Genomic DNA, 115,343 nt, shown 5'->3' on the forward strand with positions numbered 1-115,343 from the left:
ACGGCGGTTATACTCATCCACATCACGCATATCGCGTTTGTTTCCTTTACGGTCCTGAACCACTACCGTAGTACCCGGAGCCGTATAAATATTCGTGGTGACTGTCCTTTTTTCCGGTACCTTCTTTACAGGAGTCTTTTCTGCTTCCTGCTTTTTCTCCTTAGAAGGCACGAAATAAAGGTCGTCATTATTGCTTTGTGCCATCACAGCCAGTGGAAGGCACAGGGCAAACAGCGATAATAAAACAATCTTTTTCATATTTCCGTGGTTTATTGGTTACTTTATCTTTTTATTCACGTTACAAAGATAAGCAAGGTATTCACGCTACCGGATAGATTTTCCCCAAACAATAATAGGGATTTCCCTATTTTGCCGTTCTTTAACTTAACAAATCTCAACCCGATAAAAACAATGTTTACTTTGTTTCTATCTCTTTAAATCGTACTTTTGCAAATAAAAAAACACTTATGAAGTACTTTGAGTTCACTTTTGATACCCATCCTTGCACCGAAACGGTGAATGATGTACTGGCTGCCGTGTTGGGTGAGGCCGGATTTGAAAGTTTTGTCGAACGGGAAGGCGGACTGACTGCTTATATTCAACAATCACTCTACAATGAAGAGACGCTGAAAACTGAACTGGCAAACTTCCCGATACCGGATACGGAAATTACTTATGTATTTACCGAAGCTGAAGATAAAAACTGGAACGAAGAGTGGGAAAAGAATTTCTTTCAGCCCATTGTGATCGGAAACCGTTGTGTGATTCATAGTACATTCCATCAAGACGTGCCCAAAGCGGAATATGACATCGTGATCAATCCGCAGATGGCTTTCGGGACGGGTCACCATGAAACAACCAGCCTGATTATCGGTGAACTGTTAGATAGTGAGCTAACCGGTAAGTCCTTGCTGGATATGGGATGCGGAACTTCAATCCTGGCCATCCTTGCACGGATGCGGGGAGCTCAACCTTGTACAGCCATCGATATTGACGAATGGTGTGTACGTAATTCGATAGAGAACATCGAACTGAACGGAGTGACAGATATTGCCGTTTCTCAGGGAGATGCTTCGGCTTTGGCAGGAAAAGGACCATTCGATGTAGTAATAGCCAATATCAACCGGAATATCTTACTGAATGACATGAAACAGTATGCAGCATGCATGCACCCGGGATCGGAGCTATATATGAGCGGATTTTATGTAGATGATATTCCGGTCATCCGACAGGAAGCGGAAAAGAACGGACTTACATTTGTGCACCATCAGGAAAAGAATCGGTGGGCAGCAGTAAAATTTGTACTTTAATTAAAGTTCCTTTGAACATTCATCCTGTGCTCAATCATCTAAAAGAGCAGGAAACATAACAATAAATGCAAATCCCACTAATTTCTTTGATGGGTACAAAATTAGAATATTTGTGGGATTTGCGTAGCTTACCTCCGAATAAGGTCTTTGTTACTCTTGAAAGATCCTTATTGGCTCTCAAATTCTTTTTTTACCTGTTTGCACCAGTCTTTTATTCGTTTATCAGTCATTTCCGACTGATTTTCAATATCAATAACCAGTCCACACCACTTTTCATCCCGCAAAGACCGTGAGCGTTCGAAACTATATCCGTCAATAGAGGTGAAACCAACAAGTGTGGCTCCGTCATTCTCAAATACTTCGGCAAGAATACCAATACCATCGGCAAAGTTTTCAGGATATTTCACTTGGTCGCCAAGTCCGAAGATGGCAACTTTCTTCCCTTTCAACTGAAGAGTACGGAGTTCGGGAAGTAGTTCGTCCCAATAAGTGGGCAACTCACCATCGAACCACGTGGAAGCTCCGACAATAAAGTTGTCATAAGCCTCAAAATCGTTTTGCCAGGCATTTTCGATAGCCACAGACTCGGCGGAAGCACCGAATTCCTTTTGTATCTTTTCAGCTACCCAAGAGGTTTTATCAGCTTTGGCAGCATAAAATATTCCTATCTTTTTCATGATTGCTTGCTTTTAATTAAAATTCCAGCAACTCTTTGGCTGCTTTATATATCTTTTCATCATTCGGCAGGATGGCACGCTCCAATATCGGATTGAAACCCACCGGAGTAAAGGTGGAGCCAATACGCTGTACCGGAGCATCCAGATAACGGAACATCTCTTCGGCAATCTGCGCGGCAATCTCAGCACCGAAACCGGAGAAGACTTTATCTTCATGTACAACCAATACTTTACTGGTTTTCCGCACAGAGGCAAAAATAGCCTCTTTATCCAATGGGATCAACGAACGGAGATCGATGACTTCGACACAGCCCAACCCCTCCTGAGCAAGACGTTCGGCTACGTTCAGGCAGAAATGAGTCGTATTCCCGTAAGTAACTACAGTCAGGTCGGTTCCTTCACGACGGATACGGGCTTTACCAAAAGGAACTTCAAACTCTTCGGGCACAACAGCAGCAGCCTCTACTGAGTTGTAAAGTGCTTTCGGCTCCAGATAAAGAGTGAAACCTTTGGAACGCATACTGGTACGGAGTAATCCGGCAGCATCGTCGGCAAACGACGGACAAACGATGCGGGCACCGGGTAAAGTCGTAAGAGCCCCTTCGAGATTCTGCGAATGATACAATCCACCGCCAATGTAACCACCGGAAGCCAGACGAAGTGTTATATTAGGAGTAAACTTACCGTTACTACGCCAATACTCGTGCGTACACTCCACGTACTGTTCTACGGCTGGCCAAAAATAGTCGGCAAACTCAGCTCCTTCGATAACAACATGTATTTTAGGGTCGAAGCGACACATACCGTTAGCGGTTCCCACAATATAGTCTTCAGCAATCGGGGCACTGAATACACGTGCATCACCAAACTCTTGCTGCATACCTTTGGTTACATTGAATACACCTCCTTTATCCTTATTGGCTACGTCCTGTCCCCAAATAAATGTATCGGGGTTACGACGGAACTCTTCTTTGAGAGTTTCGTTGATGGCATTCACCATAAAACTCTTCTCTCCTTCAACAGGTCCCGGAAGCCCGTCTCTATACTTTTGAGGGATATAAGGTTCGGGAAGTACAAAATCATAAATACTTTCCGGTTTCGGATCGGGAGCAGCCAAGGCCTTACGATTGGCTGCGGCAAGTTCCTTTTTAGCGGCAGCCTCTATTTGCTGGAGATCTTCCTCTGTCAGGCGTTTATAGCGCAATAGCATGCGGCGGAATTTCATCAACGGATCGGCCTCTTTCACATAAGCCAACTCGTTTTCGTCACGATAAAGCGTATGCTTATCCGAATTGGAGTGCGAACCGATACGGACACAATTAGCATGGACAATGACCGGAGTACGATTGGCAATAGCAAACTCACGAGCTTCGGTCATGGCATTCATCGAGTCGAACACATCTTTCCCATTGCAATGGATGATACGGAGATTCTTAAAACCGGAGAAATTATCGGCCACTTTACGGTTGGCTGTCTGATCCTTTTTGGGAACAGAAATGCCGTAACCGTTGTCCTGAAACACAAAGATCACCGGAAGACGTTCGTTACTGGCACCGTTGATGGCTTCATAGACAAAGCCTTCGGAAGTGGCGGACTCTCCGTGTGAAGTGATCGCTACACCTTTATGTCCATAATATACCATGGCGCGTCCCACGCCTGCCGCATGAAGATCATGTGTGCCGGTAGCAGAAGAGATATTCTCGATGTGCCATTCCGGTTTGGCAAAGTGATTGGACATATGACGTCCGGCACTGCCCGGATCGGTAGCTTTCGAAATTCCGTTCAAAATCAGTTCCTCCGGTGTCATTCCGGCAGAAAGAACCGTAAGCATATCCCGGTAGTAAGGGAAAAGATAGTCTTCACCAAGGGTAAAGACCTGCCCTATAGCGAGTTGGATACCGTCATGTCCGGCATAAGGAGCATGATAAGACCAGCCAAGGGATTGCAGCAGATAGGCGGGTGCTTTCTCATCGAGAGCGCGACCCAGGGTCATCAAATGATACCACTTGCGGAGGGTCTGTTCGTCAGTGGTTTTTATATCATATTTCTTCATTTTCAATCTTTTTAGTTAGTTTCACACAGCAGTCACTCTTTCCAGTTCTCCAGATAATCGGCAATGAAATGCAGGAAGTTACCTCCCAACGAACCATCCACCACCCGATGATCGTAAGAGAGCGACAAGTACATCTTATGACGAATGGCAATCACATCGCCTTCGGGAGTCTCCACTACGGCCGGCTTTTTTTCGATAACTCCCACGCCAAGTATTGCTACCTGCGGCTGGTTAATGATCGGCGTACCGAACAACATCTTAAAAGTGCCGAAATTGGTAATTGTAAACGTACCTCCGTCAATATCATCGGGCATCAGCTTATTCACCCGGGCCTTTTTCGCCAACGAATCGATAGCTACGGCAAGTCCGTTAAGATTCAGGCGATCAGCGTCGTGAATCACAGGGACAATCAGGTTTCCGTCATCCTGAGAAACCGCAATGCCGACATTAATATGTTTCTTATACAGAATGTTATATCCATCCACAGACACATTCACTTGCGGATAGGCAGCCAATGCCTGTGCCGTAGCCTCAGCAATAGCAGGCATATAAGTCAGTTTCACCCCTTCACGACGGAAGAAGACATCCTTATTCTTTTCACGCCAGCGAACCAACCGGGTGACATCGACTTCAACCACGTTGGTCACATGCGGAGAAACTTTCTTCGACATCACCATATGGTCGGCGATAATGCGACGAACACGATCCATCTCTTTCACCTCTACCGATGCGTCCGAAACAGAGGGGCTGAGGGACTGGGAAGCCACAGCTACAGGTTTCTTTGGCATTTCAGCAGCAACCGGAGTCGCAGGTGAAGAAGCAGGAGTGTTCACCTTAACCGCTGAAGACACCGCAACAGGGGCATCGGCAACCGGAGCACCTTTTTTCATTTCAATATAATGACGGATATCTTTTTTACTTAACCGTCCTTCATAACCTGTCCCGGGGATCGCATCCAGTTCTTCCTGGGGAATCTTTGCCTCCCGTGCCAGTTGGAGCACTGCCGGTGAGTACCAACGTTCTACTTTCGAGACAGTAGTTTCCGCTTTCACATTCGGAGCAGACGCGGCACTTGAAACTTCCGCCGCTTCGGAAACAGATGTATCTTCCGCGGAACCTTCAGTTTCCGATGTTTCTACGGAGTCTTCTCCATCCATATCTACAATAGCAACTACAGTGCCCACGGGCACAGTATCACCTTCTTTAAACAATATCTCCACCACCTTTCCGGAAACGGGAGAAGGGATCTCCGCACTCACCTTAGCGGTGTTTACTTCAAAAAGCACATCATCTTCATTGATCCTGTCGCCCACTTGTACCGACCATGACAGAATGGTTCCTTCGGTAATACTTTCGCCCAGTTTGGGCATTTTTATTTCGAATCTTGCCATACATACAATTATTTATTCTTTCACTTGTTTAAGTAGAACAAGATTTTGAAAAAGAATGTTTTAAGTTAGTGTTTTTTTTAAGTAATAGCTTGAAAAAAGAAGATTGCCAAGTAACTGATAAAGCCCCCATCACTCCCCCTGAAATTCACCGGGCGATTATACAAAAATGTTCTTAGCGAACATTTTGGAATATTTTAAAGTGAAATTCAAAAATAATAGGTTGTACTGCTCAAAAAAGCGTTTCCAAGATACTGCTTTAATGAAAAATTACGTATTTTTGTATACTTGTTTTTAAACTGTAACGTTTTTCACTAAAATCAGTAACAAGGATATGACATATTTATTAACTCTTCTGCTTCTCCTGACATCTTGTGCCGTCATTATCTTATCAGTCATTCTGATCCGGATGTCAAGGCACCGACGAAGTACGGCAAACGCACTGCAAGATGCTTACGAAACACTAAAACTGCAAAACCTACGTACCGAAGCGATTTTAGGTGATCTTCCTGTTGGTGTAGAAGTATATTCCAAAGAAGGAGTTCTGATAGGATTGAATGAACGTAGTTGCAAAATCTTCGGAGTAACCGATAAAAAAGAGTTACTTGGCTCCATACCAATCATGAAAAACCCCGTCATTCCACTGGCTGTGAAAGAAGCTTTTCAGCACCAGAAGAAAATACAAATAGACTTTCCTTATGATTTCTCTATCGTGAATAATACAGGTTTCTACAACACTAACCGCAGTAATGAAATAAAACGTATCAGCTGTAACGGTACACCGGTATTCGACTCTTATGGTAAAATGCAGAATTACGTTTTTATCATGAATGACATTACCAAAGAGTATGAACAAGCAAAGCAACTGGAAGAAAGCATCCGGCTATCTCATGAAGCTATACAGGCTTCAAACCTGGTACTCTGGCGATATGACAACCGGAGTCGTTTGTTTTCATCCTATAACGATCCGGTGACCAATTATAACAATGATGCATTGATGCCAACCGAAGAATATATTAGCGCAATGCATCATCTCGAAGACCTTGCCAATGTCCGCGAATATATCAATGCAATGGATGAAGGAAAGGATTTTTCTTATGAGATCCCCATACGGGTGAAAACAGCATACGATCCCGACTGGCAGGACTGTATCATAAGCGGTACTCCCTTTCTGAAAGATGAAAATGGAAAAGTATTGGTTTATACCGGCTTCCGTCGTAACATCTCGTCATGGAAAAAACTGAATGACGCGCTCCTGAAAGCCAATCAACAGAACGAACTGATACTCAATAACAGTAATTCCGGTCTGGTTTATATCTCAACTGACCATATAGTACAATGGACTAACCTGGGCACCTGCTCCACCAGCATCTCAAACGAAGCTTATAAGAAAGGAACATTCTGCTATCAATCCACATACGGTCGCAATACTCCCTGCGAAGATTGTGTAATGCAAAAAGCAATGCTTTCCCGGCAAACAGAACGACATGTCCTCAATTTGAATAACCGGCTGATAGAATCCTATGCTACACCTATTTTTAACAGCCATGATAAGGTAGAAGGTGTAGTGCTCCGGCTTAACGATGTTTCGGAACGCGAACGCCTGATCTCAGAACTAAGTGAAGCCAAAGAACGTGCAGAACAATCGGACAAATTAAAATCGGCATTCCTGGCAAATATCAGCCACGAAATACGGACACCGCTCAATGCCATAGTCGGCTTCTCAAGCTTGCTGATGAATACTGAAAGTCAAGAAGAAAAAATGGAATTTAACCGGATTATCACTACAAATACGGACTTGCTGTTGCGCTTGATTAACGACATACTTGACTTATCGAAAATTGAAGCCGGATTTGTAGACCGGAAGATAGATAAACTCGACTTGGCAATCTACTTCAATGAGCTATATCACTCGGCACAACAACGAATGACAAATCCGGACGTGAAACTAATCTGCGAAAATCCATACGAACACTGTATCGTACAATTAGATAGCAAACGAATGGCACAAGTGGTGCTGAATTACACGACGAATGCAATCAAATATACTCCCAAAGGAACTATCCGCATGGGATATGAACGTTGTGACGGAGGGCTCCGCTTCTATGTGTCAGATACAGGTATTGGCATTTCGGAAGAGAATAAACCCCGTGTGTATCACCGCTTTGAGAAATTAGACGAATTTGCACAAGGTACAGGATTAGGTCTTTCTATTTGTAAGGCAATTACCGAAGCCTGTGGTGGACGATTAGGTTTTGAGACAAAAGAAGGTGTAGGATCTACTTTCTGGTCATGGATTCCATGTGAGTTCTGCGAACCTGACACAAAAGAGACTGACATTATCGAAGTTTCGGACTCCGACTCTTCATCCAGAGCTATACAGAAACCATCAGCCGGATTCAATGATCTGACAGATCCCCAGCCAAAGAAAATATTAGTAGCTGAAGATATCGATAGCAACTACCGGCTGATAACCGCCTTATTAAAACACACTAACTATAGCCTCCATCGGGCAATGGACGGAATCGAAGCTGTAGAAAAAGCAAAGGCAGAACAGTTTGACCTGATATTAATGGATATGAAAATGCCACATCTCGATGGGCTGGAAGCTACACGAAGGATAAGAAGAACAAATGAAAGCCTACCCATTATCGCCTTAACAGCACATGCATTCAACTCGGACAAAGAAGCAGCACTTGAAGCCGGTTGTAACGCATATATCGTAAAACCGGTAAACAAGGAACTTCTGCTAAAGACTTTACACGAATATCTTGATTAACATCATATTGCAGGCCATCCTATGATTATTCATCAAGTGCATTGTATTTGTTCCTACGCAACTCTTTAATGACTGTTTGTTCTGCCTTGTTGAATCCCTCGGAGACCGATGTCTCTGCAAAATATCTGAAAATCCAATTCCGGAACCTATCTGTAGGCATAGCCGGATAAAAATACTCTTTCAGATTCGTCACCTCACTACGGACCGAACGTACAGAAGGATGTAATCTGATATTTTCCTCTGATGGGGCTACGGCAAGCAGTGTATTCAGCAGTTTCAAATCCGTATCATACAGCAATGTGCAATGATACATCGCGCGATTGCGATGTACACATTGCGCACTGCCCGAAACCTTTCGCCCACCGACATAAATACCCAACCGTTCATCACCTGTCGCTGCCACTCCGGCAGCACTCAGCATTATAATCGTTTTCTCCAGATAAGTCTCAAAACGTGCCAGGCGGGTAGTCTCAATAAATGTAAGATTGATATTACCCAGATCGTGATATACTGCGCCACCACCGGAAAAACGGCGGAATACAGGGATCTGTTTTTCACCTGCTACCGTTAAATTTACTTCCGCTTCCATCCGTTGATGCTTACCGATAATTATGGAAGGAGCACTTTGCCAAAGCATGAATACATCTTCCGTACCCTGTTTCAGCAAATACTCCTCAGCAGCCAAGTTAAAACCGGCATCCGTTGAAAAACTGTTGATGAAACGCATCAGGCAAACAGTGTTTCGTGATAAATCTCACCAACTGTCGGGTGTGGGAAAACACTCTTTCTGAATTCATCGACCGTATAGCCCCGTTGGATAGCAATGCCCGCCACGACAATAATTTCCGAAGCCGGATTACCCAGCATGTGACAACCGATAATTCGATCATTATGATCGATAATCAGTTTGCAGAGTCCGTTACCTAATTCATTCTCGGCAACAAAACGTCCCGAATAAGCCATTGGGAGCTTCTGTACCCGATAGTAAATACCCTTAGCCATCAATTCTTCCTCTGTTTTACCAACGCCGGCAAGTTCAGGATTAGTATAAACCACACCGGGAACACAATTATAATTCATTGAATCATCTATACCCAAAATATGGTTAACAGCCACCTCTGCCTCACGGATAGCGGTATGTGCCAACAGTGAATAACCGGTAATATCACCACAAGCATATACACGTGGATGAGAGGTCAACATATGTTCATCCACTACTACACCGTTCCGGTGTAATTCGATATTCAGTTTATCCAATCCTACCTGAGTGATATTAGCTTTCCGACCTACACTTACCAATATCCGGTCGGCTTCAATAAACGAGTTCTTTCCATCCTTCTCCACTGTCACCCCTTTATCACTCACTTCTGTTACTTTTGTATTCAAATAGAAGTTTATACCTTTCTTTGTATAGTCTCCACGCAACATGGCACTGGTTTCTTTATCCATTGCCCCGAGAATTTCCGGCATCATCTCGATAACCCGTACCCTGACGCCCATACTGTTAAAGAATGAGGCAAATTCCATTCCGATTACTCCTCCACCGATAATGGCAAGTGAAGAGGGAAGAACGGTACTATCCAATGCTTCACGCGAAGTCCAGTAATCTATATCCGAAAGCCCCTTTATAGGAGGAATCACTGTATCCGATCCTGTACAAACCATCAGATAGGTCGCCTCATAAACATCTCCGTCACAATGGATGCGGAAACCATTTTCACCCTCACCTTCTATCACTGCTTCTTTATCTATAATGGTCACTCCGTAAGAGTTCACCGTCATTCTTACCCCACCCGTCAGTTTCTGTACCGTCTTATTTTTCCGGTTAATCATTTTTTCCATATCAAATGTGGGAGCACTATCTACAGAGACACCATATTTCGGGGCACTCTTGATGCTATCAAGTATCTTGGCAGAATAGAGTAATGCCTTCGTAGGAATACATCCCTCATTGAGACACACGCCACCCATTGCTTTTTTCTCAAACAAAACGGCACGTAATCCGTTTGCTCCTGCCCGCTCGGCAGCGGTATATCCAGCGGGTCCCCCGCCAATGATAGCTATATCATATTTCATAATCGTATAATTTTTAAGTTATTCCTACTATTAACAACAAAAAAGGATAGAGCTTAGTTTTAAGTTGATCCCGTATCTTTCATATGAAGAAGGAGAACAAAAGTAACAAGTCGCTTTTTTACCATAAACATAAGAAGGAAATATGTACTTTTGCAGCATCCATTAAAAATGGTCATAACATTATCATTAATAAAAAGAAGAAATGACACTGTTGATGTTAATCATAATCCTTTTAGTATTATTGCTGGGGCTCTATGCTTACTTGGACGGATTCTCCGAGATTAAAGTAAGTACCCAAAAGTCCGGTGGAGAAACTATTGTCTACCAAGAAGTAACAGGCGACTATAAACAGACTAAAGCAATAACCAACAAGATCTATTATTACTTGTTACACAAACTTAAAATAGAAGCCAACAGAGGCATAGGTATCTTTTATGATAATCCGAAAGAAATAGCCAAGGATAAGCTACGTTCGGAAATCGGTTGCATCATTGAGTCTAAAGACACTAACCGTTTGTCTATCAACGAATGCATGTACAAAATAAAAGTTCTACCGTCAGAAGACTATGCAACAGCTGAACTTCCACTCAAAAACGGGCTTTCCATATTTATTGGTTTTATCAAAGTATATCCTGCGCTGGATAAATATATATCAGAACAGGGTAAAAAGAAGGGTTCGGTCACCGAAATTTATGATATTCCAAATAGAAAAATTATTTATAGGCAAGCCCTGTTGAAATGCGATCAATAAGTGATGGCAGACCACAGAAAAATCTTTGGCAGATAACCAAAGAATAGGAATATCTCTTCTCAAAATAATTAGATAGAAGTAGTTTTACTAAATCTGCTATTCATATTTGCAGAGAGCTGATATCTAAAGAGCTTGTTGAATGTCATCCGATTTATAGGCATACAGATAAAAACAATTATAAAATAACATTTTATCAAAGAATCCATTTTTAGTAATATGAAGAAATTACTCTGTCCCCAGTGCAAAATCGCTGGTATGTACGTAAAAAACAGCCAAGGAGAGCGGTTATTAGTATACATCACCCAAAATGGAACAGTAGTCCCCAAATATCCGGAAGCCTCAACTGAGGGATTCGACTTTACGGAAGTATATTGCTTGGGGTGTTCCTGGCATGGCTCACCCAAGCAATTAACAAAGATTTAAAAAAGCAACATTTACAGACAATGTCGCCACCTCCTTTCCGGGGAGATGGCGACCGACTGAAACACTTCACTTCTCATCTGAATAAGGTATATAAGGGCTACACATATCCGTATTGTAACAGAGATTTCGCATAACTGTTTCCGTATTAATTAGATGTTTCAATTGTCCCACTGCCCGAAATCAATCCAAACCATCTTCGACATTTTGAGATCCGTTTTAGCCGAATCGTGTCCATAGCGAATACCACAGTTATAATGCACATAAGTCTTTTGCAAATTGATAGCATCGGTAATGGCAACAGAAACAACTCCGGGTTGCGCATCAGCTTCCAGAGAATAAATACACTGCTGCCGATGGAGCTTCATACTATTGTTGATGTGAGCCAGATAATTCTGGCGAAGAGTCCAGCCCCCCCATGTTACATAATTGGGAGTCATTGCCTGCGCAGCATCAATCCACCGCAACCCCTCGCTCGTTTCGTAAACAAAGGCTTCTGCTCTATCATAAAACTCTCCGGGAATAAACTGCCAGAGCTTACTGTATAGCCCATTGCCATATTGTCCTTTACAAGAGTAATCCATCGACAATGTTTTATAAGATATTTCAGTAGACGATTCCTTGCCAAACGATACTTTGAAAGCCTTCCAAGGTTTTTCTTCCAGTTCAGCAGGTGATACGGATACAGATACTTTCCAAAAAGAATTCTCTGTATAGTTGGTTCCATGATTCACCGTTTGCGGCTGATAACTGATTTCCCGGAAAATACCCCCATCCGAATGGACAGTGATCTCACTGGAGGCTTCCCGCATCAGGTTCCAGATGTAAGCATAGACATTGGCTCCTTTGGGCGTTGTATAGTCTTTGATATTAGCAGTGAAACCATTTCCCGCGTCGTTCGTTATACTCAATATACAATTGTTGTTCTTACTGTATATCTGGAAGTTATAGGCATCTATCGCCCAGGAGTTATCTATAATCACATCGGGTGCTGCCCCCTCTTTCATCTTATAAGGAACCGCCTGCATGGAATAGTTCATATCCCCCTGAGCATAACCGTAGATACGGTTATAAATTTCTATCCGCTTCAAAGCCTCCTTATCTGCCATTTGTGCATTATATGCAGGATCCGGATCGGTACCTTTGGGCAAAATATCCGCAGAACGGGTCAACAGTTGCTGGTTGAAAGAGGCCGCTCCCTTACCAATCATATTGTTTTTGGCATATGGATCGGCAGAAGGAAAGATTCGGTAATGCTGCACATTATCATAATTAATGGCATAATAACCCGGCTCCATATAAACTCCTATTAATGAAAGCATTTCGTTCTTTTGTTCCGGAGTATCCTGAGTGGCAATAACATAGAAATCTCTCTTATAGAACTTCAGCATGCGGAACAGAGAGACCGGATATTTACCGGAAACAACATCTTTGATATTCAGGATAACCGTCACATAGATATCCGGATTCTTGATATCGGCATCGAGTTCTGTCTCAGGATTTGTCATCTTATCATAGTCCACAATTGTCTTTTTCCCTATTTCCCAGGAAGTGGGAATGTTGTTGAACAAACGGGAAGTAATATCTTTCACTTCCGCATCATCAGTTCCCATGCGTACCAAGACTACATCTTTCTTATCGATCTCATTATCTTCATCAGGCACCGGAACATCATCGATAATATCCCTAACACATGCCCCTAAAAGAATGCTTGAGAACAGAAGTAGCACATATATCATTTTTGTTTTCATAATAATCTTTTTTTAATGGTTCGTTTTACCAGTTATTATAGTCAATCCACACCGTAGTTGTTTTATGCACATCTACTGTGGCATCATAAGCAGTGCCGGCACTACTTGGCAAAGGATGAATCACTGCAGCTCCCCAACTCGTGAACCAGGCTCCTCCGCGCTGTAACACCATTCCGTCAGTTATTTCAATGGCTACAACACCCGCCGACGCGCCGGTTGTACGAGCAGTAATAGCACACTCCTGATTGTAATTGAGCAAATTCTGGTTAAACTGCAAGTCATTGTTATAATCGCAAAAAACATTATCCGTGCCCGGGGTTCCCGCCACATGGTTGTAGAGAATATCATACCATGCGGGCGAAATCATGGCAACCCCATCGATCATACCATCTGCTTTCATTGCTTTATTCCCCTTGAAAAGGATTTCAGGATACCATTTCCAGCAATAATCCATCTCAGTATCGGTAATCGTACGGGTCACTTCACGGGTCATTTCCGCCAGCTGATAGATGATAGACTTTCCCCAACGATACTCACCCTTTAAAACAGGACTCGCTCCCAAATCAAACCCTACACTCTTTTCATACGCATGTTCAATGGTACTCTCGGTTTGCGGCAGTCCTGGTGCAAAATCAACCAATTTGAGATCTAATTGAGACTGTTCGTCGTCACGGATATTAATCTTTGTATAAGCATTATTCCGTAATCCCCATATCAGTGCCCAAAGTTCATACATGGGTGGATTATTCAAAGATACCAATGAATTATCGAGCCTGTTAGAAAATCCGTTGCCACCCGAACTGTAAACAGCAAGCATATTATCTCCATTGGTTGGCGCATAAATGCGTAAATTATAAGCATCAATAGTCCATTCTCTGTCAACCATCCCATCATACCTTTTATCTTCCCTTGGAGCATAATTCCTTGTTTCAGCAGTATAAGGTAACAGCGTTTCATATCCAGTCATATGATACTTGTAATCACTGGTATAAACATAGAACCGGTTACTGATATAAATTTTCTTCATAGCATGCAAAGCCCGTTCGGTAACTTCAGGGGCAGAAGGATCATCCGTTGGGCCGGGAGAAGAAAGCATACTACGGGTATGGGGGTTAAGACCATTCGTGCCACAGAGTTTCTTCAAAGCGTCCGGATCATTTGTGTCATAATAAGCATAACGCTGCTCGCGCGGGAAGCTAACTTTATAATACCCTTTATCTACATAAAGTCCGAAAAGTTTCAGCATCTGTTCCTTCAAATCTTCCTCCTTACCATCTTTGGCTATTAAAATCACTCCCTGACGATTGTGACGGATATCCTGTATCATTTCAAAATTATAAGTACCTGCTAAAAAGTCAGCGACATTGCCTACAATTGTCAGGTCGTTCAATGTATCTTTTGCCATAGATTCCAACGTTGCCAGCTTATCTGTACCGGGTAGATCATTAAAAGATATCATCTTGTCGTAGTGGTTCACGGTTTGCAGTCGAACTGCAACTTTCTTTGTTTCCGCACTCGTTCCATTGAGCCAGATTAAGTAGTTTCCCGGACGGGAAGCTACATCGACATCATCCATATTCGTAACGGTTGCAGCCGATAAATCCTCTGCACTGATCGGTTCGTCCGTATCGCAGGAGTAGAATGCAAGCAAAACAAATAGAAAAATGAATAAAGTTTTCATATCCATATGTGTTTAATAGTGAGACAATATGCCACATTTACCGGCTGAAATGTGACGGGTTCAATTACTTCGTCTATAAAAAGAGAACGTACAGCAAAAAGAATAGGTTCAAATCAACAGCAATTAAGGTTAATGTACAGTCTATCAAAAAGAAGTAATCTATGCATGAAAGTACTGTAAATAGTACAATGTGGAAAGTTATTAGAACTTTCTAATTAGGTCATTTTAATTATTCCGGACAAGAAAAATATTCTATTTTAATAATGACAAGACATAAAACAGCATATAGAGTAATCAAAATCATCAGACAGAAGGGCGCTCCATATTTAGTAAAGTTTTTTAGAATACAGACGCAGTATTTCCCGGTTAACGAAGTTTATCATCCCGGTAAGTAAACCAATACCTTCCCTCACGGGTTATACCACCAGTATTCACCCATTCACGATGTATCATGGATAAAAGTATTTTAATCAATAACGTTCAAATATTCGATGGCAGCCACGAGCAGACTATCCGGGGAAATGTACTGATAGAAAACAGCCGGATTAAAGCCATTTCAGAAACTCCGATCCCTACAGACGGAATTAGTAATCCCACTATCATAGACGGAAAGGGAAAATTCCTGATGCCCGGACTAATCGATGCACACTGGCATGCTTATATGTCATGCAATACAATGATGGATCTGCTGACTGCTGACACCGCTTATACACAATTCAAAGCCGGACAGGAAGCAGAGGCCACGCTACTACGCGGATTTACGACCATCAGGGATGCCGGTGGTCCGGTCTTCGGACTAAAACGGGCCATTGATGAAGATATTCTTTCCGGACCACGTATCTATCCAAGCGGTTCCCTTATCTCTCAGACAGGAGGACATGGAGATTTCAGAGCGGTGTATGACGAACCGCGTCCATTCGATTGTTGCGGATTAACGCATACGGAAGAGATCGGTGCTGCCATTATTGCCGATGGAGTGGATGCCGTAACTGTTGCCGCACGCAACAATCTCCGCTTGGGAGCCAGCCAGATCAAGTTGATGACAGGTGGCGGAGTTGCTTCCCTATACGATCGGTTGGAAGACACACAGTTTTTTGAAGAAGAAATTCATGCTGCTGTCAAAGCGGCAGAAGATGCGGGAACCTATGTAATGGTGCATGTCTATGTGCCCAGAGCTATTCAACGAGCTATCCATGCGGGAGTAAAAAGTATTGAGCACGGACATCTGATTGATGAGACGACTATGGAACTGATTGCGGAGAAAGAGATATGGCTCAGTATGCAGCCTTTCACTTTGGGAGATAATCAGTTCCCTACGAAAGAACAGCAGGAGAAACATGCTTTAGTAGTTCAGGGTACAGACCAGACATATCAACTGGCAAAGAAATATAAGGTCAAGTTGGCATGGGGAACAGATTTACTATTCAATCCGGCCAATACGAAAAATCAGAATCAAGGTATCCTCAAATTACAGGAATGGTTCAGCAATTTTGAAATTCTTAAAATGGTGACACATGATAATGCGGAGTTACTGGCCTTATCTGGTGCAAGAAACCCCTATCCAGGAAAGTTAGGCAGTATAGAAGAAGGAGCCTGGGCCGATTTAATCTTGGTAGATGGAGATGTACTGAAAGACATTACACTACTGGGCGATCCGGAAAGAAATTTCGCAATGATTATGAAGGGAGGAACAATATACAAGAATAAAATTTAATAGTCCTCACGTAGAAAAGCCCGACTCCCCTCCAAATAAAATTCCGGTTAACGCAGAATCAGCGATAACCGGAATTATATCCATTTAAACGGAAAGAATTAAGAATCCGCATATTACACAGATCGTTTTTCTCCCGTTACTGTAATTGAGTAAATCCCGACATTTCCGGATTTATACTTTCGGATCGTGTCTTCATCCAGATGTTCATATAACACTGCGTCAGGAATAAGAACCGTTTTAGTCCTCGCAATACGAATATCCACAAAGTCGGCCTTTTCTATCTCCTGCAAATAATCTTCCTTTTGAATAGCACTTGCGATGCACCCTGCATACATCGCCGCATTATCAGTAAACTTTTTGGGGAATGTTCCATTAAGTACAACATCGGATATACAGAAATGTCCGCCAGGCTTCAGCACACGATAAATCTCTTTGAAAATAATATTCTTTTCAGGAAGCAGATTAAGTACACAGTTGCTCACAACGACGTCTGCCGTATTATCCAGTAAAGGCATATTCTCTATATCACCTTCCAAGAACTCCACATTGGCATATCCCCGTTTAAGTGCGTTGTTACGTGCTTTTGTTATCATTTGAGGGGAAAAGTCAATACCAATGACCTTACCGCTTTCACCTACTTCCGCACGGGCAATAAAGCAATCATTCCCTGCTCCCGAACCTAAATCAACCACTGTATCACCTTCACTAATATTGGCATATTGTGTAGGTAATCCACAGCCGACCCCTAAATCCGCATCAGGTTCATAACCTTTCAAATTTGTATAGTCCTCACTCATTATGGTAAATACTTTTTTTGAAGCAGCCAAAGGGTTTCTACCGCAACAGCAACCTTTCAGCTCTTCTGCATTCAGAGCGAGCTCACTATAACGTTGTTTCACTAACTCCTTTAAATCTTGATTGTTTTTTATCTGATTCTTTTCCATCTTGTTCTTATTTTTAATCATACTATAATCTTCCGTATCCGATACTCTTCATTAAAGCCCTATTGCAAGAATATCTGTTCGTAAATACACGAACATCTTTCGTAAAAAAAATCCCTTTACCCACAACATGATGTCCCGGTACAGGTGCAATCGTTTAAAAACTCTACGAATAACAACCGGGCAAACTCCCAGTTCTCACGGTTGATGCAATACCGAACTTTAGGCGCTTCTATTTCTCCCTGAATTAATCCTGCATCTTTCAGTTCTTTTAAATGCTGTGAGACGGTTGCCTTGGCAATAGGCAACTCTTCATGGATATCCCCGAAATAACAACTATCCTGTTTCGCTAAGAAACTAAGGATAGCAATCCTCGCCGGATGTCCCATAGCCTTGGCAAAGCGGGCAAGCTGCTCCTGCTTTTCTGTGTACTGCTTTGTTTTCACTTTATCATTCTCCCATTGTTTATTGTTCGCAAAACTACGAACAGATTCTGAATTGACAAAACGAAGCAGGTTCTTTTTAGGAATGATTAAGAATATCTTATACCGGTCTCCAAAACCAACTATATTTATTTCAAAGAAAGATAACAATACACGTAAAAAGGGCTCTGAAATAAAAACTTCCAGAGCCCCTACCTCTTAAATACCTGTTTGTTACTCAACCACCATGATGCGGTCATTTAATCCCACTTTCGTATTTTCTTCCACAAAAATCTCTTTCACCACCCCATCGGCCACCGAACGAATTTCATTCTCCATCTTCATGGCGACCAACACACATAGCGGATCACCCTTCTTCACTTCGTCTCCTTTCTTCACATAAGTTTTCAGGATAACACCCGGCATAGGAGCCACAACCACCTGACGTCCTACGACATCTGCTCCGTTACGGGCATTATGAATCTTTTCCAACTCCCCTTTCAGTTCAATCTGATAAAGTTCCCCCTTATTCATAATGGTATAGGAGGAATGGGAAGTCGGAGATATCTGTACTCCGTGCGAATGATGATTGATGATGATGGAATAGATAGAATCACCTCCTACATTATAGTCCACATCATATACTTTTCCGTTAACCGCCACTTTCTTCACAGGCCCGTCTTCCAGTATCTCCACTTTGTATTCACTGTCGGGCACATCCTGTATCTTGGCATAATAGGTTGCTAATATTGTTGTCATAATCATTCTGAGTTTAATAGTTATTGGCAGTCATCTGCAACTTGCCGTAATATTTCCAAAGCGAATCTCCTACTACCGGAAGCGTAGTGGCGCGTGAAGCAGCCTCTTTTTCTTCTTCATAGTGCTTCAGCGCAGCAGCAATCACCGCTACAGTCGGATCTGTATTCTGCCTGCGCTTCAGGTCTTCCTTGTCGAAACGGGTGTCGATGAAAGTAGTATCGTATTCTCCTTTCAGGAAAGCCGCATTCTTCAACACACGCTGGTGGAAAGGAATCGTAGTCTTGATACCTAAAATCTTGTATTCTCGCAGTGCACGGGCCATATTCGAAATGGCAGAATCACGGTTACGCCCCCAACAACAAAGTTTGGCAATCATCGGGTCGTAATGTAGAGAAACCTCAAAGCCGGCGTAGGCAGCACTGTCCAAACGAACATTACGCCCTTCGGGAGCCTCACGGACAGTAATCACCCCGGGTGAAGGCATAAAGTTATTTTCAGGATCTTCGGCATAGATGCGGCATTCGATGGCAGCACCCCGAAATTCGACATCTTCCTGCCGGTAAGGGAGGCGGTTGCCCGCAGCCACCAAAATCATGTCTCGCACTAAATCCACTCCCGTACATTCTTCCGTCACCGGATGCTCTACCTGCAGACGGGTGTTCATCTCCAGAAAATAAAAGTTCTGGTCTTTGTCCATCATGAACTCCAGCGTACCAGCACTGTAATAGTTGATTCGTTTGCAGGCTTCCACTGCCACCTTCAGCATTTTGGCACGTGTTTCGGGCTTCACAAAAGGAGAAGGCGACTCTTCGATCACTTTCTGGTTACGCCGTTGAATGGAACATTCACGTTCGTACAGATGAATCACATTGCCATATTTATCGCCCAGTATCTGCACCTCAATATGATGCGGATTCTCGATATATTTTTCAATATAAACGGCATCGTTGCCAAATGAAGTTCCGGCTTCGGATTGCGAAAGGCGAAGTGCGGTTTCCATCTCCTCTTCACTGCGTACCAGACGCATACCTTTCCCACCACCTCCGGCAAGTGCTTTCAGCATAATGGGATAGCCTACTTCGGCAGCCACCTTTTTGGCTTCGGCAATGCCTTTCACCGGATCTTCCGTGCCCGGTACGATCGGTAAACCGGCTTCACGCATAATCCGGCGGGCCTCAGTCTTAATACCCATTCGGGCAATAATATCGGCACTCGGACCAATAAAGATAACCCCTTCTTCCTCACAACGACGGGCGAAGTCCGCATTCTCAGACAGAAAGCCATATCCCGGATGAATGGCAGCTCCCGTCTTTTTAGCAATCTGCAGAATCTTCTCCGGCTTCAGATAAGAGGTATCTTCCGGCGAATCGGAGATACAATAAGCCTCTTCGGCATAACGTACATGCAAGGCACCACGGTCTACGCGGGTATAAATAGCCACCGTAGCAATATTCATCACCCGACAGGTACGGAAAATACGCATGGCAATCTCGCCACGGTTCGCAACTAATATCTTTTTTATCATACGATGTTCTCCTCTGCTTTAAAGTGGAAGGTTTGAATGTTTCTTCGGTGGATTGGACTGCCGCTTATTAGCGAGCATCTCAAAACTGCGTATCAGGCGCATACGTGTAATGGCAGGGTCGATAACCTCGTCTACATAGCCCAATTCGGCAGCCCGGTACGGATTGGCAAATTTACTGCGATAATCATCCTGTAGCTCTTTTCTTTTCGCCTCGGCATCTGCGGCTTTGTCAATCTCTTTGCGGAACAGAATATTCACCGCACCGTCCGGCCCCATTACGGCAATCTCGGCAGTAGGGTATGCCAGATTCACATCTCCCCTGATATGCTTGGAACTCATTACGTCATAAGCACCGCCATAAGCTTTACGGGTAATGACAGTCACTTTAGGTACAGTGGCTTCGCAATAAGCATAAAGCAGTTTAGCACCGTTACGGATAATGCCACCATACTCCTGATCCACACCCGGAAGGAACCCCGGCACATCGACCAGCGTGAGCAACGGAATATTGAACGCATCGCAGAAACGCACAAAACGTGCCGCTTTGATAGAAGCATTGATATCGAGTGTTCCGGCCAATGCCAACGGCTGATTGGCCACCACTCCTATCGTTTTCCCGTTCAGGCGGATATAGCCGATAACGATGTTACGGGCAAATTCTTCCTGTAATTCAAAGAAGCTATTATCATCCGCCACGGCACGGATCATCTCTTTTATATCGTATGGCTGATTGGGGTTGGTAGGCACGAGTTCCGATAGTTCGGGCGTAAGCCGCGTCGGAGAATCGGTGGTAGCCACAAACGGAGGTTCCTCCATATTATTGCCGGGCAGATAAGAAATCAGTTCACGGATGTAATTGATACATTCAATATCATTTTCGGCAGAAAGATGCGCCACCCCCGACTTCATAGTATGGACATCTGCCCCTCCCAGATCTTCTTTGCTGACCTCCTCCTGCGTAACACTTTTTACCACATCGGGACCGGTAATAAACATATAACCGGAGTTTTTCACCATCAGGATAAAATCGGTCAATGCTGGCGAATAGACTGCCCCGCCCGCACATGGACCCATGATGGCACTGATCTGCGGAATGACACCCGAGGCTAAAGAATTGCGTAGGAATATCTCCGCATAACCGGCCAACGAACGGACTCCTTCCTGAATGCGGGCTCCTCCAGAATCGTTCAGTCCGATGATGGGTGCCCCCATCTGCATAGCCATATCCATCACTTTACAAATCTTCTTGGCATACGTTTCGGACAGTGCACCGCCAAAAACGGTAAAATCCTGGGCAAAAACATAGACAAGCCGTTTGCCGATCATTCCGTATCCGGTCACAACCCCGTCACCGGAAATCTTCTGTTTCTCCATACCGAAATCGGTACAACGGTGGGTTACCAGTTTATCGAGTTCAATAAATGACCCTTTCTCCAGAAGCAGGTCGATGCGTTCACGTGCCGTCAGTTTTCCGACAGAATGCTGTTTCTCGATACGGGCGTCTCCGCCACCTTTTTCAGCTTGCCTGTTCAGTTCTTCCAGGCGATTGATAAGCTCTTTCATAGGCTATTATTTTAAAGTATATGTAAAGTTAGCATGCAAAAAAGAGAATAGATGTAATCCAAATTACAATTGCTTGTTTATTTTCATCCTCTTTCCCGGAGAAAATGAAAAGTTTGGAATCCCGACTTTATTAGGATAACAATTATTTGCTTAAAAATGTTAGCGTGCATGTCCTATAACATTATTTTGAGTATGAGTCAACAAACTTCCCCTCTCAGACGTTTAATCTCGCAAATAGTTTATGTAAAAACCTAGACCAAAATGAAAATGAGAACAATCAAACTTTTTTTAGCAGCATGCTTCCTGCTTGTGTTTGCCACAGGCATACATGCACAAGAGCAGGGAACAAAAACTTATCTGCCCAAGTTTGCCATCAAAACCAACGCCCTCTACTGGGCTACCAGTACTCCGAACCTGGGATTTGAAGTGGCTTTGGCGAAAAAACTTACTCTTGACGTATCGGGCAACTACAACCCCTGGAAATTCTCCAAAAACAGACAAATCAAGCACTGGCTGGTACAACCCGAACTCCGTTACTGGCTTTGCGAACGTTTCAACGGTAGCTTTTTCGGCCTGCACGGCCATTACGCCGATGTCAACATGAGCAATCTCGACATCTTCGGATTGGGCAACTACCGCTATGACGGTAAGATATACGGTGCAGGTATCTCTTACGGTTACCACTGGATACTCAAGAATCGCTGGAGTATGGAAGCTACCATCGGTGCAGGATATGCCCGCCTGAACTACGATAAATATGCGTGTGGCAAATGTGGTGAAAAGCTGGGACATAACAACAAGAACTATTTCGGTCCGACGAAAATAGGACTCAGCATTATTTATACTATCAAGTAAATCCCCCCACACATTCTCCGGAACCAATTATAAAAAACTAAATCAATAGTAACAATGAAAAGAAAAATCATATATTTCCTCTTGGCCCTCGCAGTTGTTATGCCGGCCAGTGCCCAGAAATTCTTTAAAGATGCCATCAGTCTATCCGATGTTTCGCTGTGGCAACAAGGCAATTCGCTTTATGTAGACATGCAGGTCGATATGAAGAATCTAACGGTCAGTCCCGAACGTATGCTCACACTTACTCCTCTCCTGACAGACGGACAGCACAACGTAGCGCTGGAAGAGATCATCATTAACGGTAAACGCCGTCAGAAAGCTTACTTACGCGGATTAGCCATCAGCCGCGAACTGCCTGCCGGTATCGTGGTACCTTATAATAAAAGAGAAGTACTAAATTATGCCCAAGTGATCCCTTATGAACCCTGGATGGCAAATGCCTCACTGAATCTGGTTGAAAACCTCTGCGGATGCGGCAATAACGAAGAGATGCTCGCACAGGAACTGATCACCAACGATGTCTCTACCGAAGCCAAACGCCTGAGCGCCATGGTACCGGTGGTTGCTTATATTCAGCCTACTGTAGAAGTTGTGAAAAACCGTAGCGAGCAGTATGAGGCCCACCTCGATTTCCCTGTAAGCAAAGCTGTTATCCAGCCGGAATTCATGAATAACCACAAAGAACTGATGAACATTCATGCTATGTTCGACAAGATTCAGAATGACAAGAACCTGACAGTAACAGGAATCAGTATCGAAGGATTCGCTTCACCGGAGGGTCCGTTGAAATTCAACGAACAACTGTCGCAGAAACGTGCCGAAGCTCTGAAGAATTATCTGACTACCAACGAAAAAGTTCCCGGCAAACTTTACAAAGTAACTTTTGGTGGTGAAAACTGGGACGGATTGGTACAAGCATTGGAAAAATCGTCAATGAAGGATAAAGATAAATTTATCGGTATCATCAAGAATACGACTGACGATGCACGCCGCAAACAGGAAATCATGCGCGTGGACGGAGGCGTACCCTACCGTACGATGTTGAAAGAGATTTATCCCGGACTCCGCAAAGTGAACTGCAAGATAGACTACACCGTAGCCAACTTCGATGTAGAGCAAGGACGGGTGGTGATAAAAGTCAACCCGAAATACCTGAGTCTGAACGAGATGTATCAGGTGGCCAACAGCTATCCAAAAGGAAGCAACGACTTCGTGAATGTATTCGACATCGCTGTACGTATGTATCCGAACGATGAAGTAGCCAACCTGAATGCCGCCGCCGTATCACTGACCAAGAAAGATCTGGAAAACGCAATCAAGTATATGGATAAAGCCAACCATCAAACAGCAGAATTCATCAACAACGTAGGTGTATACAACTTCCTCAATGGAGATGTACAACGTGCTGTCGCTGCCTTCAACCAAGCTGCCCAGATGGGTAACGAGGCCGCTAAAGCCAACCTGCAGCAGCTGCAACAGATCTTGAATATGAAGAAAAAATAAATCCCCGCCATTGGGGTGTAGCCATCCGATGAAAAGGGTGTAGCTATCCGGACCAAAAGGTGTAGCCTTTCCATGCGGAGGGCTACACCTTTTTTTATTTAACGTGAGTTCGATATAACTTAAAACATAGAAAACTATCTGTCTTTGAAAAAATTAACATCAACTGCAGACTTCTTTTAAAGAAACAGTAAGCCGCAATGGCAGAGTGAATTAGCAATAAAGTTATTATCACCCCATGGAACATTTTCCACGTTCGGCATGCCCTCTAAAAGTTTCATGAATCAGTATGCGTTGATTACAACACACACGAAGTGGGGTGGAATCCACGAAACGCCTGCAAGATATACGGTTTTGGAAAAAATGTACCAGATGTTTGCAAACATATTCCTTGTAATAATGCCTAAAACAACGGAAACCTCCCGAGTGGAATAAGATAAGGATGACCGTGATTTCATCATCATTCATACGATTAGGTTTATTCCGGTTCATAAGTACCGGAATAAACCTAATCGTATATTTTTCTTGCTATAATGCAAATTTATGGAGGAAATCGCCAGCCAAACAATATATTTATGTAACTTTAGCCTCTGAAAATATAGCAGTAATTGTTTTTAATGTTATAATTTAGCACTATAAATTTAATACTTTTATCGCTACGTTACTATTATTCAGAGAAATAATTTAATACTTATATCGAACTCACGTCAAACTTAGGATAATGAAAAACACTTTGCTTGTATTATTATATCTTACATTGAGTTTAAATAATGTTTTTTCAAAAGAGATTCAACTCAAAGGTCAAACCGTAGATAGCTTAACGCTTGCTCCTGTTACGATGACGCTTGTAAGCGTTATCGACAACAACAATAAGATGCTGTTTACCGGTATGGTTGAATCGGAAGATGCCTCTTTTGCATTCGATAAGATCAAAATAGATAAAGGCGGTTGTCAGGTTGTAATAAGCAATAACGGATATTTTACTAAAAATATTGTTCTTGATGAACAAGCGATTGAACGGGAAATTGATTTGGGCGTCATCCCTCTGAAAGCGATAGAGCTCAGCATGGAGATGGATCAAGTAACCGTATTGGGTAATTACAGAACCCGGGTATCTGTAGACAAAACTTCCTATATTATCGACAGCCTCAGGTTAAAGAATGTATATACATCTACTGATCTTATGCGTAAGATACCGGAAATTGCTGTAGATGAACTAAGCCGGAAAATAAGAATTATGGGTAAAGAGAATACCCTTGTATTGCTTAATGGCGTGAATACCGGAACTTCGGTAGATATGCGCTCAATCAACTTCAGGGATGTGGAAAAAGTAGAGGTGATTACTTCGCCGTCAAGTGGCACGGAAGTGGAGTATGACGGTATTATTAATATCATACTCAAACCTAAGGCTCAAAAAGGCATTTCGGTTGATGTTGAAGAAACGCTGAAATTAGATTTACGCTCTAACGACACTTATGTGGGAGTAACGTGGGGATCGGACAAAGTGAGACTAAAAATGTCTTATGATAACTATTACCGTGCCAATCCATTCGATATCCAACAACAACGTACCGACCAATTAACGGACGAACTATATGGAAAAATTGGATATTCGGCTAAACCTTTTGAAATGACACATGACATCGGTCTTAATCTCGACTACCAAATAACCCCACGTGACTTTTTCAATATCACCACCAGCACTAAGCAGGTTCGTACTCGTAAAGAGATTGATTATTCAGCCTTCAATATCATTGACGGGAAGCAGTACGATCTTTCGCCGTTTAACACTCGTTTTGCCAATAGGTACTGGATGGGTAACTATACGTTATATTATCGCCATTCGATGAAAAATAAGGCGAAGGATTACTTTTCTATTAATGCCAATTTCGGCTTTATGGATGCGATTGAAGATGTTGATACTAAATATCAGGATGGAACTCAGCCTTTTATGAATCGTGAATTGGGAAATAAATTTTCGACTACGTTACGAGTAGAGTACAATAACGTTTTAAGTGACGTTTTTCATCTCAACACAGGCGTGCAAGGCTATTTTCAGGATTTTAAAGGTTCGCTCAACAATGAGCCGAACGAAAATAACCTGAAGAACTATCGTTGTAACCTATTTGCCGATCTAAACGCCTCTGTTGGCAAGTTTCAATTTAGAGTCGGTGCAAAAGGCGAAGTAAATGCAAACGAGTTTAAGGACAAAGCTTATGGCTCCAGTTCACAGTTTACACTTATGCCAACGGCTGCTGCTATAATGAAAATAAATAATGAAAACACTCTGAAAGCTGAATTCAAATACCTTACAAACTATCCATCAGCATGGATGATGGCACCGTATGAAATAAAAGATGACGAAAAGACCATATCACGAGGCAACCCCAATCTCAAACTCCAACAATACAAAGTGTTTGAACTAACATACACTTATAGAACGGATGCCATAACCATCAACACTATACCATACTATCATAAAAGTAATAATCTGATAGTAAACCAAATTTTACACGACAATGAGCTAAACACAATAAGCACATTTACAAACGGAGGTAAGCTTGAGAGAGCGGGTCTGAGAATCAATGGTTCACTCAACTTCCTTGGTGGAGCGATTAGCATTGACCCTGAGCTTAGTGCGGCTTATGAGACTATGGGCTACAATGGCGTTAAGCGAAGTAATTTTCTGTATAAACTCGGCGGAACTGCCATGCTTGCTTTTCCAATGGGATTCGGTTGCGGCACTTACGGATCATATAATAGTAAGACTCTTACTACTACAGGATATATAGCTCCACTTCGTTCAATTAACGCCATCTTCATAATGAAGAATTTTGATAAATTGAATCTCAACGTTTTTGCAGGCTATCAATCCATAGTGGAATCAGCAGAGGTGGTGCATACTATTAGTGATACTTATTCACAAAGAGACTATTTTAAGCGTAATTCAAAAGGTTTCATGCTCCGGATCAATTACTATTTCACGGCAGGTAAATCAAAACGGATGGAGAAGGTAAACACTTATTTCGATAATGATCGTAAATGAGTAAATGTAAAAAGTTTAAGTTTTATTCTCAATATAATGCGATGGATTGTGGCATAGCCTGCCTGGCTATGATCTCGTATTATTATGGCCATAATCTGACACGCGATAAAATTGCCGAATTATGGAATGGCGTATCTATGCTATCGCGCAATCTTTAATATAGTCGCAAGTTGACAATCCAAGAACTCACAGAAATTCAATTACTCCTTGCATTCTTCATTCAAATAAAAATCACTTTGTAATTCTTCAAAAATCACACAAAACGAAACAATAGATCTGAGTATCTATTTCACATAGCTGCCATTGCGGCTTACTGTTTCTTTGAAAAGAAGCCTGCCATTGATGTTAATATTATCAAGGACAGGCAGCTTGCCATGTTTTAGATTATATCGAACTCACGTTATTTACCGCTATACAGCAAAAAAATAATTATTTCATCCGTCAAAACAGGTTCCGGTTTTGTTATATCAATATCTTAACTTAAACATCAACTATTAAAAACAGACAATTATGACACTGATCCTTGCTATCGTTCCGGTATTGCTCTTGATTGTATTAATGGCATTTTTTAAAATGCCGGGTGACAAAAGTAGCGTCATCTCCCTCATAGTAACTATGCTGATAGCTCTTTTCGGATTCCATTATGCGGTAGACAACTTGGTATTTTCATTCGTATACGGTGCACTGAAAGCGGTTTCTCCCATCCTGATTATCATCCTGATGGCTATCTTCAGCTACAATGTATTGCTGAAAACAGAGAAGATGGAGATTATCAAACAACAATTCTCTTCCATCTCTACCGATAAAAGTATCCAGGTACTGCTCCTTACCTGGGGGTTCGGAGGGTTGCTTGAAGCTATGGCAGGTTTTGGTACAGCTGTTGCCATCCCCGCCGCTATCCTGATCAGTCTGGGATTCAAACCCATTTTTTCAGCTACCGTCAGCCTGATTGCCAATAGTGTGGCTACGGCTTTCGGTGCCATAGGTACACCGGTGCTGGTACTCGCCAAAGAAACCAATCTGGATGTACAGGTGCTGAGTACGAACGTCGTACTGCAACTTTCCGTACTAATGTTCCTGATACCGTTGGTACTGCTCTTCCTGACCGACCCGAAAATAAAATCATTACCCAAAAACCTATTTCTGGCACTGCTGGTAGGCGCTGTATCTTTAGGCAGCCAGTACGTTGCGGCCCGATATATGGGGGCGGAATCACCGGCTATCATCGGCAGCATCTTGTCTATCATCGTTATCGTTATTTATGGCAAACTGACCTCTCCGAAAAAAGAGAAAGAACAGAAAAGCATGTTGAAGGGTAAAGATATCCTAAACGCTTGGAGCATTTATCTGCTGATTTTGTTACTGATCATACTGACCAGTCCGCTTTTCCCGGGACTCCGAAGTACGCTTGAAAATAACTGGGTGACACGCATCAGCCTCCCCATCAATGACTCCACCGTGAACTATACCATCGCCTGGCTGACACATGCCGGAGTTCTGCTTTTCGTAGGCACGTTTGTAGGCGGTCTGATACAGGGAGCCAAAGTGAAAGAGCTGTTTGTCGTTTTATGGAACACGGTGAAACAATTAAAGAAAACGTTCGTCACCGTTATCTGCCTGGTGGGGTTATCTACCATTATGGATACGGCAGGCATGATTTCCGTGATTGCCACTGCACTCGCCACAGCCACCGGAAGCCTCTACCCTCTCTTTGCTCCGGTTATCGGCTGTTTGGGTACCTTCATCACCGGAAGTGATACATCCTCGAACATCCTCTTCGGAAAGCTGCAAGCCAGCGTAGCAGGACATATCAATGTCAGTCCGGACTGGTTATCAGCAGCCAATACGGTAGGTGCGACAGGAGGCAAAATCATCTCTCCTCAAAGTATCGCCATCGCTACATCGGCAGGAAACCAACAAGGGAAAGAAGGAGAAATCCTGAAAGCAGCCATTCCATATGCACTGGCTTATGTAGTCATTACGGGAATCATTGTGTATATATTCAGTTAACCATTAACGGTATTGATAAAAAAGGTGTGTCGCAACTCTTATTCACCGCAGAGTTATGACACACCTTTTGTCTATTGTATTAATCTATCTGATTTTTCAGAAACAGGTTATATAAAATCAGTTGACTATGGTTTCTTATTTCAGATTCGTATTTGCATTCGTCTCTTTTTCAGGAATAGAATACAAATAATACTTACTATTGGGCACAAACTTCGTTCCATCGGGGAAGCTGGTGAACCAATGTCCTTCCGGATGATACTTCTTGAAAGTGCCGTTCTGCTGCCAACAATCGTACTCCTTGGCAGCTTCCACATCAGTCAGTGCGACACGTACCACAGGACGTTGCGTACGTAGAACATCAGTAATGCCAAATCCTTCGCCCCACAATTCGCGACGACGCTCCATCAGAATTTCGTCAATCACCTGTTCCTGTGTTTTTCCGGTAAGATCATAGTCAGTCAGTCCGCGGGCATTCCTTAAAGTGTTAAGCGGTTTTACCGCTTCGCCCAATTGACCTTTACGTGCCAAAGCTTCGGCAGCTATCAGATACATCTCGGCAGAACGCATAATGACAATATCTCCCGTCTGATCAGAGCGGATACGGAACTTGCGGTATCCCAGATAACCTTCACGCATCCACTGGAACAATTCCAGACGGATATCACCTTCGGTAAAAGTATCCTTGAAATGCGGATCGGCCATAAAACTATTATATGAATCGGGTTCCACCACATCCAGATAATAGAAGTTATAGCTGGCATCGGACTGGCTGACAGATTGCGGATGTCCCCAGATCCACTCGGTATTCGATATATCGTTGAAACCCATATAGTTTTTGGCGTCCGTCATCAAAGTATATCCTTTGGCTGCTTCAAGCGCGGCTTTAGCAGCTTCGTCCCACTGTCCGGTGAGCAGATAAGTACGGGCCAGGAGTCCGTTTACCACATCAGTGTTAGGTTTATATTTCGACTTGTCGTTCGGACGTACATAGCCGTCAAGAAGCCCTTTGGCACGGTTAAGGTCATTAATGATCTGTGTATAAATCTCTTCAAGAGTCGCCTTCCCCTTAGGTTTGGTATTCGGATTGGTGGGTTCGGTATACAACGGCACACAAAGAGCATTCTTATCTTTCAGATAGGTGAACTGATAATGCTGTGCCAAATGAAGATAACAGAAAGCACGTACGGCGAGTGCCTGTCCCTGGGCATGCCGGAATTCCGGTGTATCATCATCCCCGGTAGCCTGGATAGAAATGGCCGTATTACAGTTATCAATGGTCTTATACATCAGATACCAGGCAAAAGTGGTACGCCCGTCGGAAGGCATCACCACGTCGTTGAACTGATAAGAAGAATTAAACCCATACATGGGACGTGAAACTACGTCATCAGCCATCATGTCGTCCTGGCACATCAAAGCACGATAGCCGATGTTGGCATAAGTGGTACCATATTCGAACAGATTGTACCACGCACCGTTAAAGATGCGTTCGGCATTCGAAGGCACGGGTACGAGACCGGAATCTACGGCATCTGTCGGCTTATTGTCGAGGAAGTCGCTGCTGCAACTCCCCAGAAACAAAAGAAAGAAGAGAAGGAGAAAGGGAACCTTACCTTTAGGGATCTTATCTCCGGAGGCATTACTCACGGAAGTCTCTCTCCTACCCTCTTTCCGAAGAAAAAGAAAAGAGGAGATACGTCTGTTATTGTTAAATCGTATTGTTCTCATATCATCTATTATTTTATACTTTACTATATATGATTTATTCATGATTAAATAGAGCTGAAGCATACTATTGCAACAGTACCTTTTCTGAGGATTAAAGCCTTAGAACGAAACATTGATTCCTCCTGAAATGGAACGCATAGCCGGATAACGGTAATATGTCAACCCACTGATATCCTGTTCGGGATCGAGTCCCTGATTCTTCGAAACGGTGAGCAGATTATCGGCCTGTACAAACAATTGCAGGCTGTTCAGGCTGATCTTCTTTATCATCGGTTGCGGGAAGTTATACGATAGTGTGATATTCTTCATCCGCAGGAACGAGTTATTAAACAGGTTACGTGTGGAATTTGCATTCCAACTGTTCGATACGGTTTTTAGTGCCGGTACATCAGTATATCGATTCTCCGGTGTCCAACGGTTCAGGATTTCTGTCGACCAGGCACGTCCGGTAGAACTTCCGTTATGCCATAGCATAGTTACGTCACGGTCCACGATATAATTTCCGATACTATAGGCAAAAATTGTCGATAGTTCAAAACCCTTATACGAGAAAGCGGTATTAAATCCCCCGTACACTTTGGGTAAGGATGATTTGCCGGTATAGTAATAATCCGCCTGGGCATAGTCATTGGTAGTCGTACGCCCGGTGATCTTGTTATTGGCATCTTTCACATTTTTGTACCACAACGGATCCCCGTTTTCCGGATCAACTCCCGCCCATTTCTTCATGTAAAAATCATAAACAGAACGTCCCACTGCCAGTTTATGAACTCCGTTCACAGGCATATCTTTCAATGGAAGGTCAGTCACGACATTCTTATAATGTGTCAGGTTAAGCCCCAATCGCCACATAAAGTCCCGGGTATGGATTAAGGTACCTTTCAGATCGATTTCAACACCAGTATTCTTTAGTTCGCCTACATTCTCGTCTACTGAATTATAACCGAGCGAGGGAGCCAGCGGACGGGAATAGAGTAAATCTTTCGAACGCCGACGGAAGAAATCGAACGAACCGGAGAATCGGTTGTTGAACAACGAGAAGTCAATGCCGGCATTGAAATTCAAGTTGGTTTCCCACTTCAGTTTTGGTGTAGCCAGACGATCGGATACCAATGCATTCTCTCCGTTATTGCTCACCACCGAATAAAGTCCGCTGCTGGCATAATACGTTCCCAAATTATCGTTACCCTGCGCACCATAACTAACCTTCAATGTGAGAGCAGAAAGCCAGTCGCTCGTAGCCACCATGAAGTCTTCACGATCGATACGCCAGGAAGCACCGACGGACCAGAAATTACCCCAACGGGTCTCTGGAGCAAAACGGGAAGATCCGTCCCGCCGATAAGAACCTGAAAAGAAATATTTGCTTTGATAGTCATATTGGGCATTTAAGAAGTATCCTACCAACGAGTAATTGACGCGGTATCCTGTCCCTCCGGTTACCAGCGAACCGACAGCCAGTTCGGGAAAATCGGGCAATGCCATATTCGAACGGGATGCCCGCAACACATCGTAACGGTAAGAATAAGCCTCTTGTCCGGCCAACAGGTTGAAATGATGCTCTCCGAGGGTTTTGTCATAAGTCAGGATATTATTCCAAGTCCACGAAAAAGTACGGTCGTTTTCACGACTCGATGAACCTCCGGTATTAACAGCCGGGCCTATTTTAGGGTTGGTATAGTCGAGTGAATTATAATTGATCAGGTCAAAGTTGAAGCTGGTTTTAAACTTCAATCCTTCGATAAAAGTAACTTCAAGGAAAGTACGTCCCGAAAATTCATCTTTCATACGCTCCGACTTATCATTGGGTAATGTAGCCGGAAGGTTCCAGTTAGCCATCGAACCGGACGGACGGTAAGAACCGAAATCGTATATCCGCTGTCCCTCGGAATCCAGTTTATAGGTTCCGTCTTCGTTCATCTGATAGATGGGATAGAACCCGTTCATCAGACGGCCGGCATTGATGACGTTACTTGTTTTCGTATCCGATGATACAGGATAATTCTGCAAAGAGTGGGCAAAGCTCATGTTCACTCCTCCCCGAAGCCATTTGGTCATCTGGCTTGTCACGTTCGAACGGAGATTAAAGCGTTCATAGCCGGACTCCAAGGCAATACCTTTATCATTCAGATATCCGGCAGAGAAGTAATATTGATTGGTTTTGCCCCCTCCTGAGACATTCAATCCCAATTCCGTGCGAAGTGCCTGCTGCTCCATGGCATCCTGCCAATCGAAGTTCCAGAGTGGAACGGCCCCGTCCACCAATTTTCCATCCGTGCCTACCGGCTGAGGGTATTTAGCCCCATAAGGATTGGGGCCACTCCCCATGAGTTTTCCTACCAAGTCTTTAGAAGCTTTGATAGCCGCCGTCTGAGGAGTATAATTCTTTGTATCAAGTGCATATTGGTTACGTAAAGCCTCCCAATAAAGTTCGAAGTACTGATCGGTGCCGATCCGGTCGTAATCGCGTACCGCACGATTGGAACCACCGAAGCTGGCTTTCACATTCACCGTAGTCTTCGAATCGCTTTGTCCCTGTTTAGTGGTGATAATAATTACACCATTGGCACCACGCGAACCGTACAAAGCAGCCGAGGCCGCATCTTTCAGAACCGTCATCGATGCAATATCTTCGGGGTTGATAGAGTTCACACTGCCGTCATAAGGCACACCATCCACTACATAAAGAGGTGCACTGGACGCATTGATGGATCCGATACCACGGATACGTATGGTTGCATCGGTACCCGGCTGACCGCTTGCGGCACTTGCCTGCAGACCGGCTACGGTTCCTTCAAGGGCACGTGAGACACTCGAGGTTTGTAATTTTGCTATCTCGTCACCTTTAACGGTAGAAGCGGCACCGGTGAAACTATATTTCTTGGCAGTGGCATAGGCTACTACCATCACTTCTTCCAATTGTTTGCTGTCGGGCACCAGTTCGACATTGATCACTGAGCGTCCACCCACTTTATGTTCCACGGATTTCAGTCCGATAAAACTGAATACCAGCGTACCATCGGACGGTACATTAATGGAATACTTACCGTCGATACCCGTAATGGTACCGACACTGGTTCCTTTCACTAATACCGATACACCGGGCAACGGGTCTCCTTCGGACACAACAGTGCCCGAAACACGTATGTCATTCATTGTCCCGGCATGTAATGCTGCAACCGAAACCACAAAGAGCAACGTAAATAATAGACGTAAATTGGTCTTCATACCTTAAGTTTAGTTATGTTTAAATTAGAATCTTTTGTTTAACACACAATCCGGCAGATTGTTGTTAAAAGCTTTGAAATTGTTGTTTTATTCTTGAAGGTGTGTCAAAAGCCACCTACATTTTTTAATTAATTTTCACGGATCATTCCATGCTGCAAAAGTAGAGCATAGAGGTTGTTCCGGAAATCCCTTTTATAGGGGATTCTTGTACCGCATTTGTGGTAGAAGTGACACTTCTGTTCACAAACCGATGCTATCCCTTGGTCATTCCGTAGATTCTTTGTAGCTTTGCCCCCGTCCGATAACAAGATATCCCCCATATAGCTTATGAAAAAAGAAAGGTATATATCGCATTCGTTCATCCGCTTCCGCCAGTGGAGCCGGAAAGCCTATGCCATATTCGCCACTTTGGGATTGTGTGTCACCATCGGACAATTGAGAAAGAATGTTACGGAATGTGCGTTGTGCAAGCAACAGACTCCACATACGGAAGGAATTGACCCGCAACGTGAAACAGAAGATTCTGTCCCGGAAGAAGATTGGGAGAGTACCGTACTGTCTCCCACACCCTTACTCTTTCTTTTCATTCCATTTCAATCTTTGAAACATTCTTATTCAGGTGCCGCACAGCAGGCTGTTGCGACATCCGTTTTATACATTTTATATAAAGAGGTTGCCTCCCATCCAAATGGGACCGGCAACCTCTTTTTTAATTCCCCATCCTATGACCATTGAAGAAATCAAAAACCAAGTATTACAGGGAACGGCGATCAGCCGTGAGCAGGCCGAATGGCTGGCACAATTTCCCCGAAAAGAAGAGTTGTACGATGCAGCGCACGAAATCACCCGTTTCTGCGCTTCACAGGAGTTCGACATGTGTTCCATCATCAATGCCCGTTCGGGACGCTGCCCCGAAAACTGCAAATGGTGTGCACAGTCGTCCCACTACAAGACGAAGGCAGATGTATACGATCTGGTGAGTGCGGAAGAGTGTCTGCGTCAGGCCAAATACAACGAAGCGCAAGGAATCAATCGTTTTTCACTGGTGACCAGCGGTCGGAAACCTTCGCCTAAAAACATGAAGGAACTTTGTGTAGCCGCACGACGAATGCGACGTCACTCGTCTATCCGGCTATGCGCCTCACTGGGACTATTGGACGAAGAAGAATTACAGGCACTGTACAATGCCGGAGTCACCCGGTATCACTGTAACCTTGAGACTGCTCCTTCACATTTCGACTCACTCTGCACCACACATACACAGGAGCAGAAACTGAAGACCCTGCATGCCGCACGACGGGTGGGAATGGACCTTTGTTGCGGAGGTATCATCGGTATGGGCGAAACCGTGGAACAACGAATAGAGTTTGCCTTCACGCTCCGCGAGCTCGACATCCAGTCCATCCCGATCAACCTGTTGCAACCCATACCGGGCACTCCGCTCGAACATCAGTCACCGCTCAGCGAAGAAGAGGTACTGACAACAGTCGCCCTTTTCCGTTTCATCAACCCTACAGCCTACCTGCGCTTTGCCGGGGGACGTTCGCAGCTCACGCCCGAAGCTGTCCGGAAATCGCTCTATATCGGCATTAACTCCGCCATTGTGGGAGATTTGCTGACTACTCTTGGCTCTAAAGTATCGGATGACAAAGAGATGATTCTTTCGGAAGGCTACCATTTTGCCGACTCACAGTTCGACCGCGAACACTTATGGCACCCGTATACTTCGACTTCCAATCCACTTCCGGTCTATAAAGTGAAACGGGCTGACGGTGTCACCATCACATTAGCAAGCGGGCAGACACTGATCGAAGGTATGTCATCGTGGTGGTGTGCAGTCCACGGATACAATCATCCGGCATTGAACCGGGCAGTACAAGAGCAACTCAGCAAGATGTCTCACGTCATGTTCGGCGGACTTACACACGATCCGGCTATCGAACTGGGCAAACTGTTGCTGCCGCTGGTTCCGCCTTCCATGCAAAAGATATTCTATGCCGATTCAGGTTCGGTAGCAGTTGAAGTAGCGATGAAAATGGCCGTACAGTATTGGTATGCAGCCGGACAACCGGAAAAAAGTAATTTCGTCACCATCCGCAGCGGTTACCACGGAGATACCTGGAATGCCATGTCGGTATGCGATCCGGTAACGGGAATGCATAGCATCTTCGGTTCGGCACTCCCTATCCGCCATTTCCTCCCCGCCCCTACTTCACGGTTCGGAGACGAATGGGATCCGGAAGACATCCGTCCGCTGGAACAACTGCTGGAAAAGCAGTCCGGAAAATTGGCAGCTTTCATTCTCGAGCCAATTGTACAAGGTGCGGGAGGCATGCGGTTCTATCATCCGGAATACCTACGGCAAGCTGCACACCTCTGCCGACAGCATGGGGTATTGTTGATCTTTGACGAAATAGCGACCGGATTCGGGCGTACCGGAAAATTCTTCGCCTGGGAACATGCCGGAGTAGAGCCAGACATCATGTGCATCGGAAAAGCCCTGACAGGAGGATACATGACCCTGTCGGCAGTACTGACCACCAACGAAGTAGCAGACTGCATCTCCAACCATTTCCCGGGTGCCTTCATGCACGGGCCTACGTTTATGGGAAATCCTCTGGCATGTGCCGTGGCGTGTGCATCGATACGGCTGCTTCTGGAATCCGGCTGGCAAGAAAATGTAAAACGGATCGAAGCACAACTAAACCGTGAACTGGCTCCGGCGCGTAAGCTTCCTCAAGTGGCAGACGTACGGGTATTGGGTGCCATCGGAGTGATCGAAATGAAAGAACCGGTGAACATGGCACATCTGCAACGCCGTTTTGTAGAAGAAGGGATCTGGCTGCGTCCGTTTGGTAAACTGGTATATGTAATGCCCCCGTTTATCATTACATCCGAACAGTTGACGAAACTGACGGAAGGAATGATAAAATGTATAACCGACGGCTCCACCTGTCTCTAAACTGATCAGAAATGAATATAACTCACCACAGATTACACGGATTCTCACAGATTAATAATTTATTTTACTGCGAGTTAAATTAAAATATCTGTGTTAATCTGTGTAATCTGTGGTGAACTCAAAAACATTACAATCATGAACTATAATCAAGAAACGGAAGGCTATGAATCCGTCCGTTTCTTTGAGGAGTTGAAACTTCTCAAAGAACAGAATAATTTCCGTATCCTCCCTACCCTGATTCATCAAGGCAAAGAGGTCATCATTAACGGGCAACGGATGCTAAACCTATCGTCCAACGATTACTTGGGACTGGCCAATGATACTGTCTTACTAAATGCTTTCTGGCAGACAGTAAAACCGGAAGAAGTCAAATTCTCTTCCTCTTCCTCCCGTCTGCTTACCGGTAATTTTGCCGCATACGGTGAACTGGAAGATCTCTTGTCTTCACTTTTCGGGACAGAAGCAGCATTGGTATTCAACTGCGGATATCATGCCAATACAGGTATTCTGCCAGCCATATGCAACACAAAGACACTGATTCTCGCGGACAAACTGGTACATGCCAGCCTGATAGACGGTATCCGGTTATCGGAGGCCAAATATATCCGTTATCGGCACAATGAATACAGCCAGTTAGAAAAATTAGTTGAAACCCATCACAAACAATACGAACAGGTGATTATCGTTACCGAAAGCATCTTCAGTATGGATGGAGACGAAGCAGACCTGCCCCGGCTGATCAAGCTCAAACAAAAGTATCCGAACATACTGCTCTACGTGGACGAAGCCCATGCGGTAGGTGTCCGGGGAGCAGGCGGACTGGGATGCGCCGAAGCTTACGGATGCATAGCGGATATCGACTTTCTGGTAGGTACCTTCGGAAAAGCGCTGGCTTCTGCCGGAGCCTACGTAGTATGCAGACAAGTAATACGGGATTATCTGATTAATAAGATGCGTCCTTTCATCTTCACCACCGGTCTTCCGCCCGTCACCCTGCAATGGACTTCATTCGTACTCCGCCATTTGGCGGAATATCAAGAAAAGAGAGAACACTTAGCAGCCATCAGTAAGTGTTTGCGAGTTGCGCTCCGGGAGAAAGGTTATTCTTCCACTTCAGTCAGTCAGATCGTGCCTATGGTAGCAGGTGAAAGTGTAACCGCCATACAAATAGCGAAAGAGTTACAACGCAAAGGATTCTACGCATTACCTGTCCGTCCGCCTACAGTACCGGAAGGTACTTCCCGCATCCGCTTTTCACTGACCGCAGACGTGACAGACGAGGAAGTGGAAAAACTCATATCAACAGTAAATGATAATCGATGAACTGTAAACGATGAATGATAAACTGTGAACGATAAACAATAAAGCTATGATACTTAAAAGACTATATCAAACAAAATATTCTCAGAACTCTCCTCTCCCCGGGAGAGAGACCGGGAGTGAAGTCATTCTCTTCTTTACCGGATGGGGAATGGACGAAACTCCCTTCATACATTATCTCCCACAACATAGAGACTTGATTATCTGCTATGATTACCGTTCCCTTGACTTTGACAAGACGTTGCTCTCCACATATACCCAAATACAGGTTGTAGCCTGGTCAATGGGAGTATGGGCTGCTTCACAAGTGCTGCAAGGCAGTAACCTTCCCATAACGCAAAGCATTGCCATCAACGGTACTCCTTTCCCCATCGATGACGCAAAAGGAATCCCTCCCGTCATTTTTGAGGGCACACTCAACAACCTCAGCGAAGCAACGCTACAGAAGTTTCGCAGGCGGATGTGCGGTTCGGGAAGTGACTTTAAGGCTTTCTGCGAGATAGCTCCCCAAAGAACGGTTGAGGAGTTGAAAGAGGAACTGGCTGCCATCCGCAAGCAATGCAACGAACTGCCCCCATCCGCCTTTGTCTGGAATAAAGCGATTATCGGAGAATCAGACCATATCTTTCCGTCCCGGAATCAGGAACAGGCGTGGGAAGGGCATTGCACTGAAATACAGCGATATGAAGGAGCACATTATGACGATAAGATATTGAAAGAGAACCTCTCTCCCATTATTCCCTTTTCCAAACAACTGATCGCCCAACGCTTCTCGAAAGCAATCGATACCTATCCTCACGAAGCCCGCGTGCAACAGCAGATTGCCCGGAAAATGTGTACCCTGTTACAGCAGCACCTCCCCCGGCAATCTTTCCGCCGCATCGTAGAGTTCGGTTGTGGCACGGGTACTTACTCGCGTTTGTTGCTCCGTTCGTTTCGTCCGGAACGCTTACTGCTGAATGATCTCTGTGAAGAGATGCGCCACAGTTGCGAAGATATCCTGAACGAACAGGTTTCTTTCCTGCCCGGAGATGCCGAAGCAATTGCTTTTCCCCACGGAACGGAACTGATCACCTCGTGTTCCGTCCTGCAATGGTTTGAGCATCCCGACGCTTTTTTCCGCAAATGCGAAAACATCCTGAATGCAAAGGGATACATCGCCTTCAGTACATTCGGGAAAGAAAACATGAAGGAGATCCGTCAACTGACCGGACAGGGACTCGCCTACCGTTCGAGAGAAGAACTGACTGCTTCGCTCTCGGCACTATACGACATCGTGCATACGGAAGAAGAAGTCATCTCACTGAATTTCAGCAATCCGATGGAAGTACTTTATCACCTGAAACAAACCGGAGTGACGGGTACCTGTAACAGAGCCTGGACCCGGAGCAAACTGAGCCTCTTCTGTCAGGAATATGAGCGTCTGTTCAGCCCTGGTAAAGGCTCTGTTTCACTGACCTATCATCCCATTTATATCATTGCAAAGAAAAGATAATAACGACCTGCGGGTCTCAAACATAAGAAGTATGAAAAAGAATGTGTATTTTATCAGCGGCATCGATACAGATGCAGGAAAGAGTTATGCCACAGGTTATCTGGCACGGGAATTGAACCGGAAAGGCCAACGTACCATTACCCAAAAGTTTATCCAGACCGGAAATACGGGTCATTCGGAAGATATCGACCTGCACCGCCGCATCATGGACATCGCCCTTACCGATGACGACCGGGAAGGATTGACCATGCCTGAAATCTTTTCTTATCCCTGTTCTCCACATCTCGCCTCACGTATCGACGGACGGCCCATCGATTTCGACAAGATAGAACGTGCCACAGAAGAGTTGAGCCACCGTTACGACATCGTCCTGCTCGAAGGTGCCGGCGGACTGATGGTTCCACTCACCGAAGAGTTCCTGACCATCGACTATGTAGCGCAAAAGGGTTATCCGTTACTTTTTGTCACTTCGGGCAAGCTGGGCAGCATCAACCACACTCTCCTCAGCCTGGAAGCTATTAAAAGCCGGGGCATCGAACTGGATACGGTATTATACAACCTCTATCCCACAGTCGAAGACCGAACCATACAAGAGGATACACAGCAATTTATCCAACGGTATCTGAAGAAGCATTTCCCGGAAACTAAATTCAGGACAGTACCGGAATTATAAACGCCACGGTACACGATTGCAAAATCTCTTTCACCACAGATTAACGGATTACACAAACAGGCAATTCAAGGATAAGCAACTCCGGCTGTTATATCTTTGTGTAATCTCTTAACCTGTGATGATAACAAGTATTTTAATTGCTGTTTACGGAAACTTTATACCGATGATAAATGTTTATTTCATGACATTAGTTTTTAGACACATCAGGTTAAATAGAAGTTTTCAGTATGAGTTTCAACATTGTAAAAAACGACAAGAAGCGTGTCATCATCGTAGGTGGTGGCTTCGGTGGTCTCAAGTTGGCCAACAAGCTAAAGAAATCTGGCTTTCAGGTTGTTTTAGTAGACAAGAACAATTATCATCAGTTTCCTCCCCTGATTTATCAGGTCGCATCCGCCGGACTTGAACCCAGCTCTATCTCCTTCCCTTTCCGGAAGATTTTTCAAAAGCGAAAAGACTTTTACTTCCGCATGGCAGAGGTACGGGCCATTTTCCCCGAGAAAAAGATGATCCAGACTTCCATCGGTAAAGCAGAATATGATTATCTGGTATTGGCAGCCGGCACTACTTCGAACTTCTTCGGCAACGAACACATCGAAGAAGAAGCCATGCCTATGAAAACCGTTTCGGAAGCCATGGGATTGAGAAATGCTCTGCTGGCAAACTTTGAACGGTCAATCACCTGCGCCACAGAACGTGAGCGACAGGAGTTGCTTAATGTTGTCGTAGTGGGCGGGGGAGCCACCGGAGTGGAGATAGCCGGAGTACTTTCGGAAATGAAAAAGTTCGTACTCCCCAATGATTATCCGGATATGCCCAGCAGCCTGATGCACGTCTATCTGATTGAAGCAGGAGACAGACTGTTGGCCGGAATGTCCGAAGATTCATCGCGTCATGCCGAACAGTTCCTACGCGAAATGGGAGTCAACATCCTGCTGAACAAGCGGGTGACGGACTACAAAGATCATAAAGTGGTGTTGGAAGACGGGACAGAGATAGCCACACGCACCTTCATCTGGGTGAGTGGTGTGGCAGCCATCACCTTTGGCAATATCAGCGGAGAGTTACTGGGACGGGGAAGAAGAATCAAGGTAGACGAATTTAACCGTGTACAGGGAACTGAGCATATTTTCGCAATCGGCGACCAGTGTATCCAGACCACGGACAAGAACTATCCCAACGGACACCCGCAACTGGCACAAGTAGCCATCCAACAAGGAGAGCTGCTTGCCAAAAACCTGCAAAGACTGGAAAAAGGAAAACCGATGCAACCGTTCCATTACCGCAACCTGGGATCGATGGCAACCGTAGGACGCAACCGTGCCGTAGCAGAGTTCAGCAGTTTCAAAACCGCCGGATGGCTGGCCTGGGTGATGTGGTTGGTTGTTCACTTACGTTCCATCCTGGGAGTGCGAAACAAAGCAAACGTATTGCTCAACTGGATATGGAATTACTTCACTTACGACCAGTCTCTGCGAATGATTGTTTATGCAAAGAAAGCAAAAGAGGTGCGTGACCGTGAAGAACTGGAAGCGAAAACGCATTGGGGTGAAGAGAACCATACACAGCCATAAAGGAATTATCGCTCCGCTCAGGAATCAGAGAAATTAAACCAACTGATTTTGCAATGACTTTTAATCCACTACAGAGTACACGGAGTACACAGAGATTAAAAACTCTGTGTACTCCGTGTACCTGTGGTGAATTGTATTCGTATCTATTCCGTCAGGTTACTCATATCGTAATGACCGTGCCGGTTTTCCCACTATGATCTTCACTGTCTGGCAGGCTACTGTCACAAACGAAATCAGCAGCATCAACACTACCGGAATTATAAAGAACCATGCTTTCAAGTCCGTGCGGAAAGCATAATGACTCAACCAGGCATTCATGCTGAACCAGGCGACGGGCAGCGCAATGACTACTGCTACCAGGATCAATTGGAAGAAGCCTTTACCCAGTTGATAGAACAGATTCCAACGGGCAGCCCCCAATACTTTCCGGATCCCCATCTCCTTGGTACGCGTCGAGCACGAAAACATTACCAGTACCCACAATCCCAGACAAGAGATGAAAATAGCCAGACCTGTAAAACAGCCGATCATGACACCGAACACCTCGTCCTGCCGATACTGATGATCGAAGAACTGGTCGAGAAAGAAGAAGTCGTAACTGGAATCTTCGAAATAGCGATGCCAGATCTCCTCAACCTGTGACACCAGCTCTTTCGGGTCGCCGGACTTCATCACAACAGAGATATACCGCTGCGGCAACCAGTCGATTTTATCTTTATGAATCAACATAATCGGCGTATAGTTTTTATTGAGTGCCTGCTGGTGATAATCCTTCACCACGCCGATGATCTGCATCGGAGCATCGGTACACTCCACCTCTATCTCTTCGCCGAGAGCCTCTTCGTTAGAAGCAAGTCCTAAGTTACGGACAGCAGACTCGTTGACCACCAACTTATTCACGTCGTCTCCATAATCCTCGGAGAACCCGCGTCCAGCCACAAGCTGAAGTCCGTAAGCATCGATGTAGTCCGGGTCACACACCAGCATTTCATAGAGCCGGTTTTGCTTCAAAGCGTCGCTTTTCCGGCGATTGGATAAGAAGGTAGCCACCTCCTCACCCGGAACCGCACCGGAAAAAGTGACTTTATCCACCAAAGGCAGACGGGCAATAGCTTTCTTCATGGCTTCGAGTTTGGTATTCATCCCTTCGGTCCGTCCGGGGAATTTCACCACCAGGGTCTGGTCCGTCTTCACTCCCAACGACTGACTGCGCATGAAGTTCAACTGCGCAAACACAATCAATGTACCGCACAACAAAATCATGGAAGCTGTATACTGAACAACCACGAGCACTTTGCGAGTGCCTTCTCCCGATTTACTGTTGAGGAACTTTCCCTTCAGCAACGTAATCGGTTTACGATTCAGCAGTGCCAGTGCAGGATAGTAACCGGAAAGGAAAATACCGCCAACTAACACGAACAACAGTAACAGCCACCAATATCCGGTCAACCAAACAGAGAAGGTAACCGTACGACTTACCAACTGATTGAAATACGGGAGAACCAGTTCAATCAGCCCCACAGCCAGCACAAAAGCAACCAAGTTCATCACCAAAGCCTCAAATAAGAACTGTGAAATAAGCTGTTTGCGGAAAGCTCCTATCACCCGGCGTACCCCTACTTCCTTGGCACGTTCCATCGAACGGGCTACGGTCAGGTTGATATAATTGATCCAGGCAATTGCCAGAATGGCTATGGCAGCAAAGATCAGGGCAATCATCGCCGTGCGGTTTCCCTTGATCTCGGCCTCGTATCCCACTTGGGGTTTGAGATGGATATCGGCCAATGGAGTCAGTGAAACGCCCCAGATTTTGTTCTTCAGAGCCTCGTCCGTCTTATATTTCTCCGCCATTGCCGGAAACGCTTCTTCTATTTCTGCCTTCCTTTCGGGAGAATCGAGTAATACGTAAGTATAAACCTCGTGCTTATACCAATAATCATGCAAATACTGTCCGAGCGATTTATAGGAAATCAGGAAATTGTAATGGACATGTGAATTGGAAGGCATCTCTTTCATAACACCGGTCACTTCGCAAACCACCTTGTCATAAGGTCCAGTAAAGATAAGTATCTTACCGATGGGATCTTCATCCTGAAAATATTTACGGGCAATCCGTTCGGTGATGACCACCTGCCGGGGCATGGAGAGGCAAGTGGCCTTATCTCCCTTCACCAACTCAAAGTCGAACAAACGGAAGAAGCCGGGATCGGCATAAGCAATCTGGTTTTCATGTAAAGTAAGTTCACCATACTTCACAATCTGTTCCGGCTGATACAAGGAAACCACCCGCGTATAGTCTTCAATTCCGGCCAGATTCTCTTTCATGGCCGAACCATAACCAAACGAACTGCTGGCCCAATAGTCGGTCTGTACTTCGCCTTCATAGAAAGTGCTTTCCACACGGAAAATGCGTTCGTACTTCTCGTGCATCTTGTCGAAACTGAACTCAAAAGTGACATAAGTCAATATCAGCAAGGCAGATGCCATGCCGACTGCCAATCCGAAAACATTGATGAAACTGAATCCTTTCCGTTTCATCAGGTTACGATAGGCACTATTCCAATAATTCCCTATCATACGCTCTCTGTATTAGTCCCGGAAGTTTCGTCCAGCGGACGGTTGATATTCTCGGCTACGATCTTCCCATCGAGCAGGCGGATAATCCGGTGGGCATAAGTCGCATCACGCTGCGAGTGAGTAACGATGATGATGGTAGTCCCCTGACGGTTCAGTTCCCGTAGTAGCTCCATCACTTCCACACCGTTTACCGAGTCGAGGTTTCCGGTCGGTTCATCGGCAAGCAACAATTTACAGTCCGTCACCACGGCACGGGCTATGGCGACGCGCTGTTGTTGTCCACCGGAAAGCTGTTGCGGAAAATGATTGGCACGGTGCAACAAATTTACTTTCTCAAGTACCTGTTTCACCTTTTCTTTCCGTATGGCAGGTTTCATGCCCAGATATACCAGAGGAAGCTCCACATTCTCGTATACGGTCAGTTCGTCAATCAGGTTGAAACTCTGGAAAATAAATCCCAGATTTCCCTTACGCAGAGCCGTCAGTTGGTTCTCGTTCATCTTATCCACCTGTTTGCCTTCGAAGAAGTAAGAGCCGGAAGTGGGTGAATCGAGTGTACCCAGGATATTCAGCAGAGTAGACTTGCCACACCCGGAAGGGCCCATGATAGCTACAAATTCTCCCCGCTCCACTTGCATACTCACTTCATTCAACGCTTTGGTCTGCACCTCCTCGGTGGTGAAAAGCATAGACAGTTTTTCTGTTTTAATCATAATTGTTATATATTATATTAGTTATTCATATTTTAAAATGCGCATAGGTTTCTGGCGGATGGTACGCCATACCTGTTGGAACACAGTGAGAAAGGCTATCAGCATCAGCAGTACAAAAGTGGCTGCATATATCCACCAGGACAGCGAAATGTGGAAAGCGTACGTTTCCAGCCAAGCATTCATCAGCACTGCCGATACAGGAATACCGATTGCAGATGCCAATACGGTAAGCAACAACAGTTCTTTGGTCAGGACAAAGAACAGGCTGGCTTTATTTGCGCCGAGCACTTTGCGGATACCCACCTCCTTCAAACGTGACAAGGTGGAAAACAGGGTTACAATCCACAATCCAAGGCAAGCAACAAATACGGCAAGCAATGAGGCGCTGGCAAATATCCAGCCAAAATTACGATCGGATTTGTATAGGAATTCATTAAAATCATTCAAAAAGAAATAAGAAAATAAAGAAGTCGGGAAGTATTCACGATACATCTGTTCAATTTCCGTCAAGACGCCGGCATCCCCCTTTCCTTTCAGACAGACAGAAATATAAGGCGTTGCAATAAAAGGAACACGCTCTTTCAAAAAGAAAATGATAGGCTTGTAAGCCACGGCAAGCGATTGCTGGTGGTAGTTCTCCACCACTCCTATTATCTCAAGCGGGTCACTAACCACTTCCATTTTAAGTTGTTGCCCCAACGCCGCTTCTGCCGATTCGTAGCCCAACAGCCTGACAGCTTCTTCGTTAAGCACCACCCGGTTAAGATCGCCACCATAATCTTCGGAAAAACTTCGTCCGCAAATCATACGAGGCATATAGGCAGACAAATAGTCGTAGTCTACAGAAAACATCTGTATCAATTTTACTTGTGAGGGATCACTTCCATACGGCCGATTGGTAAAATAGTTGGCAACTTCCACACCGGGAACAGCTCCCGAAACTGTCACGTGACTTACATCCGCCCGTTGCTTCAAACGTTTGGTGAAACTCTCCATGCGCAGCGACAGTCCCTCGGTGAACGAAGGATATTTAATGACCAGAATGCGGGTATTCAGATCCGATTCGGCCTCACGCTGCATGTAACGGACCTGTTGAAACACAGTAAACGTACCTGCAATCAGAACAAAAGAAGCCAGGAACTGAACAACAATCAACGCCTTTCTGATCCGGTTGCCTCTCTTTCCGTGCAACAGTTTACCGCGCATAATCTCCGACGGACGGATAGTGACCATCAGCCAGGAAGGATAAAGCCCTACAACCAACGTACCGATGATAACCACTCCGGCTACAATCCCCCAGAAAGCGGGTTGCATAAGTATGTCTGTCCCGAAGCTTTGCCCTGCCCAGCGATAGACAAGAGGCAAGAGGAGTTCCAGCCAGCCGAAAGCTATCAACGTAGCCAGCAAGTTCATGAAACCGGACTCAAGAAGTCCCTGGATAATAATCTGACGGCGCGAAGCACCAAAAGCTTTACGGAGCCCGAACTCCCGTCCACGCTCCAAAAAGCGGGCTACGGTCAGGTTCAAGGCATTTGCCCAACCTATCAGCAGCAGAATGGCGGACATTACGAACAAAATAAGAACCGCCGTCCGGCTTCCTTTCACCTCTTTCTCGTATGCTTTTTGAGGAGTAAGGTGAATGTCTTTCAACGGGATCAGTTCTACAGCCCAGGTTTTATGTTTCAGTGCATCAGTCTTGTACTTGTCGGATATGTCACGGAAAGCCTGTTCAATTTCTCCCGGAGTCTTTCCGGGCATCAGGCGGACGTAAGTATATACACCGTGAATGTACCAGATGTCCTGCCGTTCCTTGGGAATCGTATTGTAGGAAAGCAGGAAATCGTAATGCAGGTGCGAACGGACAGGCATATCGGCAATAATGCCCGTTACTTCAAAGTTTTGCTGTGATGAAGAGGTACTGAAGGTCAGTATCTTGCCTATCGGGTCTTCTTCACCAAAATAGCGACTTGCAGCGCTTTCAGTCAGTACCACCGTATTAGGGCGTACCAGTTGCCCGGTCTTTTCTCCTTTAACTATGGGGAAGTTGAATATTTCGAAAAAGGCAGGCTCGGTATAGCAGTAATGTTCCTCGGCAAATCTCCTGTCGAAGTAATTCACCACCTGCTCGCGATCCTGAGCCGTAACACGGACGTACTTCTCAATTCCCGCTATTTCCCTGTTCATGGCAGGAGCATGCCCATAAGCCGTAGTCGCCCAATTATCCGTCAGCATCTCGCCCTCATACAGTCTGCTTTCAACACGATACACACGGTCGGTATCATGAAATGAATCATAACTTAACTCCGACCAGACATAAAGCATAATAAGAAGTGCCGCCGCAATGCAGACCGACAACCCTGTTATGTTTATCAGCGTCAGAGACTTTTTAACCCGCTGGCTTCGTATCACTTGCGAAATGTAGTTCATAGTATTCGGTTCTTATTTCAATATAAGTTTCTCGTTATCCCCAAACAATTCATATCCGGATACAATCACCCGGTCGCCCGGTTTCAATCCCTCAGTCACTTCATAATATTGCGGGTTCTGCCGTCCGATCCGGATGGGACGGCGCGTGGCAAATTTACCACTTTCGTCAACAACATACATCCAGCGGCCCCCGGTTATTTGAAAGAATCCGCCACGAGGAACAAGAATGGCCTGGGCAGGATCTCCCAACTGGAGATTGATGTGATAAGTCTGTCCGGCACGGATGTTCTCGGGACGTCCGGAAGTAAATTGAAGGTCGGTGCGGAACTGGCCCTCCTTTACCTCGGGATAGGGTTTGGTCACCTCGAGTTTATAGTTTCCTCCGTCACGGGTAAAATCAGCCGGAAGTCCGGGAACCACCCGTTCCACATAATGCTCATCGATCTGTGCCTGCACTTTCAAATCGGGTGTAATGATCTGTCCGATATGCTCGCCGGCAGCAATGGACTGGCCGATCTGAGCATCGAGGTTCCCCACCTGTCCGTCTATGGGAGCTTTTACTTTCAGGTTTTCCACCCGTTCACGTACCAGGGCAAGACTGCGCTTCATATTACGGATGTTTTCATCAAGACTATGAACCTGACTCTCCCTGAAAATATTGTCCTGACGGATACGTTCGTCCACAACATCCAGTTGTGCCCGTGCCGCCTCATACTCTTCACGTGCCAGCCGGAAGTCTTCCTGTGCTATCAGTTGCTCTTTGATAAGACGGCTGTACTGGTCGTAACGACGCTTCTTCACAGCCAGTTCCTTACTCAGCCCGATGCGCTCCTGCTTCAGCCGCAGGCGCTCCTGTTCCATACTGATGCGGGTGTTGCGCAACTCGTTTTCCTGATAGGCGAGATCGGCTTCGCTCTGCATGATCCCGATGTTCAGGAGCGGATTGCTGAGACGGAGAATGACGTCGCCTGCTTTGACGATGGCCCCCTCTTCTTTCAGGCGCTCCTCGACACGGCCTCCCTCTACCGCATCCATATAGATGATGCGGTTGGGCATCACTTGTCCGATGACCCGGATGTAATCACTGAACTCTCCGCGGGTAACAGTAGCAATGGTCAGCCGGTCTTTTTCTACACTCATAGAAGAGGAAGTGTCCCTGAAAATAAAATAAAAGATAAGTCCCACCAGTGCCACGGCTCCGGCAATAGCATAATAATGTTTTCGCTTCATTCCGGGCTTCCGTTCGATCATTGTATCCATAGATAGTTATTGTTTTATGTATGATTCACGTTTGTTTATAAGGTTATACCGTCAGGTCGTAAAGGAACGATGTACCGGTCACATACCCCGTATATCACTTCTCACCGGGCAACGTACAAAAGCTTCCCGTCCGATAATAAGTTTCCATCTTCCGGGTCATATCCACCTGTAAGCGCACCCGGGTCAACTCGGCCTTGGCAGAGATAAAGCGATTGCGGGCTTCCATCAGCTGGAATACGGAGATAAGCCCCTCTTCCCATTTTCGTTCGGATTCTTTCAGTACCAGTTCTTCGGCCCTGAACTGCTGCAATACCTGCCGGAATTCATCATATCCGGAACGGAGAGAAAGAACCGTTTCCTCCACCTCTGTATAGAGTTGTTGTTTTTGAAGTTCTTCCTCATTCCGGAGACGGAATATATTCAACTTGTGTTTGCGCAGGGTGGTCAGTCGTTCCAACCCGCTCAATAAAGGGATGGAAATGCCGACACCGATATACTTTCCTAAATTGTCGTTCAGCTGTTTGGTAGAAAAACCGTCGAGATAACGGGAGGCCATTGAGAAACGGGCAAAAACCGTCGGCGAGAACTTACCGCCCGCCATGGCATACTCTTTACGGGCAGCCCGCTGTCTGAGTTCCATCATCCGCATCGAAGGCATTGCTACCAGAGATTGCATATAGAGCTCATCTGTCTGGGGCAGCGAACAAGGCGGAAGAGATTCGTAGTTGATTGTATCCTGAAGTACCAACGTATCCCCGGCATGCAGGTTCAACAATTGTTTCAGTTGGAGCAATGCCAGGCGGCAACCGTTCTCACGCACCTGGTAACGGTAAATATCACCCTCGCGACGGGCTTTGACTTCCTGTAAGTCGGAAACCGACTTCAAACCCAGTTCTACAAAAGCTTCGGTTTGTTTGAGATAACGTTCGCTTAGCCGGCTCTGCTCAAAAGCCAGATCGAGCATCCGCTCTTCAAGCAGGAGTTTATAATAGGCATCCGTCACCCGGCAAGCAAGTTCGTTGCGCCGTTCCTTCAAAGCCCATTCACTCCGGCTGCGGTTCATCTTCTCAAAACGTACCCGGTTGATGCGGGTGAAACCTTCGAAAAGAGAAAGCGTCATGTCCAGCCCCACGGTTCCTTCATCGAACGTATTATTGGTGTATCCGTTGGTGCTCGGATCGATGGAATGTCCGAAGTTTCGTCCGGCTTCGGCCGATACACTGACGCGGGGAAGGAAACTCCCCACGGCAGAGATATAGTTCATCCGGTTTTCCTTGATATCTATCTCGCTATTCCGCAAAGACGGATTCTGTTTCCATGCGATACGAATACATTCGTCGAGCGATCTCTCTGTCTGTGCAGACAAAAGAGCGGAAAAAAGAAATAAAGTACAAAGTGATATAAGATGTTTCATATAAACCATCTGGGCAAAGAGTGTGCCAAAAAGAATAAACAACTAAAATTCAACCACATAGACTTATCAATAAAAAGATACCGTCCAATATTTGGACGCTACTGCGTACAGATATTGGACGGTTGACGTCAACATTCCCCGGATTTGTCCCCACATCCCCTTCCCATATAAATTCTCAATTCGAAAACGTCTAATTATTGGACACTCTCTTGCAGGGAGTTACAAAAACAAATATCTTTACCACGAACTTAAAAACAGGAAGCGAATCAAAAGGAGATATCATGAACACGGGAACTATTCTGATTGTAGACGATAACAAAGGGGTGTTGGCTTCACTCGAACTTTTGCTTGAAAACTACTTCTGCAAGATACTGACGGCTTCGAACCCGAATCAGATCACTGCCCTGCTGACGACCCACCGCATCGACGTGGTCATCCTGGATATGAACTTCTCGGCAGGCATCAATAATGGCAACGAAGGGCTGTATTGGCTGGGACATATCCGGAAGATGGCTCCTACTCTGCCCGTAGTGATGCTGACTGCTTACGGAGACGTGGAACTTGCCGTAAAAGCACTCAAAAACGGAGCTGCCGACTTCCTCCTGAAGCCATGGGATAATCAGGCCCTGATCGATAAAGTGACGGAAGCCTACCGCAATAACATGAAACCTTCGGAACGGCAGACAAAGGAAAACAAAAAAGAAGGGTTCGAAATGCTGGTTGGACATTCGCCTGCCATGCTGCAACTGATGAAAGTAGTATCTAAAGTGGCACGGACAGATGCCAACATCCTGATAACAGGAGAAAACGGAACCGGTAAAGAGATATTGGCACGGGAGATTCACCGCCTTTCACCTCGCGGTGCACGCCCGATGCTGAACGTAGACATGGGAGCGATCAGCGAATCACTGTTCGAGAGTGAACTGTTCGGGCACGAACGGGGGGCTTTCACCGATGCTTACGAAAGCCGCCGGGGAAAGTTTGAGGCCGCCGACGGAAGTTCACTGTTTATGGACGAAATAGGCAACCTGCCCCTGTCGCTCCAGGCCAAGTTGCTCACGGTACTCCAAAGCCGCAATGTGATGCGGTTGGGAAGCAACAAAGTGATCCCGGTAGATATCCGCCTGATTTCGGCAACAAACAAGGACATACCCGCAATGGTAAAAGAGGGGATGTTTCGTGAAGACTTGTTCTACCGCATCAACACCATCCACCTGGAACTGCCTCCCTTGCGTGAGCGGGGAGACGACATTTTGCTCTTTATCGACGGTTTCTTACGTAAATTCGCTTCCAAATATCAACGTCAGGAAATACGGATGCACGAACAGACTGTTGAAAAACTGCGCGGGTATCACTGGCCGGGCAATATCCGGGAGTTGCAGCATACCATCGAGAAAGCGGTCATCTTGTGTGAGGGCAGCGTGATCCGCCCTAAAGATATCTTGGTGAAACAGACCTGGCAGCCACAGGCAGCAGTCACCGTTCCCAATCTGGAAGAGGTGGAACGGCGAGCCATCGAAACTGCCATCCTGCAAAACAACGGTAACCTGACTGCCGCTGCCGAGCAACTGGGCGTGAGCCGGCAAACGTTGTATAACAAGCTCAAACGATTCAAACTCTGACCCCGATGATATTCAGCCGACGCATCTATTTCATTATACTGCTCCACATCGTACTGATACTCGCTACGGCAGGTGCCGGACTATGGCTGATCTTATCCGGCACCGGATACATCATCGGCAGTATATTGTTGCTATGTTCTCTTTTTCAGATCGGTGCACTGACCCGGCGGCTAAATACATTTAACCGAAAAATCAAATTGTTCTTCGATGCAGTGCAGGATAAAGACAATATGCTCTACTTTCCGGAAGTGAATGTCAGCAAAGAACAGGAACAACTGAACCGTTCGCTCAACCGGCTCAATGACCTGCTTGCCCGTACCAAAGGCGAAAACCAGAAACAGGAGCACTTCTACCGGTCGTTACTTGAAGAAGTGCCCAGCGGCGTGCTTGCCTGGGATGCTTCGGGCCGAATCATCACTGCCAACAGTGCTGCCTTCTCTCTGCTGAAGTGCAACCGTCTTTACACCGAAATGCAACTGGCACAACTGCTGAATGCAACCGGCATTCGCGACAGCCTCAGCATATCCCGAAAAGAGATGATCCTGGAAGGTGAAACCATAACCATCTTATCCATCAAAGATATCGGTGACGAGCTGAGTGATAAGGAGAGTGAATCGTGGAGCAAACTGACACATGTGCTGACCCATGAAATCATGAACACGATTGCACCGATCATTTCACTCTCACAAACCTTATCCGCATATCCGGATATCAACGAAAAGTCAGCCCGCGGACTACGGATTATCCAAACGCAAAGCGAACGGCTGATGGAATTCACGGAATCATTCCGGCATCTGTCCTACCTCCCTCACCCGGAAAAGAAACGTTTCTCACTGACCGATATGTTGCGCAACCTGGAAGAACTGTTGCAAAGTGATTTCCGCGAACGTGGCATTCACTTCGTGTTACAATCCACACCGGATTCGATAGAAACCGACGGCGACGCAAACCAGCTGTCACAAGTATTCCTCAACTTACTGAAGAATGCGATGCAGGCTCTCGAAGAACAAACGGAAGGCAGAATCATCCTCCGCCTGCAACAGGCAGACCGTCTGCTGATAGAAATAGAAGACAATGGTCCCGGCATCCCGGAAGAGATACGTGAGCAGATCTTCATTCCTTTCTTTACCACAAAAGCGGAAGGAAGCGGAATAGGACTCAGTCTCTGCAAACAGATCATCCGACAACATGACGGACACTTATCGATCCGTAAGAGTCGTCCGGGACAAACAATTTTCAGTATCGACCTGCCTCAGGACTGAAACATTTTAATAGGTGTAATGTTATAAATAGAGAGGAATCTCTACTCTCCTTTTTATTTATTATGAAAGAAAAATATTGGAAATATTCTTTGATTATCATCATCATCGGGCTGGGCATCATCTTGTTCCGGCAAATTACCCCTTTTCTCGGCGGATTATTGGGAGCACTCACCATCTATATCCTGGTCCGGCGACAAATGATGTATCTCGGTGCACGAATGAAACGAAGTTTCGCAGCCCTGCTGATTACAGGTGAAGCCATCCTGTGCTTCCTGGTACCTATTTCTCTGATTGTATGGATGCTGGTCAACAAGTTGCAGGACATCAATCTGGACCCACAGGCCATTATTGCCCCTGTTGAAGAATTGGCAGGGATCATCAAGGCGAAAACAGGATATGATGTGCTGGGCAGTGACACACTTTCGTTCATCGTTTCTCTGCTCCCCAAAATAGGACAGGCAGTCATGGGAGGTATCAGCAGCTTTGCAATCAACCTGTTTGTTCTGGTCTTTGTACTTTATTTCATGCTGATAGGAGGAACCAAAATGGAGTCCTATATTGACGACATCCTACCTTTCAATGAGAAAAACACCCGGGAGGTAACACACAATATCAACATGATTGTCCGCTCCAATGCCATCGGCATTCCCTTACTTGCCGTTATTCAGGGAGGAGTCGCACTGATCGGCTACTTTATCTTCGGAGCACCGAATGCCTGGTTAGTGGGTGTTCTGACTTGTTTTGCTACAATCATCCCGATGGTGGGGACTGCTCTCGTCTGGTTTCCGGTGGCTGCCTACCTTGCACTGACCGGTGAATGGGCAAACGCCATCGGACTGGCAGCTTACGGAGGAATTGTCGTTTCGCAATGTGACAACCTGATACGCTTTATCTTACAGAAGAAAATGGCAGACACCCATCCGCTTATTACAATCTTCGGTGTAGTCATCGGATTACCGTTGTTCGGATTCATGGGAGTCATCTTCGGACCGCTTATATTATCGCTGTTCTTGTTATTTGTCGATATGTTCAAAAAGGAATATCTGGACAATAAGAAATAAGAAAGAAACAAATCACCTAATCTCTGAAAAATTATGTACTTTTGTGACGTAAACATCTTGTAAGATTCAATGGAAGCATTCACATTCAATACGGCCGAACTGATACTGCTATCAGCCGCAGGCGTTCTTTTGATCGTTCAACTTATCTACTATCTCGGACTGTATAACCGGATACACACCCACAACCTTGCTGTTGGAAAAGATGAAGTACACTTCGGACGGGAACTTCCCCCGCTGTCTGTAGTCATCTGTGCACGCAACGAATCGGAAAACCTGCGCCGAAACCTACCCGCTATCCTGAAACAGGATTATCCGGACTTTGAAGTAATCGTCATCAACGATGGTTCTACGGACGAAAGCGAAGATCTCCTGTCAGAGTTGGAAGAAGAATACCCGAACCTGTATCACAGTTTCACACCGGACAGCGCGCGGTACATCAGCCGGAAGAAACTGGCACTGACGCTGGGCATTAAAGCCAGTAAATATGACTGGCTGGTATTCACCGAGGCCGACTGCACTCCGGTCAGTGACAAGTGGCTTCGACGGATAGCACGCAATTTCACGCCGAGTACAGACATCGTACTGGGATATAGCGGTTACGAACGGGGAAAAGGATGGCTACACAAACGGGTATCTTTCGACTCGCTTTTCACCTCGCTTCGTTATCTGGGTTTTGCCCTGGCGGGTAAACCGTACATGGGCATCGGGCGCAACCTGGCCTACCGCAAGGAATTGTTCTTCAAAGTCAAAGGATTTTCTACCCACTTGAACATGCAGCGGGGAGAAGATGACCTGTTTATCAACCAAATTGCCAATGAAAACAATACCCGGGTGGAAACCTCACCGGATTCAGTGATACGGATGCAACCTGTGGAACGCTATAAGGACTGGAAAGAAGAAAAGGTAAGCTATATGGCAACCGCACGCTTCTATAAAGGTTCACAACGCTGGTTACTGGGGTTGGAAACCGCCACGAGGCTATTGTTTTATGTCGCCTGCCTATCGGGAATCGTATTCGGTATCCTCTCTTTTCACTGGCTGGCTGCGGGACTGGTTCTATTGTTATGGATCGTACGTTATTCGGCGCAAGCCTACGTCATCAACAAAACAGCCAATGAGATGGGAGACAACCGCTCTTACTACTTTACACTACCGGTTTTCGACATCATCCGTCCGCTACAATCCCTGAAGTTCAGACTCTACCGTCTCTATCGCAGAAAGGGTGATTTTATGCGAAGATAACTTGACTACTCGTACCGCATAGAACTGGCCGGATTGATCTTGGTAATCAAATAAGAGGGACCGACCAACATTAATACAGAAGCCAATAAGGTGCCGGCATTGATCAGAAGGAAAAGCCAGATGTTCATGGAAACCGGCACCATACTTACATAGTAAGTTTCGGGATCGAGTTTAAAAAGTCCCAACTGTGACTGCAAAACACAGAAAGTAATCCCAATTGCATTTCCCCACAACATCCCTTTCCCAATCAGAAAAACAGAGAACCACAGAAATACTTTACGGATAGTGAAATCATTGGCTCCCAAAGCCTTCAGGATACCAATCATCTGTGTGCGTTCAAGGATGATAATCAATAATCCGGAAATCATCGTGAAGCCGGCTACCCCAATCATCAGGATAAGAATGACCCATACATTCAGGTCGAGCAGATCGAGCCAGGCAAATATCTGAGGATTCATTTGTTCAATGCTCTGTACATAATAAGTTCCCCCGTAAACATCTTGCTTATTGTCCGTATCAACAGCTATACCATAGGTTATATCTTCCAGTTTGTCGTAGTCACGTACCTGCAACTCTACTCCGCTCACTTGTCCGGGGGCCCAGTTATTCAAACGGTTCACCAAATACAAGTCAGTCAGCAGAAAGAGATTATCATATTCAGAAAAGTTCGTTTGGTAAATACCTTTCACCGTCAATCGGCGGGCACGCACATCTTTCTGGATAAAATAGGCATATATTTTATCTCCCAGTTTCAGTTTCAGCCGGTCAGCTATCGCTTTCGATATGACCACCTGATTGGTGGAAGCCGTATCACTGAAGACCGGTATCTCTCCTTCTACCAGATGATCGCGGAAAAAGGCAGGATCAAACTCCGGACCGACACCTTTGAGCACCATGCCCTGAAAAGCGTCATCTGTCTTTATCATCCCCGGTTTGGTGGAATATCGCTGCACATGTTTCACTTCCGGACGGGCGGAAAGAGCGATCATCATACTGTCATCCACCACAACCGGATGAGTTTCGTAGGACCCTACCGCATCAAAATTACTGATTTGGATATGGGAGCCGAAGCCGATCACTTTATTACGTACCTCACTCTTAAAACCAATCACTACGGATACGGCAATGATCATCACCGCCAGGCCGATAGCAATGCCAATCATGGCAATCAGGACAGCAGGACGGGAAACTTGTTTCCCCCCGTCCGTATCACGATAAATCCGACGGGCAAGAAAATAGGAAAGCCTCACCTTGCCCTTCTCTTTGGAAAAGGGAACGGAGTTGCTTTGACTATGTGAATGAATGGATGACATCAGGTCTTATTCTGTTCTTCCCGGATAAGCCTCCAATGCTTTTTGCAGAACAAAGAGCGCACGGGTTAAATCTTCCTTTTTCAATACGTAAGCAATACGGACTTCATTCTTTCCGGAGCCCGGAGTAGTATAGAAACCGGAAGCCGGAGCCATAAACACTGTCTGTCCTTCATACTCAAACTCAGACAGACACCAGGCACAGAATTTATCCGAATCATCGACCGGTAACTTGGCTACTGTATAGAAAGCTCCCATCGGAATGGGGGAATAAACACCCGGTATACGGTTCAGACCGTCAATCAGACATTTACGGCGCTCAACGTATTCGTCATAAGTTTCGCGTGAGTACTCTTCGGGAGCATCCAGTGAGGCTTCGGCAGCAATCTGTCCGATCAGCGGAGGACTCAAACGTGCCTGACAGAACTTCATCACTGCATCACGCACTTCTTTATTCTTGGTTATCAAGGCACCGATGCGGATACCACATTCCGAATAACGCTTGGAAACAGAGTCAATCAGTACCACGTTATTCTCAATTCCTTCCAGATGGCAAGCCGAAATATAAGGGGAACCGGTATAGATAAACTCACGGTACACTTCGTCGGAGAAAAGGAAAAGATCATACTTCTTCACCAAGTCACGGATCTGGTTCATCTCACGTCGGGTATACAGATAGCCGGTCGGATTATTCGGATTACAGATCAAGATACCCTTGGTACGTTCGTTGATCAACTCTTCAAATTTCTCTACTTTCGGAAGAGAGAACCCCTCCTCAATTGTCGTAGCAATGGTGCGTATTTTAGCTCCGGCCGAAATGGCAAAAGCCATATAGTTGGCGTAAGCAGGTTCGGGAACAATGATCTCGTCTCCCGGATTAAGGCACGACATGAATGAGAAAAGTACAGCTTCGGAACCTCCGGTAGTAATGATTATATCATCTGCTGTCAGGTTGATATTGAATTTCTCGTAATATCCTACTAATTTCTCGCGATAGCTACGATAACCGGCACTGGGACTATATTCAAGCACCTTGCGGTCGATGTTGCGTATCGCGTCAATCGCGGCCTGAGGAGTGGGCAGGTCCGGCTGTCCGATGTTCAGGTGAAATACATGGATTCCCCGCTGTTTGGCAGCATCTGCCAGGGGAGCCAGCTTTCTGATAGGAGATGCAGGCATCTCTGTTCCGCGAATCGATATGGTTGGCATAATCTTGAATTATAAATGGTCAATTAATAAATATGAGCGGCAAATGTACACAATAAATCGGACACAAAGACATAAAAACTTTAAAAACCTTATCAAGGGTAAAAACGTTGTGGTAATATCAACGGAAAACGATACATTTGTATAACTACAAACCTAAAACGATAACATAATGACCATAAACCTGATCACATTTGCATCGATTCTGCATAAGCAAGCCACTGTACGTAGTTCGCACGAAGCGATTCTCAGTGAACTGGAAAAATATTTCACCGTAAATTTTATTGATTACCGGGACATCAGCCAGTTGCCAAAAGATGAATTCAGCATCATTTTCATTGCTACCGGAGGGGTAGAAAGACTGGTAATGCAATGCTTCGAATCGCTCCCCCGCCCTGCCATTATACTGGCCGACGGAATGCAAAACTCCCTGGCTGCGGCACTGGAAATTTCCTCTTGGTTACGTGGGCGGGGTATGAAAAGTGAAATCCTCCATGGAGACTTTATGAGTATCGTTCAACGAATCCAGGTACTTTATACCAATTTCAAGGCACAACGTTCATTAGTAGGGCTTCGCATCGGAGTGATCGGCACCCCTTCTTCATGGCTGATTGCAAGTAATGTGGATTATCTGCTCGCAAAGCGGCGTTGGGGAATTGAGTATCTGGACATTCCGTTGGAACGGATTTATGACGTATACGACCGTATTACAGACAACGAAGTCGGTGCCTCATGCGCCGCGGTTGCTTCGCAAGCTCTGGCATGCCGTGAAGGGACTCCCGAAGATATGATTAAGGCAATGCGCCTTTACCGGGCCGTCAAGCGAATCTGTAAAGAAGAAAAACTAAGTGCCGTCACCCTGAGTTGTTTCAAACTGATGGAGCGCACCGGTACTACCGGTTGCCTGGCTCTTGCCATGCTGAACGACGAAGGGATCATTGCCGGATGCGAAGGGGATCTGCAATCTGTATTTACATTACTCGCCGCCAAAGCACTGACCGGGAAAGTAGGTTTCATGGCAAATCCTTCAATGATTAACGCCCGGAGCAACGAAATAATACTGGCACATTGCACAATCGGAATGAAGCAAACCGAACGTTACATCATCCGCAGCCATTTTGAAACGGAAAGCGGTATCGGTATTCAGGGACTGCTGCCGACCGGAGATGTCACTATCGTGAAATGTGGTGGAGAATGTCTGGACGAATATTACCTTTCTACCGGAACTCTGACCGAAAACACCAATTACATCAATATGTGCCGTACACAAGTACGTATAAAAATGAATGCACCGGCTGATTATTTCCTGAAGAATCCACTCGGGAACCATCACATTTTGTTACAAGGTAATTATGAAGATGCACTGAACGAATTCTTACAGGCAAACTCCTGTAAACGTACGGAGTAAATGCACTCAGGGCTTAACGGAGGTAAAGTCAGAACTCACCACAGAGAATACAGAGTGACACGGAGAGAATTTCAGATCATTGGTTACCAACACAGATAATCTGTGTTACCCTGTATTCTCCGTAATGGAAAGAGTATTGACACATTCCTCCCGTCAAAGCCTAATTTAATACATGCAATGAAAGACACACGATATATGAAAAGAATCTTCCTATCAGTACTGTTTATCTGTACTTTCCTTTCTCATCTTACTGCACAAACAGGCAAAGAAAGCGAACTTATCAAGCAGAATTATATCCGGTCGGTTATCGGACAGGACGAGAGCAAACAAGCTTTCTTACAACTATTATCTAAAATTCCTCCCGAAAAAGAGGTATCTGACCAGAACGTTATCGAACTTCAACAACTTTACCCTATCCGCCGGGAAGAGATACACCGACTGATCAGTACGATACGGGGAGACGGTTCATGGTCGGACATCAATTATGCCGATACCAAACGCTCGGGATGGGAACCTAAACAACACGCAGAACGGATACTGAAACTAACCAAATATTATGCCCGCGAAAAAGAGAATGCTTCCGCACAGGAGATTTCAGCCGTAACCAGCATTATTCACCAAGCCATGAATTACTGGTTCACCGAAAAACTGGTCTGCAAAAACTGGTGGTACAATCAAATAGGTATTCCCCGCACCTTGGGACCGGCTTTCCTCCTTTTCGAAGCAGAAATGACGGAAAAAGAAAAGCAGGAAGCCGTGCGGGTGATGGAACAATCCCATTTTGGCATGACAGGACAGAACAAAGTATGGCTGGCAGGCAACGTACTGATCCGGGGCTTACTCTTGAATGACTCCCAACTGGTAAAAGAGGCACGGGAAAACATTGGCTCGGAAATCGTACTGGGACAGAAAGAGGGTATTCAGCCGGACTGGAGCTTCCATCAGCATGGTCCCCAACAACAGTTCGGCAATTACGGACTTTCTTTCCTCTGCAACATGAGTTTTTATTCCGAACTGTTTGCCGGCACCCCTCTTGCATTCAGCCAGGAGCAACAGGATATCCTTGTATCCCTGCTTCTGAAAGGGTATCAATGGATTGTATGGAAAGGTCATTGGGACGTAAACGGATTGAACCGGCAACTCTTCCACAGCGCCGATCTTCACAAATCATTCAACCTGCTCTTCGCAGCCTGCTCACTGATGAAGGGAAGCAATAAACAGCAGACACAGGAAATAGAGGCATTTATAGCCCGCAACTTCCTACATCCGGATGCAGAAAACGATTTCACAGGAAATAAGTTCTTCAAAGATTCCGACCTGACCATTCACCGTACCTCTGTCTGGATGGCATCTTTACGCATGGCATCCAGCCGGGTGATCGGTACGGAACTGGTAAATGAGGATAACCTGAAGGGATATTACATGGCAGACGGAGCTGTCTATACGTATATTCGGGGAGATGAATACCACAATATTTTCCCTTTCTGGAACTGGCGCCGGATACCCGGTATCACAACCTATGAAAGCAATGCTCCCATCCCGACAGATAACGGACCGAATTCACGCAACAAAACCAATTTCACAGGTGGAGTAACAAACGGAAAACAGGGAATCACCGCCATGCACTTGAACCGTAACGGGCTATCCGCGAACAAAGCATGGATATTCACCAATGAATTTATCCTGTGCCTGGGAAGCGATATCCATGCAGACAGCACTGCCACACTTATCACCTCCATCGATCAACGATTCAAAAATGGTGAAATATGGACGGAAGGAAACCGCCGTTATTTCCACGACAACACCGGATATATCCTTCTGCAAGACGAACTTTGCCTGGCACTGGCAGAAAAGAAGAAAGGACAGTGGCACGACTTCATGGGAATGTACGCTCCCCGGATGTTGGAAGATGAAATTTTCTCTATTTACATCAAACATCCGTCAGGTGTCCCTGCCACTTACCGGTATTTGGTGCTCCCGGCTTCCACTCAGGAGAAGACGGCTGCATTCGATATTTCAAAAGTACAGGTATTGCAAAATGACAAAAAGGCACAGGTGGCATTTATCGACAAAATGTACTACGTTGCTGTTTGGCAGGCAACGACTCTCAAGCTGTATAACGGAAAAAAGATACCTATAAAAAAACCGGGAATCTATCTGTATCGTGCAGACGGTACCCCGGTTTCCCAAGCTGTTTTTCCCAAAGGAGAGATCTAAGAATCTACCTTCCGGCTATCTCATATTTTCAGGCAATTCGTAATATCTCACCCAGTCGACCTCCATCTGTACGGGAAGCTCTGCATCGTCTATCTCTCCGGCCCATCCTCCAAGTATCTGGTTGAGCAGCAGGAAGAACGGAACATCGAAAGGCCACTGCACAGAACCCTCCTCTTTGATGCGGGGATAACTGAAAGTGAGCGAATCATTGATGAACATATCAATCTTATCCGGTGTCCATTCCATCCCAAACACATTAAATTCATGCGGATTGTAGGATGCAGTGGTATAATAGTCCGGATCTGTTTTATGTCCTAACACTTTGATATATTCGGTATGCATGGTATGATAGACGAATGTATCTTTGTTCAATTGTTCCATTATATCGATCTCTCCACATTTGGGCCACGCACCATACGTTGTAGAATCAGTCGGTTTGAGCCAGATAGCAGGCCAGGAACCTTTAGCACTGCCCAGTTTGGCACACACTTCAAAGCGTCCGTACAAGAAATCTTTTTTACCCAAAGTCTCGACACAACCGGCCATGTAGCGGATCGTATCATTCGGATCGCTATTGGGCAAAGCACGCAAAATCAACTTACCGTCTTTTACGAATGTAACAAAGTTATTGTCCCGACAAAAGGGATGCCAAGGAGAGAACACCCACTTTTCCGGATCGGGTGTACCGTCTTTCTCGAACTCATCTTGCCAAGTGAGCCTCCAGGCTATATCACTTTTATAAAGCTTACGAACAGGAGTATCTTTACAGGATGACAATGATATGCCGGCAAATGTCCAAAAGACAAACGGCAAGGTTAACAATAAGTTTTTGTGTTTCATGATATATTGGTTTAAAGTGAGACCTCCACCCATTTTCCACCATGCCATTCGGTCACTGTCTCAAACCCGGCCTTCCGTAAAGCATCCAATGCTTCGGGACGTCCGCTGTTGATACGCTCGGGATAATGCGAATCACTGTTCACCTGTATGCGGACACCCAACTCCTTCAACAACGGGAAATAGCGTTCGTTCGGAAAGAAGGTACCCAAGTGATGCAAAGCCTTGGTATTGATCTCTACGATATACCCTTTGGCCGCAACAGCTGAGAAATAATCGTGCATCAAGTCATCATACCAAGGTTCGTCCAACAGGCCGGGACGGTAACAGGCTGCATTGTGATGCATCTTGTCGGCATGTCCTAAGATATCAAACCCTCCCAATTCCACCATCCGCAACAGACGTTCGTAATACAGACGTACCACACGATCGAGATCACCACCGAAATGCTGATCGACAATATCCCTGAATACTTCCGCACACACATCGATATCAACCACTTCTTCCCGGTCGTTATAGAGCAAATGTACCGAGCCGATACGATAATCGAGCGGCAATTCGCGGAAACGCGGCACAGCCGGATTGCTGTCTTCATTCAGGTAGTCTATCTCCAGGCCGATAGCCAGTTCAATCTCCGAAGCATACTTCTCCTTCATCCGGGCAAACTCAGTCAGATAGTCGTCCATACGATCCCACTCCATCGTCCAATGGGTAGGGAACGGTAGCGGAGCATGCGAAGAAATACCATAGGATGTAAATCCCTGGCTGATGGCAAAACGGATAAAATCCTCCATGCCGGCCCGACCGTCACAATAGAGGGTATGGCTATGATAATTGGTCAGATTCATGATTCTATTTCACTAAGTTCAAGCCAGCGCATGGTTTTCTCGTCTATCAAATCGTTTACCTCCGGCAGCCGCTTTGATTTATCGGTCAGTTCATCCACCGAAAGTGTACCGCTGCAAAGCAGTTCCTCTATCTGTGCTTTCTCGGCTTCCAGCCCGGCTATTTCTTTCTCCAGTTGTTCGAACTCCCGTTTCTCTTTGAAACTCATCTTACGCTTATCGTTCAGACGGACACGGGCTGTCTTTTCCTCCTGCGGTTTCTCAGCTTCCTTCTCCTTTTGGGACTTCGCTTCTTTCCAGTCCCGGTAATCGCTATAGTTACCGGGAAAGTCACGGATATCTCCCTGTCCATTGAATACCAGCAAGTGATCGACCACCTTATCCATAAAATAGCGGTCATGGGAAACGACAATCACGCATCCCTTGAAGTTCTGCAAATACTCTTCCAGCACATTCAGGGTAATGATGTCGAGATCGTTTGTCGGTTCATCAAGTACCAGAAAGTTGGGATTACGCATCAGCACGGTACAGAGATAAAGACGACGGCGCTCTCCACCGCTCAGCTTATAAACATAGCTGTGTTGAGTTTCGGGAGTAAACAGGAAATGTTGCAGGAACTGAGAGGCTGTCAGCTTCTTGCCGTTACCCAGCTCAATCACTTCGGCGATATCCTGCACGACGTCAATCACCTTCATTTGCTCGTCAAACTGCAATCCGTCCTGCGAGTAATATCCGAAACGTACGGTCTCTCCGATATCCAGCGTACCGCTATCGGGCTGCACCTGTCCCATCAATATCTTTATAAAAGTAGACTTACCCGTACCGTTGTTCCCAACAATCCCCATCTTTTCGTAACGGGCAAAGATGTAAGAGAAATCTTCCAATATCTTCAGGTCACCGAAACTCTTATAGAGATGATCGGCTTCAAATATCTTACTGCCAATGTAGGAAGCCTTCACCTCCAGTTTCACATTGTCGTTGTTAAACCGTTGTTTGGCTACTTTCTCCAGTTCGTAGAAAGCATCTTCACGATACCGGGCTTTATGTCCGCGGGCTTGCGGCATACGGCGCATCCAATCCAGCTCGGTACGATATAAATTATTGGCACGCTCTATCTCTACCGTCTTCGCCTCAATGCGTTCCTGGCGTTTCTCCAGATAATAGCTGTAATTCCCTTTATACTGATAAACCTGACGGTTGTCTATCTCAATGATTTCAGAACAGACCCGGTCGAGGAAGTAACGGTCATGCGTTACCATCAACAGACTAAGGTTCGTACGACGAAGGTACTCTTCCAGCCATTCGGTCATATCAAGATCGAGGTGGTTGGTGGGCTCATCCAGAATCAGCAAGTCCGGTTCGGTAATCAGGGCATTGGCTAAAGCCACCCGTTTGAGTTGGCCTCCGGAAAGATGTTTCACCTGTTGCTCAAAATTCCGTATCTTGAGTTGAGAAAGAATCTGTTTGGCTTTCTGTTCGTACTCCCAGGCCTTTTCATGGTCCATACGCACCAACAGGTCATCCAGTCCCGGATGTCCTTCGGTTTCCATACAGCGTTCGTATTCCTTAATAAGCTCCACCGTACTGTTGCCATGATGAAAACAGGCTTCCAATACAGTCAGTTCTTCGGGATATTGCGGATCCTGTTCCAGATAGTCTACACGAAGGTCACGGCGGAACACAATATTTCCGCTGTCATATCCTTCCTTACCGGAAAGTATATTCAACAGGGTGGTTTTACCTGTACCGTTTTTAGCTATCAAGCCGATACGCTGGCCTTCGGCAATACCGAAGGAAATATTTTCGAAAAGTACCAGATCCCCAAAGGATTTGGTAAGGTTATCTACTTGCAAATAAGGGGTCATAATAATCGTATATGATAAAATGTGGTTAGTGTGCCAGTGCTTTCTTATATGCCTCTGCCACCTCGCATCTTTCTCCGGCTTTCACCCGGCTCCACAACAGTTTCATCGGATCAATCAGATGTTCCGCATCTTTATACCGAAGCACCGGTACTTCCCGGTTACCGTCAACCAGCGTCATCCATTCCATGCCTTCCACTTCATTAGCCAGAATCGTGCAGATGGCAATACCGAATGCCAGCCAGGGCTCTTTCTTTTTGGGCGAAAGGACACCGCTGTCAATCACCTCCTGTATCTTTTCGAGGTCTTCCTCCACACCCTGAAAGTCCTTCTTCAGCTGTGTCTTCACTGTATCTGTCACCCACTCATAAGCCTCGTTCACCTGATAGATTTCAGAAAGGCGAATGGGAATTACTTCTGCGGGATACTTCTGTCCGTCTTTACGAATTTCAAGGCTGGATATGATCTTTTCCGCCTCCTCCACACGCTCTCCTTTCGGTACGGTGAATGAACATTCAAAGGCCACATTGTCAATGCCTGTCACCCAAAGATGGCTGGTGTAATAGGTACCTTCTTCCTCAAACATCTCTTTACTATAGGCACACTCCAGTTGCCCCACCTTCACCAAGGAGGCCGAAGGATTTTCCTTGAGTTCCTGACGGATGGAGTCCTTTCCATAATTCATGCCACCTTGAGCAGCAGCATCCGCTTTATAGGCCGAGATACGGAAGTTACCCGTCCAAAGTTCGGGATTATAAAAGAGGAAGGAGCCTTCGCCGTCTTCAAATTCGCTCCAATCTGACGGATATATCATTGAGAACCATGTTCCCGGAGAGATAAATTTCTTACCTTGTATCATATTGCTTACTGAATGTTGATAACCTCACAAAAGTAACAATCCCAACGCTGATATGCAAAAAATAGAATAAAAAAACAGCCGATTCTCACGAACCGGCTGTTCCAATCATCATCTATGAATGAAGACAGCTTTTAGCGTCCTCAATATTTTCTTAACTCCAGACGGGCATAATCCGACCGGAGAATCAATTTGTTACTGTTCAGTTTCTCTACGGCAAAATCCTGTACCCGGGCATCCATGCCGAAAGTTTTCATCTGTTCCGCCGTAGCGTCAAGTATCTGTATATGCATAGAATCGTTCTCGTAGGTATATGTCCCATAGAACTCACCATACCCCAACTTCTTCAGATTGATAATGTCCATCTGGAAACAGAAATAAGTGTCCAGCGGAGTTTCCGCATTACCATCTTTATATTCTATACGCTGCATCTGCCACATCCCATCCAGATAGCGATGCCCGAACTTCTCTCCACAAGACGTAAAAGCCATCAGGGCGACGAACAATAATAGGATTCCTTTTTTCATTTCTTCTTACCAATTAAACCTGTTTTACGAATGGTGAGCATACCGCCCCAGCTCTCTCCCAACATATTACCTCCATCCACTGCACCGGCCAGTGTGAAGCTCCATCCCGGAATCTGTTCGGGTTTATAAGTCACCTCCAACAATCCGTTCTGGTTTCTCCTGATAGTCCGGTAAGGACTTCCGTAAGTTCCCCAATGCTTGGCTACACTTACCAGAATCCGGTAATCTATCTCCGGAGTCGGACTGCCGTTCAGCCCGATATGGAATCCTTTAACACGGTTACTTTCAAAAGCCAGATTTCCATCCTTATTATATATAGGCGAGGTAACCAGCGGATTGCCGATCCCCTGTCCCCAATGTTCCCAACCGGCATACTGCGAGTTATTGTAATAATTATCAGCCCCGGTAAATGAATGATCAATGGCCGGAGTAGCAAAATAATGAAAAGCGCCTGACTGGTGCTTCGTATACAAAAACTCTCCGACAACCGTCTTCACAAAAGGATTCTCCGGTAAGGTCACCTCCAATCCGGTCAGACAATCACGCCACATACCGTAAGTCAGCGTCATCCCCGAACGGTCTTCGAAAAAGTGCTCCCAATATGCTTTTACTTTCCAGGTCGGGAAATGATACCCCACAGCAGCACTGTAACTGCCTACATGGTTTCCCAGAATATTGATCTGGTCACTCTCCGATGCGCCACTGTCTCCATTACTCGGAAAGAAAATACGGAAAAAGTCCTTCCAACTGTCCGGTGTGCGCAACACCGTTCCGTCCGGATAATAGCAATCGCCTCCGAACTGGGCCGCCATTTCAATACCCAATTCCACCGAAACCGGTGATTTCTCCAGGTTCTCGACTTTCAGGAAAGCCGCTTTCGAGTGAAACAACGTCTCTTTCGTATATTTAGAACGTCCATCCGTGAAACGCTCCTGAAACTTTTCATCCGTAAACATTCCATAAGCCACGTGTCCCTTTATATGCAACCAATGTTTGGTCCATGGAAAAGGTATATATTCGGGAATTGAAATCCGAACCTGCGGGATGGGACGGGCATTGGTAGAAAAAGTCATGCTACCGGAACTCAACTGGTCATTTTTCATTTCGTTGCCACGCTCCTTACTGCCGACACTGATTTCCATCCCCCGATAACGCAAGTCTACATAGGCCTGTTGAATGAAGAACTTAGACGTGAAGCGACTCGCACCGACCATTTCCAATCCAAAAGCATAAGAGAACTTTTTATCCTTCTCCAAATCCCGAAAGATTCCTGCATCCAAGTAAGCATTGTTTTTACGAATAGACGACAGCCCGTGCTTATTTGCCACGAGCCAGAAAGGCGTATTGTGTCCACCACTTACAGTTGCACTGGTTTCAATCTTATAGTTTAGGCCTTTGTCAAACTGCGCCTGCACAGTGGCAGGGGCTATCAGCATCAAGCAGCTGATAATGAAATAGTTTCTTCGTTTCATTCTAACGTGTGTTTGGAATATATCCAAATATTGAACGGCAAAAATACAACAAAGAGGCGAAACTCATCGATATATCAGAGTTTTATTAGGATTATTTAGCTACGAACCAGACAACGGGAATAGTGATTCACTTCCCTATCGGCTGTATTCTCCTGCGTACATCTTTCGATATTTCAAGGAACATATAGTTCAGTTTACCGGAATGGATACCCTTTTCATTCTCTTTATACTTCTTATTGGCATATTGCTTCGACTTCTCGAAAGTGAGCAGGGACATCTGATTCTGTGATTTGCCTACCATGGTGGAATCTAACTGCTCGTCCGGGAAGAAGTCGTCCAGATCGACATCGCCTATCATGGTTGTTTCCAGGAAATTCATATCCTTATGCGAATTGTCGGTATAATATCCCACGAACATATGGCCGGGAGTACGCACCAGAATCGGTTCGATATTAATGGCACGGAGCAAAGAGGCAAACAAGACACTGCCATCCACACAGTTGATCTGTGACGACTCCAGTGCATCATCAAATGTACGCACACGCTGCGAATAGACCACATTGCTGGAAAGGCTGGTGTTCGACACCGAACTATAGCGGAATTTACGTTTCTGCAAAACGTTCCATAACGCATATACCTGCTTATCCACAGCTCCGGAAGCCGGATTCTGATAGCCCAGAAAGCGGTTGACGATACGGGTATTCAATGCTTCGCGCAGCAGCTGGTCGATCATCGGATTTTCTTCGTTGACATAAGCAGCAAAGAAAATACCCGTATCATGGAATTTCGTACCATTCGTCACATACCCCAGCAGGCACTCGTTGACACTGCGTACAGAGAAGGTACGCACTCGCTGTCCCAGATCTTCCCCATTCATCTCTACCGTAACGGCTACGCTGATGGGTTCTGCCTGGTTGTTATTCTTTAGCGCTTCATAGTTCCAGATGATATCGGGATAAATCGTATACTCGGTACGGGGCTTGTTGAGTACAAACTCCGACACGGAACGGGAAAAGAAAGGGGTTTCGGCTACGTCAATCCGCACACGGCTATAGGCGGAACGGGACTTTACCTTGATGGCAATGCATGATTTGGGATTGCCCAAGTATACGGAGTCACCCGGCTGAATGACCTGGGCATCAGTCGTTGCCACCGAAAGGATGGCCGAAGGAAAAATGTTCCCTCCCAGTTCATCGGTTATCTCAAAACCGGAAGTAGCAGAAGAGAACTTAAACACGGACACGCCTATTGCTATAAAGAACAAAGCGACAACCGTCCAAAGCACTTCACGTTTGCGTTGCCTGAAATCTATCTTAATCATTGTGGCATTTCAATTTATTGACATAACAAAGATACGACTTTTTTGTTGATAAAGTATCTCCGAACCTGCGGATTGTTGGTTTAAAACCAAGATGTCGTTAGTTTAAAACCAAGAGAACTTTGGTTTAAAAGGTAGGCACTGTCGGGTTTAAAACCAACCGCATCAGCCTATAGAGGCTCTCAGACGGGATAAAATGTAATCAAATCGTAATACGTGTTTCACCCCCTCGTAACAAAAAGCCTCCATCTTTGCAAAAGAAAAAGGAATAAAGTTTAACTTTGTAGCATTACATTAACAAAGAATACAATGAACGATTACCGTATTTTAGTGGTCGACGACGAAGAAGACCTCTGTGAGATTCTGAAGTTCAATCTTGAGAACGAAGGGTATGAAGTAGATACAGCCAATTCTGCCGAAGAAGCTCTGAAAATGAATATCAGCAGTTATCACCTGCTGCTATTGGACGTGATGATGGGAGAAATCTCCGGATTCAAGATGGCCAATATCCTGAAGAAAGATAAAAAGACAGCTCAGGTTCCCATCATATTCATTACTGCCAAAGATACGGAAAACGATACCGTCACCGGATTCAATCTGGGGGCAGACGACTATATATCGAAACCTTTCTCACTGCGTGAGGTCATTGCCCGCGTGAAAGCCGTGTTACGTCGTACCGCCACTTCGGATATGGAAAAGGTACCGGAACAGCTCAGTTATCAGTCACTGGTAATCGATATCACTAAAAAGAAAGTAAGCATCGATGGTGAAGAAGTGCCGCTGACCAAAAAGGAATTCGAAATCCTCTTCCTGCTGCTACAGAACAAAGGACGTGTTTTCTCGCGCGAAGACATCCTGAGCCGTATCTGGAGCGACGAAGTCTACGTACTGGACCGCACCATCGACGTCAACATCACCCGACTGAGAAAAAAGATCGGCATTTATGGTAAACGTATCGTCACCCGGTTGGGATACGGTTATTGTTTCGAAACGGAATAGAAATGAATACGATTCACCACAGAGTACACGGAGGACACAGAGTTTTAATCTCTTGTTTATTAAGATGTTTAAGAGAAAGATATTCTCTGTGTCCTCCGTGGTGAATTAAACTCAAAAACAAATGAATAAAGAATCATCTGTTCTTTTGTTCTTATGTCTAAAAAAAAACTCCGTGTCCTCTGTGTTACTCTGTGGTGAATCCAACTTAAAAAAACAAATTTGTATGAACCTACCTGTCACCCAAAAGCATTTTCTCTCTTTCAGCCGGAAGTTATTTCTTTCGGTCATCTCCCTGTTTCTGGTCTTCGCGGCTTGCTTCATGGCCTATCAGTATCAGCGGGAGAAAGAGTATAAAGTAGAGTTACTGAACATACAATTGCAGGACTGCAACAACCTGCTGTACGAAAAGCTATACGACCACCCTCAGGATATGACTCCAATAATCACCGATTACCTGCGTCATAACGTACTGAAAGACTTACGCATCACCGTAGTCAATCTTGAAGGAAAAGTTCTTTTCGATAGCCAGGAGCAGAACACGGGACAGTTAGGCAACCACATCGGACGCGAAGAGATACAGAAAGCCCTGCATAACGGCATCGGTTTCGATGTTCGCCGCACCTCCGAAACCACCGGAGTCCCCTATTTCTACTCCGCTACCTTATATAAAGATTATATCATCCGCTCGGCTCTGCCCTACAGCGTCAGCCTGATCAATAACCTGAAGGCAGACCCACACTACATCTGGTTCACCGCTATCGTCACTCTGTTGCTAATGGTCATCTTCTATAAGTTCACCAACAAACTGGGTACTTCCATCAATCAACTCCGGGAGTTCGCCATGCGCGCCGACCGTAACGAGCCTATCGAAATGGCGATGCAGTCCGCCTTCCCCCACAACGAACTGGGAGAGATCTCGCAACATATCATCCAGATATACAAACGCCTCCACGAAACGAAGGAAGCACTCTACATAGAAAGAGAGAAGCTGATCACACACCTCCAGATTTCGCACGAGGGACTGGGGGTATTCAGCAAAGACAAGAAAGAAATTCTGGTAAACAACCTGTTTACGCAATACAGCAACCTGATATCGGACTCAAACCTTGAAACGGCAGAAGAGGTTTTCAACATCAGCGAACTGAAAGAGATAACGGACTTCATCAACAAAGCCCCCAAACGCCCCGTCGGCAAAGAAGAGAAACGGATGTCCATCACGATCAACAAGAACGGAAAGACCTTCATTGTGGAGTGCATCATCTTCCAGGATATGAGTTTTGAAATCAGTATCAACGATGTCACTCAGGAAGAGGAACAAATCCGTCTGAAACGGCAACTGACACAAAACATCGCCCACGAGCTGAAGACCCCGGTCAGCAGCATCCAAGGTTATCTGGAAACCATCGTCAACAACGAAAATATCCCAAGAGAAAAGATCAACGTCTTCCTTGAACGCTGCTATGCACAAAGTAACCGCCTGAGCCGGTTGCTGCGCGACATCTCCGTGCTGACCCGCATGGACGAAGCCGCCAACATGATCGACATGGAAAAGGTGGACATCAGCGTACTGGTGACCAACATCGTGAACGAAGTGTCATTGGAGCTGGAAGAGAAGCATATCACGGTTGTCAACTCACTGAAAAAGGAGATTCAGATGCGGGGCAACTACTCATTGCTCTACTCCATCTTCCGCAACCTGATGGACAATGCCATCGCTTATGCCGGAAACAATATCCACATCCACATCAATTGTTTCCGCGAAGACGAGAACTTCTACTACTTCAGCTTTGCCGACACAGGTATAGGCGTATCGCCCGAACATCTGAACCGTCTTTTCGAACGCTTCTACCGGGTGGACAAAGGACGCTCACGCAAGTTGGGAGGTACAGGGCTTGGCCTGGCCATTGTCAAGAATGCGGTCATCATCCACGGTGGAAGCATTTCGGCCAAAAACAGCCAAGGCGGCGGACTGGAGTTTGTATTTACTTTGGCTAAAGAAAAATAAATCCTGTCACCACACTCTGTCTTTAAACCATTTAGTGTCCAGATTCTCCAATCCGGAGTTTCCGGACAAGTTGTCTATAGCTACCTGCACAGCCTCTTTTTCGGTGGAATGGCGTCCGGACAGAGAATCACTGCTTATCCAGAAAGCCTTGAGGAAGCGGAGCCGTTCAGTCACCTCCTTCTTCCGGGCTTTTCCCGTAAACGGGGCAAGCGGATAGGCACGCACCCAATCTTTGTTCCGGTTATCCATCACCAAGCCTTCCAATTGCTCTACCGTATACTTCCCGACAAGCGCATCGGTGTATTTCCGAAGTCTGCTATATACCCCAGCCGAATCCGTAATGGCCTTGGATGCCGCAAAAACCTTTTCGTAACGTTCGCGCCCCAGCGTATTGTATACCGACCAGAACCATGCCGTATCCAGCACACCCATAGAAATCTCCAAGGCCGAAAGGGTGGTGTAAGGCGTAAATCTCGACTCTTCCATATCCCGATGGTACTCCCTGGTATAAGCATAGAAGAAGTCGGCCGCAGCGGTCAGCCCTTCCCAACCGATAGCCCCTTCCGTCATCCTGAGCCAACGGGGGGAATATACAGCCATCTCGACCATGCGCTTCGGAGTAATGCCGGCACGTTCGGCAAGCATCTTCAACCATTCCGGTGTGTCCGTAGGCAGAGGGACACAATGAAGCATCAGGTTGCAGAACATGCCGATACGGCTTTCGCTGGTATCATAGTACCACTTGTCCAGTCGTATGAACTTCTCCTTCCCCATCAGGCTCAGCAGGCGGATCATCACTTCGGCACCGAACACCCCGTCCAGTTTCTGGGCCAGCGAAGTAACATCGGTACGGGCTTTCCCCCGTTCCAGTTCGATGTCCAGAATGCGTACGGTCACCTTTTCCAGCACTTTCTTAAATCCACTGAAATCATAATCCCGGCAGTCGGTATATATCCGTCCGTCCCTTCCCTTTTTCTGATAAAAAAAGCCCGCAGCCTCCTCTATCAGCGTAGGCGAAAGCGGGCGATCCATCAGTTCGGTGATCAAGGCATCTTCGGACAGAAGTCCCATCTGGTAGGCCCTGCCGAAATCGACGGCACGAATGGGAAACTCAACCGGATAAGGCTCTACCTTATAAGAAAGGAAATTACACAAGCGGTACAACTCGTAGCGGATCTTAAAATCGGTTATAAACTCATTATCTGTCAGCAAACGTTTCGGATGTTTCAGCCAGCAATCTATCCAATAGCAATGAACCAGTACGACACGATAATCGTGGGAGGAACCATACCATTCGCGGACGCTGTACAGAAAGGTGATATTCCTGGGAGTAAGCATCGGAAGCAAATGAAGCAGGACGTAGTGTGAATACTTCAGATACACCTCCTGGTCGCGGTAATCCCACTCCAATGCCCAGAGAATCTCACTCAGTGCATAGGGATGTTCAAGGCGCTCCAATGCCTGTTCGTATGGCGCCAAAGGGATTTCTCCGTATAATTTATCAAGTAACGTACCGAAGCCTTTGCGCCAGACACAAGTCCTCGAATGTGACGCCATAAGGCACATTTCCAACAGAAGTGAGTAATCACGCACTTCTTCTTCATAAAACCGTATCCATACATCGGCAAACGGATAGCACCCTATCGCTGTTGGTGAATCCGAATCATGCTTCGCACTTTCAAACTGTTCTTTGAACAAATGCACCTCCCCCCAGGGATCGCTATAGGTCAATTCACCATGAATTACGATCTGATATTGCAGTTTGTCAAAAAGATCAAATACTTCTCCTGACTGTATTCCTTTAAAGATTGCCTCTGTAGTTGGTTGTCCTTTTTTATTCTTCATGTCTGACTTGTTTGTTGTGTGTATAACGTTTTCATCACTGAGTACAAATATAGAATAAAAATACTATCTTTGTCCCATATCAAAACAAAAGATTATGATAAGCAATGTAAAATACCTTTCATTTGTACTGTTATTGGTGCTTACTGCCTGTAAAAGCGGCCCCGCGGCCAGCCAGGAGCAGAACGGAAAGCAAGATACGGTTAAAGTTTTCAATTTACCCGACATACCCGTAGTGCTGAACACGGTGTCGCAACGGGCAGATTATATGGTAAAGCACTATTGGGATCGCTTTGACTTTACAGACACCACCTACGTCAGTCAGATCGACGTTGCCGAACAGGCTTGGGTGGATTATTGCGATTTGTTGGAACATGTGCCCTTGTCCGATGCGCAAACTGCCATAAAAGAGACGATCGGCCGGGCCGGGAAAAACAAAAAGATGCTGGACTTCTTTGCGGAACTGGCCGATAAATACCTCTACGACCCTAACTCGCCTATGCGTAACGAGGAGCTTTACATCCCCGTGCTGGAAGCTCTGACAGCCTCCCCCATGCTGAATGAAACGGAAAAGATACGTCCGCAGGCGCGGCTGGAACTGGCACAAAAGAACCGGTTGGGCACAAAAGCCCTCAACTTCACCTATACACTGGATTCGGGTGCAAAGGGTACGCTTTATCAGTTCCCGGCGGAATACACGTTACTGTTTATCAACAATCCCGGCTGCCACGCCTGCTCTGAGATGATAGAAGGGCTAAAGAGTTCTCCGGTCATCAACGGATTCATAGCCGACAAGAAGCTGAAGGTGCTGTCTCTCTATCCGGATGAAGAACTGGATGAATGGAAAAAGCACCGGAGCGATTTCGCGAAAGAATGGACCAACGGATACGATAAGGAGCTGGTCATCAAAAACAAAAACCTGTATGACCTGAGGGCTATTCCCACCCTCTACTTACTGGATAAGAACAAAACCGTATTGTTGAAAGACGCCACCCTGCAAAAGGTAGAGCAATATCTGGCAGAGCGCGGTTAAGAAAAACATACCGAAACGGAGCATTTGCCCCAAAGATGCGGAGAAGGTCGGATTATCATTTTGACAGAATGATAATCCGGCCTCTCTATTTTCCATTCTTTCGGCCCGACGCACGATACGCCTCTCAAAAACGTCTCCAATTCGATTTACCGGTTATCTCTTTGCCCGTAATTTCCCACTTTTGTTTACCGAAAGAAAGAGACCGGAAAGTGTTCCGTCCATAAAGCAGGTTTTAACCTTGAAACCATCTCTTTCCGACACTTCCGGAACGATCATATCGGGTGAGCAACCGGAGCAAAATCCGGAGCTATAAGCCCCGGTTTTTATAACAACATATGTAATGGAGCATAACATATAGAGATATTTGAAAAAGAAGTAAGCATTTTCGGAAAATGCTTACTTCTTTCGGGGCAAATGTAACCGTCTTTTGGAGTGAATGCATACTGCTTTTCCGCAAAACCCCGGCTCTAATCCACCCAAAGCCCGGCTTTCGGAACAGAAAAGGCCGGCTTTCCCCTTGTTTTCCCTCCGGTTCATCCGTTTTAAAGAAAGAGTGTGTCAGTCAAAAGGCTGATTAACCATCATTCTGCCATCATAACCCTCCGGAATCAAGATAAATGGCATCGCCTATCTAAGTCATTCCGATGTGCCGTCTGACACTATCCGGACGACCTGTCCGATGTTGCTCCGTCCGTTCCGCAATGCATAACGAATAATCACAAATTATTATGCTATTTCTAATATTCTTTTTATCTTTGCAGTGCATTGGTTTGTATTCTCCGTGTACCGGGGATGCAATTAAAAGGGAATCAGGTGCAAATCCTGAACAGTCCCGCTGCTGTAAGTTTCACATCAGATTGTTGTAAGCAACCACCACTTGCCACTGGGAAACGTTTTCCTGGGAAGGCGCTTATCAACAGAAACGAGTCAGAAGACCTGCCTGTGCATCTATTTCATTGCTTTCGAGGAAAAAGCGTTGAGTCTAATGAGCCGGAATTATTCCATCCGTCATTTCATTCATCACTCTGATTCAGAGAAAGTAAGTTATGATAATAAACTCTGCCAAGTTTATTTAGTATGTCCGGCCGAAGTGACTTCGTCCGGACATTTTAACAGTAAAAAAACGAAGATGAATATATTTAGATTGCCTAAGCTACTACACGCCTGTGTTGCTTTCTGTTGCTGCCAGGGGCTTACCGTTTCACTTTTCGCCCAACAGCAGAAAGTAGATACCGCCCGTATTTATTCAATCCCCGAAGTAACCGTTGCCGAAGCTTACCACACCCGCGAAGTAAGAGCGATGGCTCCCACCCAAGTGTTCTCTAAAGAAGAACTCAAAAGCCTCAACGTATTGCAAGTATCGGATGCCGTAAAGCACTTTGCCGGAGTTACGGTGAAAGACTACGGCGGCATTGGCGGACTGAAAACCGTTTCATTGCGAAGCCTCGGAGCCGAGCATACCGCCGTGGGATATGACGGAATAACGATCAGCGACTGCCAGACGGGGCAGATCGACATCGGACGCTTCTCACTGGACAATGTAAACCGCCTCTCGCTCAGCAACGGACAGAGTGATAATATCTTTCAGCCCGCAAGGTTTTTCGCTTCCGCCGGGATACTGAACATACAGACGCTGACACCGCAATTCAAAGACAACCGGCGTACCAACCTGAGCGCCTCGTTCAAAACGGGTTCGTGGGGACTGGTCAATCCGTCTCTCCTGATCGAACAGAAACTGAACCGGAAATGGGTGCTCTCCGCCAACGGCGAGTGGATGTCGGCTGACGGGCACTACCCTTTCACATTGCATTATGGCGAAAACAATGACCTGAGCTCGCGCGAGAAACGGAAAAACACGGAAGTGAAAAACCTCCGTGCCGAAGCGGGATTGTTCGGCAACTTTTCGGATACGGAACAATGGCGGCTGAAAGCCTACTATTATCAGTCGTCCCGCGGACTGCCCAATGCCACCACTTATTATTACGACTACTCTTCACAGCACCTCTGGGACAAGAATGTCTTCGTGCAAAGCCAATATAAGAAGGAGTTCAACCGCCAATGGGTTTTCCAGACTTCGGCTAAGTGGAACTGGAGCTATCAACGTTACCTCGATCCTGATTATAAAGGTTCGGAAGGCAAAACGGAAAACAGTTATTATCAACAAGAGTATTACCTCTCGGCTTCGGCGCTCTACCGGGTGCTCAGCAACCTCTCATTTTCACTCTCGACGGACGGGAGCATCAACCGGCTGAACGCGAACCTGAAAGATTTTGCGTATCCTACCCGCTATTCGTGGTTGACGGCCTTTGCCGGAAAATACGTCAACGACTGGTTGACCGCTTCGGCCTCGGTACTGGCAACGGTCATCAACGAGGAGGTGCGCCAAGGCAGCGCCGCAGCCAACCGACGGAAACTCTCTCCGTACGTCAGCGCGTCGTTCAAGCCCTTTGCCGGCGAAGAGTTCCGCATCCGCCTGTTCTATAAAGACATCTTCCGGTTACCCAGCTTCAACGACCTGTACTACGGACAGGTGGGCAACACGAACCTGAAACCGGAAAGCACGACGCAATACAACTTAGGACTGACATACAGCCGGTCGATCAATGAACTGATCCCCTATGTATCCGTCACGGCAGATGCTTATTATAATAAGGTAAAAGACAAAATCATAGCCATACCCACCAAGAACCTCTTTATATGGAGCATGGTGAACCTCGGCAAAGTGGACATCAAAGGAATCGACGTTGCCGGAAACATCAGTCTGCAACCCTGGGAGAAACTACGGGTGAACCTTTCGGGAAACTACACTTACCAGCGCGCATTGGATATGACCGAACCGGGAGGAAAAACCTACAAGCAACAAATCGCTTATACACCCCGCGTATCCGGATCGGGACAAGCCGGTATCGAGACTCCGTGGGTGAACCTCTCCTACTCGTTCCTCTTTTCGGGCAAGCGCTATATGCTGGGGCAGAACCTCCGCGAAAACCGGCTGGACAGCTACAGCGACCATAGTGTATCCGTCAGCCGCGATCAGCGCATCCGTAACGTAAACACATCCCTGACAGTGGAAGTGCTGAACCTACTGGACAAGAATTACGAGATAGTAAAAAACTTCCCCATGCCGGGACGCTCAGTGAGAGTGACAATGAAAGTAAGATACTAAAGATACTTCAGACATTGAATCAGTAATTATCAAAAGAAACAGCAATATGAAAATGAACCCATTTAATAACAGCAGAAGCAATTCTTCTCCTCGCTTCCGGAGAGGAGCTGGAGGCGGGAGCTTCCTTTTCCTCCTCTTCCTGCTTCTCTTCGCCTCGTGTGACGACCTGGAAGACACGGATACTCCTTCGGGCGGTGGCGACGGTATGCCTGTCGAAACCGGAACAGCCGAACTCTACATTCTCAGCGAAGGGCTCTTCAACCTGAACAACAGTTCGCTCGCTTTGTATTCCTTCAAGAACAATCAGCTGAATACCGACTACTTCCGCAGTATCAACCGGCGCGGACTGGGAGATACCGCCAACGATATGGCCATCTATGGCAGCAAACTCTATATCGTAGTCAATGTATCGAGCCAGATAGAAGTAGTCGACTTGCAAAGCGGAAAGTCTGTCAAACAGATACCGATGTTATCGGAGAACGGCAGTTCGCGGCAACCCCGCAACATCGCCTTCGAGGGAGGAAAAGCATACGTATGCTCCTTTGACGGAACCGTTGCGCGGATAGATACCGCTTCCCTCTCTATCGATGCACTGACCCGGGCAGGCAGGAATCCCGACGGCATTTGTGTGCAGAACGGGAAGTTGTATGTCTCCAACTCCGGAGGCCTGGACTGGGAAGGCATCGGGGTAGACCGTACGGTCTCTGTGATCGACATCCCTTCTTTTACCGAAATCAAGAAGATAGAAGTAGGTCCTAATCCGGGAAAGATACAAGCCGGACCGGACGGAAACATCTATGTAGCCACGCACGGCGAGAATATCGAAGCGGGGGACTATCACTTCGTGCAAATAGACGGTCATACCGATCAAGTGGTACGGACCTTCGACGAAAAGGTGTTGAGTTTCACCATCCACGACAACATGGCCTATTTATACAATTATGATTACCGGACTCAGGACTCGCAAATCAAAGTGTTCAACCTGAAAACCGGAAAGACGGAACGGGAAAACTTCATCACGGACGGCACCGCGATACGTACTCCTTACAGCATCAGTGTCAACCCTTACAGCGGAAACATCTACATCACCGACGCTTACGACTACAAGGTGAAAGGCGATGTGCTCTGCTTCAGCCCGCAGGGACAACTTATATTTAAGTTGCCCAATGTGGGAATCAACTCCAATACCGTCCTGTTCCGGAACAAAGCCTCGCAAGGCAATCCCGACGAAAATCCCGCAGACCCGGAAGCAGGTGCCTTCGCTAATAAAGTATTGGAGTACAATCCGGCGCCATCACAATATATGAATACCTCTTATACAGCTTACGAAGAGGGATTCACCGACGTTCAGGTATTGGCACGCGCCACCGAACTGCTGCAGGACCGCACCACCTGCCTCTTCACTCTCGGAGGATTCGGGGGCAACATTACCGTGGGATTCGACCACACCATCCGCAACGTCCCCGATGAATATGACTTCAAGATATACGGCAACGCCTATTATGATATGTATGGCACGCTGCTGGATAAACCCGGAGGAAACGCCGAACCGGGAATCGTACTCGTATCCAAAGATACGAATGGCAACGGACAGCCGGATGATGAGTGGTACGAATTGGCAGGAAGCGAATATAACTCGCCTGCCACCATCCGCAACTACGAAATCACTTACTACCGTCCCACTCCGGCAGACGGGGATGTGAAGTGGAAAGACAATCAAGGCAAAGAGGGATACATCTACCGGAACACGTATCACACCCAAGGTTCTTATTATCCGGCATGGATGCCGGACCAAATCACATTCCGGGGAAGCCGCCTGGCGGACAACTCCATCAACGAGCCGCGTCCGGGCATGCCCGAGCACTGGGTAGGCTACTGTTATGCCTGGGGATATGCCGACAACCATCCGAACAATACGGAGTATTCTCAATTCAAGATAGACTGGGCGGTAGATAAAGACGGCAAGCCGGTTCATCTGGACGGCATCGACTTCGTGAAGATTTATACAGCGGTCAACCAGAACTGCGGCTGGCTGGGTGAAGCCTCTACGGAGATACAGGCGGTGGAAGATTTACACTACAAGAAATAAAACCAAGTGGAAAAGAGATAAGAAATGAACATTTACCAATTACTTAATTTAATGACTCAAAAAATGAAAATGAAAAAGTATCTATTGCTATTTGTGACAGCATTAGCGTTAGGATTTGCTTCTTGCTCGGATGACGAAACCATCCCTAATCTGACGGGTATCGCCATCGAAAGTGAAGGCGGAGTGACCGAAGTTATCCAAGGTGGAACACTCGCACTGACCGCCAACTATACAAGCAACGTGAACCCCGAAGTAAGATGGGAAGTCAACGGAGAGGTGAAGTCAACTGATAAGGAGTTCAGCTTTACTGAAGCCGAACCGGGAAAATACTATGTAACTCTGGTGGTATCTACGGAAGTAGGAGAGAAAAGAGTAAACCTTCCGGTCACCGTATACGGCAAATACAAATATGGAACCTTTGTTCTGAATGAAGGCAACTTCGGCAATCCTCCCAGCTCTCTCATCTTCATTTCTCCGGAAAATGAAATGACGGAAGAAGCATACTTCGAAGCAAACGGTACACACTTGGGAGTTGTATCACAAGACCTGTTCATTGCAAACAATAAGATGTATATCATTTCTCAGAATGGCGGCGAAGACGGTATGCTTGTAATTGCCAATGCCGAAACATTGAAAAAAGAGAAAGGATTCAGCAAGGATCAACTGGCCGACCTCAATTGGCCTACCCACGTAGCCGCTCTGGATGACTCACACGTATACATCCGCGACAATAACGGCGTGCACTTGTTCGATCCGACAACAACCTCCCTGAGTTTAATAGAGGGAACAGACGGAGCGATAAAAAACAGAATGGCGGTAACAGCCCAGAAAGTATTTGCAGGAGCCAACAACAGTCTGCTGGTGATTAAAGATAACAAAGTGATAAAAACCATCGCTTTGGAAGGCACACCGACAGGAGTTGTAAAAGCTTCGGACGGTAATGTATGGGTTTCTGTCAACAGCACTCCGGCAAAGATTATGAAGGTATCATCTAAGGACTACTCAATCTTGAAAACGAATAAATTAGGAAGTTTCCAGGTATCAGCCGGCTGGGGAGCTACTCCGGCAATCAGCGCCAAAGGTGACAGCATTTATTTTGGTAACAACAGCACTACTATCTATCTCCATGATTTCGCGAAGAATCAGACCAAAGAGCTGACTAAAATCGGTGATTACATACAAAATGCCACAATGACTTACAATAACCTTGCAGTAAATCCGAAAAACAGTGATGTATACGTCACTACAATCAAAGGTTACGGTAACGATTACCTGACCAACAGCATCGGCGTATTTAACTTCACAAGCGGTACTACTAAATTGGTGCAGGATTACAAAAATGCGACTCGCTTCCCCGCGGGAGTATTCTTCACTTACGACTTTGAATAAAAGTAAAAAGGTGTAGTCCCCGGCATACCAGGATATAACCATATTGAAAAGGGGATGTGTCATCATTCACCACAGAGTAACACAGAGTTCCATAGAGCGAACTTAATCTATTGGTTTATCTGTGTAGTCTGTGGTGAATACGAATTTCGACACACCCCCTTTTTATTTTTTAATACTGCACCGGTGGTGTGCTCCAGCTACCGGACAGCGTCAGGTTATCGGTTCCAAGCAAAGGAAGATTCACCGGAACGGTAACCGTTATATTGCCAATCAATAATTTAACGGTTCCATTCAACACAGGACCGAGTAAGGGGATTCCTCCCAATATACCATCCAGGTTAGCAATATTCTTCAACTGTACAGAGAGTGTCAGCGAATGGTTTCCGTCGTTCTGTTGTGCATACGATTTCAGCCCCAGGCTGACAAACGAATAGTTCGAACGATACCTGTAATTCGTATTGACTGTTGCCTGTATCGGATCTGTGATATTCACAAATACTCCATTCAGCAACAACGGACCGTCAATCACATCGTCCACCAACAATCCGGAGATCAGTCCGGGTTTGGCAACATGAATCTCCCGTACGTCATAAAGGCCATGAAAACCTCTGATCAGAATATCCTTCTCACTATTCGTCGTACCGGGTGTAGGTGTGAATCCATACCGGAAACGATGATTACCCGTATAGAAATCCTTCACATTCAGGTCTAAGTCCACAGTCTTAGGGAAATTGTTTATGGTCACTAAAGCATAAGCAGCATCACTGCCCCTCCAGGGATTCAGTAAATCGCCCAATGCTCCCAATGCACCATTCTGCGTAGCATTACCGGAGAGAGTCAGCCCTATCTGATTGACCAACCCTTGCAAAAGTTGTGCATACAGTACATCCACGACCGGTTCGACCAATGCCGCCACCACCAGATTGACTGCGGCATCGAGTCCGCCAACAACATTATAGACAGCATTACCAACCACTCCCAAGTCCATTGCCGTTTTCAGTAACCCTGGCAAAATGCCTTGTACCGTCGTCCGGATTATATTCCTATATCCTATTTGCGTCACAATATTGTTGGTCAGAGAATTCAAAGCGGTTTGTGCATCCACAAACACTCTTCGCAAATTCAGCATACTGATAATGCGCTGCAACAGTACATAAGGTTGGGCAGAGGTATCCGAGAAAGATACATTGGCCAGATAAAATTCCGAAGTGTCGGTAAACTCCGCACCGGGTAACACGATCCGGGCATTCGCACGTGTTGTCTGGTAATTCGTCAACACATCCGCATAGTTGGTTCCACCGCCCGAAACGGGAATCGGGAACTGTGTTTTCTCTACATTGGCCAGAAATACAGCTGTATACTGTCCTTTCGGAAGCGTATCTTTCAAGGCAGCCATCGGCCAGGAAGGAGCAGCATCCGTAGTCTTCAGCACCACCTTTTCTTTCACAAACTCACCTGTCGACTTATAAATGACGTAACGCAGGTGACGAACCCGTGAATCGGTCCCCGTGACGGGTGTACGGGTATCCCCTCCTCCGTATCCGGCAGAGAAGGTTACTTCAAAATATCCGTCAGGCAAGTCCGAAGGCTCACCTTCCGGAGGAAGTTGCCCGGGATCTTCACCGGGCACTTCGACCAGTTCTTTCTCACATCCCGTCAGGAAGAGAGAAAGAAAAAGGCTTATCATTATTATCACTTTCGTTTTCATCTCCGGTTCTTTTTGCTTTCAGTTTCTATTGAAGGCCATCCCAGGCATTGTCATCCAAGTTGATGTTTCCTGCCAAAGTGAAACCTATATTGATATTCGCATAACTTCCGGTCACTTTCACCCAATGATTAGGAGTAAAAATAATCCGGTTTCCCGAAACCACACCGGGAGTATCCGACAGTTTCACCGTATAACGTTCGGTGAAGAGTCCATAAGAAGACACATCCAGATAGAACAGAGTCTTTCTACTGTCCGGAATAGCCAGCAGAAACTGGTTGAAACTGACTTTCCCCGAAACCGGTGCCTGAGTAGCCAATGTTTTTATACCGCTGTCACCGACTGTTTGCCATGCCAGTGCCGTCCCATCCGTTGCACGGGTAGCCGTCACAAGTTGCTCGGCTATCAATGTCATAGAGTTGACATATGCGGGAATATTGGTCACTTCGAGCGTTAAACCACTAACCAGCCTTTTCAGTGTACCTGTCACATAATTGATTTGCGAAGGTTTAAAAACAGGACCAACCAACGTTGTACCCTGGTAACCGTTTCCGAAACACGAAAAGAACTCCGGAACTACCGTCGGATTGACCGGTTGCAAATACAAATTAGCCAACGTAGCCGGATTACCTGTCGAACCGATATTAAACCGCTTCGTTGCACCTCCGCCACTGGCAAAATCATAATCACTCCGATTATATCCGATCACCAACAACTGATAGGTAGAGGCTGCTGAAAGATTAAGCATCGTGACTACTGCCGGAAACGAATTGACATCCAATTGTCGGGCTGCGCTATATTCCGGAACGAAATTAGCTGCATCGTTTGGCAATGCTTCATCCGTTTTCCGAAACGGCAGAATCAGTATCCTGTTGACAGAAAGAGCTGCATCTCCCAGCGCACGACTCATGACCCCGTCCCGCTTTATTTCAAAACGGACCGGAACCCCTTCTTCCAAGGGGAGTTCGGCAACATCATCTGTTGAGCAGCTGCCCAACAAGAGCGTTGCCAGAAATCCCGTCAGAAGGATAGTTATATAGCCTGCCTTTCTCATAGCCATACCATGATTCTGTTTTTGAGTTACTTTTACTGAATTACCAGGTTATGTATCAATTCCCATGCCGGACTGATAGTGATCACAATATTCTGATCGGTCAGCAAATCTACCGGAGCATCATCGTCACCCGGGTTACCCGGTGTTCCGCCATCCACACTACCCGTAGCACCTTTCACACCTAATGCATAAAAATGATTTGCCAGCAGATTAAACTGTGTTGCTCCCGAACTATTAGTGTCGCTCACGGTCCACTCTTTTATAGCGGTACCACTCGCATCATAAAGCCCTAAAGTCATGCTCACGCCACTAACCGGCATATAGAACGAACCTCCCAATTGTGAATTAGGCACTTTCACCACTCCCTGTCCGGACAAATCGTTGCCCACATACACGCCGTTGGAAACAGCCTGGCCGGAAAGATCCATATCTATTATATTATAAGGAGTAGCGGCAGTATTGATACCTACACCATTAGTCAGATTCACCTGCTGATTGGAGTTGCTGACTTTCAGACGCAAATACTTCACAGTGGTTCCGTTAAGCACTTGAGGAACATTCTTGAAGTATCCCAGTACACCGGCCACCTTACGGGTCATCTCAATGCTGACACGAGTTCCGCCCTGAGCCATTACTTCCGCATCGGCCGAACCTGCAAAGATTTCCGATTCATCGCCCGAATTCATAATAGTAGCAAGCATATCCGTATAATTGGTATTACCGGAAGTCGGCGTAGTCACAGAGAAGCGATCACTTGCGTCACGGCCTACAGCCAAAAACTTATATACCCCTACAGGAAGCTTGTCAGCATCGGGAACGGCAAAACGTTTGAAAGTAGTACCATCGGTCCAGCCGGTGATATCATAGGTCTTTTGATGCAGATAAGTCGAACCGTTCTGCACAAAAGCATAAACACTGACGCGAGTGACATGCTGTGTAGCCTCCTGGCTATACACCGGCATTCGGGTTCCAATCCCATCTGTCAGACCATTAACCGCGGACAGTTCAAATGTAATCCCACTATTTTCGGGATTCACTTCAGACGAAGGATCATCTTCGTTGGAACAAGCAGCAAATACAAAGAGGCTTGCTGCCACCAGAAACATTAATTTTTTCATAATAGCAAAGTTTAGTTTAAATAAATAGATAAGGAAAAAGAGATCAGTAGATATCCAGGCGATGTATCGTGAGCCATTCCCCACGGATAAACATCTTGATTTCCCAGATTCCTTCTGATGTATTGTAGTCTATAGAGACAGCGGTTATTTCATTGCGCCGCATGTCCACTTCCATTTCAGGCAATTTCAAATAAGGAGATTCAGAAACTCTTGTATCGGTGGCATAGAAAGTTAAAGCTAACTTTGAATGTCCATCTACCGAAGAGGGTGCAAGCAATGTCTCCAACATATTGGTAAATGGCACACTTTTGTCAACCTGCGTGCTTCCGCTATAATTAAGATCGGCATCCACCGACTGATAAACGTGGTTTACATGTTGTTCTATCCGACTTATTTCAGCCGGGAAATTGGAACAGAGTAACAACAGCTTTCCCTTGGTACGTTCCAATGTCAATTCTTCTGTCTGATATTCGGGAGAGAAATGCAAGACACGGGTCGCCACATAAATATCCGTATGCTCCTTCCCGTCCTGATGCAAAATGCCGGCGGGGTAATCAGTAGTCAGGTTCCCCCAAACAGCCAATTTATAATCACCATCGGGTATTCCGGCGAAAGAAATAGTATACTCCTTATCTTCACCATTGATTTGAACAATCTCCGACTCTCTTTTCAATGCTCCGGTAGAAGCATCGTACAGAGCATAATAAATAGTTCCCGTATAGGTGCGGAAAGGCTGGTTCTCGTCTACGCTGCCCAGCTGCGGAAACTGCGATATATTCAAATAGTTCTTGTCCTTAACAGATACCCGAACCGAGTAAGGTTGTTCTACCGGACATTCGTCTCCGCAAGAGGAAGCAAGTACTATGCCAACTACCATGCAGAAGATCTGTATTACTCTTCCATTCATAATCTCTAAAGTTTAAATATAAAACAATTCGTTCATTCACTCAGAAATCAGTATCCCAAATCAAGATACTCCCATATGGTAGTTTTGCAGGCGGAGCGCTGTTGCCCCGCATTTGTCCAATATCAACAGAAAGAGTATGCATTTGTTTTGCCACGAATCATTATTATCTGTTAAAATTATGACCGGTATACAATTGTTTAAACGATTCATAAACAGGCAATCGGAGGAAACAAAATATCACCTTCAAATGTTGTAGAATCAAACAACTTTTAAAAGAAAAATGATTATGGCTGAAAATTATGAACTGATAGACAATGAAGAAAAACATCAATATGAATTCCATATTGAAAGTTATACTCCCCGAATAGAATACATCAAATCCTCGAATGGTGAAATCTACCTCACGCACACCGAAGTCCCTGCCGCTTTAGGAGGGCACGGAATAGGTTCTCAGCTCGCAGAAAAAGTCCTTACCGACATTGAGCGGCAAGGTCTGCGCTTGGTTCCTCTTTGTCCGTTCGTTGCGGGATACATACATAAGCATCCGGCATGGAAACGCATTGTACTTCGTGGTGTTCACATTCAATAATATAAAAAACAGTTATGGGAAAACAAATAGAATACAGCAATGGCGAACTGACCATTGTATGGCAGCCAGAGCTTTGCCGGCATGCCGGAATCTGCGTGAAGACATTGCCCAATGTGTATCACCCTAAAGAACGTCCGTGGATAAAGATGGAAAATGCTACTACCGAAGAACTGATTGCTCAAATCAAGAAGTGTCCATCGGGGGCTCTAAGTTATAAACTAAAGAAATAAAAAAATCTCCGGGAGCCTTGTTTAAAAGATGTTCCCGGAGATTCTTTTGTTTTTATCCGTAGTCATAGATGATTTACAAAACTTAATTAGCTTTTCTAATCACTCTGAATTCGCATTTATCACTCCCTAAAAGACCTGTTCCATCCACTCCCTCCGCCATGCCAATGAAGCCTGTATTGATATCCGAACAATAAAATGAAACGGTGGCTTCTCCTTTCTCATCCGTCACAACCATAGGCGACCAAAACAATGTATTGCGGGCATCCGGTATAGGCAACTGCATGTCCACTTCATCCGGTTGATAGAATTCGCGAAGAGCATAATATCCTTTCGTACGCCAAAGGTTATTCATGCGGAGCAGTTCTTTTTCAGAATATATGGGGCCGTGATATGTCACAGTCTGCCGGTCTATAACGCTGAAGGCATTGCCTCCCAAATGCTTGAACTTCACAATTTCATACTGTTTTCCTTCCACCGGTTTAGTCCTTTTATCAGACGGTTCACCACAAGGTTTCCACCAAGGATGGGCATCATATCCGGGTTTATAATTTTGCAGATAGCCACATCCGCAAACATAAACATTTTCCATGCTCATCTGTGTCATGCTGTCTAACCGCCCCATAAACTTATCTCTAAATGGTCTGCGTGCCTTACGGCTGACTACAACTTCATCCAGCAGGATTATACTGTCACTGCTTACAACCGGCATATCAACGGACTCTTCTTTCACCGCCTGTGTCCGGACTGTAACCGAATGACCGGGATACTTCTCTCTTCTCACACTGTCAATCACCGGAAAGTAATCTACGATCTCCAGTTCAGGCTTAAACTCTTTCGACAACATTGGTTTCAGATAAATATATCCACCGCGAAGCTCTTTCATCCGATCCGTATCAATCGTGAAGTGTCCTACCGAGTCTGTCCACAAGAACGCAGAATTACCTTCAGCACCCGTAACCTGAACAAGTTGCTTATCCTCCTGTTTTTCTCGGCTCTTTTTCCTGCCTCCTGTAACCTGAACTCCTGATATATCATCGCTTAAAAACGCTTCTCCTTGATAAACCGGGCCATTAAACTCCCAGATATATCGTCTCCACCCCTGTGTCAATAGCAACAGATCCATTGCCTGCACACGGTCATTGTTCTTTTCATCAAAATAATAAGACGGACGATAAACTACACCGCGTATCTGCGACGACAGATAGCAATGGGTCAGAATATTCACAGGATCAACCGGATTACTATATGCTTTATCAAAAACGCTAATTCCCAGATTGACTTTTACAGGCCGGTTCTTATCATCCGTTACCTTAATATGTAAGGCCGCTTTTTCACGAAGAGCGTAGCTTTCCTTCTCCGGTACGATACGAATATGCAGTTTCTTTTCGGGATGTACATACACCAGCCTCTCGGCAACCGGCTTCATTGCATTGTCAAAGAGAGTAAACTCGACTATCCCCTGATAAGGAAATTCGACCAGAGGCATCTTTATCTTCAAACGGTCTTTAAGCATTCCCTTTGCAACACAACACACCATCCCCCGCATCTGACCCACCAAACAGACTTCCTGATCAGGCAAATCTTGTGTTTGAGAGATGATAAACTCCAATTGTTCCTGATCCTGTTTCAATAATCGCAGTGCTACTCCTTGTTTATACACCTCAGGCAAAAGGTAACTATGTCCATCCTTCAGCTCTATCCGGTATTCTTTATCGGCAAACGGAGTAAAAAGTAACTTTCCCATTCCATCATGGCTGCTTTTGAATGGCATAAGAGGAAGTCCGCCTTCACACAGCACTCCTTCCACATCGACCGGATACCCTTTCGTGTCAGTAGCTTTGAACGCCAGGCAAAACGGCAAACCCGAAACCAGATTTCCGCCTTCGGGGAAGAGTTCGAATCTTAAATCACCTGTCTCCTCTCCCTCTTTTGCCGGAGTATTATAGCTGATGTTCTTTAATACTTTGATTTTACGTACCGGAGATATTCCGACCGTATCTTTATAATAGGAATGACGGGTATAGGCTTCCAACCGATAACTCCCTTCCGGCAGTTTCGTATCCACATATATGTGGCCGTCTGCAATACCGTTTTCTATGGGATACTTCTCTTGCCAGACTACACTGTCTTTATCACTCAACATTTGCAGATAAAGTGTCTTGCTCCGGGTTGACAAACCGAATGATTTCGCATCAAGCTGATATGCTTTAAACCAAAGATCTTCTCCCGTTTCATAAATCTCCTTACTGGTCTGCAAATACACCAGTTCAGAAGGATAACCCGAAAAGCGTTGGCTAACAGATGTAAATAAGGAATCGATACGATTCTGAGCAGTAACTCTCATACTGTAGCCAATGACAAGCACCAGCAATAAGATACGATTTATCATTTTGTTTACTTCATTGAAAATCAATCATTTTTTCCAAACGAAGACCCCACCTGCCAGGTCATCACAAAATCCGGATGCAGCAAATATCGGATATGGAATTTCATCCGGCGTTCCGTACGATATTCCTCGGCAAAAAATTCTCCGCGTTCACATACCTGAAACGGTACTATACGGAGATGCTCCCGGAAATCGACTTCATCCACATCCATACACTTAAACATCACTTCTTTGGCGGACCAATGTAAAAGCAGCGACCAGGTATCGTCTCCCTGATAAACGGACGTCGTTTCATCCTCACGCATATATTTATGTGCAACCTTGTGTACCCGTTGTCCATATTGCTCAATGTCAATACCGACTTCGGATACGGCGCTTAAGATAACCGCTACATATCCGCGGGTATGGGAAATACTAATAAAAAAAGAGGAATCCGCCAAACGGGGTTTACCACTGGGAGCATATTCTATTGACTTTTCTTCCCCCAGCAACCGATAAAGCAATACACGCACAGAAAGCCACTCCAACCGGCGGTGGGGTGAAGAGAAACGCTTTAGCTGCTGTTCGTATTTCTCAGGACCAGGGAGCAAAGCCAAAAGTTCTTCGAGAGATTCATCTGTTTTCCAGATACCCCAACGATAACAGTCCGCCTTATGTTCCGACAACAATGCCATAATGAAATCAGGAAGCAACTTCCGTTGTGGAAGGCTCGTTTATGGTAAACTTCACTTTCAGGATGCGGCGGCTGTCCATCGCCAGAACTTCAAATTCATAATGATGATAAAGTACTTTTTCATGCAGCGCGGGAAACTCCCCTTTGATCTCAAGCAACAGTCCGGCCAGCGTATCGGCATCACCGTCCACCTTCTCAAAATCGTCCTCATTTACCTTAGTAATCTTGTAGAAGTCTGTCAGCTGGGTCTTTGCTTCAAAAACCCAGGTATGATCGTTGATCACTGTATAGGTACGCTCTTCATCATCATACTCATCATGGATTTCTCCAACAATTTCTTCTATAATGTCTTCCATTGTCACTATCCCCGATGTACCTCCGAATTCATCAACGACAATGGCAATATGAATTTTATTTGCCTGGAAGTCACGCAGAAGATCGTCGATCATTTTAGTCTCAGGCACAAAATAGGCGGGACGAATCAATGATTGCCAACGAAAATTATCCCCCTTATTCAGATGGGGCAGCAAGTCCTTGATATAAAGCACTCCTTTGATATTATCGCGTGTACCGGAATAAATAGGAATGCGGGAGTAGGCATTATCAATTATGCACTGAAGCACGTCTTTAAACGAAGTACGTATATCAAGATCCACTACATCCAAACGGGAAGTCATAACCTCTTTGGCCGTCTCCCCACCAAAACGGATAATTCCTTCAAGAATATTGTTTTCTTCCGAAAGTTCGGTTTTATCTGTCAGTTCAAGGGCATGGGAAAGTTCATCAACAGATATATTATGATTTTTCTTGGCGAAGTGTTTATTTAAAAAAGCGGTAGAATGTACCAGTACGGCAGATATCGGTGCAAATACCTTGCGCAGGACGTAGATGACCGGAGCGGAAAAGCGGCAGAAAGCCAACGTCTTTTGTGCCGAATAGATCTTAGGCATTATCTCTCCAAAAAGCAACAACAGAAAAGTGAGGATGACTGTCAGTATCAAAAACTCTGCGAGAACCGAATGAAAAACAAAAACATTCATAAAAAAGAAGTTACAGAGCATGATGATGGTCACATTCACAAAATTGTTTGTGATAAGAATGGTTGCCAGCAAACGTTCGGAATCTGCAAGCAGATTGCTGATCTTTCCATCAGAAGGGTGATTACCCTCCTCTATATCATTCAGATCAGAAGGTGAGAGTGAGAAGAAAGCAATTTCGGATGCCGAAGCAAAGCCCGAAGCGAGCAGGAGCAAACCGGCCAGTACTATGGCTATTATTGCTGATAATGATGGTGTGTGTACGGATATTCCGTTAAAAATTTCTGCCAACTGGCATAAATAAGCGTCTGGGTCCAAAATATTGGTTTTAAGTTAATAATAAGCAGCCGCGAGTTAAACTCTGGCTACAAGTTGTTAGTCAAGAGTTATGAACTACAAGTTAAGGCAACAGCCGGATGACAACTATCATCCTTAACTTGTAGTCCGCAACCATTAAAACGGCAGATCGTCTGCCGGATTATCTTGTGAAGATGCCGATTGCTGCGGTTGTTGCGGTTGAGGCCGTACGGGAGCAGCAGCCTGCTGCTGTGACGGAGCATACGATCCGGCACCGGCACCTTTCGGAGTCAGCATTTCCATATTATCTACAAATATCTCGGTAACATAGCGTTTTGCCCCACTCTGGTCATCATAAGAACGAGTTCTTATCTTACCTTCCACATAGAGCTTATCACCTTTATGTACATATTTCTCGGCAGTTTCTGCCAGTCCTCTCCAAAGTACAAGATTGTGCCATTCAGTCCGCTCAGGCACTTGTGTACCATTAGACAAAGTATATGCACGGTCGGTTGTAGCCAAAGGAAAACTGGCCACAGCAATACCCGTATCCAAATATCTCACTTCAGGGTCTTTACCGACATTTCCTATCAATATCACTTTATTTACTGACATATTCTCAGAGTTTTATGTTTCTAAATACCGATTTTTGTTGCCAAAATTAAGTAGAATAACAATAGAATGCAAGAATTGTTACAACTTTTATAAAGCTCTATAAGTTTTATTGCGCACTTTCCTTAAAATCGTTTGCAGTTCAAAGAGCTTTGCCGGGTTCTTCTCTGCAAGATTCTCTTGTTCATAGACTTTAGTCATATCATACAATTGAGGGATACTCGAATTACCGGTTTCGATTTTCGGTCCCCACGTAATCATTTTCGGTCCGTCGTTGGGTTCAATGTATTTCCAGTCCTTGGTACGTACCGACAACGTATGGTTAGAAGCCTGTTCAATCACCCAGGGACGGTCAGTAGAATCTGTTCCGATCCAGTTGCCCAAGCGGTTGAAGCTATCTGGAGCAGCCCCTTTAGGCAGACGCGCATTTACGAGAGAAGCCAGAGAAGCCAACCAGTCGATTTGTGAAACCAATACATCCGACACCTGCGGCTGTCCGATTTGTTTAGGCCAGCGAACAATTGCCGGTATCCGGGTTCCTCCTTCGAAAGCGCTATATTTATTACCACGAAGCAGGCCAGCAGGACTATGACCGTTTAGCAGCTCTTCGGCACGATCCTGATACCCATCGTCCACAACAGGACCATTGTCACTGGAAAGAATAATCAACGTATTCTCAGAAAGACCGAGTTTGTCAAGTGTTTCCAGGATTTGTCCGACACTCCAGTCAAACTGAACAATGGCGTCCCCCCGGAGTCCCATAGGATTCTTACCACGGAAACGTTCGTGAGGGAAACGGGGAACATGTACATCATTGGTAGCAAAATACATAAAGAAAGGCTCATCTTTATGATCACGAATAAAATCGATAGCATGGCTGGTGATGGAGTCAGCTATGTTTTCATCTTTCCACAGAGCTTTACCTCCCCCTTTCATATAGCCAATACGGCCAATACCATTGACGATAGCCATATCGTGACCATGACTGTGCTTCTGGTTATACAACAATTCGGGATGATCTTTTCCCAGAGGTTCACCTTCGAAAGGTTTCCGGTAACTAACCTCGATAGGGGCACTCGGATCGTAATTCGCAACCTTTCCGTTCTCGATAAAGACACAAGGTACACGGTCGGCAGTAGCAGCCATGATATAAGAATAATCAAATCCCAGATCGCCCAATGCAGCCGGAAGAGGGGCATTCCAATCCTGTTCGCCGGCTTTGTCTCCCAATCCCAGATGCCATTTTCCAATGGCAGCGGTAGCATATCCGGCATTCTTAAACATATCCGCCATGGTATAATCTTCCGGACGAATAATCATTCCGGCATTTCCCGCGGCAACATCAGTACCGGGACGACGCCAGGCATATTCGCCTGTGAGCATAGAGTAACGTGAGGGAGTACTGGTAGCGGCTGTAGCATGTGCATTGGTGAAGCGGATACCTTCGGAAGCCAAGCGGTTCACATTGGGGGTCTGTACATTTTTGGCACCATAGCATTCAAGGTCGCCATAGCCCAAATCGTCGGCATAAATAAACACAACATTGGGCAATTGCCGTTCGTTTACCTTTTGTTTGCTCTTGCCTCCTTTTTGTCCGTTTGCAGCCATTATACAGGCTACCGGAGAAAGACAGGCCAATAATAAATAGGATCGTCTCATAATTTTAGATATTTAATTAGTTTAACACAGTGATAATTTTCAATTAGTTAATGTATTTCTCGATAAAGGCATGTACCAACCTCGACACCGCATACTGCTCCAATTCATCGGCTTTTATTTTCTGATAAGAAGTAAAAGACTGACTGTTCTCCGGAAGATCAACCATATAGAAATTGGCATAAATCACCCGGTGTGAAAGTACATGTTTCACATCCCTGCAAACCAAACGGACTATAGGGGTCTCTCCCTCCGCAAACATGGCTCTGAATTCAGGCAGCGCCGGAAATTCCTCTTCCGAGACAGCTTCGGGAGTTTCAATCAGAGGAAACTCAAACAGATTTTTCCAGATGTCATTGCCCGTTCTTTTATTAATCAAAGTATACGCACCCATACGTACATATATATAATTGAAGTAGCGATTGGTCGTTTTCGTTTTGTGCTGTTTTACCGGAAGTTGTGCCACCATTCCCCCGGCTAATGCCGAGCAGCCGCTTGCCAACGGACAAAACATGCAGTTAGGAGACTGAGGCGAACATTGGATAGCTCCAAAATCCATGATAGCCTGATTATAAAGGGCAGGATTCTTTTTATCCAGCAGTTCATCGGCTACGGCAGCAAAGAGCTTTTTCCCTTCAGTAGAATCTATCGGAGTATCGATGCCCAGATAGCGGGAAAGTACCCGGTACACATTCCCATCGACTACCGCATAAGGCATGTTATAGGCAAAAGAACAGATGGCAGCGGCAGTATAGTCACCTACCCCCTTCAAAGCCCTCACTTTCGGATAGGTTTTAGGAAACACCCCGTTCATACTTTTAGCGGCTGCATGCAAATTGCGTGCACGGGAGTAATAGCCCAGCCCCTGCCAATACTTCATCACTTCGTCTTCATCCGCTTGGGCCAATGTGGCAACATCCGGAAACCGTTTCATAAACCGCATGAAATAGTCATACCCCTGCACGACACGGGTCTGTTGCAGAATGATCTCCGAAATCCATATCACATAAGGATCCGCGGACTCCCTCCATGGAAGTTCCCTTTTATATTCCTGATACCACTTTTCTATTGTATTGCTGAAGTTAGGATTCATATATTTAGCCAGATTCTACTTTTTGTTAACTTTATCCTTGCACAAAAGTAGTTCTTTTCATCTAATTACGAACTAAGAAAGCTTAATGAAGCGACTTTTTTAGAAAATTGTTCGGGATATATTTTTTTGGGAGACTAAAAAGCTATATATTTGCAGTCCAAAAAATTAGAAAGAACATAGTAATAATATTTTTTTTAAGGAAAAATGACTAAAGCAGATATTGTAAACGAAATTGCAAAGAACACCGGTGTTGACAAAGTAACAGTACTTACAACAGTTGAGGCATTTATGGATGCAGTGAAAGATTCTTTGTCTAAGGACGAGAATGTTTACCTCCGTGGATTTGGTAGCTTCGTCGTAAAGAAAAGAGCTCAAAAAACCGCTCGTAATATTTCTAAGAATACGACCATCATCATTCCGGAACACAACATTCCGGCGTTCAAACCAGCTAAGACATTCACCCTTTCGGTAAAGAAATAATAAACAAGAGTATTAACCCATAAAATTTTGAAGCTATGCCAAGCGGAAAGAAGAAAAAAAGACATAAAATGTCTACGCACAAGCGTAAAAAAAGACTAAGAAAGAACAGACATAAAAGCAAAAAGTAATTTTTAGTCTGAATCTGGACAGAAATAAAGAACAAACTTGTGAAGCAAATGTCTTTCGAGTTTGTTCTTTGTTTAAATGCCCGACTGAATGAACAAACGCATAAAGTTATTCGTTCATTTTTTTATAAAATTAAATAATTAGGAAACAGACGTGACAAGCGAATTAGTAGTAGACGTACAGCCCAAAGAAGTCTCCATCGCCTTACTTGAGGACAAGAGTTTGGTGGAACTTCAAAGCGAAGGAAGAAATATCTCCTTTTCGGTGGGCAATATGTATTTGGGCCGCGTCAAGAAATTGATGCCCGGACTGAATGCTTGCTTCGTGGATGTCGGTTACGAGAAAGATGCTTTCCTTCATTATTTAGACCTGGGTCCTCAATTTAACTCACTCGAAAAGTACGTAAAGCAGACTTTAAGCGACAAAAAAAAGCTTAATCCCATTTCGAAAGCAACCCTGCTTCCCGACCTGGACAAGGATGGCACAGTAGCCAATACATTAAAGGTAGGACAAGAAGTAGTGGTGCAAATTGTAAAAGAGCCTATCTCAACCAAGGGACCGCGCCTGACTTCCGAAATCTCGTTTGCAGGAAGATATCTGGTGCTGATTCCTTTCAACGACAAGGTCTCTGTCTCTCAAAAAATTAAATCGAGCGAAGAACGTGCACGCCTGAAACAACTGCTGATGAGCATCAAGCCGAAAAACTTCGGAGTGATTGTACGCACAGTGGCAGAAGGCAAACGTGTTGCCGAACTCGATGGAGAGCTTAAAGTATTGCTGAAGCACTGGGAAGAAAGTATCACCAAAGTACAAAAGGCCACAAAGTTTCCGACACTTATCTACGAGGAAACAAGCCGTGCCGTAGCTTTGCTGCGTGATCTCTTCAATCCTTCTTTCGAGAACATCCATGTGAACAACGAAGCGGTGTTCAACGAAATCAAGGATTATGTGACGCTGATTGCTCCCGAACGGGCAGGCATCGTCAAGTTGTATAAAGGTCAACTTCCCATTTATGACAATTTCGGTATCACCAAACAGATTAAATCGTCTTTTGGTAAAACAGTATCCTACAAGAGTGGTGCCTACTTGATTATTGAGCACACTGAGGCGCTTCACGTAGTAGACGTGAACAGCGGAAACCGCACCAAGAATGCCAACGGGCAGGAAGGTAACGCACTCGAAGTAAACCTGGGGGCTGCCGACGAACTGGCACGCCAACTGAGGCTAAGGGATATGGGTGGTATCATTGTGGTAGATTTCATTGACATGAATGAAGCCGAAAACCGTCAGAAGCTTTACGAACGTATGTGTGCCAACATGCAAAAAGACAGGGCGCGTCACAACATTCTGCCCTTAAGCAAATTCGGACTGATGCAAATTACGCGTCAACGGGTTCGCCCGGCCATGGACGTGAACACTACAGAAACCTGTCCGACTTGCTTTGGTAAAGGCACCATCAAATCGTCCATCCTCTTTACGGACACACTGGAGAGTAAAATTGATTATCTGGTCAATAAACTGAAGATAAAGAAATTCTCGCTACACATCCACCCGTATGTGGCTGCTTATTTGAATCAGGGACTTATGTCGCTGAAACGCAAATGGCAGATGAAATACGGATTTGGTATTAAAATTATTCCGAGTCAGAAACTCGCTTTTCTTGAATACGTATTCTACGATTCACATGGAGAAGAGATCGATATGAAGGAAGAATTTGAGATTAAATAAAAAGAAAGGCGGCTTGAGAAAAAGTCGCCTTTCTTTTTATTGAGCTATCACTTAATCCTTTTCCAATTTTCATGTATAAGCTCCTTATACCTTTCTTTGGTTGTTTCTTGTATAAAAGAAACATCTATAAACTCTTCCCATTTAGACTGAAGGTGATCAAACTTATTAAAAACATTTTCAATAATCTTATCTTCCAAGCCGGTCGAGTTCATTGCAACAACAAAGTCCGACTTCTTTATTTTCTTCTTCTTCCCATTAAGAGTTAATGCCAATTCCTCAGAATCGGCAGGAAGGACCAACTTCGTTGACAGTAAGTCATAAGCGGGTGCCAGAACATAACTAATAGGTTTCGTACTATATAAAGAAAAGTTCTTCAAATGCATATCAGAATTCCCCGTAATCCAAGAGAAGAGTACTATCTCCTATGCAATCCTTACAACAAGCCAGCAGCAAAGCCATTCTATCCCGACTACTTATCTTCCAACTTTGTTCCGCAATATCAAGCAACCATCCTTCAGGAATTAATCCATCAAAGAAAGGATACAGCACAGAGCTTGTATAGGGGACATGAGTTATCGGAAGCGTCAGACTAACAGGTCGTCGGTTTCCCTTTGAAATATATTCGTCTGTATAAGTGAAAGAAAAGCCATTTTCATCTTCAATCAAAATACCGGCTAACTGATTGCTAACATAAATTTCAGCCTTTTTCATAACTCTTCTTTTCTAATTGACACTACTCCTACCTGACTACCAAATAAGCTAAGTACCTGATTTACTTTATCCAGCCGGAGAGATTCTTTTCCCTGCTCCAGCTCCCGTACAAAACGCAACCCGACACCTGCCTTCTCTGATAAATCCACTTGCGTAAGCCCTGTTTCCCTACGCATCCGCTTCACATACTCTGCTATTGTTTGATTTCCCATATTATACCCGTTTGGGTACAAATATAATAAAAGACTCCCACTTTTATACCCGATATGGTATAAAAGTGGGAGCAAAGCAAAAATTTATACCCGTTGGGGTATATTTTCACTCATTCTATCTGATTACATCTATGACTTTCCTGATATTTTCATTAGAACCTACTTCCTCCTATCCATTACATTTCTATTCCTTCGTAAACTTCCGATAAGCCTCTTCCAGTTTTTTATCGTACTGATTTTGGGCATATCCGGGTCCATTATACCTCCTGGCAAACCCGGCCCAGTCTTTCTGCTCCAGGCAGGACTGTAGCTTAGCAAATTTCACAAACCTCGCAAAAGCTTCCAGTTGCTTATCTTCTCCGACACACATATCTTTCACCATTTCCTCCACACTGCCATACCCGCACATCGCATAGTTAAAGCCCATCACTTGGAACATTCCCCATGAAGTGGAAGCGTCAGCAGCTTCTTTATGTATTTCCCGGGCCTTTTCCAGACGTTCATACTCTCTTATCCCGCCATAATAATGCCCCTTCTCCCATTTAGGATAAAGAATGTTTTCATTGCCCGCAACATGCCTCTCCGGATTAAGTCCCCGCTTCTTGAGTTCACGCCAAAAGATGTGACCTTCGAATAAGATCACCGGTCGTCCCGGAGCCACAAAGCCCCCACGCCCACCGGCCTCAACTGCCTGTATGGCTTTTACCACTGCCACTTCAACGCCAAGCCAATCTGCCACACGCCGAAAATCATTTTCTGTTAAGTTCATGATTAATTAGATTTATGCAAATAAAAAAATCTCTTCATAAACAGGAGGTACAACAGGCTCAACACCAATATGCTCCCTGATAAATACCCATATCTATACTCCCGCAATGCCAAATACCCTGCCACAACGACGCTTTGAACCACCATATAGATCAGTGACACTACCACGTGTGGTATCTTCAGTTCATTGGCCATGATCTGATACAAATGTTTCCGGTGAGGCAAACCAATATTTTCATGTAGCAACAACCGGTGTACGATCGTCAACACACTATCCACTCCGTACACAACAAGAAATACAAGCCAGCTGAAATCTTTCGTTTGAAGAATCAAACTCCCAATCAGGAACAAGACTACAAAAGCTATACTGACCGAACCTACATCACCGGCAAAGCATTTCGCTCTCTTACGGAAATTAAAGAAGTCAAACACCAACACAGAACAAATCATCGTATAAATAAAATTCTGTTCTGCGAAGGAGATCACTTCTGCATTCACATATGCCAAAGAAACCAGGATAACCAATGAATATCCACCGGTAATGCCGTTAATGCCATCCATAAAGTTATAAGCATTGATAATCCCCGTACAGACAATCAGAGCGATAAGCAACGTCCACCAAGGCAAACTAAACAATCCCCATTGATAGAACATCAGGGCCATCGCCGTAAAATGAAAAACAAGACGAAGTCCTTGTGACATGGAGCGGATGTCATCTACAAAACTGATCGCCGTCACTAATGTGAGAGCCAACATAAACCAAGGGTACTCAAACTGACTTGTCAGAAAATAAGCCAATGCACCCAAGTAGAAGATAATTCCTCCACCCCGTAGGGTGATCCGGGTATGCGAACTTCGTTCATTCGGTTTGTCGATAATATTATATTTATCGGCAATATGAAAATAAAAAAGTTCTGCTAAGAATAGCAGAACTAAGATTATCAGATAGTACATAAGTTATTCAGTTTCTTCAAATGAAAGAACAGTCTTCATCAGCCCTTCTTTAGCGGTGACCGGCATTTTATCAATCCCCAAAGCGACCTTTATCTTGGCGTTACTTACTACATAGTTCTCCGTCAGTTTACGAAGTCTTTCGGTATTCAAAGGCAAGTGGAGTAAAGTCCCCAGTCCGGCACATCCTTCCATAAAACGCTTGTTCATTTTCCAGATGTGAGGCTGTTTTCCCATTACCTCGCACATGATGGCAATCAGTTCATTCGTTGACAGAGCTTCATCATCACCCATGTGATAAATACCCGAAGGGACATCTTTTGTCAATAATCCCTCAATCACATAACATAGGTTATCGATTGAAATAAATGAACGGCGATTTTCAAAATCACCCAATGGCCAGGGAATTCCTTTCTTCACCACATTATACAATAGATTCAAGTTTCCTTTATTACCCGGACCATGAATCATACAAGGACGAAGAATATACACCTGCTTATCCGTGTTTGAGAATGTAAAATGCTTCTTTATATACTCCTCAGCCTGTATCTTGCTTTCGCCATAGGGCCCTACCGGAGTCGGAATCACGTCTTCAGTAAGCACGTCTCCTACTACACTATCGGCAGCAGCTTTCACCGAACTAAAGAAAATGAATTTCTTGGCAGATGATTCCAGAAAGAAATCAAAGATCTTTTGGGTAAGACGGGTATTGATATCAAAATATTCCTGTGCTGCTGACTGATTCTTCGTATCATGGGCCTTTCCGGCAAGATGAATAATGACATCAAACTTAGGAAGAGTTTGAAGAGAAGAAGAAGTGAACTCAATGTCTCTCCAAGAGAATGTCTGGATCACTCCATCTCTAAAAGGAAAGATAATATCAAGTCCATATAATGCATGTTTATCTCTCAAGGCCCTGATAAAATTAGAACCTATAAATCCATGGATCCCTGTAATCAGTATATTCATTCTTTTATCAATAACAGTTCAAAAACCTTCACAGCATATTTTAAACATAAAAGTGGCAAACAAGTCCAAATTCCATTCTCCCTGCATGCCCTGACAATCTCCTTATTCAGTAAAATATTACTTTTTACAGATGCTGTACTGGCGCCTCCCGTACGCATTTTCATAAAATCAAATGGTAAATATTTACTTTTCAACTGATGTACATATAAGAAGCGAATAAGGAGCTCATAATCAGCAGCTATCTTATAATCTGTTTTATAATAGCCAAACTCCTCAAAATACTTTCGATAAGTAAAGAAAGTCGGATGTGCAGGCATAAAACCATACCGAAACAAATGTGGAGTAAAGTTCTTAGAAGAATAATAACGTACTGTTTTATCCAATTTCTTAGGATTCACAAAACGTACATCTCCATAAACAGCCTGTGTATCTGTATTATTAAAAACCTCTGCAACCTTAGTTATAACATCGTTCCTATGGTAAAAATCATCTGAATTAATTATACCCACAATATCTCCAGTAGCCATGTGGATACCTTTATTCATGGCATCATAAAGTCCATTATCCTTTTCACTGATCCACTTTAGCCGACCTTGAAATAGAGGCTCATACCTTTTTATAATTTCAATAGTATTATCTTGAGATGAACCATCTACAATTATATATTCGATATCAGGATATACTTGGAATAAAACTGTTCGAATCGTATCATGGATAGTCTGAGCACTATTATATGTAACCGTGACTAAAGAAAACTTCATTGATTTGAAGCCTCCCAAGCTTCTTTATATAATTCTATTACTTGTTCATACATTCTATCCCAAGTAAAACGTTTTGCATTTTCAATCCCTCTATAAACAATAGCCTCACGTTCCTCTTTCCTCCTTAATATATCAAAGCATTTTGTTATAGCCTCTATTGACAACATATTAAGTAGCAATGGAGTATTTCCAATAACCTCAGGAATAGACGAAGCATTGTATGCAATAACCGGACATCCCGCCCTCTGTGCTTCTAATACCGGAATACCAAATCCCTCATACTCAGAAGGGTATAAAAGAGCCAAAGCTCCATTATATAAATGATTTAATTCTTCATTTGAAACACGTCCGACTGCAATAAAATTAGATTGCCCTAACTCTTTCTGCAATAATTCCAACTCTTTAGCAAGAAGAGGTGCACCAACTATCACAAGTTTTAGCTTATTATAGGCTACCGCCTTTACAGTTAATTCAAAATTTTTGTATCTCTCACGAGATCCGACAAACAGAACATAGGTTTCCAAATCAAAAGGTAATTTGATGCTTTCTCTTTCCGTAATAAAAAAATAATCATCAGAAACCCCATTATAAATGACACGTATCTTAGCTTCATCTGTCTTTGGCAAAAACTTCAATAAATCACGTTTTGTATTTTCTGAAATACATATTATATAATCCGATTTAGATATAGCACGATATTTTTGCCATAAATGCACTATCCTTTTTAGTCCAGTATAATAGTATTCGTACGTAAAATCATGAACAGTAGTTATATTAATAGCATTAGAGTTGCTGCAAGTACGATAATATGAAGAATGAAAAATAAAAGGATCTTTACAATGTATTTTTGGGGATAAATATCGAGTGATACTTAAAAATCTTTTTTTTCTAATGCGAATATTTTTAGAAACAATACTCAACTGCTTACGATTAATATTGCTTATAAACTCATATTCAATACATTCAAAATTCAGATTGTCAAATTGCAATCTTTTCAGTAATTCAAACCAAACAACAGAAATCCCCCCAGACTTTTGTAGAGAAAAAATCACATTATCTAATATTAAATTAATCATTTCTTATGGAATAATTATAAAAAAATGAATAAAGGAAAGTATAAACTAAAAATAACAGAAAAAATTACAGAACAACATTTTATTCACAGTAGCCATCTGACTGCAGGGCTTTCACCTGACTGTCACCCAAGATATGCTTCAAGGCATCACTCCCCCTGAAACCATCTTCGTAACAATAGATAAATACTTTGGAGAGCTTGTTGACCAGGTAGCATATATATTTTTATAGCTTTACCCAACACCAGGTCTCATCACAGTTCACAATAGCCTCCTCCTCCAAACAGGTATTTTTAAGATAAGTAATCAACTCGCAGAAATGAGTGGAACCTTTTTCCAACCAATTGGTCAAACTCATACGACTCAAATTCATTGATTCCCCCCAATATCCTATACATTTCACGATAAAGTGGAGTATCCAAAACATATTTATTGAAAGCCAAATAAACCAAAAAAACCGAAGGCGTGTGTTCCCGGAACCACGTCGATGATTTCAGGTTGACTAGTGAATGGGGAATAGACTTCGCGGATTTTTCCATCCAACATCTTATAACGAATAATCTCATAAGCATAGTTACGGACACATTTGATAATTATTGCACCTGCGGGCAGTTGACGAATATCACTGCCATGACAAATCGTATGATCGGTACTCATGGTACGATAAACTTGTGCCTCGCCCTGAAACGTTTTCAAACATGCTGTAAGACCTTTGATCATAACAGAACAAACGAACCAGACGCAAATCTTTAGACATCACAATAAAGACATCACCATCTTCCAATTCACGATTCAACTGTTGAAGTTTTACAGATAAAACTTTATCATATTTACAACTCATACCATGGAAATCACGGACTAAGAAAAAACGGTTCAAGCCTGTTATATTCAACATAAACCCTCTAGTTTCTCTACAAGATTTTTCAAACCTGCGTAGCTCAAATTCTTCTGCCTGATATGTACACCGTTGCTTATACGAATATCCACCAATACACGAAGTCCCGTGCCAGAAAAACAGGCATATCGGCCATCGGCTTTGGAGCCAAACTTGGCATAGACGATTCCTTCAAATCAACATCCGGTGAAGAAGCACCCAAGACGTGAGCGGGGATTATCTTTCTTCGTGTATCTTTGTATCATTTTCAAATAAGTTATAAGGAACCTTGTGAGACAAACAGAATTTCTCTATTGAAATTCCAAAGGGAACGCTTTCCAATTTATAACGGACCAAAAGAGGTTCAAAATCATCGTAACTATACATATACTTTGCTTTTGAATTAACAAGTGCAAAGGCCTGATTCTAGGATCGGTTAAGCAATACGTCAAAATTGGACGCTAAAAGGCATTTTATTAATATCTTTCTTTTCTCACAATTCTATCCTTCATTTCCATATTTTTACCTAAAAAAAAGATATTTCCTAATACAAATGGAATAATCGCATTTGAAAAAGTAACAGCATTCATTAAGACCCCAATATATAATATTAAAAAAAAAGTATTATTTTTATCAATATGTATTAACGGCTTAAAAGCTCTATATATCACAATAATAATAATAAAAGCCATAATACCTAATTCGAAAAAAGCACCACCAATAGCACTCATTATCCTATGATATGAGGCATTAATTATATAATCCGAAAAAAAATCTTGAAATTTACTCACCCCAAAACATTTATTCATAAAAGCTTCAAACGAATCAAACCCATGAGGCAAGCCGTAGTTTTCAAAACACCCATACAAAGGGAAAAATATATGATTAAATCGTTCATTCACGCTTGCATCTAATGTAACAAATGTCAACGGGGTATACCAAAGTTTATTTAGCAAAATTCCAAATCGGAGATTTACAAAAAAATTCAAGACAAAAGGCAATAAAATATAAACAATCATCACACAAAAAAAATAAATAAATATTTTTTTAATATTTCTAGAAATGAAAATTTTATATATACTAAAAAACAAAAATGATATTACTAATAGAAAAAGACACATCGAAGATAGCGAAAATAGAAATAATTGAATTAACAATAAAAAATACAACCATTTCATCCCAGAAACATTCTTAAAGTTCAAATATCCAATCATAATAAATAGCAAACACATAATACCATAAAATGTAGGTTCTGGAGTCAAACATACAATTCCTCTTCCTGTCAACAAAGTAGCAGAAGAATCCCCCCTAGAAATAAGAAAAGATAAGAAAGAAGGGAAAAAAAACATCTGTATCAATCCTACTATAAACCAAACATAAATTGTAATACAATATAGTTTATATGGAATACCATTCAAAAGACTCAATACATAATAAGAAATAAACGTCAAAAAGAACAAAGAAAAATAATTAAACAATGATCTAAATGAAGAAAATGAATTTTTACTAAAAAATAAAAGTAAAATAGTAAATAGAAATAAAATAAGGAGTAAAAAAAAATTTTTATTTATCTTAAAAACAGGTTTTATAATAAAAACCAATATTGCAATTAGCAATGCATTAGGTTGGCTATCGGTACCTAATGGAAAAAGCTGCACAAAAGGGAAAAAACAAAACCAGATAAACGTATATAAAAGAAAGATAAATCTCCTGCTTCTCAAAGTAATGAACTGAACACTATGTGTTATCATCGCAGAAAGGAATATTTGTTAATATGAAAATATAATAAATAGAAAAAAATTCTATTTTTACATATAAAATTCAATGATAAACTACCTTAAAAAGGTGTAAAGTACGGTGTTTTATAGACATCTTAATCTCATAACAGAGATAATAAAAACAACAGAACCAAAATAAAAATCGATTAATATCTTTCATCTGAACCAAGGCTCCATGTTTCATATCTTTATATCTTGCAAACTTCAGAGTTAAATCCTTCTCTTCATAATAATTTAATGTATGCTCTATTTTAGCATTCATAATAAAAACAAACTTATTAGCTAAAGAATACTTGTACATAAAATCATTATCAGTACCGTAGAATAATATTCTACTATTATACCCGGGGAATATTTCTTTCAAATACTCAAGTCGAATAGCCATACCACTATTAATAGCCGTTAAATATTTCGCGGAATATTTACCATATACAGTTTTTGAAAAATATCTACCTATAAAATAATACAGTTTTGCAGGACTGACCAACTGATTTCTATAATAAATCTGAGGTAAAAATAGATTCACATCTGGATATAGACAATCAAGAGTAAATAGCTCTTCAAAATAGCCAGAAGATATTAGAGAGTCATGATCAAATATAACCAAGAGCCCCTTATTGTCAACCTTTTTTATAACAAAATTATAAATATAAGATAACGGATAATTATTTCCATCTCCCCAAAAAGAAATAGCTACTCCTTCTAATTCATTTTCAAAAAGAGTTCTTTCATCTTCATTAAAGGAATTAGAGTTGTCCCATATCAATACCTCGCATTTATTAAGTATTAAATTTCTACACGAAAGTATTGACAAACAAGTTTCTGACTCAGTAATTTTTTTATTATAAAGAACAACTAAAATCTTATATTGCATAATATTTTAAAATTAAGAGATTATCCTACTTATAAAACAACTCTTCGAAAGTGCTTTCCCACAGTTTACTTACGTTATCCTTACTAAAATTGGCCATATGTTCAAAAGCATGTTCTGCCATTTTTTGCCTTTCCAACTGTTTTATCATTAACATTTCCAACTTGGAAGCATATCCATCTAAATCAAAAGGCTCAACTAATACTCCCGTAACGCCATCAATAATAATATCAGTTATTGAATTAAAACTATTAAAAGCAATGGGAACAACCTTATTTTGCATTGCCTCTAATAAAACCATAGGAAAACCTTCATACGAAGAAGTCAAACAAAGTATTGAAGCCTGTTCATAATACGATTTAGGATCACATTGGCCAGCAAAAACAACTCTATCCAAATTGTATCGTTTAACATATCTACGCATATACCCTTCTATTCCATCAGCCCCAACAAACACTAATTCCCAGTCAGGATATTTATGATACAATTTCTTCCAAATTTTCAACAATCTATCTGGCCGTTTTTCTGACAGATTAAAGCGGCCAACATATAGTATTTGTTTTTTCTTTATCAAATTAAAGGCTTCTTCATTAGTATAGACAAGAGGATTAGGAATACATCTCAATTTAGAAACATCACCTAAAGACAACGAAAGAAAATCATCAAAATATTTTTCAGACAATAAAACCACAAGATCGCTTCTATCAATCACAAATTTGAATAATTTTCTCAATTTAAAATACAACTTATTTTTCCCATAAACATAACGAAATGGGAATAAAAAAAGCTTGGCAAAATATGTAATCAACGCATTGAATGAGTATCCATTCCATAAAGGAAGTAAAGCAGAATGATAATAATTATATCCAGCTAAAGGGTTTGTATGTATAACAGAAACAACTTTCGTTTTTTTATTATTAACATCTAAATATAAATAAGAATACTTCTCTGCCCCATTTTGGTTTATAACAATATCAATATTATAGTCTTCTATGAAACGGTTATAGAAATTGATATTACTCGCAGAGTAAACATTCATATCAGGAAAATAAAACTGTTTTACGGGATATACAAAGTCACTATTCCGCCTTATATTATTCAAATAAAAAACTTCATATCCTTTTTTCAAAAAAATACGGGATAATATATCAGTAACCCTTTCGACTCCACCATTCATAGGAATGAATGGGACATGAAATACAAATAAGATTCGTTTTTTTACCATTAAGAATTAGAATTATTAATTTTATTTTCTTGTAAGCAATTTTACATAGCGACTTATTTTAGGAAAAATTAGACTAATTAGTATACGGAAATAAAGAGATGGGAAGAATCTAATTACATTAACGATCCCATATTTAAACATTATTAGCCTTAGAATATAAAGTGCATTTTTAGGAGAAATATGCACTTGTTTCAGGCCCTCATACAATAAACAGAGATTTAACTCAGTACAGCCATAAAAAAGAGTCCTCAACATTTTTTTCCTGTCATTTCTAAAGATATCATAAACAAAAGAAACTCTTATCAAGAAATCTGTTTTTTCCCATGAAGTATTTTTTTCCGTATCCTTTATTATTTGCCGGCACAACATTAAGCATTGGCCTTCACCTTTTATTTCCAAATATTTTAGAACTGTTATAAATGGAGCTATCATTGTTGTTAGCTCATTAAACCCACAATACAAATAACTACGCAAATAGGATAAGTTATAAACGCATACAGACATCCAAAAATGCATTGAATAATTTACATGAGAATGCATCTTAGCCAAAAAATCTGTATATTTATTCGTTTCAAAATCACTCAAAGAATTCAAGCAGATGGAAATTGCATTGGGATATTCTTTCACAGCATTTAAAACGGTATTCACTGCGTTAGGAAGTACCATATCATCGTCGGAAAGAGTCCAAACCCACTGAGTATCAGGATACTCAAGACAACGAGCATAATTAGCAGACATCCCAATATTCACTGCATTAACTACGATTTTCATTTTACTCAATTCTTCTAAAGAAAATAAAGCCTTTATATCATACGGACTATGATTATCTATTATCATAAGTTCGACTTCATCTGTCAATTGAGGTAAAATCGCACGAACTTGCTGCTGTATCTGTTTTCGTCTATTATAGGTCGGAATAGCAACTGTTAATAATCTATTTTGTTTCATAAATATGATTCTTGCTTAAAATATCAATGGATATAATTAATATCATGTCCAATTATTTCTAATTTTTTCAGAGGTATGCGTCTTTTTTCATACTCAACAAATAAAAAGTAGTAATACCTCATATTTGCTAAGATTAACTTTCTATCAATAAATGAAGTTACTTGAGAAGTAAAAAACTCTTTTATTGGTATGACTTTATTTATATATCTCTGCAAATTTTCACAGTATCTATTTTTCCGAATAGCATCCAAATGAAACCAAAAAAATCCACCGTATAATAGTTTATTCTTCCCCTTTTCAAAACGAAATACCTCATAGTAAAAATATCGATTGATACGCTTATCATAATGACTCCAAGGAATGTAGTATGTATCAGGCTTTATTTCAAAGAAAAGATGATCACCAACCCCATTGAAAGGAGTGCGTATTCCATTATCATTATTTCCTAAAGGTATTCCCCACTGTCCTTTTTTACAAAAAACATTTATACCAGAAATAGATAACATATTTTTTCTATTAGTTATCATTTTGAGCACATATCTTTCATAATTAGACATAATAAGCTTATTTATAGCCAACAATTGAGAAAAGGGAAGTATTTTATAAAAACGATTGCATAATACGATCCAATAATATGCAAAATATTCTTTTATCTTAATTTTCTGACGTCCGCAGTCCCTATATGCATCACAATATATTTTCATTTTCTCAGAGAAATAAATTTGGTCAGAATCAATTTTTACAGCAAAGCGATATGAAGCTTTTAATAAAGTATAATTGTAGTAATTTGACAACAAGCACATTGAATTTAATGGCATTTTCCTCACATTATCATATTCCTCTCGAGTCAGATTATGAGATATAATATAGGGCTCATAAAAGTAAACCTTGATCTTATTCGGATACTGAAGTCTTTTTCTTTCAATAATCTCTGGAGCATTATCATCACATGCCTGATAGGTTATTATTAACTCATCTAATGCATCTATACATGAATCAATACACAGTCCTACAAATTCAGCATCATTTTTTACTCTCAGTAAACCTGTAACACCTATAGGTCTCTCTCTTTTGAGAGAGGATAAATCTACCAGAAACTCAGAGGTATTATAATTCATTTTTTCTGAATATTAAGTTTAAAATATACTTTACTTCTTTGAATCCTAGCACATAGGATAAGCCTACATATACCACTGCTCCAACAAAAAAGCCAACAAACAATTGTAAATAACGATTTTCAAATATTAGAAATACAATTGAAATAGAAATTCCCATAAAAGTCGTTATAGCCAATATAGGAAACAACAATTTTAACTCTAACCAATAAGTGACCGAAACAACTTTCTTAACATAGTATATAATAATCAATGTATCAAGCACATTTGCTATAATGATGCCATAACATATAGCAGTAACACCATAAGGAAGAACTAATATCAGAATAATAAAAGATATTAATTTTCCACATATCTCAGCCTTAAGGGCTAAATCTGTTCGACCTTTGACCGCTAAAAGTTGCCAATTAAAAGTAGTAAAAGGGTAACACATATAGGCTATACACAATAGCGATAATATATTAGCAACAGGTAGCCACTCTTTTGTCAGTACTATTTCAACAAAAGGTCTTGATAAGATACAAAGTCCCATCATTAAAGGTAATACCACATACAGAGTCATCTTTAAATATCGAACAAACACTATTTTAAGTAATTCATTATCTGATTGGATTTCACATTGAATAGGATATAAAACGCGTGCTATTATAGATGATATATTCATAGATGGAAATGTAGCCAACGATTGTGAACGATTAAAATAGCCAACATCTACAGAAGCAAATCGACGACCAATAACTAAAGTATATATATTGCCAAATATAACATGTAATATCCCAACAACCAACAATTTAGAACCAAAAGAATATAAACTTTTAAAAGAAGACCAAGAAAATTTTAATCTCAATTTCCATCTAGAAGCAATCCAGTATAATAGTAAACAAAGAAGATTATTCAACAATGATTGACAGACCAAAGCCCAAACTCCATATCCCCACCAAGCAAGAATAACACCTATTATTCCACTTACAAAAACCGAAATAAAAGATATTTTTGCTTGTTTTTTAAAGTTCAACTCAATTACAAATTTCGATTGAGGGACAATATAAAATGCAGTTAAAATGATGTTAAGCCCAATCCATTTAGCTATTATCTCTAGTTTTGTCTCAGAATAAAATTCTGCAATATAAGATGATACAAAAAACAAAATTATGTAAATAAGAACAGAAACAATAAGGTTAAAATAAAAGACAGTATAAAAGTCTATTTCTTTCCTATCTTTTTTTTGAATTATTGCACTTGAGAAGCCACTATCTACGAATTGTTGAGCTACAGATAAAAAAATAGATAGCATTGCAATTAAACCATAATCAGACGGAGTGATTAATCTAGCAATGATTATACTTAAAACAAATTGTACACCTTGAGCAGAAAACCTTTCTATACCACTCCATAAAACAGCATTAACCTCCCTCTTTCTAGTCATTTTCTAAGACATCGACCCAATTAATAAAATATTTTACTTACAATAACCAATTAATCATCAACTCTACTCCACTTTCTTTCGATACCTTCGGCAGCCATCCCAAAATCCTTGTAGCTTTTTCAATATCCGCCACGAAAACCTTCTGATCACTCTCTCGCCAAGGTAATTGAGTATAGGTCATCTCAATATCAAGTTTATTCTCAAGCAAATCAAACAGTTCCAACAAAGAAAGACTATTTTCTATACCACCTCCAATATTAAACACCTCGCCATAGGCCTTGTCAATGTCCTTTGCTGTAAAATACAAATTCACAACATCCTCACCATGAAGAACATCACGGACCTGTTTACCGGTACCCGAGATTGTAAAAGGTTCTTGCAAAGTATGGTTCTTGATCTCCAGAGCTTTCTGACAGAACCAGCCAATCCACCCCTGATCGTAGGTAGCGTGCTGATTACTGCCGTACATGGAAGAATGGCGGAAAACAATCGTCTTTAAACCATAGATACGATGGAAGTCCAGCAGGTATTGATCGGCACAACCCTTCGAACAACCGTAAGGAGAGTGAAAATCCAAAGAAATCGATTCAGGAAAGCCATTAGGGTATTCTTCGCAAACATAACGGGTAGACTCTTCCCTGAAATGCAAATACTCAAAATCACCGTAAACCTTATTCGTCGAAGAATACAGGATTACAGAATCCGGAGAATACTTACGGACAGCATCCAGTAAATTGAATGTTCCCAAAGCATTTGTTTCGTAGTCCAACCGAGGATTGGAGATGGAGGTGGTCATCGCAACCTGGCCCGCCAAATGAAAAATATAATCCGGCTGCACCTCCTTTATTACCGTTTCGACATCGTTGGTATTGCGGGTATCATAAGGATAATATGTAAAGTCACCTTTCGTACGTAACCACTCAAGATTGGAACCACTCCCATAACGAAATAAATTGTCCAAGACAAAGAGTTCTTCACCTCTCTTCAGCACCTCCGCTGCAAGATTGCTCCCTATAAAACCGCATCCGCCGGTTATCAAATACTTCATAGTTATTGTTTTAAATAATCAGTTAGTCTTTTTTCGTTATCAAAATGGATATTGCATCCCGTTATTGATGATAGTTTAGCTATGGAGCATTTAAGATCCATAGCTTCATTCTCCCGATAGGGTAAAGCACCGTAATTCACATCCGATGACGAGTGAAGATATGCTTTACAATGCTCTATAATCTGTTTCAAAGAAATACTTTCTCCACTACTCACGTTCACAATCTCCCCAAGACATTTGAAATGGTTCTGTAAAAGGGATTCTATTGCACAAGCGAAGTCATCCACATAAATAAAATCTCTTTTCTGTTCACAGGGGGAAACATTCAAAGGAAGCCCGGATCTCAGTTGCCCGACAACATAGGGGATGAATTTATCCTTATTCTGAAGCGGACCAAACAAATTACCGGGTCGGACAACCATTATCGGAAAGCCATAATTCCGATACAACATCATGGATGTATTGGTTGTCAATTGCTTGACCAAGGCATACGGAGAGTTAGGACACTCACGGTCTTCCTCCCGAAAGGGAGATTGTTCAGAACCATACTCTTCAGAACTGCCGAACTGAACAAAAAGTTTCAACAAGGATTCTTCTTTGAAACGTTCATACAGATTGAGAAGGATCTTTAAGTTGGACGAAATTAGTTCATCAAACAAGGACATATTCCGCTCCGCCGTCACTATCGAAGCAAGATTTATGATATAATCAGGTGATGGTACATCCTGTGGGATACGTTGACTTACCAAATCCAGTTCCGTTGTTTCAATGGAGGGACAAGATGTAAAGAAGGGCTGATCAATATACTTATCAAATACATGCACATGATATTTTTGAGACAGATATTGTGCCAGGTTCTTGCCGATAAAGCCGCTCCCTCCAATCAGAAATACTGTTTCCATCTTATTTCTGTATAAAATTAACTATCTGGTCAACACAAACATCATATACCTCTTCTTTCCGGTATCTTTTATACCAGTCCACCGTCAACTCAACCGTCTGCTCAATATTCATCTTCGGTTCCCAACCTAAACGGAATTTTGCCTTCGAAATATCCAGCATTAACAACTTCGCTTCATGCAACGCATGCAGATCAGAAAGGTCACGAAGTTCACCGGAACCGTAATTATTCACTACTTCCGTAGCCACATCCCATACAGTAGAGATTGACTCGGCTCTCGGACCGAAGTTCCAGCCTTCACAATATCTCGTAGGATCACTCCACATCTTCTGCGCAAGCAGCATATAGCCACTCAGCGGTTCAAGTACATGCTGCCAGGGACGAATAGCTTTCGGACTTCGGATATCGATAGCCGCTCCAGATTCCAAAGCCTTGATGCAGTCCGGAATGATACGGTCTAAAGCCCAGTCTCCACCACCGATAACGTTACCAGCTCTTACACTGGCGATGGATTTTCCGTGTTTATCGTATTGCTCGGGGTGAAAGAAAGAGCGACGCCATGAAGCAATAGCAATCTCAGCGGCTCCCTTGCTACTGGAATAAGGGTCATAACCGCCCATAGGCTCGTTTTCACGATAGCCCCAGATTTGCTCTTTATTCTCGTAACATTTATCTGTGGTAATCATCACACCTACCTTCACGCTATCCGTAGAACGGACTGCCTCAAGAACATGGATTGTTCCCATTACATTGGTTTCGTAGGTTTCAACAGGGATGTCATAACTCAAGCGAACCAGAGGTTGGGCAGCAAGATGAAAAACAATCTCAGGTTGATATTCCTGAAAGATAGCCTTTATACGCTCACCATCGCGGATATCGGCACGAAGGTCGGCCTTAATTTTCTCGCCGATACCGGAAAGTACGAAATTGTCTCGAGCCGTAAAAGGGTCTTGGGCCACACCAATCACCTCGGCCCCCAATTCATGCAACCAGATGGAGAGCCAGCTACCTTTAAAACCGGTATGACCGGTGACAAGGACGCGTTTGCCCCGATAAAAATTATCAAATATATCAATTCCCATACGGCTTACCACACTTTCCAGGGAGCAACTCCCTGATCCCACATTTCATTCAATTCTGTATTGTCTCTCAGAGTATCCATCGGTTTCCAGAAACCCGTATGACGGAAAGCATGCATCCGACCCGCCTTGGCTATAGACTCAAGGGGCTGACGCTCAAAGATGGTGGAGTCACCCTCAGGGATATAATCGAACACTTCGGGTTCACACACAAAATAGCCCGCATTGATCCAATTACGGTCACCGTCGGGCTTCTCCTGGAAAGAGAGGACCTTGTCCGTATCGAGATCGAGCTGCAGGGCGCCGAACTTACCACCGGGTTTGTAGGCCGTAAGGGAAAGGAGGCAGCCCGAAGACTCGTGAGCCTTCAGGGTATCACCGATGTTCAGGTCGGTGACACCGTCACCATAGGTCAGCAGGAAACGTTCGTTCCCGAGATATTTCTGTACACGCCGGATACGCCCGCCCGTTTGGGTATTCAGCCCAGTATCGACCATCGTGACTTTCCAGTTCTCGGAATGGTTATCCAGAATGGTGGTCGTATTGTTGGAAAGGTCCACGGTCATATCGCTGTTATGACGGAAATAGTTGGCGAAATACTCCTTGATGATATATTGTTTATAACCGCAGCAGATCACGAAATCGTTGATGCCGTAATGGCTGTAGGTTTTCATGATATGCCAGAGGATGGGTTTACCACCGATCTCCACCATAGGTTTGGGGATCAGGTTAGTGGCTTCGCTCAGGCGGGTACCGAAGCCACCGGCTAAAATGACGGCTTT

At 44.0% G+C, this 115,343-nt stretch carries 90 protein-coding genes, 5 pseudogenes and 1 riboswitch (2 of these 96 cut by a window edge); of the genes and pseudogenes, 33 read left to right on the forward strand and 62 right to left on the reverse strand.

The window, feature by feature from the left end:
* Positions 1 to 258, reverse strand: partial view of a hypothetical protein gene (locus tag ISX59_RS10325; protein WP_195316581.1) — the start only. 1,065 nt of this gene lie to the left of the window's left edge; only the first 258 of its 1,323 coding nucleotides appear in the window; it begins with the start codon at positions 256 to 258; its stop codon lies beyond the left edge, outside the window.
* A 209-nt stretch (positions 259 to 467) separates the two neighbouring features.
* On the opposite strand from ISX59_RS10325, the gene prmA reads away from it, so the two are divergent.
* Positions 468 to 1,310, forward strand: coding sequence for a 50S ribosomal protein L11 methyltransferase (gene prmA / locus ISX59_RS10330; RefSeq protein ID WP_220575880.1), 843 nt, complete (start codon positions 468 to 470; stop codon positions 1,308 to 1,310).
* A gap of 167 nt (positions 1,311 to 1,477) precedes the next feature.
* On the opposite strand, the gene ISX59_RS10335 is transcribed toward prmA, so the two are convergent.
* The 4 genes and pseudogenes from ISX59_RS10335 to ISX59_RS21425 all read right to left on the reverse strand — a co-directional run.
* Entirely contained in the window at positions 1,478 to 1,987 is a 510-nt protein-coding gene (locus ISX59_RS10335; protein WP_005776411.1) for a flavodoxin, read from the reverse strand.
* Positions 1,988 to 2,003: 16 nt separating this feature from the next.
* Positions 2,004 to 4,040: a thiamine pyrophosphate-dependent enzyme gene (locus tag ISX59_RS10340; RefSeq protein WP_220575881.1), complete on the reverse strand. Its 2,037-nt coding sequence runs from the start codon at positions 4,038 to 4,040 to the stop codon at positions 2,004 to 2,006.
* Positions 4,041 to 4,072: 32 nt separating this feature from the next.
* Positions 4,073 to 5,065: pseudogene (locus tag ISX59_RS10345) on the reverse strand (dihydrolipoamide acetyltransferase family protein); the annotation flags it as partial.
* Positions 5,066 to 5,263: 198 nt separating this feature from the next.
* Positions 5,264 to 5,431 (reverse strand): annotated as a pseudogene (locus tag ISX59_RS21425) (biotin/lipoyl-containing protein); the annotation flags it as partial.
* Between the two features lie 331 nt (positions 5,432 to 5,762).
* Here ISX59_RS21425 and ISX59_RS10350 point away from each other — a divergent pair.
* Complete coding sequence (locus tag ISX59_RS10350; RefSeq protein ID WP_032531873.1) at positions 5,763 to 8,207, forward strand: PAS domain-containing hybrid sensor histidine kinase/response regulator; 2,445 nt, start codon at positions 5,763 to 5,765, stop codon at positions 8,205 to 8,207.
* A 25-nt stretch (positions 8,208 to 8,232) separates the two neighbouring features.
* Here ISX59_RS10350 and ISX59_RS10355 read toward each other — a convergent pair whose 3' ends face one another.
* Both ISX59_RS10355 and lpdA read right to left on the reverse strand, forming a co-directional pair.
* Positions 8,233 to 8,934: a lipoate--protein ligase family protein gene (locus ISX59_RS10355; RefSeq protein WP_220575882.1), complete on the reverse strand. Its 702-nt coding sequence runs from the start codon at positions 8,932 to 8,934 to the stop codon at positions 8,233 to 8,235.
* Positions 8,934 to 10,283 carry a dihydrolipoyl dehydrogenase gene (lpdA, locus tag ISX59_RS10360; RefSeq protein WP_220575883.1) on the reverse strand — a complete coding sequence of 450 codons (1,350 nt, stop codon included), beginning with the start codon at positions 10,281 to 10,283 and terminating at the stop codon, positions 8,934 to 8,936. Before lpdA ends, ISX59_RS10355 begins: the two co-directional genes overlap by 1 nt.
* 202 nt (positions 10,284 to 10,485) lie before the next feature.
* Here lpdA and ISX59_RS10365 point away from each other — a divergent pair, with 202 nt between their 5' ends.
* Positions 10,486 to 11,034 (forward strand): hypothetical protein, encoded by a 549-nt coding sequence (locus tag ISX59_RS10365; protein ID WP_220575884.1) that lies wholly within the window; start codon positions 10,486 to 10,488, stop codon positions 11,032 to 11,034.
* 216 nt (positions 11,035 to 11,250) lie between these two features.
* The gene (locus ISX59_RS10370; RefSeq protein WP_005809105.1) at positions 11,251 to 11,457 is read left to right on the forward strand and encodes a hypothetical protein; all 207 of its coding nucleotides are present in this window, start codon (positions 11,251 to 11,253) and stop codon (positions 11,455 to 11,457) included.
* Between the two features lie 158 nt (positions 11,458 to 11,615).
* On the opposite strand, the gene ISX59_RS10375 is transcribed toward ISX59_RS10370, so the two are convergent.
* Together ISX59_RS10375 and ISX59_RS10380 are read right to left on the reverse strand one after the other, a co-directional pair.
* A complete protein-coding gene (locus ISX59_RS10375) occupies positions 11,616 to 13,205 on the reverse strand; it encodes a hypothetical protein (RefSeq protein ID WP_215907894.1) in 1,590 nt (529 codons plus the stop codon).
* A 25-nt stretch (positions 13,206 to 13,230) separates the two neighbouring features.
* Positions 13,231 to 14,886, reverse strand: coding sequence for a hypothetical protein (locus ISX59_RS10380; RefSeq protein ID WP_032539816.1), 1,656 nt, complete (start codon positions 14,884 to 14,886; stop codon positions 13,231 to 13,233).
* Positions 14,887 to 15,337: 451 nt separating this feature from the next.
* Between ISX59_RS10380 and ISX59_RS10385 the strand changes: the two genes are divergently transcribed.
* Entirely contained in the window at positions 15,338 to 16,600 is a 1,263-nt protein-coding gene (locus ISX59_RS10385) for an amidohydrolase family protein (protein WP_220575885.1), read from the forward strand.
* A gap of 113 nt (positions 16,601 to 16,713) precedes the next feature.
* On the opposite strand, the gene arsM is transcribed toward ISX59_RS10385, so the two are convergent.
* The 5 genes from arsM to ISX59_RS10410 all read right to left on the reverse strand — a co-directional run bounded on the left by arsM (position 16,714) and on the right by ISX59_RS10410 (position 21,810).
* Complete coding sequence (gene arsM, locus ISX59_RS10390; protein ID WP_032539817.1) at positions 16,714 to 17,544, reverse strand: arsenite methyltransferase; 831 nt, start codon at positions 17,542 to 17,544, stop codon at positions 16,714 to 16,716.
* Positions 17,545 to 17,660: 116 nt separating this feature from the next.
* Positions 17,661 to 17,987 (reverse strand): helix-turn-helix transcriptional regulator, encoded by a 327-nt coding sequence (locus ISX59_RS10395; protein WP_005776397.1) that lies wholly within the window; start codon positions 17,985 to 17,987, stop codon positions 17,661 to 17,663.
* 210 nt (positions 17,988 to 18,197) lie between these two features.
* The gene (locus ISX59_RS10400) at positions 18,198 to 18,722 is read right to left on the reverse strand and encodes a biotin/lipoyl-containing protein (RefSeq protein WP_005809115.1); all 525 of its coding nucleotides are present in this window, start codon (positions 18,720 to 18,722) and stop codon (positions 18,198 to 18,200) included.
* 13 nt (positions 18,723 to 18,735) lie between these two features.
* Complete coding sequence (gene accC, locus ISX59_RS10405) at positions 18,736 to 20,247, reverse strand: acetyl-CoA carboxylase biotin carboxylase subunit (RefSeq protein WP_005786450.1); 1,512 nt, start codon at positions 20,245 to 20,247, stop codon at positions 18,736 to 18,738.
* Between the two features lie 18 nt (positions 20,248 to 20,265).
* Positions 20,266 to 21,810: an acyl-CoA carboxylase subunit beta gene (locus tag ISX59_RS10410; RefSeq protein ID WP_005776394.1), complete on the reverse strand. Its 1,545-nt coding sequence runs from the start codon at positions 21,808 to 21,810 to the stop codon at positions 20,266 to 20,268.
* A 267-nt stretch (positions 21,811 to 22,077) separates the two neighbouring features.
* Between ISX59_RS10410 and ISX59_RS10415 the strand changes: the two genes are divergently transcribed.
* Positions 22,078 to 22,665, forward strand: coding sequence for a DUF3575 domain-containing protein (locus ISX59_RS10415; RefSeq protein ID WP_032531925.1), 588 nt, complete (start codon positions 22,078 to 22,080; stop codon positions 22,663 to 22,665).
* A 54-nt stretch (positions 22,666 to 22,719) separates the two neighbouring features.
* Positions 22,720 to 24,168, forward strand: coding sequence for a DUF3868 domain-containing protein (locus ISX59_RS10420; protein WP_005809119.1), 1,449 nt, complete (start codon positions 22,720 to 22,722; stop codon positions 24,166 to 24,168).
* A gap of 231 nt (positions 24,169 to 24,399) precedes the next feature.
* Here ISX59_RS10420 and ISX59_RS10425 read toward each other — a convergent pair.
* Positions 24,400 to 24,738 (reverse strand): annotated as a pseudogene (locus ISX59_RS10425) (transposase); the annotation flags it as partial.
* Between the two features lie 265 nt (positions 24,739 to 25,003).
* On the opposite strand from ISX59_RS10425, the gene ISX59_RS10430 reads away from it, so the two are divergent.
* From ISX59_RS10430 to ISX59_RS10440, 4 genes and pseudogenes are all read left to right on the forward strand, one after another.
* Positions 25,004 to 27,211 carry a TonB-dependent siderophore receptor gene (locus ISX59_RS10430; RefSeq protein WP_220575886.1) on the forward strand — a complete coding sequence of 736 codons (2,208 nt, stop codon included), beginning with the start codon at positions 25,004 to 25,006 and terminating at the stop codon, positions 27,209 to 27,211.
* On the forward strand, positions 27,208 to 27,369 hold the full coding sequence (locus tag ISX59_RS10435; protein ID WP_022013039.1) for a cysteine peptidase family C39 domain-containing protein: 162 nt from the start codon (positions 27,208 to 27,210) through the stop codon (positions 27,367 to 27,369). Before ISX59_RS10430 ends, ISX59_RS10435 begins: the two co-directional genes overlap by 4 nt.
* A gap of 138 nt (positions 27,370 to 27,507) precedes the next feature.
* Positions 27,508 to 27,594, forward strand: a pseudogene (locus ISX59_RS21430) (IS982 family transposase); the annotation flags it as partial.
* Between the two features lie 127 nt (positions 27,595 to 27,721).
* Complete coding sequence (locus ISX59_RS10440) at positions 27,722 to 29,221, forward strand: L-lactate permease (RefSeq protein ID WP_220575887.1); 1,500 nt, start codon at positions 27,722 to 27,724, stop codon at positions 29,219 to 29,221.
* 135 nt (positions 29,222 to 29,356) lie between these two features.
* Here ISX59_RS10440 and ISX59_RS10445 read toward each other — a convergent pair whose 3' ends face one another.
* Positions 29,357 to 30,949 (reverse strand): RagB/SusD family nutrient uptake outer membrane protein, encoded by a 1,593-nt coding sequence (locus ISX59_RS10445; protein WP_220575888.1) that lies wholly within the window; start codon positions 30,947 to 30,949, stop codon positions 29,357 to 29,359.
* A gap of 99 nt (positions 30,950 to 31,048) precedes the next feature.
* The gene (locus ISX59_RS10450) at positions 31,049 to 34,177 is read right to left on the reverse strand and encodes a TonB-dependent receptor (protein WP_032531863.1); all 3,129 of its coding nucleotides are present in this window, start codon (positions 34,175 to 34,177) and stop codon (positions 31,049 to 31,051) included.
* A 327-nt stretch (positions 34,178 to 34,504) separates the two neighbouring features.
* Here ISX59_RS10450 and ISX59_RS10455 point away from each other — a divergent pair, with 327 nt between their 5' ends.
* The 6 genes from ISX59_RS10455 to ISX59_RS10480 all read left to right on the forward strand — a co-directional run bounded on the left by ISX59_RS10455 (position 34,505) and on the right by ISX59_RS10480 (position 42,201).
* Positions 34,505 to 34,912: a hypothetical protein gene (locus ISX59_RS10455; RefSeq protein WP_032531862.1), complete on the forward strand. Its 408-nt coding sequence runs from the start codon at positions 34,505 to 34,507 to the stop codon at positions 34,910 to 34,912.
* Positions 34,902 to 37,139, forward strand: a complete 2,238-nt coding sequence (bioA, locus tag ISX59_RS10460; protein ID WP_217737363.1) for an adenosylmethionine--8-amino-7-oxononanoate transaminase — start codon at positions 34,902 to 34,904, stop codon at positions 37,137 to 37,139. The genes ISX59_RS10455 and bioA overlap by 11 nt, the downstream gene beginning before the upstream one ends.
* Positions 37,140 to 37,274: 135 nt before the next feature.
* Positions 37,275 to 38,462, forward strand: coding sequence for an 8-amino-7-oxononanoate synthase (locus tag ISX59_RS10465; RefSeq protein WP_220575889.1), 1,188 nt, complete (start codon positions 37,275 to 37,277; stop codon positions 38,460 to 38,462).
* 46 nt (positions 38,463 to 38,508) lie between these two features.
* Positions 38,509 to 39,954 carry a malonyl-ACP O-methyltransferase BioC gene (bioC, locus tag ISX59_RS10470; protein WP_220575890.1) on the forward strand — a complete coding sequence of 482 codons (1,446 nt, stop codon included), beginning with the start codon at positions 38,509 to 38,511 and terminating at the stop codon, positions 39,952 to 39,954.
* 31 nt (positions 39,955 to 39,985) lie between these two features.
* A complete protein-coding gene (bioD, locus tag ISX59_RS10475) occupies positions 39,986 to 40,627 on the forward strand; it encodes a dethiobiotin synthase (RefSeq protein WP_032539804.1) in 642 nt (213 codons plus the stop codon).
* 227 nt (positions 40,628 to 40,854) lie between these two features.
* Entirely contained in the window at positions 40,855 to 42,201 is a 1,347-nt protein-coding gene (locus tag ISX59_RS10480; protein ID WP_005776382.1) for an NAD(P)/FAD-dependent oxidoreductase, read from the forward strand.
* Between the two features lie 156 nt (positions 42,202 to 42,357).
* On the opposite strand, the gene ISX59_RS10485 is transcribed toward ISX59_RS10480, so the two are convergent.
* The 5 genes from ISX59_RS10485 to ISX59_RS10505 all read right to left on the reverse strand — a co-directional run bounded on the left by ISX59_RS10485 (position 42,358) and on the right by ISX59_RS10505 (position 50,592).
* Positions 42,358 to 44,778, reverse strand: a complete 2,421-nt coding sequence (locus tag ISX59_RS10485) for an ABC transporter permease (RefSeq protein WP_220575891.1) — start codon at positions 44,776 to 44,778, stop codon at positions 42,358 to 42,360.
* Complete coding sequence (locus tag ISX59_RS10490; protein ID WP_032539805.1) at positions 44,775 to 45,491, reverse strand: ABC transporter ATP-binding protein; 717 nt, start codon at positions 45,489 to 45,491, stop codon at positions 44,775 to 44,777. Before ISX59_RS10490 ends, ISX59_RS10485 begins: the two co-directional genes overlap by 4 nt.
* A 21-nt stretch (positions 45,492 to 45,512) precedes the next feature.
* Positions 45,513 to 47,918: an ABC transporter permease gene (locus tag ISX59_RS10495; RefSeq protein WP_220575892.1), complete on the reverse strand. Its 2,406-nt coding sequence runs from the start codon at positions 47,916 to 47,918 to the stop codon at positions 45,513 to 45,515.
* A 12-nt stretch (positions 47,919 to 47,930) separates the two neighbouring features.
* Complete coding sequence (locus tag ISX59_RS10500) at positions 47,931 to 49,178, reverse strand: efflux RND transporter periplasmic adaptor subunit (protein WP_005809147.1); 1,248 nt, start codon at positions 49,176 to 49,178, stop codon at positions 47,931 to 47,933.
* A gap of 94 nt (positions 49,179 to 49,272) precedes the next feature.
* Positions 49,273 to 50,592 carry a TolC family protein gene (locus ISX59_RS10505; protein WP_032531924.1) on the reverse strand — a complete coding sequence of 440 codons (1,320 nt, stop codon included), beginning with the start codon at positions 50,590 to 50,592 and terminating at the stop codon, positions 49,273 to 49,275.
* A gap of 281 nt (positions 50,593 to 50,873) precedes the next feature.
* Between ISX59_RS10505 and ISX59_RS10510 the strand changes: the two genes are divergently transcribed.
* From ISX59_RS10510 to ISX59_RS10525, 4 genes are all read left to right on the forward strand, one after another.
* Positions 50,874 to 52,214, forward strand: a complete 1,341-nt coding sequence (locus tag ISX59_RS10510; RefSeq protein ID WP_220575893.1) for a sigma-54 dependent transcriptional regulator — start codon at positions 50,874 to 50,876, stop codon at positions 52,212 to 52,214.
* A 5-nt stretch (positions 52,215 to 52,219) separates the two neighbouring features.
* Positions 52,220 to 53,476 (forward strand): PAS domain-containing sensor histidine kinase, encoded by a 1,257-nt coding sequence (locus ISX59_RS10515; protein WP_220575894.1) that lies wholly within the window; start codon positions 52,220 to 52,222, stop codon positions 53,474 to 53,476.
* Between the two features lie 62 nt (positions 53,477 to 53,538).
* The gene (locus ISX59_RS10520; protein WP_005809158.1) at positions 53,539 to 54,537 is read left to right on the forward strand and encodes an AI-2E family transporter; all 999 of its coding nucleotides are present in this window, start codon (positions 53,539 to 53,541) and stop codon (positions 54,535 to 54,537) included.
* A gap of 69 nt (positions 54,538 to 54,606) precedes the next feature.
* Positions 54,607 to 55,779 carry a glycosyltransferase gene (locus ISX59_RS10525; RefSeq protein ID WP_022013029.1) on the forward strand — a complete coding sequence of 391 codons (1,173 nt, stop codon included), beginning with the start codon at positions 54,607 to 54,609 and terminating at the stop codon, positions 55,777 to 55,779.
* 5 nt (positions 55,780 to 55,784) lie between these two features.
* On the opposite strand, the gene ISX59_RS10530 is transcribed toward ISX59_RS10525, so the two are convergent.
* Together ISX59_RS10530 and ISX59_RS10535 are read right to left on the reverse strand one after the other, a co-directional pair.
* Complete coding sequence (locus tag ISX59_RS10530) at positions 55,785 to 57,029, reverse strand: ABC transporter permease (RefSeq protein ID WP_220575911.1); 1,245 nt, start codon at positions 57,027 to 57,029, stop codon at positions 55,785 to 55,787.
* Positions 57,030 to 57,098: 69 nt separating this feature from the next.
* Complete coding sequence (locus tag ISX59_RS10535; RefSeq protein ID WP_005776370.1) at positions 57,099 to 58,298, reverse strand: pyridoxal phosphate-dependent aminotransferase; 1,200 nt, start codon at positions 58,296 to 58,298, stop codon at positions 57,099 to 57,101.
* 169 nt (positions 58,299 to 58,467) lie between these two features.
* On the opposite strand from ISX59_RS10535, the gene ISX59_RS10540 reads away from it, so the two are divergent.
* Entirely contained in the window at positions 58,468 to 59,703 is a 1,236-nt protein-coding gene (locus ISX59_RS10540) for a fucose isomerase (protein ID WP_220575895.1), read from the forward strand.
* Positions 59,704 to 59,898: 195 nt separating this feature from the next.
* On the forward strand, positions 59,899 to 61,920 hold the full coding sequence (locus tag ISX59_RS10545) for a polysaccharide lyase 8 family protein (RefSeq protein WP_220575896.1): 2,022 nt from the start codon (positions 59,899 to 59,901) through the stop codon (positions 61,918 to 61,920).
* A gap of 15 nt (positions 61,921 to 61,935) precedes the next feature.
* Here ISX59_RS10545 and ISX59_RS10550 read toward each other — a convergent pair whose 3' ends face one another.
* From ISX59_RS10550 to ISX59_RS10580, 7 genes are all read right to left on the reverse strand, one after another.
* Entirely contained in the window at positions 61,936 to 62,760 is an 825-nt protein-coding gene (locus ISX59_RS10550) for a glycoside hydrolase family 16 protein (protein ID WP_220575897.1), read from the reverse strand.
* An 11-nt stretch (positions 62,761 to 62,771) separates the two neighbouring features.
* Positions 62,772 to 63,605, reverse strand: a complete 834-nt coding sequence (locus ISX59_RS10555; RefSeq protein WP_032536331.1) for a histidinol-phosphatase — start codon at positions 63,603 to 63,605, stop codon at positions 62,772 to 62,774.
* Positions 63,602 to 65,467, reverse strand: a complete 1,866-nt coding sequence (locus ISX59_RS10560; protein ID WP_005809295.1) for an ABC-F family ATP-binding cassette domain-containing protein — start codon at positions 65,465 to 65,467, stop codon at positions 63,602 to 63,604. Before ISX59_RS10560 ends, ISX59_RS10555 begins: the two co-directional genes overlap by 4 nt.
* A 25-nt stretch (positions 65,468 to 65,492) precedes the next feature.
* A complete protein-coding gene (locus tag ISX59_RS10565) occupies positions 65,493 to 66,323 on the reverse strand; it encodes a DUF3805 domain-containing protein (RefSeq protein WP_005776363.1) in 831 nt (276 codons plus the stop codon).
* Between the two features lie 140 nt (positions 66,324 to 66,463).
* Entirely contained in the window at positions 66,464 to 66,847 is a 384-nt protein-coding gene (locus tag ISX59_RS10570) for a lipocalin-like domain-containing protein (RefSeq protein WP_220575898.1), read from the reverse strand.
* Positions 66,844 to 68,319 carry a capsule assembly Wzi family protein gene (locus ISX59_RS10575; protein ID WP_005809301.1) on the reverse strand — a complete coding sequence of 492 codons (1,476 nt, stop codon included), beginning with the start codon at positions 68,317 to 68,319 and terminating at the stop codon, positions 66,844 to 66,846. The genes ISX59_RS10570 and ISX59_RS10575 overlap by 4 nt, the downstream gene beginning before the upstream one ends.
* Before the next feature lie 127 nt (positions 68,320 to 68,446).
* On the reverse strand, positions 68,447 to 69,640 hold the full coding sequence (locus ISX59_RS10580) for a hypothetical protein (RefSeq protein WP_220575899.1): 1,194 nt from the start codon (positions 69,638 to 69,640) through the stop codon (positions 68,447 to 68,449).
* Between the two features lie 306 nt (positions 69,641 to 69,946).
* On the opposite strand from ISX59_RS10580, the gene ISX59_RS10585 reads away from it, so the two are divergent.
* Entirely contained in the window at positions 69,947 to 70,636 is a 690-nt protein-coding gene (locus ISX59_RS10585; RefSeq protein WP_005776359.1) for a response regulator transcription factor, read from the forward strand.
* Positions 70,637 to 70,859: 223 nt separating this feature from the next.
* A complete protein-coding gene (locus ISX59_RS10590) occupies positions 70,860 to 72,641 on the forward strand; it encodes a cell wall metabolism sensor histidine kinase WalK (RefSeq protein WP_005776358.1) in 1,782 nt (593 codons plus the stop codon).
* Positions 72,642 to 72,647: 6 nt separating this feature from the next.
* On the opposite strand, the gene ISX59_RS10595 is transcribed toward ISX59_RS10590, so the two are convergent.
* The gene (locus ISX59_RS10595) at positions 72,648 to 74,486 is read right to left on the reverse strand and encodes a DUF5724 domain-containing protein (protein ID WP_220575900.1); all 1,839 of its coding nucleotides are present in this window, start codon (positions 74,484 to 74,486) and stop codon (positions 72,648 to 72,650) included.
* Positions 74,487 to 74,580: 94 nt separating this feature from the next.
* On the opposite strand from ISX59_RS10595, the gene ISX59_RS10600 reads away from it, so the two are divergent.
* The 4 genes from ISX59_RS10600 (at position 74,581) to ISX59_RS10615 (ending at position 82,160) form a co-directional block, all read left to right on the forward strand.
* Positions 74,581 to 75,516 (forward strand): DUF5106 domain-containing protein, encoded by a 936-nt coding sequence (locus ISX59_RS10600; protein WP_005809307.1) that lies wholly within the window; start codon positions 74,581 to 74,583, stop codon positions 75,514 to 75,516.
* Between the two features lie 749 nt (positions 75,517 to 76,265).
* Positions 76,266 to 76,475, forward strand: a riboswitch (cobalamin riboswitch).
* 170 nt (positions 76,476 to 76,645) lie between these two features.
* Complete coding sequence (locus tag ISX59_RS10605; protein WP_220575901.1) at positions 76,646 to 78,682, forward strand: TonB-dependent siderophore receptor; 2,037 nt, start codon at positions 76,646 to 76,648, stop codon at positions 78,680 to 78,682.
* 46 nt (positions 78,683 to 78,728) lie between these two features.
* The gene (locus tag ISX59_RS10610; RefSeq protein ID WP_220575902.1) at positions 78,729 to 80,771 is read left to right on the forward strand and encodes a DUF5074 domain-containing protein; all 2,043 of its coding nucleotides are present in this window, start codon (positions 78,729 to 78,731) and stop codon (positions 80,769 to 80,771) included.
* A 69-nt stretch (positions 80,772 to 80,840) separates the two neighbouring features.
* Positions 80,841 to 82,160: a DUF5074 domain-containing protein gene (locus ISX59_RS10615; protein WP_234072635.1), complete on the forward strand. Its 1,320-nt coding sequence runs from the start codon at positions 80,841 to 80,843 to the stop codon at positions 82,158 to 82,160.
* Between the two features lie 169 nt (positions 82,161 to 82,329).
* Here ISX59_RS10615 and ISX59_RS10620 read toward each other — a convergent pair whose 3' ends face one another.
* Genes ISX59_RS10620 through ISX59_RS10635 form a run of 4 tightly spaced genes read right to left on the reverse strand, consistent with a single transcriptional unit; the run spans position 82,330 to position 86,944 of the window.
* Positions 82,330 to 83,868, reverse strand: coding sequence for a FimB/Mfa2 family fimbrial subunit (locus ISX59_RS10620; RefSeq protein ID WP_005809315.1), 1,539 nt, complete (start codon positions 83,866 to 83,868; stop codon positions 82,330 to 82,332).
* Between the two features lie 25 nt (positions 83,869 to 83,893).
* Positions 83,894 to 84,925 carry a hypothetical protein gene (locus tag ISX59_RS10625; RefSeq protein WP_220575903.1) on the reverse strand — a complete coding sequence of 344 codons (1,032 nt, stop codon included), beginning with the start codon at positions 84,923 to 84,925 and terminating at the stop codon, positions 83,894 to 83,896.
* A gap of 26 nt (positions 84,926 to 84,951) precedes the next feature.
* Positions 84,952 to 86,037 (reverse strand): FimB/Mfa2 family fimbrial subunit, encoded by a 1,086-nt coding sequence (locus ISX59_RS10630; RefSeq protein ID WP_220575904.1) that lies wholly within the window; start codon positions 86,035 to 86,037, stop codon positions 84,952 to 84,954.
* A 43-nt stretch (positions 86,038 to 86,080) separates the two neighbouring features.
* Positions 86,081 to 86,944 (reverse strand): FimB/Mfa2 family fimbrial subunit, encoded by an 864-nt coding sequence (locus tag ISX59_RS10635; protein ID WP_220575905.1) that lies wholly within the window; start codon positions 86,942 to 86,944, stop codon positions 86,081 to 86,083.
* A gap of 286 nt (positions 86,945 to 87,230) precedes the next feature.
* Between ISX59_RS10635 and ISX59_RS10640 the strand changes: the two genes are divergently transcribed.
* Together ISX59_RS10640 and ISX59_RS10645 are read left to right on the forward strand one after the other, a co-directional pair.
* Positions 87,231 to 87,533 carry a GNAT family N-acetyltransferase gene (locus ISX59_RS10640; protein WP_044301665.1) on the forward strand — a complete coding sequence of 101 codons (303 nt, stop codon included), beginning with the start codon at positions 87,231 to 87,233 and terminating at the stop codon, positions 87,531 to 87,533.
* A gap of 14 nt (positions 87,534 to 87,547) precedes the next feature.
* Positions 87,548 to 87,763: a (4Fe-4S)-binding protein gene (locus ISX59_RS10645; protein WP_005776344.1), complete on the forward strand. Its 216-nt coding sequence runs from the start codon at positions 87,548 to 87,550 to the stop codon at positions 87,761 to 87,763.
* 82 nt (positions 87,764 to 87,845) lie between these two features.
* Here ISX59_RS10645 and ISX59_RS10650 read toward each other — a convergent pair whose 3' ends face one another.
* From ISX59_RS10650 to mutY, 6 genes are all read right to left on the reverse strand, one after another.
* On the reverse strand, positions 87,846 to 90,152 hold the full coding sequence (locus tag ISX59_RS10650; protein WP_220575906.1) for a hypothetical protein: 2,307 nt from the start codon (positions 90,150 to 90,152) through the stop codon (positions 87,846 to 87,848).
* Positions 90,153 to 90,172: 20 nt separating this feature from the next.
* Positions 90,173 to 90,823, reverse strand: coding sequence for a 4'-phosphopantetheinyl transferase superfamily protein (locus ISX59_RS10655; protein ID WP_220575907.1), 651 nt, complete (start codon positions 90,821 to 90,823; stop codon positions 90,173 to 90,175).
* 7 nt (positions 90,824 to 90,830) lie between these two features.
* Positions 90,831 to 92,177: a gliding motility-associated protein GldE gene (locus tag ISX59_RS10660; protein ID WP_032541353.1), complete on the reverse strand. Its 1,347-nt coding sequence runs from the start codon at positions 92,175 to 92,177 to the stop codon at positions 90,831 to 90,833.
* A 135-nt stretch (positions 92,178 to 92,312) separates the two neighbouring features.
* A complete protein-coding gene (locus ISX59_RS10665) occupies positions 92,313 to 92,771 on the reverse strand; it encodes a single-stranded DNA-binding protein (protein WP_005776338.1) in 459 nt (152 codons plus the stop codon).
* A gap of 87 nt (positions 92,772 to 92,858) precedes the next feature.
* The gene (locus ISX59_RS10670) at positions 92,859 to 94,427 is read right to left on the reverse strand and encodes an arylsulfatase (RefSeq protein WP_220575908.1); all 1,569 of its coding nucleotides are present in this window, start codon (positions 94,425 to 94,427) and stop codon (positions 92,859 to 92,861) included.
* A 43-nt stretch (positions 94,428 to 94,470) separates the two neighbouring features.
* Complete coding sequence (gene mutY, locus ISX59_RS10675) at positions 94,471 to 95,517, reverse strand: A/G-specific adenine glycosylase (protein WP_044301670.1); 1,047 nt, start codon at positions 95,515 to 95,517, stop codon at positions 94,471 to 94,473.
* Positions 95,518 to 95,721: 204 nt separating this feature from the next.
* Here mutY and ISX59_RS10680 point away from each other — a divergent pair, with 204 nt between their 5' ends.
* Together ISX59_RS10680 and ISX59_RS10685 are read left to right on the forward strand one after the other, a co-directional pair.
* The gene (locus ISX59_RS10680; RefSeq protein ID WP_005776335.1) at positions 95,722 to 95,997 is read left to right on the forward strand and encodes an HU family DNA-binding protein; all 276 of its coding nucleotides are present in this window, start codon (positions 95,722 to 95,724) and stop codon (positions 95,995 to 95,997) included.
* Positions 95,998 to 96,276: 279 nt separating this feature from the next.
* Positions 96,277 to 97,851, forward strand: coding sequence for an Rne/Rng family ribonuclease (locus ISX59_RS10685; protein ID WP_032531836.1), 1,575 nt, complete (start codon positions 96,277 to 96,279; stop codon positions 97,849 to 97,851).
* 47 nt (positions 97,852 to 97,898) lie between these two features.
* On the opposite strand, the gene ISX59_RS10690 is transcribed toward ISX59_RS10685, so the two are convergent.
* From ISX59_RS10690 to rfbF, 20 genes and pseudogenes are all read right to left on the reverse strand, one after another.
* Positions 97,899 to 98,234 (reverse strand): HipA domain-containing protein, encoded by a 336-nt coding sequence (locus ISX59_RS10690; RefSeq protein WP_032543806.1) that lies wholly within the window; start codon positions 98,232 to 98,234, stop codon positions 97,899 to 97,901.
* Position 98,235: 1 nt separating this feature from the next.
* Positions 98,236 to 98,562: a HipA N-terminal domain-containing protein gene (locus tag ISX59_RS10695; protein WP_220575909.1), complete on the reverse strand. Its 327-nt coding sequence runs from the start codon at positions 98,560 to 98,562 to the stop codon at positions 98,236 to 98,238.
* Positions 98,559 to 98,774, reverse strand: a complete 216-nt coding sequence (locus ISX59_RS10700) for a helix-turn-helix transcriptional regulator (RefSeq protein WP_032536343.1) — start codon at positions 98,772 to 98,774, stop codon at positions 98,559 to 98,561. Before ISX59_RS10700 ends, ISX59_RS10695 begins: the two co-directional genes overlap by 4 nt.
* A gap of 184 nt (positions 98,775 to 98,958) precedes the next feature.
* On the reverse strand, positions 98,959 to 99,546 hold the full coding sequence (locus tag ISX59_RS10705) for an N-acetylmuramidase family protein (RefSeq protein ID WP_137569233.1): 588 nt from the start codon (positions 99,544 to 99,546) through the stop codon (positions 98,959 to 98,961).
* Positions 99,546 to 100,496, reverse strand: a complete 951-nt coding sequence (locus ISX59_RS10710; protein WP_032543809.1) for a glycosyltransferase family 4 protein — start codon at positions 100,494 to 100,496, stop codon at positions 99,546 to 99,548. Before ISX59_RS10710 ends, ISX59_RS10705 begins: the two co-directional genes overlap by 1 nt.
* Before the next feature lie 3 nt (positions 100,497 to 100,499).
* A complete protein-coding gene (locus ISX59_RS10715) occupies positions 100,500 to 101,462 on the reverse strand; it encodes an NAD-dependent epimerase/dehydratase family protein (RefSeq protein ID WP_032543810.1) in 963 nt (320 codons plus the stop codon).
* The gene (locus ISX59_RS10720) at positions 101,459 to 102,223 is read right to left on the reverse strand and encodes a glycosyltransferase family 2 protein (RefSeq protein WP_032543811.1); all 765 of its coding nucleotides are present in this window, start codon (positions 102,221 to 102,223) and stop codon (positions 101,459 to 101,461) included. Before ISX59_RS10720 ends, ISX59_RS10715 begins: the two co-directional genes overlap by 4 nt.
* The gene (locus ISX59_RS10725) at positions 102,220 to 103,299 is read right to left on the reverse strand and encodes a glycosyltransferase family 1 protein (protein ID WP_080720319.1); all 1,080 of its coding nucleotides are present in this window, start codon (positions 103,297 to 103,299) and stop codon (positions 102,220 to 102,222) included. The genes ISX59_RS10720 and ISX59_RS10725 overlap by 4 nt, the downstream gene beginning before the upstream one ends.
* Before the next feature lie 426 nt (positions 103,300 to 103,725).
* Complete coding sequence (locus ISX59_RS21230) at positions 103,726 to 103,953, reverse strand: hypothetical protein (RefSeq protein ID WP_227559342.1); 228 nt, start codon at positions 103,951 to 103,953, stop codon at positions 103,726 to 103,728.
* A gap of 231 nt (positions 103,954 to 104,184) precedes the next feature.
* Positions 104,185 to 104,557 (reverse strand): annotated as a pseudogene (locus ISX59_RS21235) (hypothetical protein).
* 89 nt (positions 104,558 to 104,646) lie between these two features.
* Positions 104,647 to 105,189 carry a hypothetical protein gene (locus tag ISX59_RS10735; RefSeq protein ID WP_032543813.1) on the reverse strand — a complete coding sequence of 181 codons (543 nt, stop codon included), beginning with the start codon at positions 105,187 to 105,189 and terminating at the stop codon, positions 104,647 to 104,649.
* A gap of 802 nt (positions 105,190 to 105,991) precedes the next feature.
* A complete protein-coding gene (locus tag ISX59_RS10740) occupies positions 105,992 to 106,822 on the reverse strand; it encodes a hypothetical protein (protein ID WP_050550839.1) in 831 nt (276 codons plus the stop codon).
* A gap of 25 nt (positions 106,823 to 106,847) precedes the next feature.
* Positions 106,848 to 108,044 carry a glycosyltransferase gene (locus ISX59_RS10745; protein ID WP_032542653.1) on the reverse strand — a complete coding sequence of 399 codons (1,197 nt, stop codon included), beginning with the start codon at positions 108,042 to 108,044 and terminating at the stop codon, positions 106,848 to 106,850.
* Between the two features lie 21 nt (positions 108,045 to 108,065).
* On the reverse strand, positions 108,066 to 108,992 hold the full coding sequence (locus ISX59_RS10750) for a glycosyltransferase family 2 protein (RefSeq protein WP_032542652.1): 927 nt from the start codon (positions 108,990 to 108,992) through the stop codon (positions 108,066 to 108,068).
* Between the two features lie 23 nt (positions 108,993 to 109,015).
* Positions 109,016 to 110,110: a hypothetical protein gene (locus tag ISX59_RS10755; protein ID WP_032542650.1), complete on the reverse strand. Its 1,095-nt coding sequence runs from the start codon at positions 110,108 to 110,110 to the stop codon at positions 109,016 to 109,018.
* Complete coding sequence (locus ISX59_RS10760; protein WP_032542649.1) at positions 110,100 to 111,533, reverse strand: lipopolysaccharide biosynthesis protein; 1,434 nt, start codon at positions 111,531 to 111,533, stop codon at positions 110,100 to 110,102. The genes ISX59_RS10755 and ISX59_RS10760 overlap by 11 nt, the downstream gene beginning before the upstream one ends.
* 37 nt (positions 111,534 to 111,570) lie before the next feature.
* On the reverse strand, positions 111,571 to 112,581 hold the full coding sequence (locus ISX59_RS10765; RefSeq protein ID WP_032542648.1) for a GDP-mannose 4,6-dehydratase: 1,011 nt from the start codon (positions 112,579 to 112,581) through the stop codon (positions 111,571 to 111,573).
* A 2-nt stretch (positions 112,582 to 112,583) separates the two neighbouring features.
* Positions 112,584 to 113,483, reverse strand: coding sequence for an NAD(P)-dependent oxidoreductase (locus tag ISX59_RS10770; RefSeq protein WP_032542647.1), 900 nt, complete (start codon positions 113,481 to 113,483; stop codon positions 112,584 to 112,586).
* Position 113,484: 1 nt separating this feature from the next.
* Complete coding sequence (gene rfbG, locus ISX59_RS10775; protein ID WP_032542656.1) at positions 113,485 to 114,564, reverse strand: CDP-glucose 4,6-dehydratase; 1,080 nt, start codon at positions 114,562 to 114,564, stop codon at positions 113,485 to 113,487.
* Positions 114,565 to 114,569: 5 nt separating this feature from the next.
* Positions 114,570 to 115,343 carry the 3' portion of a glucose-1-phosphate cytidylyltransferase gene (rfbF, locus tag ISX59_RS10780; RefSeq protein WP_005781149.1) on the reverse strand. The gene runs 3 nt beyond the window's last position, so the window shows 774 of its 777 coding nt (coding positions 4–777); the start codon falls outside the window, past its right edge; the stop codon is at positions 114,570 to 114,572.

It is taken from the genome of Bacteroides sp. FSHCM14E1 (genome assembly GCF_019633785.1).
Classification (GTDB): Bacteria; Bacteroidota; Bacteroidia; order Bacteroidales; family Bacteroidaceae; genus Bacteroides; species Bacteroides hominis.

Bases quoted from the DNA above. Each gene is read 5' to 3' on its own strand.
- ISX59_RS10630 (WP_220575904.1), bottom strand. From the start codon at position 86,037: ATGAAAAAATTAATGTTTCTGGTGGCAGCAAGCCTCTTTGTATTTGCT.
- ISX59_RS10555 (WP_032536331.1), bottom strand. From the start codon at position 63,605: ATGAATCTGACCAATTATCATAGCCATACCCTCTATTGTGACGGTCGG.
- bioD (WP_032539804.1), top strand. From the start codon at position 39,986: ATGAAAAAGAATGTGTATTTTATCAGCGGCATCGATACAGATGCAGGA.
- ISX59_RS10560 (WP_005809295.1), bottom strand. From the start codon at position 65,467: ATGACCCCTTATTTGCAAGTAGATAACCTTACCAAATCCTTTGGGGAT.
- ISX59_RS10355 (WP_220575882.1), bottom strand. From the start codon at position 8,934: ATGCGTTTCATCAACAGTTTTTCAACGGATGCCGGTTTTAACTTGGCT.
- arsM (WP_032539817.1), bottom strand. From the start codon at position 17,544: ATGGAAAAGAATCAGATAAAAAACAATCAAGATTTAAAGGAGTTAGTG.
- ISX59_RS10520 (WP_005809158.1), top strand. From the start codon at position 53,539: ATGAAAGAAAAATATTGGAAATATTCTTTGATTATCATCATCATCGGG.
- prmA (WP_220575880.1), top strand. From the start codon at position 468: ATGAAGTACTTTGAGTTCACTTTTGATACCCATCCTTGCACCGAAACG.
- ISX59_RS10500 (WP_005809147.1), bottom strand. From the start codon at position 49,178: ATGGATACAATGATCGAACGGAAGCCCGGAATGAAGCGAAAACATTAT.
- ISX59_RS10440 (WP_220575887.1), top strand. From the start codon at position 27,722: ATGACACTGATCCTTGCTATCGTTCCGGTATTGCTCTTGATTGTATTA.
- ISX59_RS10710 (WP_032543809.1), bottom strand. From the start codon at position 100,496: ATGTACTATCTGATAATCTTAGTTCTGCTATTCTTAGCAGAACTTTTT.
- ISX59_RS10765 (WP_032542648.1), bottom strand. From the start codon at position 112,581: ATGAAGTATTTGATAACCGGCGGATGCGGTTTTATAGGGAGCAATCTT.
- ISX59_RS10455 (WP_032531862.1), top strand. From the start codon at position 34,505: ATGAAAAAAGAAAGGTATATATCGCATTCGTTCATCCGCTTCCGCCAG.
- ISX59_RS10725 (WP_080720319.1), bottom strand. From the start codon at position 103,299: ATGATTAATTTAATATTAGATAATGTGATTTTTTCTCTACAAAAGTCT.
- ISX59_RS10670 (WP_220575908.1), bottom strand. From the start codon at position 94,427: ATGAGACGATCCTATTTATTATTGGCCTGTCTTTCTCCGGTAGCCTGT.
- ISX59_RS10735 (WP_032543813.1), bottom strand. From the start codon at position 105,189: ATGATTGTTTATATTTTATTGCCTTTTGTCTTGAATTTTTTTGTAAAT.
- ISX59_RS10585 (WP_005776359.1), top strand. From the start codon at position 69,947: ATGAACGATTACCGTATTTTAGTGGTCGACGACGAAGAAGACCTCTGT.
- ISX59_RS10605 (WP_220575901.1), top strand. From the start codon at position 76,646: ATGAATATATTTAGATTGCCTAAGCTACTACACGCCTGTGTTGCTTTC.
- ISX59_RS10720 (WP_032543811.1), bottom strand. From the start codon at position 102,223: ATGAAGTTTTCTTTAGTCACGGTTACATATAATAGTGCTCAGACTATC.
- ISX59_RS10610 (WP_220575902.1), top strand. From the start codon at position 78,729: ATGAAAATGAACCCATTTAATAACAGCAGAAGCAATTCTTCTCCTCGC.
- ISX59_RS10540 (WP_220575895.1), top strand. From the start codon at position 58,468: ATGACCATAAACCTGATCACATTTGCATCGATTCTGCATAAGCAAGCC.
- ISX59_RS10545 (WP_220575896.1), top strand. From the start codon at position 59,899: ATGAAAAGAATCTTCCTATCAGTACTGTTTATCTGTACTTTCCTTTCT.
- ISX59_RS10600 (WP_005809307.1), top strand. From the start codon at position 74,581: ATGATAAGCAATGTAAAATACCTTTCATTTGTACTGTTATTGGTGCTT.
- ISX59_RS10515 (WP_220575894.1), top strand. From the start codon at position 52,220: ATGATATTCAGCCGACGCATCTATTTCATTATACTGCTCCACATCGTA.
- ISX59_RS10510 (WP_220575893.1), top strand. From the start codon at position 50,874: ATGAACACGGGAACTATTCTGATTGTAGACGATAACAAAGGGGTGTTG.
- ISX59_RS10595 (WP_220575900.1), bottom strand. From the start codon at position 74,486: ATGAAGAATAAAAAAGGACAACCAACTACAGAGGCAATCTTTAAAGGA.
- mutY (WP_044301670.1), bottom strand. From the start codon at position 95,517: ATGAATCCTAACTTCAGCAATACAATAGAAAAGTGGTATCAGGAATAT.
- ISX59_RS10380 (WP_032539816.1), bottom strand. From the start codon at position 14,886: ATGAAAACTTTATTCATTTTTCTATTTGTTTTGCTTGCATTCTACTCC.
- ISX59_RS10625 (WP_220575903.1), bottom strand. From the start codon at position 84,925: ATGGCTATGAGAAAGGCAGGCTATATAACTATCCTTCTGACGGGATTT.
- bioC (WP_220575890.1), top strand. From the start codon at position 38,509: ATGATACTTAAAAGACTATATCAAACAAAATATTCTCAGAACTCTCCT.
- ISX59_RS10490 (WP_032539805.1), bottom strand. From the start codon at position 45,491: ATGATTAAAACAGAAAAACTGTCTATGCTTTTCACCACCGAGGAGGTG.
- ISX59_RS10635 (WP_220575905.1), bottom strand. From the start codon at position 86,944: ATGAATGGAAGAGTAATACAGATCTTCTGCATGGTAGTTGGCATAGTA.
- ISX59_RS10480 (WP_005776382.1), top strand. From the start codon at position 40,855: ATGAGTTTCAACATTGTAAAAAACGACAAGAAGCGTGTCATCATCGTA.
- ISX59_RS10655 (WP_220575907.1), bottom strand. From the start codon at position 90,823: ATGGCATTGTTGTCGGAACATAAGGCGGACTGTTATCGTTGGGGTATC.
- ISX59_RS10420 (WP_005809119.1), top strand. From the start codon at position 22,720: ATGAAAAGAAAAATCATATATTTCCTCTTGGCCCTCGCAGTTGTTATG.
- ISX59_RS10690 (WP_032543806.1), bottom strand. From the start codon at position 98,234: ATGCATTTGAAGAACTTTTCTTTATATAGTACGAAACCTATTAGTTAT.
- ISX59_RS10570 (WP_220575898.1), bottom strand. From the start codon at position 66,847: ATGAAAAAAGGAATCCTATTATTGTTCGTCGCCCTGATGGCTTTTACG.
- ISX59_RS10760 (WP_032542649.1), bottom strand. From the start codon at position 111,533: ATGACTAGAAAGAGGGAGGTTAATGCTGTTTTATGGAGTGGTATAGAA.
- ISX59_RS10700 (WP_032536343.1), bottom strand. From the start codon at position 98,774: ATGGGAAATCAAACAATAGCAGAGTATGTGAAGCGGATGCGTAGGGAA.
- ISX59_RS10640 (WP_044301665.1), top strand. From the start codon at position 87,231: ATGGCTGAAAATTATGAACTGATAGACAATGAAGAAAAACATCAATAT.
- ISX59_RS10695 (WP_220575909.1), bottom strand. From the start codon at position 98,562: ATGAAAAAGGCTGAAATTTATGTTAGCAATCAGTTAGCCGGTATTTTG.
- ISX59_RS10375 (WP_215907894.1), bottom strand. From the start codon at position 13,205: ATGAAAACAAAAATGATATATGTGCTACTTCTGTTCTCAAGCATTCTT.
- ISX59_RS10550 (WP_220575897.1), bottom strand. From the start codon at position 62,760: ATGAAACACAAAAACTTATTGTTAACCTTGCCGTTTGTCTTTTGGACA.
- ISX59_RS10410 (WP_005776394.1), bottom strand. From the start codon at position 21,810: ATGAAAGAGCTTATCAATCGCCTGGAAGAACTGAACAGGCAAGCTGAA.
- ISX59_RS10430 (WP_220575886.1), top strand. From the start codon at position 25,004: ATGACGCTTGTAAGCGTTATCGACAACAACAATAAGATGCTGTTTACC.
- ISX59_RS21230 (WP_227559342.1), bottom strand. From the start codon at position 103,953: ATGAGTACCGATCATACGATTTGTCATGGCAGTGATATTCGTCAACTG.
- ISX59_RS10565 (WP_005776363.1), bottom strand. From the start codon at position 66,323: ATGATACAAGGTAAGAAATTTATCTCTCCGGGAACATGGTTCTCAATG.
- accC (WP_005786450.1), bottom strand. From the start codon at position 20,247: ATGATAAAAAAGATATTAGTTGCGAACCGTGGCGAGATTGCCATGCGT.
- ISX59_RS10350 (WP_032531873.1), top strand. From the start codon at position 5,763: ATGACATATTTATTAACTCTTCTGCTTCTCCTGACATCTTGTGCCGTC.
- ISX59_RS10485 (WP_220575891.1), bottom strand. From the start codon at position 44,778: ATGATAGGGAATTATTGGAATAGTGCCTATCGTAACCTGATGAAACGG.
- ISX59_RS10385 (WP_220575885.1), top strand. From the start codon at position 15,338: ATGGATAAAAGTATTTTAATCAATAACGTTCAAATATTCGATGGCAGC.
- ISX59_RS10445 (WP_220575888.1), bottom strand. From the start codon at position 30,949: ATGAGAACAATACGATTTAACAATAACAGACGTATCTCCTCTTTTCTT.
- ISX59_RS10620 (WP_005809315.1), bottom strand. From the start codon at position 83,868: ATGAAAACGAAAGTGATAATAATGATAAGCCTTTTTCTTTCTCTCTTC.
- ISX59_RS10590 (WP_005776358.1), top strand. From the start codon at position 70,860: ATGAACCTACCTGTCACCCAAAAGCATTTTCTCTCTTTCAGCCGGAAG.
- ISX59_RS10525 (WP_022013029.1), top strand. From the start codon at position 54,607: ATGGAAGCATTCACATTCAATACGGCCGAACTGATACTGCTATCAGCC.
- ISX59_RS10435 (WP_022013039.1), top strand. From the start codon at position 27,208: ATGAGTAAATGTAAAAAGTTTAAGTTTTATTCTCAATATAATGCGATG.
- ISX59_RS10665 (WP_005776338.1), bottom strand. From the start codon at position 92,771: ATGTCAGTAAATAAAGTGATATTGATAGGAAATGTCGGTAAAGACCCT.
- lpdA (WP_220575883.1), bottom strand. From the start codon at position 10,283: ATGAAATATGATATAGCTATCATTGGCGGGGGACCCGCTGGATATACC.
- ISX59_RS10680 (WP_005776335.1), top strand. From the start codon at position 95,722: ATGACTAAAGCAGATATTGTAAACGAAATTGCAAAGAACACCGGTGTT.
- bioA (WP_217737363.1), top strand. From the start codon at position 34,902: ATGACCATTGAAGAAATCAAAAACCAAGTATTACAGGGAACGGCGATC.
- ISX59_RS10370 (WP_005809105.1), top strand. From the start codon at position 11,251: ATGAAGAAATTACTCTGTCCCCAGTGCAAAATCGCTGGTATGTACGTA.
- rfbG (WP_032542656.1), bottom strand. From the start codon at position 114,564: ATGGGAATTGATATATTTGATAATTTTTATCGGGGCAAACGCGTCCTT.
- ISX59_RS10575 (WP_005809301.1), bottom strand. From the start codon at position 68,319: ATGAAACGAAGAAACTATTTCATTATCAGCTGCTTGATGCTGATAGCC.
- ISX59_RS10335 (WP_005776411.1), bottom strand. From the start codon at position 1,987: ATGAAAAAGATAGGAATATTTTATGCTGCCAAAGCTGATAAAACCTCT.
- ISX59_RS10505 (WP_032531924.1), bottom strand. From the start codon at position 50,592: ATGAAACATCTTATATCACTTTGTACTTTATTTCTTTTTTCCGCTCTT.
- ISX59_RS10535 (WP_005776370.1), bottom strand. From the start codon at position 58,298: ATGCCAACCATATCGATTCGCGGAACAGAGATGCCTGCATCTCCTATC.
- ISX59_RS10650 (WP_220575906.1), bottom strand. From the start codon at position 90,152: ATGATAAATCGTATCTTATTGCTGGTGCTTGTCATTGGCTACAGTATG.
- ISX59_RS10415 (WP_032531925.1), top strand. From the start codon at position 22,078: ATGAGAACAATCAAACTTTTTTTAGCAGCATGCTTCCTGCTTGTGTTT.
- ISX59_RS10580 (WP_220575899.1), bottom strand. From the start codon at position 69,640: ATGATTAAGATAGATTTCAGGCAACGCAAACGTGAAGTGCTTTGGACG.
- ISX59_RS10770 (WP_032542647.1), bottom strand. From the start codon at position 113,483: ATGGAAACAGTATTTCTGATTGGAGGGAGCGGCTTTATCGGCAAGAAC.
- ISX59_RS10495 (WP_220575892.1), bottom strand. From the start codon at position 47,918: ATGAACTACATTTCGCAAGTGATACGAAGCCAGCGGGTTAAAAAGTCT.
- ISX59_RS10400 (WP_005809115.1), bottom strand. From the start codon at position 18,722: ATGACAACAATATTAGCAACCTATTATGCCAAGATACAGGATGTGCCC.
- ISX59_RS10750 (WP_032542652.1), bottom strand. From the start codon at position 108,992: ATGAAACAAAATAGATTATTAACAGTTGCTATTCCGACCTATAATAGA.
- ISX59_RS10745 (WP_032542653.1), bottom strand. From the start codon at position 108,044: ATGGTAAAAAAACGAATCTTATTTGTATTTCATGTCCCATTCATTCCT.
- ISX59_RS10450 (WP_032531863.1), bottom strand. From the start codon at position 34,177: ATGAAGACCAATTTACGTCTATTATTTACGTTGCTCTTTGTGGTTTCG.
- ISX59_RS10615 (WP_234072635.1), top strand. From the start codon at position 80,841: ATGAAAAAGTATCTATTGCTATTTGTGACAGCATTAGCGTTAGGATTT.
- ISX59_RS10715 (WP_032543810.1), bottom strand. From the start codon at position 101,462: ATGAATATACTGATTACAGGGATCCATGGATTTATAGGTTCTAATTTT.
- ISX59_RS10645 (WP_005776344.1), top strand. From the start codon at position 87,548: ATGGGAAAACAAATAGAATACAGCAATGGCGAACTGACCATTGTATGG.
- ISX59_RS10740 (WP_050550839.1), bottom strand. From the start codon at position 106,822: ATGCAATATAAGATTTTAGTTGTTCTTTATAATAAAAAAATTACTGAG.
- ISX59_RS10340 (WP_220575881.1), bottom strand. From the start codon at position 4,040: ATGAAGAAATATGATATAAAAACCACTGACGAACAGACCCTCCGCAAG.
- ISX59_RS10365 (WP_220575884.1), top strand. From the start codon at position 10,486: ATGACACTGTTGATGTTAATCATAATCCTTTTAGTATTATTGCTGGGG.
- ISX59_RS10465 (WP_220575889.1), top strand. From the start codon at position 37,275: ATGAACTATAATCAAGAAACGGAAGGCTATGAATCCGTCCGTTTCTTT.
- ISX59_RS10755 (WP_032542650.1), bottom strand. From the start codon at position 110,110: ATGAATTATAATACCTCTGAGTTTCTGGTAGATTTATCCTCTCTCAAA.